The following is a 115343-nucleotide window of genomic DNA, read 5'->3' on the forward strand; positions in this document are numbered from 1 at the left end:
GATCATCGCCGCCTTGCCGAAGGAGGGCGCGCTCGCGCGCTTCGAGCCGCTGATGACGCTCTATCTCACCGACAACACGCCGCCCGACGAGATCCGCCGCGCGAAAGACAGCGGCTTCGTGCATGGCGTGAAGCTGTATCCGGCCGGCGCGACGACGAACTCGGACGCGGGCGTGACGGATCTGCTCGGCAAATGCACGAAAACGCTCGAAGTAATGCAGGAAGTGGGCATGCCGCTGCTGACGCACGGCGAGGTGACGGATAGCGATATCGACGTGTTCGACCGCGAAAAGGTGTTCATCGACCGCGTGATGACGCCGTTGCGCCGCGATTTCCCCGCGCTCAAGGTGGTTTTCGAGCACATCACGACGAAAGACGCCGCCGACTACGTGCGTGAAGCCAAAGGCGCGATCGGCGCGACGATCACCGCGCATCATTTGCTGTACAACCGCAACGCGATTCTGGTCGGCGGCATCCGCCCGCATTACTACTGCTTGCCGGTGCTCAAGCGCGAGACGCATCGCGTGGCGCTGGTCGAGGCAGCGACTTCCGGCAATCCGCGCTTCTTTCTCGGCACGGACAGCGCGCCGCATCCGAAGGGCCTGAAGGAGCACGCGTGCGGCTGCGCGGGCTGCTACACGGCGCTTCACGCGCTGGAACTGTATGCCGAAGCGTTCGACAAAGCCGGCGCGCTCGACAAGCTCGAAGGCTTCGCGAGTTTTCACGGCGCGGACTTCTACGGCTTGCCGCGCAGCGCGGAGACGGTGACGCTCGAACGCGCGTCGTGGACGCTGCCCGCCGAGTTCGCCGCGGGCGATTCCCAGATCGTCCCGCTGCGCGGTGGCGAGGCGATCGGCTGGCGGTTCGTGGAAGCTGCCTGACGGTCGCAGCAGTGTCCGCGCGTTTCGATTCGATCGACTGGACGCGCCCGTGGCTCGCGCCGCTGGCCTCGCGCGGCAGACGCTGGCAGGCGGCGGCGCTCGACGGCCCCGCGCGTTATCTCGACGCATTGAATGACGACGCCGCGCAAGCCGCGCTCGTCACCGGGCGCGGCGCACCGCTCGCGTTCGTCGCGCAGGAAACGCTGCCGGAAGGCGCGTCGTATGAAGCGCATATCGCGCAGACCGGACTTGTGCCGACGCGCCACAATCTCCACGACTTCTTCAACGGCCTGATGTGGTTCGCGTATCCGCGCATCAAGGCGGCGCTCAACGCGTGTCAGGCTGATCAGATCGACGCGCTCGGCATCGGTCCGACGCGCGGCGGCGTGCGCGATGCCCTCACGCTCTTCGACGAGAACGCAGTCCTTTTCGCCTGCGCCGACGCGTCGCTCGCCGATGCGCTGCGCCGCTTCGACTGGCGCACGCTGTTCATCGCGGGGCGAGCGTCGTGGGGCAGCGAGTGCGAGGCGCGCGTCTTCGGCCACGCGTTGCTGGAGAAGCTCGTCGCGCCGTACAAGGCCTGCACGGGCCACGCGTGGATCGTCACTGTGCCGCCCGCGTACTTCTCATTGGACGATGCCGCCCGCCGCTCCATGCTCGACGATCTCGTGTCGCGCAGTCTGATTGCCGAGCCGCCCGCGAGCCGCGCGTTTGCGCCGTTGCCGGTGCTGGGCGTCCCCGGCTGGTGCGAAGCGAACGCGGACCGAGCCTTCTACGACGACCTGTCCGTCTTCCGTCCCGGCCGACGCCTTCCGCCGAACGGCGCGAGGCAGGCGGAAGCCGCATGTTAAAATCGATGCCGCAAAGCAGGCCAGGCAGTCGCGGCTTCGGCGCTTCCGGGCGTCGAGGGCGAGGAAAGTCCGGACTCCACAGGGCAGGGTGATGGCTAACGGCCATCCGTGGCAACACGCGGAACAGGGCAACAGAAAGCAAACCGCCGATGGCTTCGGGCGCAAGTCCGAAGATCAGGTAAGGGTGAAACGGTGCGGTAAGAGCGCACCGCGGCCGTCGCGAGACGTGCCGGCACGGTAACCTCCACCCGGAGCAATTCCAAATAGGCAGGCGCGCATCTTCGCGATGCAGGACGGTGCCCCCGTTCGTCTGCGGGTAGGAAGCTCGAGCGCGTCAGCAATGGCGCGCCTAGAGGAATGGCTGCCACGCGCGTTCGCCTTCGGGCGGCGCGTGCACAGAATCCGGCTTATCGGCCCGCTTTGTCGTCATTCAAAAGAAAGAGCCGGCGTCATCCGTGACGCCGGCTCTTTTTCATGCGACGCGCCTTTTCAGCGTTCGACGATATCGAACGAATGCGTGAGTTCTGCCGTCTTCGCGAGCATGATCGACGCGGAACAATACTTGTCGTGCGACAGATTGATGGCGCGCTCGACCGTCGCCGGATTCAGGTTCTTGCCCGTGACCGTGAAATGGAAGTGGATCTTCGTGAAGACCTTCGGGTCTTCGCTTGCGCGTTCGGCCTTGAGCGTCACCGAGCAGCCTTCGATTTCCTGGCGGCTTTTCTTCAGGATCATCACGACGTCGTAAGCGGTGCAGCCGCCCGTGCCGAGCAAGACCATTTCCATCGGGCGCGGCGCCAAGTTGCGGCCGCCGCCTTCCGGCGCGCCGTCCATATTGACGAGATGACCGCTACCGGTTTCGGCGGCGAACGCCATGCCGTCCTGTCCCATCCAGCTCACTTTGCATTCCATGCTTGCGCTCCGCCCGCTTGACGCGTTGTACACAGCTTTCATTGTAGCGGGTTGTGAATGGCGGATCGCCGGACGGGTTCGCGCATTCGCGGATTGACTAAGCGCAGCAGGCGCCATCGCGTGATTACGCGGGCTGCATCGGCGCTTTGAAGAAGCCCTCTAGACGCAAGCGCGAGCCGCCGCGAACCGCGCGGGAACGACGCCTCACCGTTTAGGGCGTTCACCACGATATGAAATCGTCTTCCATGATGCGAATCTCCTTGCTTTGCAGCACGACCGTGCCTATACTCGACTCATTGGTTGTCGCAGTCGACTAACCCACAGCGTCTCCTCCACCTCCTCCTAGGTGGATTGAGCCCGAGCTTCAGATGCTCGGGCTTTTTTTCGTCCTCGTCGTCCGGCAGCGGCCGCGTGTCACGCGCCAACGCCGCAACCTTTTGACGCAACGGACGTTTTCCCTTTATAATTCAAAGTTCTCTTCGTCACACGCCCGCGGAGAGAAGTCAGGGAGAGCCTGCACGCGCAAGGAAAGTCATTTAGCGCACTCATATAAGCAGGACCGAACAAGGTAAAGAGCAAAGGGCAGAATCAAATTTTGGATCGATCATGAAGACGTTTTCCGCAAAAGCCGAAGAGGTGACGCGTGAATGGTACGTGATTGACGCGACGGATAAGGTTCTCGGCCGTGTCGCCAGCGAAGTGGCACGCCGTCTTCGCGGCAAGCATAAGCCTGAATTCACCCCGCACGTCGACACCGGTGATTACATCATCGTCGTCAATGCCGGCAAGCTGAAGGTCACCGGCAACAAGACCACGGACAAGAAGTACTACCGTCACTCGGGCTATCCGGGCGGCATCTATGAAACGACGTTCGGCAAGATGCAAGAGCGTTTCCCGGGCCGCGCGCTCGAGAAAGCTGTGAAGGGCATGCTGCCGAAGGGCCCGCTCGGCTACGCGATGATCAAGAAGCTGAAGGTCTACGCTGAAGCCACGCATCCGCACACGGCTCAACAGCCTAAGTCGCTCGAGATCTAAGGGAGCCCACATGATCGGTAACTGGAACTACGGTACGGGCCGCCGCAAGAGCGCCGTCGCTCGTGTCTTCATCAAGTCGGGCAAGGGCGAGATCATCGTCAATGGCAAGCCCATCGCCGACTATTTCTCGCGCGAAACGTCGCTGATGATCGTGCGTCAACCGCTGGAACTCACGAACCACGCCACCACGTTCGACATCAAGGTCAACGTGAACGGCGGCGGCGAAACGGGTCAGGCAGGCGCGGTCCGCCACGGCATCACCCGTGCGCTGATGGACTACGACGCAACACTCAAGTCGCAACTGTCGAACGCTGGCTTCGTCACGCGTGACGCGCGTGAAGTGGAACGTAAGAAGGTCGGTTTCCACAAGGCACGCCGCAGGAAGCAGTTCTCGAAGCGTTAATCGCTTCGGGTTTCGCCGGGCTTCTCGGCGAAGCTGCTGCGAAAGCCGCCCGCACTGCAAGGTGCCGGCGGCTTTTTCTTTTGCCGCGGTTCGCCCCGAGAGGTCGAACTTGCATATAGCCTCTTGATTTCATGGGCATTCGGCACGATTTTGAGATCAGCCCTACAATAGTGGCTAGAAGCTAAATTGGAGAGATCAATGAGCGCAGTCAGCGACACCCCCACGACCGAAATGCCGATGCCGTTCGTCTTCACCGACGCCGCTGCCGACAAGGTCAAGCAATTGATCGACGAGGAAGGCAATCCGGATCTGAAGCTGCGCGTGTTCGTGCAAGGCGGCGGATGCTCGGGGTTCCAGTACGGTTTCACCTTCGACGAAGAAGTCAACGAGGACGACACCGTGATGGACAAAAGCGGCGTGCAATTGCTGGTCGATTCGATGAGCTACCAATATCTCGTCGGCGCGGAAATCGACTATAAGGACGACCTCAACGGCGCGCAGTTCGTGATCAAGAATCCGAACGCGACCACGACTTGCGGTTGCGGTTCGTCGTTCTCGGTCTGAACGCGGATTGAATGGTTGATGAGAAACGGAGCCTTCGGGCTCCGTTTTTCGTTGTCGCGCTCCAAGAAACTCAGCGCGGATAAATCGCGCCGAGCACGCGCTCGCCCGCTGCGCCCGTCACTGATGCGAGATTGCCCGGTTCGCGCGCCACGCAGCGCATCGCAAGCCAGGCAAACGCGAACGCTTCGACCTGCTGCGGCGGCACGCCGAGCGCCTCGGTCGTCATGACGGGCACGCTCGAGACGCCGGTTTGATCGAGCGCCTGTTGCAGCATCTTCATGAGCGCAGGATTGCGCGCGCCGCCGCCGCAGACGTACACGGCGCGGGCATCCGACGCGTGGCGCTCTATTTCCCGCGCGACCGTCGTGGCCGTCAGCGCGGTGAGCGTCGCTTGCACGTCGGCGGGGGCGAGCGCCGCGAAGGGCGCGAGCTTGGCATCCAGCCACGCCGGGTTGAAGAGATCGCGCCCGGTGCTCTTCGGCGGCGCTTCCTTGAAAAACGGCTCGTCCAGCAGCGCATTCAACAGCGGCCGGTTCACCGCGCCGCGCGCCGCGAACTGGCCGCCATCGTCGTACGGTTTTTTCAGATGCCGGTGCGCCCATTCGTCCAGCAGCGCGTTCGCCGGGCCGCAATCGAAGCCGCGCACCGCGCCGCTCGCCGCCAGAACCGTGATATTGCTGATGCCGCCCAGATTGCAGACGACGCGCGTCTCGTTCTTCGCGCCGAAAATCGTCGCATGAAACGCCGGCACGAGCGGCGCGCCCTGACCGCCGGCGGCGACATCGCGGCTGCGGAAATCCGCGATCACGTCGATGCTCGTCATCTCGGCGAGCAACGCGGGGTTGTTGATCTGCCGCGTGTAACCCTTTTCCGGCCGATGCCGCACCGTTTGCCCATGCACGCCGATCGCGCGCACCTTGGTCGACGAGTATCCGCTCATGCTCTGCAATTCGTGGCAGCACACGGCGTAGCGCGTGGCGAGCGCGTTCCCGGCGAGCGCCTCGCGTTCCAGTTCGTTGTCGCCGGGCGACTGCAGCGCAAAGAGCGCGTCGCGCAGCCCTTCGGAAAAGGACACGTGCGCCTCGCCGAGCACGACCGGCGCTTTGCCCGCCGCGAACTGCACCGCGACGCCATCGACGCCGTCCATGCTCGTGCCGGACATCAGACCGAAATACACGCCGTCTGCCTTTCCGGGTTCGATTGCTTCGGCTTTTTTCCCCACGCTCCTCTCCTCGTCGATGCTCGTCGGTGCTTGGTCCATCAACGCGCGATTATCCGCGCATCCGGGCCGATCGTTAAGGCGCGTCCGCTGGAGGCGACCGTCCGGCGGAAACGCGCGTGCCGCCAAACGGCACGAATGCGCCCCTCATCGCGTAAAATCGGGAGCCTGAACAAGCCATTGCGCACCGCAAAGCCGTCCGGTACGGCGCCATCGCATTTCCTTCACATCACAAGCCGCAAGCATGACCACTGACTCCAACGCTTCTTCCGCGCCCCCGCGCGACGCCTTTCCGATCACCGACGACGTGCGCGCCGCCCTCGCGATCGCCAAGCGCGGCTGCGACGAACTGCTGATCGAGGACGAATTCGCGCAGAAGCTCGCACGGAGCGCCGCGACGGGCAAGCCGCTGCGCATCAAGCTCGGGCTGGACCCGACCGCGCCGGACATTCACATCGGCCATACGGTCGTGCTGAACAAGATGCGCCAGTTGCAGGACCTCGGGCACCAGGTCATCTTCCTGATCGGCGATTTCACCTCGCTGATCGGCGATCCGTCCGGCCGCAACGCCACGCGCCCGCCGCTCACGCGCGAACAGATCGAAATGAACGCGAAGACGTATTTCGAGCAGGCGTCGCTGGTTCTCGACCGCGAGAAAACGGAAATTCGCTACAACAGCGAATGGTCGATGCCGCTCGGCGCCGACGGCATGATCAAGCTGGCGTCGCGCTACACGGTCGCGCGCATCCTCGAACGCGAAGATTTCACCAAGCGTTTCCAGAGCGGCGTGCCCATCTCGATTCACGAATTCCTCTATCCGCTGATGCAGGGCTACGACTCCGTGGCGCTCAACGCCGATCTCGAACTCGGCGGCACGGATCAGAAGTTCAATTTGCTGGTTGGCCGCGAATTGCAGAAGCAATACGGCCAGGAGCAGCAATGCATCTTGACGATGCCGCTGCTCGAAGGGCTCGACGGCGTCGAGAAGATGTCGAAATCGAAGCACAACTACGTCGGCATCAGCGAAAAGCCGACGGAAATGTTCGGCAAGCTGATGAGCATTTCCGACGTGCTGATGTGGCGTTATTTCGAGCTGCTGTCGTTCCGCAGCATGGAAGAAATCGCGCGCTTCAAGCAGGAAGCCGAGGGCGGCCGCAATCCGCGCGACTTCAAGGTGATGCTCGCGCAGGAGATCGTCGGGCGCTTTCATTCGCCGGCGGACGCGGAGCGCGCGCTCGAAGACTTCAACCATCGCGCGAAGGGCGGCGTGCCGGAAGATATTCCGACGGTCACGCTCGCGGGCGCGCCGCTTGCCATCGGCCAGATGCTGAAACAGGCCGGGCTCGTGCCGTCCACGAGCGAGGCGCTGCGCAATATCGAGCAGGGCGGCGTGAAGATCGACGGGGCGACCGTGTCCGACAAGGGTCTCAAGGTCGAGCCGGGCGAGTTCATCGTGCAGGTGGGCAAGCGCCGCTTCGCGCGCATCACGTTGACGGCGTAAGCGGATGATCGCGCTTATCCAGCGAGTCCGGCGCGCGGACGTGCGCGTCGGCGAGCGCGTGACCGGCGCGATCGACGCGGGCCTGCTCGCGCTCGTCTGCGCCGAACGCGGCGACAACGAAGCCGCCGCCGACAAGCTCCTCGCGAAGATGCTGGCGTATCGCGTGTTCAGCGACGCCGCCGGCAAGATGAATCTGTCCGTGCAGAACATCGACGGCGCCGGACGCGCGGGCGGCGTGCTGCTGGTATCGCAATTCACGCTTGCCGCCGATACCTCGAGCGGACTGCGTCCGAGCTTCACGCCGGCCGCGCCGCCCGACGAGGGCAAGCGGCTCTTCGACTACTTCGTGCGCGAGGCGCGGGCGAAGCATCCGATCGTCGAGACCGGCGAATTCGGCGCTGACATGCAGGTGTCGCTCGTCAACGACGGACCGGTCACGTTCTGGCTTCAGGTTCGCCCATGACGACGCAAGTCTTGTTCATCCGCCACGGCGAAACTGACTGGAATCGCGTCAAGCGCATCCAGGGGCATATCGACATTCCGCTGTCCGCGCATGGCGCGCTGCAAGCGGCGCAACTCGGCGCGCGCCTCGCGCGGGAAGGGCGGCTCGACGCCGTCTACACCAGCGACCTGCTGCGCGCACAACAGACCGCGCGCCCGTTCGCCGACGCGCTCGGACTCGAACTGCGCCTGTCGGAAGGCTTGCGCGAGCGCCAGTACGGCGCGTTCCAGGGCCACGACAGCGACGAAATCAGCGAGAAGTTTCCGGCGGAGTATGTCGAATGGCAGACGCGCGATCCGGGCTTCACGCCGCCCGGCGGTGAATCGCTGCGCGTTTTCTATCACCGCGTGATTCACGCGATGGAGCCGATCATCGCCGCGCATCCGGGCGGACGCATCGCGTCTGTGGCGCACGGCGGCGTGCTCGACTGCATCTTCCGGTTCGCGAACAAGCTGACGCTCGACGCGCCGCGCAACTGGCCGCTGCTCAATTGCAGCCTTAACGTGGTGGATTACGACGGCGGCCATGCGACGGTCGTGTCGTGGGGCGATGTCGCGCATCTCGCCACCGACACCGCCGACGACAGCCTGCGCAAGACGGCCTAGTCCGTCTTCCTTGCGGAGACCCTCAACCGCGCGCGCTTCGAGATGCCGTTGACGAGCGCCCAGCGAACGACCGGCGCCATCGCCCGCACGCCGGGACGCGCAATGACCCGCCGCATCGGTGCAAGCGACGTAAGCCCAAGCGTAAGCGGCTGGCCAACTCACCTTGATTGTCGGCGAAGCGCTTGGGAGTATCGTGTCCACTAAAGCGAATAAGCGGACACGTGAACACTATCGAAGAAGAGGCGTTGCCGACCCGTCGCCGTCGTCGGACATTCTGACTCGCCTCCCGGCCCACAAAGCAAGCGACATCGCAACATTGCTGCCTCATAACTGGCAGCCTCTCGCGCCTGTCGAGTAATCCATCGTTCGTCAAGACGGGTTCGCTGGCCGCTTACGCCCAAGCATCGTCTGCGCCCAGTCGGGCAGCAGATCGACACCCGCGTTGAACACCAGCACGCGCGCCGGCTTCATGACGATGCTCGGCGTCGGCGCGCTCTTGAGCACGCGAATGACTTCCTGCGTGCGCTCGCTCGCGTGCAGTTGCGGACGCATGACGGCGAGATAAGCATCGACTTGCGCGCGCGTGATCGGCACGTCGCGGGCACCGAGCAGACGGGCGACGAGCGCCGTCTCTTCGAAGTAGCGGTCCTGATCCGCTTCGGACAGACCAGGATTCACATACCGTAGATAGCCTTCCAGAAAACTCGTGACTTCGGCGACGTGTACCCACGTCAGCAGATCGGCGTCGCTCGCGCGATACGGCCGGCCGTCGGGCGCGGTGCCCGTCACACCGAGATGAATGCGCCTCACGCGCTCGATCAGCGCCAGCGCGTCGCGCCGATTGCCGAACGTCGTTCCCGCGATGAAGGTCGCCGTGCGCCGCAGCCGCCCGAGAATATCGGTGCGGAACGTGGAGTGATCCCACACGCCTGCGAGCGCCAGCGGATGCAGCGTCTGAAGCAACAGCGCGCTGATGCCGCTCGTCATCATCGAAGTAAAATCGGCGTGGACCTTCCAGCAGATGGCGTCCAGCCCGAACAAGCCCGGATCGCCCGGCGGCGATGAATAGTCGAGCGTCGGCCCGCTGCCCGTCGTGAGGCTCGTGATGCCGCGTGCAATCGACGACCGTACGCGCGTGACCAACGTTGCCTGATCCGACATGCGCTAGCCGTTGTTCGCGTCCCAGAGATCGCGGATGGGGCCGCCATCCGGCGCGGCGATGCCGAAGTGCCGATACGTCAGCAGAGTCGCGACGCGCCCGCGCGGCGTGCGCTGCAAATAGCCCTGCTGGATCAGATACGGCTCCAGCACGTCCTCGATGGTGTCGCGTTCTTCACCGATCGCTGCCGCGAGATTGTCGACGCCGACCGGCCCGCCGTCGAACTTGTTCAGGATCGCTTCGAGCAGCTTGCGGTCCATCAGATCGAAGCCGACCGGATCGACGTCGAGCATCTTCAGCGCGGCATCCGCCACGTCGGCCGTGATGCTGCCGTTCGCCCTCACTTCCGCGTAATCGCGCACGCGGCGCAGCAGCCGGTTTGCGATACGCGGCGTGCCCCGCGAGCGCCGCGCGATTTCCAGCGCGCCCTCCGGCACGATGTCCGCCTTCAACAGCGACGCCGAGCGCGACACGATGCGCGCGAGCTCGCTCGCGTTATAAAACTCCAGCCGCGACACGATGCCGAAGCGGTCGCGCAGCGGATTGGTCAGCATGCCCGCGCGCGTGGTCGCGCCGACGAGCGTGAACGGCTGGAGATCCAGCTTCACGCTGCGCGCGGCCGGTCCTTCGCCGATCATGATGTCGATCTGATAATCCTCGAGCGCCGGATACAGAATTTCCTCGACGACCGGCGACAGCCGGTGAATTTCGTCGATGAAGAGCACGTCGTTCGCTTCGAGATTGGTGAGCAGCGCGGCAAGGTCGCCCGCGCGTTCCAGCACCGGTCCCGACGTCTGCCGCAGATTCACGCCCATTTCCCGCGCGATGATGTGCGCGAGCGTGGTCTTGCCGAGACCCGGCGGACCGAAGAGGAGCACGTGATCGAGTGCTTCCGAGCGGCGCTTGGCAGCTTCGATGAAGATTTCGAGCTGCCCGCGCACCTTTTCCTGCCCCACGTATTCGTCGAGCTGGCGCGGTCGCAACGCGCGCTCGAAGGCTTCTTCGTTCGGCGAGACGGGCGTGGCCGAGATGATGCGTTCGGCGGCGAGTTTGTCGGTTTCGATCATTGGTCGATTGTACAGCGAGCGTTCTCGCCGCGAACCTGGCCGAACGGCCTAGCGGCGCGCCGCGCCGGGCGTCGAAATAATCAGGCTTTGGAGAGCGCCTTCAACGCCAGCTTGATGCCCTCGGAGACGCCCGTTCCCGCCGGCACGTTCTTGATGGCGGCGAGGGCTTCCTTCTCGGAATAGCCGAGCGCGAGGAGCGCGTTGAGGATGTCGGAGGCATGGTCGGACTGCGAAGCCGCGCTCGCCATTGCGCCGAGATCGGCGCCGAGCTTGCCCTTGAGTTCGAGCAGCAGCCGTTCGGCCGTTTTCTTGCCGATGCCCGGCACGCGCGTGAGGCGCGCGCTGTCCTGCGTCGTCACGGTCTGCGCGAGTTCCTGCACGCTCATGCCCGAAAGCACCGCGAGCGCCATGCGCGCGCCGATGCCGCTGATCTTTAACAATTCGCGAAACGTCGCCCGTTCCTGCGACGTGAGAAAGCCGTAGAGCAGATGCGCGTCCTCGCGCACGATCATCTGCGTGAGCAGGACGACCTTCTCGCCGGCGTTCGGGAGGTTGTAGAACGTGCTCATCGGCACGTCGATTTCATAGCCGACGCCGTTGCAGTCGACGAGCAGGTGCGGCGGGTTTTTTTCCAGCAGAACGCCGGCGATACGACCAATCATGTTTGCGTTTTCGAGAGAAGAGATTTAGCCGATGAGTCTGCCGCGCCGCACGCGCAAGCCTTTCTTCGCGAGCGACGGTGCAATACCGCCGAGCGTGGCGAGGCCCGTGCCGCCGTGCGCGTGACAGATCGCCATGCCGAGGGCGTCGGCGGCGTCGGTGCTCGGCACGCCTGAAAGATTGAGCAGGCGCACGACCATCTGCTGCATCTGCTCCTTCGTCGCGCGGCCGTAGCCGACGACCGCCTGCTTCAGTTGCAGCGCCGTGTATTCGGCGACCGGCACGCCGCTCACGACGAGCCCGCAAATGGCCGCGCCGCGCGCCTGCCCGAGCAGAAGCGTCGATTGCGGATTGACGTTGACGAACACTTTCTCAATCGCAGCCTGATCCGGATTGTGCTGCCGGATAAGGGTCGAGATGCCGTCGAAGATGGTGTTCAGGCGCGAAGGCAGATCGGCGTCGGCTGTCTTGATGACGCCGCTCGTCACATAGTTGAGCGAGTGCCCCGCCATGTCGATGATGCCGAAGCCCGTCACGCGCAGGCCGGGGTCGATGCCAAGGATTCTCATTCGTTCGCGATGCGGCTCGTCCAAATCAAAATGGCCTGCTTGCGCAACTCGAAGCGCAAACAGGCCAATACTAAAGGAACTCGGCGCGATTAATGGCGGAAATGACGCGTGCCGGTGAGAATCATCGCGACATTGTGCTCGTCGGCGGCGGCGATCACTTCGTCATCGCGCATGGAGCCGCCCGGCTGGATCACGCAGGTCGCGCCCGCGTTCACGACGACATCGAGGCCGTCGCGGAACGGGAAGAACGCGTCCGATGCGACCGCCGAGCCGTTGAGCGACAAGCCCGCGTTCTGCGCCTTGATGCCCGCGATGCGCGCGGAGTCCACGCGGCTCATCTGGCCCGCGCCGACGCCGAGCGTCATGCCGCCGCCGCAGAACACGATGGCGTTCGACTTCACGTATTTCGCCACGCGCCAGGCGAACATCAGGTCGTCCATTTCCTTCGGCGTCGGATGGCGCTTGGTCACGACGCGCAGTTCATGCGGCTGGACGTTCTTCGAATCGAGCGACTGAACCAGCAGGCCGCCCCCCACGCGCTTCAGATCGAACGCGTTGTGGCCGTCGCCGAGCGCGATTTGCAGCAAGCGCACGTTCTGCTTCGCGGCGAACACGGCGCGCGCCGCTTCGCTGAACGAAGGCGCGATCAGCACTTCGACGAACTGCTTCGCCACGGCCTGCGCCGCCGCTTCGTCCACTTCACGATTGAACGCGATGATGCCGCCGAACGCCGACGTCGGATCGGTCTGGAAGGCCTTCGAATACGCTTCGTGCGCGTTCGCGCCGATAGCAACGCCGCACGGATTCGCGTGCTTGATGATGACGCACGCGGGCGCGTCGAAGGTCTTCACGCATTCCCACGCGGCGTCCGAATCCGCGATGTTGTTGTACGAGAGTTCCTTGCCCTGCAACTGCTCGTAGTTGGCAAGCGCGCCCGCGGGCACCGAAAGATCGCGGTAGAACGCCGCGCTTTGATGCGGGTTCTCGCCGTAGCGCAAGTCCTGCACTTTCTCGAACGCGAGATTGAACGTGGCGGGGTACGTGTTGCGCTCGCTGTGCTTGAGCGTTTCGGTGAGGCTCGTCAGGTAGTTCGTGATCGCGCCGTCGTACTGCGCGGTGTGCGCGAAGACCTTGGTCGCAAGCCGGAAGTTCGTCGCGTAGCCGACGCTGTTGCTGTTGGCGCGCATTTCGTCGAGCACGGCGGCGTAATCGGCCGGATCGACGATGACCGTCACGTCGCGGTGATTCTTCGCGGCCGAGCGCAGCATGGTCGGCCCGCCGATGTCGATGTTCTCGATCGCGTCTTCGAGCGAGCACTGCTCCTTTGCCACCGTCTGCACGAACGGATACAGGTTGACGACGAGGAGGTCGATCGTCGGAATGTCGTGCTTTTCGAGCGCGGCCATGTGCTCAGGCAAATCGCGGCGCGCGAGAATGCCGCCGTGAACCTTCGGGTGCAGCGTCTTCACGCGCCCATCGAGCATTTCCGGAAAGCCGGTGTAGTCGGCGACTTCGGTCACGGGCAGACCCGCGTCCGCCAGCAGTTTCGCCGTGCCGCCGGTCGAAAGGAGCCTGACGCCGAGTTGCGAGAGCGATTGAGCGAATTCGACGATGCCGGACTTGTCGGAAACCGAGATGAGGGCTTGCTTGATCATGATGAACGCTGAAACCAGAAAGGATAACCAGGCCAGACCCAGGCGCGCGCCCGGTCCGAAGAATCAAATCAATCCGTGCTGCTGGAGCTTCTTGCGTAACGTGTTGCGGTTGATGCCGAGATAGTCGGCGGCGAGCGACTGATTGCCGCCCGCCTGCGCGAGCACCACTTCGAGCATCGGTTTCTCCACGCACGAAATCACCATGTCGTACACGTCGTGCGGGTTCGAGCCGTCGAGGTCCTGAAAGTAGCTGTCGAGGCTCTGGCGGACGCATTGTTCGATGTTATGTCTGCTCATGCGGCAATTAGTCGGTCTGTGTTGTTCTGTCCGCCGCACGATTCTTCATCGGCCGCTTCGTCGGCGTCCCCGGCCTCGTCCACATAGACAAGGCGGTCTGACAGCGCCTTTTGCGCGTCGAAGAATTCGTTCACAGCGAACAATTGTTCTTTGGTCGTGTCGAGCGTATTCATCCGGTGCCGGAAGGTGTTGGCGCCGGAAAGGCCGCGAGTGTACCAGCCGATGTGCTTGCGCGCAGTCCGAACGCCCGTGAATTCCCCGTAGAACGCGTAGTGGTCTTCCAGGTGCTCGTTCATGACCTGCTGAATCTCGTCGATGCGCGGCGGCGGCATGCGTTCACCCGTCGCAAGGAAGTGCTCGATCTCGCGGAAAAGCCACGGCCGGCCCTGCGCCGCGCGGCCGATCATGATGGCGTCCGCGCCGGTTGTCGCGAGCACGTCGCGCGCTTTCTCGGGCGTCGCGATGTCGCCGTTCGCGACGACCGGAATCTTCACTGACGCCTTGACGGCGGCGATGGTCTCGTATTCCGCGTCGCCCTTGTACAGATCGGCGCGCGTGCGTCCGTGCACGGTGAGCATGGAAATGCCGGCCTCTTGCGCGATCCGCGCGATAGTCAGCGCGTTCTTGTTCTCGCGATTCCATCCCGTGCGAATCTTGAGCGTGACCGGCACCGCGTCCGGTCCGACGCCGACCGCCTGCACCACCGCCTCGACGATGCGCGCGACCAGCGGTTCGTTCTGCAAAAGCGCCGACCCCGCCGCGACGTTGCACACCTTCTTGGCCGGGCAGCCCATGTTGATGTCGATGATCTGCGCGCCGTTCGCGACGTTGTGACGCGCGGCTTCGGCGAGCATCTGCGGGTCCGCGCCGGCGATCTGCACGGCGATTGGCTCGACTTCGCCCGCGTGGTTTGCGCGGCGCATGGTCTTCTCGCTCTTCCACAACTGCGCATTCGACGCGACCATCTCCGACACCGCGTAGCCCGCACCCATGCGCTTGCATAGCTGGCGGAAGGGCCGGTCGGTGACGCCTGCCATCGGAGCGACGAACAGGTTATTGCGCAGAACGTGTGAACCGATGATGGGCATGAAGGCTTGGGCGTCCGCGCTTGGCGAATGACGGCGATGAACGCCGCATGAATGATCATTCGCGTGAGTCGGACGCGGGAAGGCGGAAGGGAAACGCGTATTTTAACGCTAAGCGCGTGCTGAAATTAAGAGCAATCGCGTGCAAGTGTCTAAATCTTCTATGAAAGCGGGCGCGGCCTTAGGGGATAAGTCGCACCCGCCGTGCCGATGCGCCCGCCGCTTCACCGCCGCTGACCGAACATCATCTGCCGCGCGAGCGCCGTCTTCAGCGGCGGCACGAATTCGAGCGCGGTCAGCGCCAGACCGCGCGCGGCGGCGAGCGGTGCGAAGTCCACCGTGAAGATGCGCGCGAGCGTATCCGTCGCGCCGATGGTCAAGCGCCGGTCGAGCGCGCGCCGCTCTGCGAACCGCGCGAGCGCAAGCGGGCGCGGTCCGTCGGCCGAGAGGGCGTCGCAGAGCGCCTGTGCATCGCGCAGCCCGAGATTCAGGCCCTGGCCCGCCACCGGATGCAGCGTCTGCGCGGCGTTGCCGATGGCGACCGTGCGCCGGTCGACCAGCGCGCTAACCGCGGTCAACCCGAGCGGGTACGCGGCCCGCCCGACGATGCGCGTGAAGCGCCCCATACGCGAGCCGAACGCGACGCCGAGTTCGGCGAGAAACGCGTCGTCGTCGAGCTGCATGCGTCGCGCGGCTTCTTCCGGCGAGCAGCACCAGACGAGCGAATAGTCCGCGTGACGCTGCCCGCCGCAGGGCAGAAGTGCGATCGGCCCTTGATTCGTGAAGCGTTCCCACGCGACGTTCGCTTGCGGGTCCGACGCGCTCACCGTGCCGACGATGGCCGTCTGCCCGTAATCACGCGCCCGACGCTGCGTGGACACCGCGGCATCGCGCGGACCGTGCTGATAGAGCCCGCCTTCCGCGTTGACGAGCACGCGCACGCGGATGGTGCGCTCGACGCCGGCCGATTGCAGCGGCAGCGTGACGCTCTCGTTGTCCTGTAGCGGCGGCAGGGCGGACGTATCGGTGAGCCAATCGACTTTTGTCGCGCGCACGGCCTTCGCGAGCGCGCCGACGAGCGAGCCATAGCGGACCACGTAACCCAGTTCCGGCACGTCGTGTTCGTCGTGTTCGATGAGCGTGCGCCCGAAATGCCCGCGCTGCGAGACGTGAATGCGGCGGATCGGCGTGACGTCGGCGGGAAAGCCGAGCGGCTGAAGCATGACGCGGCTGCCGTGCGAAAGCGCAAGCGAGCGCGGATCGTTCGCGGCGGCTTCGGGCGTGCGCGCGTCGATCAGCGCGACGGACAACCGTGATGTCGCGCTGCGCCGCGCGAGCCACCCGGCGAGCGCGAGCCCGACCGGCCCTGCGCCGACGATGGCGATGTCGTAGTCGAAATGCGGTTGCGTCGTCGGGTCGCTCATATCGTGGGCTGTCTGTGGCATCAATGGCTAAGGGATTCGCGCATCAGCGCCTCGATTTCGTCGGCGGCGACGGGCACTTCGCGCGTGAGCAGCTCGCAGCCGCCGGGCGTGACGAGGGCGTCGTCTTCGATGCGGATGCCCGTGTTCCAGTAACGCTCGGGCACGTCGTCGGCGGCGCGCACATAGAGGCCCGGCTCGACGGTCAGCACGTTGTCAGCGACAAGCGTACGCCAGGCCCGCGCGCCTTGCTCGTCGCGCGGACCGTCGGCGTCGCGGTATTCACCCGCGTCGTGCACGTCCATGCCGAGCCAGTGGCCGGTGCGGTGCATGTAGAAGCGCGCGTAGGCGCGCTCGGCGATGACGTTCTCGACGCTGCCGAACTTCGATTTGTCGAGGATGCCGGTGTCGAGCAGACCTTGCGACAGCACTTCGAGCGCCGCCTGATGCGGCGCGTCGAAGCTCACGCCTGCGCGCGTCGCGTTGATGGCGGCGGACTGCGCGGCGAGCACGATGTCATAGAGCTCGCGCTGCGCCGGCGAAAAGCGGCCGTTTGCCGGAAACGTGCGCGTGATGTCGGATGCGTAGCCGTCCAGCTCGCACGCGGCGTCGATCAGGATGAGGTCGCCGTCGCGCGTGGCTGCGTTGCCAGCCGGGTAATGCAGCACGCAGGCATTCGCCCCTGTCGCCACGATGGAACCGTACGCGGGCGCTTGCGCGCCGTGGCGCCGGAACGTGTAGAGCAGCTCGGCTTCGAGTTCGTATTCGCGCATGCCAAGGCGGCAAGCGCGCATCGCGCGGCGATGCGCCTCGGCGGAAATGGATGCCGCGCGGCGCATGATCGCGATTTCGTGCGGGTCCTTCACGAGCCGCATTTCGTCGATGATCGGCAGCAGATGCTGCGCCCGCGCGGGCGCGCGCACGCCGCTGCGGCTTTGGGCGCGCACGGCGTCGAGCCAGCCGCGCACCTGCGCGTCGCGTTCGGCCGATGTTCCGAGGGGATAGAACAGCGCGGGCTGATCGGCAATCAGGCGCGGAATGTGTTCGTCGAGCGCGCCGATGGCGAAGGCGGCATCCAGGCCGAACGCTTCGGCGGCGGCTTCCGGGCCGTAGCGAAAGCCTTCCCACGTTTCCCGCTCGGCGTTCTTCTCGCGACAAAAGAGGATCGACGCAGGCTCGCCGTCCCGCGCGCTCGCGTTCAGCACGAGCGTCGCTTCGGGTTCGCAAAAACCTGTCAAGTAATAGAAGTAGCTGTCGTGTCGAAACGGATAGTCCGTGTCGCGATTGCGCATGACTTCCGGCGCGGTCGATAAAACGGCGAGCCCGCCGCCCTGCGCGCGCAACTGCGCGAGCACGCGCTCGCGGCGGCTACGGTAGACATCGACGGCGATCGGGCTGGCGAGTTCGGTGATTGAGTTCATGCGCCCGATTGTAGCGCCGGCCTACAAGCTGCGCGAATAGGCCATTCGGCCTAGTAGGCGGAGGTCGAATGGCGGGGCATACTCGCTCGAAAGCGGTGGAGCTTGTGCAGCGCGCCGGCCTGCAAGCTGCGCGGATAGGCCGTTCGGCTTAGTAGGCGGACGTCGAATGGCGGCCATACTCGCCCGAAAGCGGTACAGCGTGTGCAGCGCGCCGGCCTGCAAGCTGCGCCAGAAGGCCATTCGGCTTAGTACGCAGACATCGAATGGCGAGGCGTATTCGCCCGAAAGCGGTGGAGTTGTACAGCGCGCCGGCCTGCAAGGTGCGCGAATAGGCCATTCGGCCTAGAAGGCGGACATCGAATGGCGGGGCATATTCGCCCGAAAGCAGTAGAGCGTGTGCAGGGCACCGGCCTGCAAGCTGCGCGAACAGGCCATTCGGCCTAGTACGCAGAAATCGAATGGCGAGGCATACTCGCCCGAAAGCGGTAGAGCGTGTGCAACGCGCCGGCCTGCAAGCTGCGCGAATAGGCCATTCGGCCTAACAGTCGGACATCGAAGCACGCGGCATACTCGCCGAAAAGCGGGAAGCGCGGCCCGAAGCGTCTACTCCTCCGCCCGATTGCGGACGCTGCCCGCCACAAGGTCGAAGCGAAACAGCCGGCATTCGAGAGCGCCGTTGAAAAGCGGTGTCTTGGTCGATTCGCGCAGCCGCAGCATACCGGGCAGCTTGCGGTCGGACGTGAGCACGTAGGCGCGCCAGCCGGGGAAGCGTTGCTTGAGCGCGTTGCCGAACGACACGAAGAATTCGGTGTCGGCGGGATCGGGCTGGGCACGGGCGAACGCGTCGTCTTCCTCGCGGCGCGAACGGGGCGTGTCGCGGATCTCGCCGCGCGGGCCGCGTCCGCGCACTTCGATGCGCTCGCCATACGGCGGATTCGCAACGAGGATACCGGGCGCGTCGGTGGGCGGCGTCATGTTGCGGGCGTCCACCTGCTTGAGCGACAGATCCGGCACGCCCGCGCGACTCAGGTTCGCGCGCGCCTTGTCGAGCATGTCGCCGGAAATGTCGCTGCCGTAGATGTTGATGTCCGTGGCGTTGGCGCGCGCGGCGCGCTTTGCTTCGATCGCGGCGTTCTTGAGCTTTTGCCACATGCCCGGATGGAAGGGCTTGAGCTTCTCGAAGCCAAAGCGCCGCTCGCTGCCCGGCGCGATGTTGAGCGCGGTCTGCGCGGCTTCGGCGAGAAACGTGCCGCTACCGCACATCGGATCGAAAAGCGGCGTGCCGGGCGTCCATCCGGTAAGGCGCAGAATGCCCGCGGCGAGATTTTCGCGCAGGGGCGCCGCACCCTTGTCGAGCCGCCAGCCGCGCTTAAAGAGCGGTTCGCCGGACGTGTCGAGGTACAGCGTGCACTCGTTCATCGTGAGGAACGCGAACACGCGCACATCGGGCTGCGCCGTGTCGATGCTCGGGCGCGCGCCGCTCAGATCGCGCAGGCGGTCGCATACGGCGTCTTTCACGCGCAGCGTCGTGAATTCGAGGCTTTTGAGCGGCGATTTGATGGCGGTCAGATCGACGCGCATCGTCTGGCTCGGTGTGAACCACTGTTCCCACCGCTGCCGATGCGTGAGCTCGTAGATATCGTGCTCGTTGCGATACGGTCCCTGCGCGATCTTGAGCAGCACGCGGCTCGCGATGCGCGAGTGCAGATTTACCGCCATGCCCGCGACCCAGCCGCCCCGGAAGTGCACACCGCCGGGCACTTGCGCGCCGACGCTGAGCGGACCGCTTCCCGTGAGCGGCGCGGTGCTGACGTGGCGCTCCCCGATCTCGGCAAGCTCGGCGGCGAGCGGCGCTTCGAGACCGCGCGGGCAGGGGACAAACCAGTCGAAGAGAGGGGAGGACATGTGGGGCGCTTGCGGGGGTTCAAAGGCGGTATTGTACGCGGCGGTTTGCGCGACGTGCTTTCAGTGCGGGCAACGCAAACGCTCACCGCAGCAGGCGGCGCCTTCACGTTCAACAATTCGGAGTTATCGCGTGTTATCGGGGGCCGTCTCCCGCCAAAGTGTTCATTGACGAGTTCGCCACTTAACGGAGAAATAACATGCCGAATGTTTTTGTAGAACCTCTGCCGAAACACAGAGACGGAGCCATCGAAGGCTACGCGCTGGAATTGTCCGCCACGCAGCGGCTGACGTCGGACAACTATGAGACCCAGACGAAAGCCATCGAAGCTGCGAAAGTCAGGGGGTACAAGCCTCTGGTTGCACGCGTCCGGAAGACGGACAAAGGCAACCCCGACCATTGGCGACCCGCGGAATAAGCGGCCATCGCTTACACCAGGAGCGCTACCGCGTTATCGAAAACGATGCGGCGGCGCTTCGGTTTGCTCACTCCACCGCCTTCATCATCTCCTCGACAACTTTCTTCGCATCCCCGAACACCATCATCGTCTTGTCCATATAGAACAGTTCGTTGTCGAGCCCGGCGTAGCCCGCCGCCATCGACCGCTTGTTCACGATGATCGTCCGCGCCTTATAAGCCTCGAGAATTGGCATACCGGCAATCGGCGACTTCGGGTCCGTCTTCGCAGCCGGGTTCACCACGTCGTTGGCCCCGAGCACGAGCACCACGTCCGTCTGCCCAAATTCGCTGTTGATATCCTCCATCTCCTGAACCATCTCGTACGGCACTTCGGCTTCCGCGAGCAGCACGTTCATGTGCCCCGGCATCCGCCCCGCGACCGGATGAATCGCATAGCGCACGTCGATGCCCTTCTCGACGAGCTTGTCCGTCAGCTCCTTCAGCGCATGCTGCGCGCGTGCGACGGCGAGCCCGTAACCCGGCACGATCACCACGCTTTCCGCGTTGCCGAGCATGAACGCGGCGTCGTCGGCGGAACCGGATTTCACAGGGCGCTGCTCCTGCGTACCGCCCGCCGCCGCGCCGCCCGCCTCGCCGCCGAAGCCGCCGAGAATCACGTTGAAGAACGAGCGGTTCATCGCGCGGCACATGATGTACGAGAGAATCGCGCCCGACGAACCGACGAGCGACCCCGCGATGATCAGCATCGGATTGTTGAGCGAGAAGCCGATGCCCGCCGCCGCCCAGCCCGAGTACGAGTTGAGCATCGAGACGACGACCGGCATGTCCGCGCCGCCGATCGGGATGATGATGAGCACGCCGAGCGCGAACGCAATCAGCGTCATGATGACGAACGGCAGCCACGACTGCGTCACCATGAAGATGATGCCGAAGCCGACCATCGCCACGGCGAGCAGCAGGTTGATCAGATGCTGCCCCGGATACACGACCGGCGCGCCCTGGAAGAGCCGGAACTTGTACTTGCCCGAGAGCTTGCCGAACGCGATCACCGATCCCGAAAACGTGATCGCGCCGACGAACGTGCCGATGAACAACTCGACGCGATTGCCGTACGGAATCAGGTAGCCGGGCGGCGCGAGGCCGAACGCCGACGGCTCCGAAACCACCGCATACGCAATGCACACGGCCGCGAGACCGATCAGCGAGTGCATCGCGGCGACCAGTTCGGGCATCTTCGTCATCTCGACTTTAGCCGCGATATACGCGCCCGCCGCGCCGCCAATGATCAACGCCGCGAACAGGAGCGACAGCCCCAGCGAGAGATTGGACCCGAGATAAGCGGCCTGCTTTGCGATCAGCGCGAGCGTCGTGAAGATGGCGATCGCCATGCCCGCCATGCCGAACGTGTTGCCGATGCGCGCGGTCTTCGGATTCGACAGGCCCTTCAACGCCTGAATGAAGCACACCGACGCGATCAGATACAGCAGAGTGACGACGTTCATGCTCATTTACGCGCCCTCCTTGTTGGCGAGCTTCCTCGGTTCTTTCTTCTTGAACATCTCGAGCATGCGTCGCGTGACGAGAAAGCCGCCGAACACGTTCACCGCCGCGAGCAGCACCGCGAGCGTGCCGAAGAATTTGCCGGCGCCGCCCACCGTCAGGCCGACCGCGAGCATCGCGCCGACGATCACGATCGCCGAAATCGCGTTCGTGACGGCCATGAGCGGCGTATGCAGCGCAGGCGTCACGTTCCAGACGACGTGATAGCCGACGTAGATCGCCAGCACGAAGATGATGAGGTTGATTACCGTATGGTTGATGACGTCCATGGTGGTCTCCGTATCAGGCGCTCGCGCGGGCGAGCTGTCCGTCGCGGCACTGGAGCGTGGCCGCGACGATGTCGTCCGCAAGGTCGATGTTGATCGTGCCGTCTTTCGTCAGGATCAGCTTCAGGAAGTCGAGCAGATTGCGCGCGTAGAGCGCCGAGGCGTCGGCGGCGACCATCGAAGCCAGATTCGTGTGGCCGACGATATGCACGCCGTGCTTCGTCACCACCTGGTCGACTTCGGTCAGCGGACAGTTGCCGCCTTTTCTGCCTTCGAAGTCGGGACCGCGCCCGGCGGCGAGATCGACGATCACCGAGCCCGGCTTCATGTGCTTCACCGTTTCGACGGAAATGAGCGTCGGCGCGGGACGGCCGGGAATCAGCGCCGTGGATATCACGATGTCGGCCGCCTTCGCGCGTTCGTGCACCAGCGCCGACTGCCGCGCGAGCCAGCTCGGCGGCATGGGCCGCGCGTAGCCGCCGACGCCCTGCGCCGCCTCGCGTTCCTCGTCGGTTTCGAACGGCACGTCGACGAACTTCGCGCCGAGCGATTCGATCTGCTCCTTCACCGCCGGCCGCACGTCCGACGCTTCGACCACGGCGCCGAGGCGCTTGGCCGTCGCGATCGCCTGGAGGCCTGCGACGCCCGCGCCGAGGATCAGCACGCGCGCCGCTTTCACGGTGCCGGCGGCGGTCATGAGCATCGGCATGAATCGCTGGTAGTACTGACAGGCCATCAGCACGGCCTTGTATCCGGCGATGTTCGCCTGCGACGACAGCACGTCGAGGCTCTGGGCGCGCGTCGTGCGCGGCGCGGCTTCGAGCGCGAACGCGGTGATGTTTGCGGCTGCGAGCCGCGCGGTGTTCTCGGTGTTGAAAGGATCGAGCATGCCGATCAGCACGGTGCCCAGTTTCATCGTCGCGAGTTCTTCGGCGGACGGCGACTGGACCTTGAGCACGATGTCGGCTGAAAACGCGGTGGCGGCATCGACGATATCGGCGCCCGCTTGCGCGAACGCATCGTCGATATAGCTTGCCGGCACGCCCGCGCCGCTTTGCACCGAAAGCCGGTGCCCTTGCGCGACGAGCTTTTTTACCGTCTCCGGCGTGGCGGCGACGCGCGCCTCGTTCGCCCGCGTCTCGGCAGGCACTCCGATATGCATGTTGAATCCTCCTGTCTTTTCTTTTCTTGCCTCGGCGCGCGGCCACGCGCGAGGGAGAAGCGGGGGTTGCTTTTTGATTTCAGATGCTAGATGGACGGCTGTCTAACTGTAACCGAAGAATATGCGCTGAAAACGCGATCCGGCACCGGATCGCACCCCGCGCTAACCCTTAGGCCGCGCGCACGGGATTCGACGGCTGACGGTAAAATGTCGGCCATGAAATCAGATACTTGGGCTCCTCACGTTACGGTCGCGGCGATTGTCGAGCAGGACGGGCGCTTCCTCGTCATCGAGGAACACACGTCCGCAGGGCTGCGAATCAACCAACCGGCCGGTCATCTCGAAGCGGGCGAAACGCTCGTCGAGGCGGTCGTCCGCGAGACGCTGGAGGAAACGGCGCATCGCTTCGAGCCGGAGGCGCTCGTCGGCGCGTACATGACGTACTTTCAGCGGCCCGGGCGCGATGTCACGTATCTGCGCTTCACGTTCTGCGGCAGGTCCGCGGGCGAAGTGGCGGGGCGCGCGCTGGATCAGGGCATCGTTCGCGCGATGTGGCTCACGCCCGACGAACTGCGCGCGACGGCCGCGCAGCATCGCACGCCGCTCATGATGAAGTGCGTCGACGATTATCTGGCCGGGCGGCGCGTGCCGCTCGATTTCATCCATACGCATTCGGTCGCGCCGGTGGTGCGCTCCTGAGGCAGTCCTGAGGCGCTCGCGCGCCAACCAAGCGGTATTCCTATGAGCAAGCGAAGAGTAGTGGTGGGCATGTCGGGCGGCGTCGATTCGTCGGTGACGGCGTGGCTCCTGAAAGAGCAGGGTTACGACGTGGTCGGCCTCTTCATGAAGAACTGGGAAGACGACGACGACGGCGAATACTGCTCGACGCGTCAGGACTGGATCGATGTCGTGTCGGTCGCGGATCTGATCGGCATCGACGTCGAAGCGGTCAACTTCGCCGCCGAATACAAGGACCGCGTGTTCGCCGAATTTCTGCGCGAATATTCAGCCGGCCGCACGCCGAACCCGGACGTGCTGTGCAATGCGGAAATCAAGTTCAAGGCGTTCCTCGATCACGCGATGTCGCTCGGCGCGGAGACCATCGCGACCGGCCATTACGCCCGCGTGCGCGAACAGAACGGCCTGTTCCAGTTGCTGAAGGCCACCGATTCGACCAAAGATCAGTCGTACTTCCTGCATCGGCTGAATCAGCAGCAGCTTTCGAAAACGCTGTTTCCGCTCGGCGAAATCCCGAAGACGAAAGTGCGAGAAATCGCCGCGCAAATCGGCTTGCCGAACGCGAAGAAAAAGGATTCGACTGGCATCTGCTTCATCGGCGAACGGCCGTTTCGCGATTTCCTGAACCGCTATCTGCCGACGCAACCCGGCCCGATGAAGACGGCCGACGGCAAGATCGTCGGCGAGCACATCGGGCTGGCGTTCTATACGTTCGGGCAGCGCAAGGGCATCGGCATCGGCGGCGCGAAGGACGGCAGCGGCGAGCCGTGGTTCGTCGCCGGGAAGGACATGGCGAGCAACACGCTGTATGTCGTACAGGGGCACGACCATCCGTGGCTGCTCTCGCACGCGCTCGTCGCGGGGAACACCAGTTGGGTCGCGGGCTTCGCGCCGGATGACGGCACGGCCTGCGCGGCCAAGACGCGCTATCGCCAGCAGGACGCCGCCTGCCGTTTCGCCGCTGCGGACGACGGTCTCTTCGAATTGCGCTTCAACGAAGCGCAGTGGGCGGTGACGCCGGGGCAGTCGGCGGTGCTGTATCAGGGCGACGTGTGCCTCGGCGGCGGGATCATCGAGCGCGCGGCGGCCGGCGCGGCATCGCACGCGCCGTTGATGACGGCCACGAGCGAAAGCTGACAGCGGCGCGCCCCGGACCGCGCAGGTGGGGGCGCCGCGAGGCGGTTTTCTGACCGCGCGACAAAAAGTCATTTGATACAAGTGCTTGACGCTCTACCTATCGGTAGATAAAGTGAATTCATCTAATTCACGCTGAATCACGCGATGGACAAGAACACGGTACGCGAGGCGCTGCTGGACCATGCGCAGACGGTCATGATGAAGCGCGGCTACAACGGCTTCAGCTACCGCGACTTGTCGGAACTCGTCGGCGTGAAGACATCGAGCATTCACTACTACTTTCCGACGAAAGAAGATCTCGCGCTCGAAGCGGTGAACGCTTATAGCGCGGACGTAATGTCGTCGATTTATGCCATCGACAGTTCGGCCTCCGCCGACAAAAAACTCGACCGCTACACGAAGCTCTTCGGGCGGATCATCGGCGACGGCACGCAGGTTTGCCTGTGCGGCATGCTCGCCGCGGACATCGAGTCGTTGCCGGAGAAGGTGCGCCACGCCATTCAGGCGTTCTTCCGCGCCAACGAAAGCTGGCTCGCGAAGGTTCTCGCGGAAGGTGAGGCGCAGGATACGCTCGATGCCGGCGGCAAACCGGAAGCCGCAGCGCGCGCCCTATACGCCGCGCTTCAGGGCAGCCTGCTCGCGTGCCGATTGTTTCAGACGCGCGCGCGACTGGACGAAGTCGCTGCGACCGTACGGCGGTAGATAACCCTGTGGATAACTCTGTGAAAAACCCGGCTTCCGACGCGGCTCTGCCTATCGTTCGATAGATAGATTTTGGCGAGCGAGATGGCCGCCCGGCGCCTTCGCGGACTTCCCACCGTGCCGCATCTTCCACCAGCAAGCCTTTGCGCAGAAAAACTCGGTTAAGCCTCAGTGGAAAATGCAATCGATGCGGCGGTTTATCTATCTTTCAGTAGATTGATGTCAAATGTGCGTTTCGTTTTTACCGACCGGACAACCTCGGCAGAACGTTGAGTGCGGCACTCAGCGCGGTTCAGTGTCGATGAACGACTGCCGTTGCGCGAGCCGCGCGTAGAACTTGTCGAGCGCCGGATGCGCTTCGCGCCAGTTCAACTCCGGCATGCGGAAATCGAGATAGCCGAGCGCGCAGCCGCAGGCGATATCCGCCAGCGTGAAGCGGTTCGCGGAACACCATTGCTTCGTGTCGACGACGCGCGCCATCGCGCGCAGACCGTCCTCGATCTTGTGCCGTTGCCGCGCGACCCACATTTCGATGCGCTGCGCTTCGTCGCGCAGCACGCCTTCGAGGCGGATCAGCACGGCGGCGTCGAGCATGCCGTCCGCGAGCGCCTCCCAGCAGCGCACTTCGGTCCGCTCGCGGCGTTCCTGCGGCAAGAGCTTGCCGACCGGCGTGAGCGTGTCCACGTACTCGCAGATCACGCGCGAATCGAACACCGCTTCGCCGCCGTCCAGAATCAGGCACGGCACTTTGCCAAGCGGGTTGAAATCGTGGATTTTCGAATCGGATGCCCAGACATCTTCGAGCACCAGTTCGCAGTCGATCTTCTTTTCCGCCATCACGATCCGCACCTTGCGGACGAATGGACTCGTGTGCGAACCGATCAGTTTCATCATCTATTCTTCGCGTTCGTTTCAGATAAAGCGGAGGTCGATCTTAACCGGGCGGGCACGCGCCAACCGCATTTTCGAGATGCGGCGCGCGGCGGTGTCGTCTGCCGACAACATGCCGCTGCGGGGAGACGCTCAGTGCTGCTCATTAGCAGACGAAACCGGCCGGCAGCACGCGGAAAACATCGGGTTCCTATGCGTTCGCGGCACGCAGCGCGCGTCGAGTTTATTGCGTGCTCGCGGTCGTCGCCCCGCCCGATGCCGGGCAGGGGAGAACCGGCGCGGGCAGGGTCTTCGCGGCGGCCGCCTTGCCCTTCGCGGACGAGGCCGTCGCTGCGGCGAGCGGCAGCGTGGCGAGACTGCGCACGCCCGCCGAAATAGCCGTGGCGAGCGCATCCACCGCCTTGCGATGCCCGTCGACGAGTGCGCCGTAGCCGTCGCCGACCGGCTCGTCCGCGATCGTGCGGCAGGTCATCACCGACTGCGAGCCGGCGGCGCGCACGCTCCAGACCGCATCGATGACGGCCCGCGACCCCGGCCACGATTCGAACCGCTGCACCTTCACGGTCACGCGATACACCGGCGCCGACTCCGGATACGGCGTGCCATAGACATCGATCGCGTTCAGTTGCTGCGACAGATCGCTCGACAGCGCGCGCCGCACTTCGTCGCCCGGAAGCGAGGCCCAGCGTTCCTGTTCGAGCACGCTCACCTGCGCGGGACTCGTCTGCACCACCATCTGATTGCGCGAGACCTGCTCGGGCATGTCCACCGGCGCGAGCTGGAAATAGAACGCCGCCGCCGAGGACGACACGGCCGCCGGCGTCGGCGCCGCGCCGCCGAGCGTGTAGAACCGGCTCGACGGCGACGAGGCGCACGCGCACAGCACGCCCGCCGCGCCCACGGTCAACAACAACGCGCCGAACCTCATGGTTTGTCCTCCGATTTGCCGCGCAGCAGCGATTCCGGATGACGCTCCAGATAATCAGCCAGCGCATTGAGCGATTGAAGCGTCCGCGTCAGTTCCTGCATCGCCTGATGCACGTCGGACTGAAGCGGCGAGTCTTGTTCAAGCGTCGATTGCGCCGCGCCAAAGGTCTTCTTCGCCTGCGTGAGCGTGTCGCGCATCTCCGGCATGACTTCCTTGTTGAGTTGATCGAAAAGCGTGTTCGCGTTCTTCAGCGAGCCGTTGAGATTCGTGCCGATCTGGTCGAACGGGATCTTGTCCAGCTTGCGCGCGATGTCGGCAATCTGCAGTTGCAACTCGTCGAGCGTGTTCGGAACCGTCGGGAGTTCGATCGGATCGCTGCCCACGACGACCTTCGCGGGCGCCGCCTTCGGGAAGAAGTCGAGCGCGACGTAAAGCTGGCTCGTCAACAGATTGCCCGTTCGCAACTGTCCGCGCAGGCCGCGCTTGACGAGCAGTTCCAGCATGTCGTGGCTCTCCTCCGTTCCCTGTTCGGGCAGCGCGGCTTTCGCGCGGCGGCCGAGCCGGTCCGGATATAGGTCGATGGTCACGGGCATCATGAACGCATGCGTCTGCTGGTCGTATCGGACGCCGATGCCCGTCACCTGTCCGAGCACGATGCCGCGGAAATCGACCGGCGCGCCCACCGACAAACCGCGCAACGACTGATTGAAATTCATCACGACGTGCACGGGATCGCCGTCGGGATCGCGCATCGCGTCGGCCTGATCCGAGGCGAGGCGGAAGGTCGCGTTCTCCTTTGCCTGCGCGCCGGCTTGTTGATTCGGCGGCGTCTGGAACGCGATGCCGCCGAGCACGACGGTCGCGAGCGACTGTGTATTGAGCGTGAAGCCGCTCGAATCCAGCCGCAGATCGACGCCGCTCGCGTGCCACCAGCGCGAGTTGGTGCCGACGTATTGGTCGTACGGCGCGTTCACGAAGACCTGCATCGTCACGCCGGTGCCGTCCTTATCGAGCGAAAACGCCGTGACCTGGCCGACCTGCACGCGCCGGTAATACACGGGCGAGCCGATATCGAGCGAGCCGAGCGACTCGCCGTGCAGCGTGAACGTGTGCCCTTTCTGGTCGCCGGTGACGGCAGGCGGCGTCTCCAGCCCGACGAAGTAGTTCTGGTCCTCGGTCGACCTGCCCGCGTCCGCGCCGATGTACGCGCCCGAAAGCAGCGTCGAGAGACCCGTCACGCCGCTTGCCGCGACGCGCGGGCGCACGACCCAGAAGCGCGTGTCCTTCACGGCGAAGTCGGTGGCTTCTTTCGTGAGCTGCACATCGGCGAGCACGCGCGAATGGTCTTTCGACAGCGTGATGGTCTTGACGGTGCCGATGTCCACGTCCTTGAACTTGACCTTGGTCTTGCCGGGTTCCAGCCCTTCGGCGCTCACGAAGCTGATCGTGACCGTGGGGCCACGGCTCGACACGGTTTTCACGACGAGAAACACGCCGATCAGCGCCGCGACGATCGGAATGACCCACACGAGCGAAGGCAGCCAGCGGCTGCGCGGCTCGATCACGGGTTCGGGCAATGTCGACGGCAGTGCGCCGCCGCTCGGTTCCTCGGGAGTCTTCGGCGCATCCGGCGTATCCGGCGTATCCGGCCCATTCGGACCTTGGGCACTAGTCATATTTCTTTCCTGACGGTTCTATGTTGTCCCATATCAGACGTGGGTCGAACTGCATGGACGCGAGCATCGTCAAGACGACGACGGACGCGAACGCGAGCGCGGCCGGCCCCGCCGTGATGACCGCGACCGACTTGAAGCGCACGAGCGCGACGGTGAGCGTGACGACGAAGATATCGAGCATCGACCATCGGCCGATGCCTTCGACGATGCGAAATAACGTTGTCCGCTGACGCGGGCGCCACGTCGATCGCCGCTGCACGCTCACGAGCAGAAACGCGAGCGAGAGGAGCTTGAGCATCGGCACCAGAATGCTCGCGATGAAGATGACTGCCGCGAGCGGATAGTCGCCATCGCTCCAGAACAGCGCGACGCCGCTCATGATGGTGTCGTCCTCCGCGCCGAGAATGGAAGACGTGTGCAGCATCGGATAGACGTTCGCGGGAATGTAGAGGATCGCCGCGCTGATGAGCAGCGCCCACGTGCGCGCGATGCTGTCCGGATTGCGCCGGTGCACGGCCGCGCCGCAGCGCGTGCAACGCTGCTTCTCGACCGTGCGCGCGAGCGGCTGCACGAGGCCGCAGGCGTGGCACCCGACGACACGCTCGCGCGAGGCCGTCGTGTACAGCGTGGGCGGTTCGGCGCCGGGCTCGGACGAGCCCGCGTCGCGCGGGGTGTCGGTCACGATTTCTGCCTCACGGGTGGCGCGACAGGCGCGCGCTTACGGCGCGGAAGGCCGCTGGCGATATCCCACAGCGAGCGTGGATCGAAACTGACGACGACCGCCACCATCAACGTCAGCGCGCCGAACGCGAAGAGCGCAGCCTCCGGAATCACGCGCGCGACGCTCAGCATCTTCACGAGCGTGACCAGCACGCCCAGCATGAACACTTCGATCATGCCCCACGGCCGCATGAACTGGATCGCGCGCAGCGTGACGTGAAAGCCCGGCGGCACGTAACCGGCGCGCACGGGCATCAGCACGTAGAGCAGCGCGGCGAGTTCACAAAGCGGAAACAGGATGGTCGCGCAAAACACGAGCACCGCGACGAACTCCATGTGCTCGCCCCACAGCGCGATGATTGCGCCGATGAGCGTCGTCTGCGACGTGATGCCGTTCGCATCGAGCTCGACGATGGGAAACGCCTGCGCGATGACGAAGGTGATGAGCGCGGCGAGCGTCGTCGCGCAGATGCGGTCGAGATGGGGCGTGGCGCCGCGATAAAGCCGCGCGCCGCATCGCGGACAGTTCGCGGTGCTGTGCTCGGGAAGCGCGCGCTTCTTGAAGAGCGCGTCGCACTCGTGGCACGCGATCAGTTCTTCTGAATCGTTCACATTCATGGTCGATGCCGGGCCTTCTCACGCGTGTTCGTATGGCGCCGCAAGTTGGGCCCGGCGCAGTAAGAGCAAGTCCCGGGCCAGCGCGTACGGTAGCAGCATGGTATCAAACACCGATGACGCGCGACGATACGGCCGGCGTGATCGTGGCGGGCGCGGCTCCGTGCGGAATAAATGCGCCGGCGTCTTCGTTCACTTCGGGCTGTGGTCCGAGCCGCGCCGCCGCGCCCGGATGCATCGACCGTTGCATGAGCGGAATAGTTCGTTGCATGAACGCGGCACATCGGCTGTAAACCGGCGCAAAGCCGCGCCAGTGCTGGCTCCGGGCATTCGCGGCACGCCTGTGCGCGCACGCTGGCAATTCGGCGTTGTTCGGGTAGCATGGCGGCGCATGCATCGGCCAAATGCACGTCACGCACATCACGCAAATCAAGACAGGACATCAGCATCATGGAAAGCAGCGTTGGCATCCCGCAGGCAACCCCGGTGGAGCGATACGGCGCGACGGCGATCGCGTTTCACTGGCTCATCGCGCTTCTGATCGTGGGCGGCTTCTATCTCGGCTGGATCATGACCGATATTCCCGGCTTCACGCCCACGAAGCTCAAGTACTTCTCGTGGCACAAGTGGATCGGCGTGACCGTGTTCGCGCTCGCGGCGCTGCGGCTCGCGTGGCGCATCACGCATCGCGCGCCGTCCATGCCTGCCGGTATGCCGCGCTGGCAGCAGGGCGCGGCGCACGTCACGCATGTGCTGCTCTACGCGCTGATGATCGTGATTCCCGCATCCGGCTATCTCTACAGCTCGGCGGCGGGCTTGCAGGTGGTGTATCTCGGCGTGCTGCCGCTGCCGACGATCATCGGGCCGGACAAGGCGCTGAAGGCGACGCTGCGCATCGTGCATGTGGCGCTGAACTACGGGCTGCTGGTGCTGGTCGCGATGCACGTCCTCGCGGCGCTCAAGCATCATTTCGTCGATCGCGACGGCTTGCTCGGGCGCATGCTGCCGTTCATCAAGTGAGCGCGGCGCACGATTCGATTATTTCCTCGCTGTTGGCAGGGCGTTTCCGGCCCGCTGTTGGTTCCCGCATGCTTTTGATTTCCAATACCGGTTGCTCGTCGATTCGTTCAAACAAGGCACACATGAAACTGAAACTCAATGGTTGGATGCTGGCTGCGGTAGCCGCCGCATCGCTCGCCACGGCAACGGGCGCACAGGCGCAAGTGGACATGGCGAAAAGCTCGGTCGTCGCCACGTCGAAGCAGATGAACGTCCCCACGGACGGCAAGTTCAACAAGTTCACCGCGCAGATTGCCTTCGATCCGGCGAAGCCTGCGGCGGGCAGCGCGAACATCACCATCGACACCGGCAGCTACGACCTCGGCGACGACGACTACAACAAGCAGGTGCGCGGCAAGGAGTGGTTCGACAGCGCGACGTATCCGACCGCCACGTTCGTTTCCAGCGCGATTGCGCCAGCGGGGGGCAACCAGTACAAGGTGACGGGCAAGATCACGATCAAGGGCAAGTCGCAGTCGGTCACCGTGCCCGTCACCATCACGCAGCAGGGCGCGACCGAAACCTTCGACGGCTCCCTGCCGATCAAGCGCACGCAGTTCGACGTGGGCACGGGCGAGTGGAAGGATACGTCGGTGGTCGCGGACGATGTCGTCATCAAGTTTCATATCGTCGCCGCCAGGAAGTAAGCGGCGGTCCGGTTCAATTTCGTAGACTCAACGCTCAATCAGTCAGGAGAAGCACTTGAACACGTTTTCGATGATCGCCGCCGGCGCGCTCGCAGCCGGCCTTTCTTTCAGCGCGATGGCCGCTGACACGTACCAGCTCGACCCGAACCACACGTATCCGAGCTTCGAGGCGGACCACTTCGGCGGCGTGTCGACGTGGCGCGGCAAGTTCAACAAGAGCAGCGGCACCGTGGTGCTCGACCGCGCGGCGAAGACCGGCACGGTCGACGTGACGATCGACGTGTCGTCAATCAACACGGGCAACGCCAAACTCGACGAGCATCTGCAAAAGCCGGAATTCTTCGATGCCGCCAAGTACCCGACGGCCGTGTACAAGGGCACGTCCATCCGTTTCGACGGCGACAAGCCGGCAGAAGTGATCGGCACGCTGACGATGCACGGCGTGACGAAGCCGCTCAATTTGAAGGTCGAAAGCTTCAAGTGCTTCGTGAACCCGATGATGAAGAAGGAAGTCTGCGGCACGGAAGCGACCGCGACGTTCGATCGCGGCGACTTCGGAATGGACTACGGCAAGTCGTACGGCTTCAGCCTGAAGACGGTGCTGCATATCCAGGCTGAAGGCGTGAAGCAGTAAGTCTCAGCGCATCGCGCAAGAGAAATGAAAAGGGCCGGTCATCGAGACCGGCCCTTTGCTTTTGCGCGTTAAAGGAGCGTTAAACCTGAGCGCCCGCGTTCGGGTCGTTCGGATCGTACTTGTCCTTCTTGTCCTTCATCAGATCTTCGCGCTTGACGCCGAACCACATGGCGAGCGCGGCGGCCACGAACACCGACGAGTAGATACCGAACAGAATACCCACGGTCAGCGCGAGCGCGAAGTAATGCAGCGTCGGACCGCCGAAGAAGAACATCGAGAGCACCATCATTTCGGTACAGCCGTGCGTGATGATGGTTCGCGACATCGTGCTCGTGATCGCGTGGTTGATGACTTCGATCACCGTCATCTTGCGCTGCTTGCGGAATGTCTCGCGAATCCGGTCGAAGATAACGACCGACTCGTTCACCGAATAGCCGAGCACCGCGAGAATCGCCGCTAGCACCGAGAGCGAGAACTCCCACTGGAAGTAGGCGAAGAAGCCGAGAATAATCACCACGTCGTGCAGGTTGGCGATGATGCCCGCCACCGCGTACTTCCATTCGAAGCGAAACGACAGATAGATCACGATGCCGATCACCACGCACGCCAGCGCCGCCAGCCCGTTGGTGACGAGTTCCTTGCCGACCTGCGGCCCGACGAACTCGACGCGCTGCAAGGTCACTTGCGCGTCGTTCGACTTGAGTGCGCTCATCACCTGATCGCTCTGCTGCGCTGACGTGAGTCCTTGCTTGAGCGGCAGGCGGATCAGCACGTCGCGCGAGGTGCCGAAGTTTTGCACCTGGGCGTCGCCGTAACCGAGCTTCGCCAGCGTGCCGCGCACCGGTTCGAGCGGCACGGCCTGCGGATACTGCACTTCGATGACCGTGCCGCCGGTGAACTCCACCGACAGATGCAGCCCGCGATGCACGAGGAAAAAGACAGCCGCGAGGAACGTGATGAGCGAGATGGCGTTGAAGATCAACGCGCGCTGCATCAGCGGCAAGTCGCGGCGAATGCGGAAGAATTCCATGTTTTGTTTCTCCGGGGCTCAGGGCTTCAGTGAGACTGGCCCGGTTTCTGTTGATCGATGCCGGGGCCCGAGCGGCGGCGCACGGTCGGCTTGCCGGTGCGAGCGGCCGTCTGAGCGGTTCCGCGCGGCGCGGCGGGAGCGCGCGTCTTGCCTTGGCTGCGGGCGGCAGGAACAACTTCCTCGACGACCGCTTCGTCGCCGCGCTGCGCCGCGAGATAAGCCGCGGCGGCGGATTCGGCGCTCGCGCCTTCCGGACGCCACACTTGCCCGATAGCCAGCGACTTCAGCTTCTTCTTGCCGCCGTACCACAGATTCACGAGGCCGCGCGAGAAGAACACGGCCGAGAACATCGACGTCAGAATGCCGATACAGTGCACGACCGCGAAGCCGCGCACCGGGCCGGAGCCGAACGCGAGCAGCGCAAGACCGGCGATCAGCGTGGTGACGTTCGAATCGAGAATCGTCGCCCAGGCGTGCTTGAAGCCTTCCTGAATCGCGGTCTGCGGCGGCGCGCCGTTACGGAGTTCTTCGCGGATACGCTCGTTGATCAGCACGTTCGCGTCGATCGCCATACCGAGCGCGAGCGCGATAGCGGCGATGCCCGGCAGCGTCAGCGTAGCCTGCAGCATCGAAAGAATCGCGACGAGCAAGAGCAGGTTCACCGACAGCGAGAGCATGGAGATCAGGCCGAACAGCATGTAGTACACGACCATGAAGACGGCGATCGCGGCGAAACCGTACGTGACCGAATCGAAGCCCTTCTTGATGTTGTCCGCGCCAAGGCTCGGTCCGACCGTGCGTTCCTCGATGATGTCCATCGGCGCCGCGAGCGAGCCGGCGCGCAGGAGCAGCGCGAGGTCGGTGGCGGCTTGCGGCGTGGGCTGGCCGGTGATCTGGAAGCGGTCGCCGAGTTCGGACTGGATGGTCGCGACCGTCAGCACTTCGCCCTTGCCCTTTTCGAAGAGCACCATGGCCATCGGCTTGCCGATGTTGTCGCGCGAGACCGCGCCCACCGCGCGCCCGCCGGCCGAGTCGAGACGGATGTTCACGGACGGACGCTGGTGATCGTCGAAGCCCGCGGAGGCGTCGATGATGCGGTCGCCGGTGAAGATGACCTGCTTGCGCAGGAAAACGGTGCGGTCGCCCTGCTTGAAGGCTTCGTCGCCGGGAGGAACGGGATCGTTCGGGCCAGAAGCGTACGTGTTGACCGGATCGGCAAGGCGCGCTTCGAGCGTCGCCGTGCGGCCGATGATGTCCTTCGCCTTCGCCGTATCCTGCACGCCCGGCAGTTCGACCACGATGCGGTCCGAGCCTTGTTGCTGGATCACCGGCTCCGCGACGCCGAGTTCGTTCACCCGGTTATGCAGCGTCGTTATGTTCTGCTTGAGCGCGCCGTCTTCCACGGTCCGCTGCGTGCCCGCCGAAAACATGCCGACCACCTGAACGCCGTCGCCGCCCTGACGCGTCGTCCATTGAAGCTCGGCGACGCCAGTGGAAAGCAGCGTGCGCGCATTGTCCGCGACCGCCTGATCCGAGAAATTCACGACGACTGATTGCCCCACGCGATTCACGCCGCCATCGCGAATGTTGCGATCGCGCAGGTAAGTGCGCGCGTCGGCGGCGTCCGAATCCAGCTTCTTGTTCAGCGCGCCGGCCATGTCCACCTGAAGCAGGAAGTGCACGCCGCCGCGCAGATCGAGACCGAGATACATCGGCAGCGCGTGCAGGGCCGTCAGCCAGCGCGGCGAGGCGCTTTGCAGGTTCAGCGCGACGATGTAGGCCGGGTCGGTCGGGTCGCTGTTGAGCGATTTCGTCAACAGATCCTTCACGCGCAACTGCGTGTCGGTGTCCTTCAGGCGCACGCGGATGTTCCCGTTGGTCTGCGAATTGTCGAACGTGACTTCGTCGGCCGTGATGTGGCTCGCGGCGAGCGCGCCTTCCACATTGGCGAGCGTGGATGAATCCAGCTTGACGGTCGCCTTGCCGCTCGACACCTGCACGGCGGGCGCTTCGCCGAAGAAATTGGGGAGCGTGTACACGAGGCCGATGACGAGCGCCACCAGCATCACGACATACTTCCAAAGGGGATAACGATTCATGGGGATGGCCGAACAGAAAGTTGGCTTCGGGGGAGAGCGCGTCCGGCGTTATGCGCGACGAGCCGGTTGAGTGACTCGTTTGACTCGGAGGACTCGGAGCGAGGCCGCGCCGGACGCGAAAGAATCTGGCCTTACAGCGACTTGATGGTGCCCTTGGGGAGAATAGTCGTGACGGAAGCCTTTTGCACCGTGATTTCCGTGCCTTCGGCGATTTCAACGCCGACATACGCTTCGGACACCTTCGTCACCTTGCCGACGATACCGCCGTTGGTCACCACTTCGTCGCCCTTGGCCATGGCGGCCAGCATGTTGCGATGCTCCTTCTGCCGCTTCATCTGCGGACGGATCATGATGAAGTACAGCACCGCGAACATCAGGATCAGGGGCAGGAAGCTCATCAGGCTCGATTCCGCGCTGCCTGCGGTGGCGCCTTGTGCAAAGGCATTGGAAATGAACGACACGTTGGTCTCTCCGTTATACGTCGAAATGGCGATTCAAAAAACAGGCTCAGAAATTAGCCCGACATTCTACCACCCGCCCATGTCGGCAAGCCGCCGGAATGCGCTTTGGCATCAAGCCGTTAGGCCCGCGCGAGCGGTTTTGGCGAGCGATAGAAAGGCAATTGTAATGCCGGCCGCGCCGCAGCCGGCGAAGGCTTAGTCGACCCCGCGCGCCCGGTTCTCCGCGAACGTCTTGCGAAACGCGTCGAAGGTGTGATTCTCGATCGACTCGCGCACTTCGCCGATCAATTGCAGGTAGTAATGCAGGTTGTGAATCGTGTTGAGTTGCGCGCCGAGAATTTCGCCCACGCGATGCAAGTGATGCAGGTACGCGCGCGTGAAATGGCGGCAGGTGTAGCAGCCGCAGCTTTCGTCGAGCGGTTTCGTCGAATTCTTGTGCGTCGCGTTCTTGATCTTGAGGTCGCCGAAGCGCGTGAAAAGCCAGCCGTTGCGCGCATTGCGCGTGGGCATCACGCAGTCGAACATGTCGACGCCCGCCGCCACGCCCGCCACGAGATCTTCCGGCGTGCCGACGCCCATCAGGTAATGCGGCTTGTCGGCAGGCAGTTTCGGACCGATGTGGTTCAGCACCCGCATCATGTCTTCCTTCGGCTCGCCGACCGACAGCCCGCCGATGGCGAAGCCGTGAAAGCCGATGTCCGACAGCCCCGCGAGCGATTCGTCGCGCAGGTCTTCGAACATGCCGCCCTGCACGATGCCGAAGAGCGCATTCGGGTTGCCGAGCCGCGTGAATTCGTCGATGGAACGCTTCGCCCAGCGCATCGACATTCGCATGGAGTCGGCGGCGTCGTTGTGCGAAGTGGGCACGCCGTTGGTCGCGTAGGGCGTGCATTCGTCGAACTGCATGACGATGTCCGAATTCAGCACTTTTTGGATTTGCATCGACACTTCGGGCGACAGGAACAGCCGGTCGCCGTTGATCGGCGAGGCGAACGTGACGCCATCTTCGGTGATCTTGCGCAGATCGCCGAGCGAAAAGACCTGAAAACCGCCGGAATCGGTGAGGATCGGCCGGTTCCAGCCCATGAAGCGATGCAGGCCGCCGTGCGCGCCGATCGTCTCCAGCCCGGGCCGCAGCCACAGGTGAAACGTGTTGCCGAGAATGATCTGCGCGCGAATTTCTTCAAGCTCGCGCGGCTGGATCGCCTTCACGGTGCCGTATGTGCCTACCGGCATGAATATCGGCGTTTCGATGACGCCGTGGTTGAGCGTGAGGCGGCCGCGGCGTGCCTGGCCGTCGGTCGTCAGCAGTTCGAACTTGAGGCCGTTGTCCGGCGGGGTGTGATTCTCGATCATGTGGATTCCTGTGCTACCGGAGAACAGTCCGGCGCGTCGGTTGAAAAAGCTTAAGCGCGCGTGAGCAGCATGGCATCGCCGTAGCTGAAGAAGCGGTAACGGGCGTCGATTGCGTGACGGTACGCCTCGCGGATCGTCTCGATGCCGGCGAACGCGGAGACGAGCATCATCAGCGTCGATTTCGGCAAGTGGAAGTTCGTCACGAGCCGGTCGACGATGCGGAATTCATAGCCCGGCGTGATGAAAATGTCGGTTTCCGCGCTCGTTGCGGCGAGCGCGCGGCCCGCCTCGCCGGCGTCGCGGGCGGCGGCTTCGAGCGCGCGCATGGAGGTCGTGCCGACGGCGATCACGCGGTTGCCGCGCGCCTTGACCGCCGCGATGCGATCCACGAGCGTCTGCGGCAGCGCGTACCACTCGCTATGCATCTTGTGCTCCGCGATGTTCTCGACGCGCACCGGCTGAAACGTGCCCGCGCCGACGTGCAGCGTGAGCGTCGCGCGTTCGACGCCGCGCGCATCCAGCCGGGCGAAGAGGGCGTCGTCGAAATGCAGGCCGGCCGTGGGCGCGGCCACCGCGCCGGGATTGGCCGCATAGACGGTCTGGTAGCGCGATTCGTCGTAGGCGTCGGCGTCGTGCTCGATATACGGCGGCAGCGGCAAGCGGCCGTATTGCTCGATGAGCGTCAGGCAATCGGCCGGAAAATGCAGCGTGTAGAACGGCTCGACGCGCTCGCCGACGCTCACGTCGAACGCATCCGCCAGCCTGATGCTGCTGCCCGCCACCGGACTCTTGCTCGCGCGAATCTGGGCGAGAGCGGTCGTCGGACCGGTGAGACGCTCGACCAGCACTTCCACGCGCCCGCCACTGGCCTTCTGGCCGAAGAACCGCGCCTTCAGGACTTTGGTATCGTTGAAGACGAGCAGATCGCCGGGCTCGATCAGGTCGGGCAGTTCGGCAAAGCGCCGGTCGGTCAGCGTGACGGGCGCCGTGCGGTTGTCCACTTCGAGCAGGCGGCTCGCGCTGCGCTCGGCGAGCGCGGTCTGCGCGATCAGCTCGGGCGGCAGATTAAAATCGAAATCGGAAAGCGTGAACATGGCTTGAAGTCGTGCGAACGAAGCTGATACCAGGCATCAAACAGCACCAGCAGGCACCAGCGCCGAACAAACCTCACATTGTACTTGCGAAGAGATTAGATGCCTTTGTCCGACCGTCGCCTGTCATCCCCGGCCGATGCGCTTGCGAGCGCCGAGCCTGGCGCCACGCTCGCGGCGGGGCCGGCGGCCAAGCGCGCCGAGAGCGCCAAGAGCGGCGACGACGCGGCGAAGAAGCCCAAGCCCGTCGTCAAGACCGCGGACAAGCTCGCGAAACTCGGCCTCAAGTCGGACATCGACCTCGTGCTGCATCTTCCGATGCGCTACGAGGACGAAACGTCGCTCACCCCGATCGCCGAACTGATCCCCGGCGACATTGCGCAGACCGAAGGCATTGTGTTCGACAACGAGATTGCCTATCGGCCGCGACGCCAGTTGCTCGTCAAGATTCAGGACGACGCCGGCGACGAACTGACGCTCCGCTTTCTGAACTTCTACGGTTCGCAGGTCAAGCAGATGGCCATCGGCACGCGTCTGCGCGTGCGCGGCGACGTGCGGGGCGGCTTCTTCGGGCTGGAAATGGTGCACCCGGCGGTGCGCCCCGTCGATGGCGATACGCCGTTGCCGCAGGCGCTCACGCCGGTCTATCCGTCGACCGCGGGCATTTCGCAAGGATATTTGCGCAAGGCCATCGACAATGCGCTCACACGCGTCTCCTTGCCCGAACTCCTGCCGGAGCCGGTCGCGCGCGCGCATCTTGCGCCGCTGAATCTGCCGGGACTCTTCGACGCCGTGAAGACGCTGCATCACCCGCGCGCGGATTCCGACGAAACCGCGCTCATCGACGGCACGCATCCGGCGTGGACGCGCATCAAGTTCGAGGAACTCCTCGCGCAGCAGCTTTCGTTGAAGCGCGCCCACGCCGAGCGCCGCACGCGCGCCGCGCCCGCCATGCCGCGCCGCGCCGCAACCGATGCCGATTCGCTCGTCACGCGCCTGCTGCGTGCGCTGCCGTTCCGGCTGACCGGCGCGCAGGAGCGCGTCGTCGCGGAGATCGCGGGCGAACTGACGCTCGCGTATCCGATGCAGCGCCTTCTGCAAGGCGATGTCGGCAGCGGCAAGACCATCGTGGCGGCGCTCGCGGCGGCGCAGGCCATCGACGCCGGTTATCAGGCCGCGCTCATGGCGCCGACTGAAATTCTCGCGGAACAGCACGCGCGCAAGCTGAGGGGCTGGCTGGAACCGCTCGGCGTGTCGGTGGCGTGGCTCGCCGGCAGTCTTAAGGCGAAGGAGAAGCGCGCCGCGTCGGAGGCGGCGGCGCTCGGCACGGCGCAACTCGTCATCGGCACCCACGCGATCATCCAGGACACGGTCGAATTCGCGCGTCTCGGCCTCGTGATCGTGGATGAGCAGCATCGCTTCGGCGTCGCGCAGCGGCTCGCGTTGCGCGCGAAGGCGCAGAAAGCCGCCGACGGCGCGCGCGACTTCCAGCCGCATCAATTGATGATGTCCGCGACGCCCATTCCCCGGACGCTGGCGATGACGTACTACGCGGATCTCGACGTGTCCACCATCGACGAATTGCCGCCGGGCCGCACGCCGATTCTGACCAAAATCGTCTCCGATGGCCGGCGCGACGAAATCATCGGCCGGGTGCGCGAGGCGGCGCTCACCGGGCGGCAGGTCTACTGGGTGTGTCCGCTGATCGAGGAAAGCGAGACCTTGCAGCTGCAGACGGCCGTCGAGACGTACGAGACGCTCGTCGCCGCGCTGCCCGAACTGCGCGTCGGGCTGGTTCACGGGCGGCTCGCGCCCGCCGAGAAAGCCGCGGTCATGGATGCGTTCACGCGCAACGACGTGCAATTGCTGGTGGCGACCACCGTGATCGAAGTCGGCGTGGACGTGCCGAATGCGTCGCTGATGGTGATCGAGCACGCGGAGCGCTTCGGCCTCGCGCAGTTGCATCAGTTGCGCGGGCGCGTGGGGCGGGGCAGCGCGGCGTCCGTCTGCGTGCTGATGTATTCCAATCCGCTGTCGCAGACGGCGCGCGCGCGCTTGCAGACGATGCGCGAAACCACCGACGGCTTCGAGATCGCGCGGCGCGATCTCGAAATACGCGGTCCCGGCGAATTCCTCGGCGCGCGTCAGTCGGGCGAGGCCATGCTGCGATTCGCGAGTCTGGAGCAGGACGGCTGGCTGATCGAGCCTGCGCGGGAGGCGGCGCAACAGATGCTCGACGCGTTCCCGGAGGCGGTCGAACGGCATCTCGCGCGGTGGCTCGGCGCACGCGAGCAGTATCTGAAGGCATAGGCGGCGAACTTGCCGGCGTTTCGTCGGTCCCTATTTGATTCGCGGGTTTTGCCAGCGCGCCGGAAATCCACATTGTCTAACCGGCGTTCGCAGGTGTATAACTCAAACCTATTGAATCCATGTCTTCCATTGGTCCCCAATGACGCTCACTGAATTGAAGTACATCGTCGCGGTGGCGCGCGAGCGGCACTTCGGCCGCGCCGCCGAGGCGTGCTTCGTCAGCCAGCCGACGCTGTCGGTGGCAATCAAGAAACTCGAAGACGAACTGAACGTGCAGATCTTCGAGCGCGGCACGAACGAGGTCAGCGTCACGCCGATCGGCGAGCAGATCGTCACGCAGGCGCAGCGCGTGCTCGAACAGACGCTCGCCATCAAGGAGATCGCCAAGCAGGGCAAGGATCCGCTGGTCGGGCCGCTGCGGCTGGGCGTGATCTACACGATCGGGCCGTATCTCCTGCCGACGCTCGTGAAGCAGATGATCAAGTCGGTCCCGCAAATGCCGCTGATGCTCCAGGAAAACTACACGCTCAAGCTGATCGAACTGCTGAAGCAGGGCGAAATCGACGTGGCGATCATGGCGCTGCCGTTTCCCGAAACGGGGCTGATGGTGCGCGCGCTGTACGACGAGCCGTTCGTCGTCGCGATGCCGTCGGGTCACGCGTGGGAGAACCGCAGCAAGATCGATCCGGACGATCTCAAGCAGGAAACCATGCTGCTGCTCGGCAGCGGTCATTGCTTCCGCGATCACGTGCTCGGCGTTTGTCCGGAACTGATGCGCTTCTCGCAGAACGCTGACGGCATTCAGAAGACCTTCGAAGGCTCGTCTTTGGAAACGATCCGGCATATGGTCGCGAGCGGCGTCGGCATCACGGTGCTGCCGCGCATGTCGGTCATGGAAGTGAAGCCTCACGCGCCGGGCATCGATTCCGGCTTGCTCAGTTACGTCGCGTTCGACGAGCCGGTGCCGGATCGGCGCGTCGTGCTCGCCTGGCGAAAGAGTTTCACGCGACTGCCAGCAATCGACGCCATTTCCGATGCCATTGCCGCGTGTGATTTGCCGGGCGTTAAAAAGCTGGATATGCCGGTGGCGGTGAATTAAGCGACTGGGTTTCGTTATCGAATCGAACCGCGTTCTCCAAAGGGACGCGGTTTTTTTTATTTGCAATTGCCGGCGACAGATGCGGTTTGTGTTTTTTGGTTGATTCCTGGCTTTGAGGATAAACATTAGTTCTATCGCGCCCTAAAATCCCGCTCCCGGGGTGGCCCGTGCGCTGCGCCTAATAACAGAACGAGGATAACAATGGGATTTTTCGAAGCAGTTCGCGTCGCTTTGATTCAGAAATTCGCTACATTCAAAGGCCGTGCGCGCCGTTCGGAGTATTGGTACTTCCAGCTTTTCGCGACAATTGTCTGGTTTTTCGGATTCCTCATCGCGCAAATGACAGGGCATTCGGCAGTCGCCTTTCCGGTCGCGTATATCCTTATTCTCGTGCTAATTCTGCCGAATCTCGCTGTCACCGTTCGACGACTGCATGACACCGACCGCTCCGGATGGTTATACCTCGTTGCGTTCGTGCCGGTCGTCGGCAATATCGTGGTGCTGGTCTGGGTGTGCTCGCGCGGCACCGAAGGCGTGAACCGCTACGGCTCCGATCCGCTCAGCAGCGTGTGACGCCCTGACGGCCCCCCGCGCCGTCCGCCTATCGAATAAATAAAATTAATCGAATGGCGTCATTCGATAGGTTTGATAAGCTCTGTTCCCAGAGAGCCGCCCGGCTCTGACACAAGATAAGAGGAACAGAGCGATGACATCCCCGGAGCCAGCCACGAACAGTACCGCTCAAGCATCGACGCCGTGGTTCGAACTGCGCGCCGTCGCGCTCGACGTCCTCGCCGCCTTCGCCCGAACCGCGTGAGCGAACAGCACCCGACGCCTCCCTCATCCCAAGCCAACTCAAAACCCGGAGCATCACGATGACGACCCAACGACTCACCACCGCCAGCGGCGCGCCCGTCGGAGACAATCAGAACTCGCAGACGGCCGGTCCGCGCGGCCCCGTGACGCTGCAGGATTTCTGGCTGATCGAGAAACTCGCGCATTTCGACCGTGAAGTGATTCCCGAGCGCCGCGTGCATGCAAAAGGTTCCGGCGCGTTCGGCACGTTGCGCGTGACGCACGATATCTCGCGCTATACGAAGGCGAAGCTCTTCTCCGAAATCGGCAAGGAAACGCCCATTTTCATGCGCTTTTCGACGGTCGCCGGCGAACGCGGCGCAGCCGACGCCGAACGCGACGTGCGCGGCTTCTCCATCAAGTTTTATACGGAAGAAGGCAACTGGGACGTGGTCGGTAATAACACGCCGGTGTTCTTCATTCGCGATCCGCTTAAGTTTCCCGACTTCATTCACACGCAAAAGCGCGATCCGTACACGAACCTGCGCAGCAATGTGGCGGCGTGGGACTTTTGGTCGCGTCACCCCGAGTCGCTGCATCAGGTGACGATTTTGATGAGCGATCGCGGCATTCCGAAGAACTATCGGCAGATGCACGGCTTCGGTTCGCACACCTTCTCGTTCATCAACGCGGATAGCGAGCGTTTTTACGTGAAGTTCCACTTCAAGTCGCAGCAGCCGCTCGAAAACTTCACGGACGCCGAAGCGGCCGCGGTGATCGCCGCCGACCGCGAAAGCGCGCAGCGCGATCTCGTGGATAACATCGACCGCGGCAACTTCCCGCGCTGGAATTTCCGCGTGCAGATCATGCCGGAAGCCGACGCGGCGACGTACCGCATCAATCCGTTCGACATCACGAAAGTTTGGCCGCATAAGGACTATCCGCTGATCGATGTCGGCGTGATCGAACTGAACCGCAACGCCCAGAACTATTTCGCGGACGTCGAGCAGTCGGCGTTCACGCCGGCGAACGTGGTGCCGGGCATCGGCTTCTCGCCGGACCGGCTGTTGCAAGGGCGCCTCTTTTCGTACGGCGACACGCAACGCTATCGGCTCGGCATCAATCACCATCAGATTCCGGTGAACGCGCCGCGCACGCCGGTGGCGAATCCGTTCCATCGCGATGGCGGGATGCGCGTCGACGGCAATCTCGGCGGGCGCGTGAACTACGAGCCGAACCGCTTCGGCGACTTCGCGCAGGATGCGAGCGTCAACGAGCCGCCGCTCGCGGCGGGCGCGGTGGACCGCTACGACCATCGCGAGGACGACGATTACTACAGCCAGCCCGGCGCGCTCTTTCGCCTGTTCGACAAAGCGCAGCGCGAGCGCCTCTTCGGCAACATCGCGCGGCACATTCATGGCGTGCCGAACGAGATCGTCACGCGGCAGATCGAGCATTTCCGCCGCGCCGATCCGGCTTATGCGCAAGGCGTCGCCGATGCGCTCGCCCGGCTCGGGCAACGGATCGACGTGAACAAGGACATCGACGAAGAAGACACGGCCGCTGTCTGAGTCCGCTGCGGCGGCGGCAACGGTCGTACGGGAAACAAGGAGAAAGGATCATGACCCAGACACTGAACATCATCGGCCAGGCGGTGGATCGCCTGGAAGCGACGAGCCGCCGGGCAACGCGCGGTGCGCGCGTCGCACTCGCATTCGGAATCGTGGCGGCGGCATACGGGCTCGTCGTCGCGAGCGCGCTGCATGGCGCGGGCGGATTCGCCTGACGCCATCTTCTGCGCCGGCGGGCGGCAAAGCCTTGCCGCACAAGGAAAGCGCCACGTTTCTAAGCTACACTGTCGGGCGCTCGAAACGCCGCACGGCGAAACAATGCGTCGCGCGCGACAGCACCACGTTCGAATCACTCTTTCACGGAGTCATCATGGCGAAGAAAGGCATTGCACCTGCCGTCAACATCGGCATCAACGACAAAGACCGCAAGCGGATCGCCGACGGCCTGTCCCGGCTGCTCGCGGACACCTACACGCTGTACCTGAAGACGCACAACTTCCACTGGAACGTCACGGGGCCGATGTTCAACACGCTGCACCTGATGTTCGAGACGCAATACACGGAACTGGCGACGGCGGTCGATTCGATCGCCGAGCGCATTCGCGCGCTGGGGGTGCATGCGCCGGGCAGCTATCGCGAGTTCGCGAAGCTCTCGTCGATTCCGGAAGCCGAAGGCGTGCCCGAAGCCGAAGACATGATTCGCCAGCTCGTCGAAGGCCAGGAAGCGGTCGTTCGCACGGCGCGCGAGATTTTCCCGGCGACGGAAGCCGCCAACGACGAACCGACCGCCGACCTGCTGACGCAGCGCATGCAGACGCACGAAAAGACCGCGTGGATGCTGCGCTCGATGCTGGCGTAAAGCGGTTTTCTCCTTCGCTTCGACAACCCGTGCGGCGGTCTGCACGGGTTTTTTGCTTTTCAAGACCGCGCGAAGGCTGGTCTAAAATAACCGATCCCACGCTTCGACCGCTTTCCATGCTCGCCCGTCTTCCGCTCTATATGCGCCTCGTGCGCCTGGACAAGCCCATCGGCAGCCTGCTGCTCTTGTGGCCGACGCTCAACGCGCTGTGGATCGCCTCCGATGGGCGCCCGTCGCCGATGCTCATTGTCATCTTCGCGATCGGCACGCTGCTGATGCGCTCGGCGGGCTGCGCGATCAACGATTACGCCGACCGCGACTTCGACCGCTACGTGAAGCGCACCGCCGAGCGGCCGATCACGTCCGGCAAGATCAAGGCGTGGGAAGCGGTGGCGCTCGCGGCGGCGCTCTCGCTCGCCGCGTTCCTGCTGATCCTGCCGCTCAACACGCGCACGAAGGAACTCTCGGTGTTCGCGCTGTTCGTCGCGGGCACGTATCCGTTTACCAAGCGATTCTTCGCGATTCCGCAGGCGTATCTGGGCATCGCGTTCGGCTTCGGCATTCCGATGGCCTTTGCCGCCGTGCAGGATCACGTGCCGGTGATCGCGTGGATCATGCTCGCGGCCAACGTATTCTGGTCGGTCGCCTACGACACGGAATACGCGATGGTCGATCGCGACGACGACATCAAGATCGGCATCCGCACATCGGCGCTCACCTTTGGCCGCTACGACGTGCTCGCCGTGATGCTGTGCTACGCGGCGACGCTCGCGGTGTACGCGGGCATTGGCGTGACGCTTCGCTTCGGCTGGCCGTACTGGCTCGGCTGGCTGGGCGCTGCCGGCTGCGCGGCGTATCACTATCGGCTTATTCGCCACCGCGAGCGCATGGCGTGCTTCGCCGCCTTCAAACACAACAACTGGCTGGGCGGCGTGTTATTCGCGGGCATCGCGCTTCAATACGCACTCGCTAACTGATGCTGCGGGCTTCGATGACTCGGCGATTTGTGACACTTCGAATGCCCGGTTTCATTGCTTAATGGCTGGGAAGCGGCCAAACTGCGCACCCGCCAATTTTTAAGCGTCTCTGTAATGCAGCTTCCGCATCGCCCGATCGCTTTCGTGCTCGCCGCTTCGAATCACGGCACGATGATCGTCAATCGACATGACCATCACACCCGGAATAACTTCTCGTTCGGTGTGGGGCAGCAGATTCTCAGTCACTCGTGTTTCGACGCCGACGAAGTCAGATTCGTGCTCGACGTCCTTTCCATGCGCCGCCGATATTTCGGAGACGGTGTCTTTGCCATCGACGGAGGCGCGAATATCGGCGTGCATTCGGTGGAATGGGCGCGTCACATGCACGGCTGGGGACGCGTGCTGAGTTTCGAGGCACAGGAAGTGGTGTATTACGCGCTGGCGGGCAATCTCGCGCTCAACAACTGCCTGAACGCGCGCGCGCGGCTCGCGGCGCTCGGCGAGTCGAGCGGCGAAATCAGTATTCCTCAACCCGATTATTTTTCGGCGGCGAGCTTCGGCAGTCTCGAACTGCGCGAGCGCGCGACGCCCGAAGCAATCGGACAGACGATCTCGTACGATCCGGACAAGTGCGTCACGGTGCCGATGGTGAGCATCGACTCATTGACGCTCGAACGTGTCGATCTCATGAAGCTCGACGTGGAAGGCATGGAACTGGACGTGCTTCAGGGCGCGAGTGAAACGATCAAACGCTGCGCGCCCGTCATGCTGGTCGAAGTGCTCAAGAACGACGAGCAAGTGATCAGGACGTTCCTCGGCGAACTGGGCTACACCGCGTTCTATTCCATCGGTCCGAACGTGCTCGCGCTCAACGAAAGCGATCCCGTGATCGCGCATATCACGCAGCGCGACAACAGGCTTTCGGTCGAATAGTCGGCGCGCGCTGCATGACGTTCTGCGTGGCGAAGGCGCTCAGGCCGCGCCGAGTTCGTCGCCCATCTCTTTCGCTCGCGCTTCCGCCGCCAGCGCCCCGCGCACGATCGCTTCCTTCACGCCGTGCGCATCGAAAGACGCGAGCGCAGCCGCCGTCGTGCCGCCCTTCGACGTCACGCGCTCGCGCAACACGCTCGCGGGTTCGTTCGACTGCGCCGCGAGTTGCGCCGCGCCCGTGAAGGTCGCGACCGCGAGCGCGCGGCCTTGCGCTTCGTCCATGCCGAGCGCGCGCGCCGCGTCCTGCATCGCTTCGATGAAATAGAACACGTAAGCCGGACCGCTGCCGGAAATGGCGGTGACGGCGTCGATCTTCGCTTCGTCGTCGAACCAGACGGTCGTGCCGACGGCTTCGAGCACTTGTGATGCAAGCGCCTTCGCTTCGTCGCTGACGCCCGGCAATGCTGCGAGCCCCGTCACGCCCATGCCGATGAGCGCGGGCGTGTTCGGCATGGTGCGTACCACTTGCGCGTAGCCGCCGAGCCACCGCGACAGGTCCGCCGCGCGGATGCCCGCCGCGATGCTGATGACCGTCTGCCGCGACAGATGCGGCGCGAGCGCCTGTGCGACGCCTTTGAGCACCTGCGGCTTCACGGCGAGCACGATTGCATCGTAGCCAGCGAGCTTCGCGTCGATGGCCGCGCCGGTGTCGATACCGAATTGTTTCGCGGTGCGCGAGCGCGCTTCGTCGTTGATGTCGATGGCGGTGATATCCGTAGGCGCGACGCCGCGCTTGATGAGACCGCCGATGAGCGCCGCGGCCATGTTGCCGCCGCCGATGAATGCGATTTTCATAGTGAGTGATGAGTCAGTGGGTGTAAGTGCGCTTGCCGAAGATCGCCGTGCCGATGCGCAAAAGCGTCGCGCCTTCGAGCACGGCGGCTTCGAGGTCGGCGGACATGCCCATCGAGAGCGTGTCGATATCGAGGCCGTCGGCGCGCAACGCATCCATCAATTCGCGAAGGCGCGCGTGCGGCGCGCGCTGGGCGTCAAGCGTGCCGGCGGGCTCGGGAATCGACATCAGGCCGCGCAGACGCAGGCCGGGCAGGGCCGCGACCGCATGCGCGAGCGCCGCCGCGTCGTGCGGCTCGACGCCGCTTTTGGACGCCTCGCCGCTCATGTTGACCTGCACGCAGACGTTGAGCGGACGCGCGCCTTCGGGACGCTGCGCCGACAGTCGCTCCGCGATCTTCAGCCGGTCGATGGAATGCACCCAGTCGAACTGTTCGGCGACGAGCTTCGTCTTGTTCGATTGCAGCGGCCCGATGAAATGCCATTCGATCTGGCTGCGCAAGTCGGCGAGCGCGGCGATCTTCGCGATGCCTTCCTGCACGTAATTTTCGCCGAACGCGCGCTGGCCGGCCTCGAAGGCGGCGCGCACGTCGTCGGCGGGGAAGGTCTTGGATACGGCGAGCAGTTTCACGGACGCCAGATCGCGCGAGGCGCTTTGTGCCGCTTGCGCGATCCGTTGGCGGACTTCTTCCAGATGTTGAGCGATGGACATGCGTAAGCGACATTCGAGGCGGATCGGGCCATTATACGAATCCGCCTAGCCGTACAGCAGATGCTCCAGAAGTTGAATCCAGTGCGTCACCGGCGTCGATGTCCCACTCTGCAAATGCGCGATGCAGCCGACGTTCGCGGACACGATCATCTGCGGCTCGGTCTTCTCCAGCCGGTCGAGCTTCTGATTGCGCAGCGCGTAAGACATCTTCGGCTGCAAAACCGAATACGTCCCTGCCGATCCGCAGCAAATGTGCGCGTCGGCGGGCAGGCGCACTTCGAGACCGAGCGCGGTCAGAAGCTGCTCGACGCGCCCGCGAATCTGCTGCCCGTGCTGCAACGTGCACGGCGGATGAAACGCGACCGTATGCACCGCGCGCCGCCGCGCGAGCGCGACGAGTTCTTCCTCGAACGCCGGCAGGATTTCGGCGAGATCGCGCGTCAGATCGACGATGCGCCGCGCCTTGTCCGCGTACTTCGGATCGTTGCGCAGCAGGTGCGCGTACTCCTTGACCGTCGCGCCGCAGCCCGACGCGTTCATCACGATCGCCTCGACGCCGCTTTCGACATACGGCCACCATGCGTCGATGTTGTTGCGCACGTCATCGAGGGCGTCGTCGTTGTAACCGAGATGCAGGCGGATCGCGCCGCAGCAGCCCGCACTCGGCGCGGTCACGATCTCGATGCCGAGCGCGTCGAACACGCGCGCCGTCGCCGTGTTGACGTTCGGCATCATCGCGGGCTGCACGCAGCCGGCGAGCATGAGCATCTTGCGCGCGTGCTTGCGCGTGGGCGGCGCGAGCGGCTTTTCGGGCACCGGAATCTTGGCGCGCAGCTTGCGCGGAAGAATGCCGCGCACTTGCTGCCCGAGCTTCATCGCGGGCGTGAAGAGCGTGCTGTTCGGCAGGAAGCTCGCAAGAAAGCGGCGCTGGATACGCTGGCGCATCGGCCGCTCGACTTTCTGTTCGACGACCTTGCGCCCGATCTCGACGAGCTTGCCGTACTGCACGCCGGAGGGGCACGTCGTCTCGCAGTTGCGGCACGTGAGGCACCGGTCCAGATGCGTCTGCGTGCTGCGCGTGGGGGGCGCGCCCTCGAACATCTGCTTCATCAGATAGATGCGTCCGCGCGGCCCGTCGAGTTCGTCGCCGAGCAACTGATACGTCGGGCAGGTCGCCGTGCAGAAGCCGCAGTGGACGCACTTGCGCAGAATCGCGTCGGCTTCGTCGCCATCGGCGGTACCGCGTATGAAATCGGCGAGATTGGTTTGCATGGCGCGTTGCTCGGTTCGGCTAGAAATCGGGATAAAGCCGTGCGCGGTTGAAGATGCGCGCCGGATCGAACGCGGCCTTCAACCCGCGATGAATCTTCATGAGCGGCGCGGGCAGCGGCGTGAACACGCCCGCGTTGCGGTCGTAGGCGGAGCCCGCGCGAAAGATCGTCGCGTGGCCGCCGGCCTGCTTCGCGCTGATGCGCACCGTCTGCGGATCGGTGTCGGTGATCCACCAGCGTTGTGCGCCGCCCCATTCCATGAGCTGCGCGCCCGGGAGATGCAGCGGCTCCGCAATCGATGGCAGCGCGAGCCGCCAGAGCGCCGAGCGCGGTTCGATGACCGCGAAGAACGGGTCCGTCTGTTCGCGCAGGCCGATCCAGAAGCGGTCGGCTTCGACCGCATCCACCACTTCGCCGCCGAGCGTATTGCGCGCGGTCTTGACGGCCGCTTCGGCGCCCGCGAGACGCAGCGCCAGCGTGCCGTCGCGCCACGCGCTGCCGCTGATCGGCAACGGATGGCCGCCCCATTCGTTGAGCTTGCGCACGCCGTCGGTGGCGTGCATGTCGAACTTGAGCGTGGCTTCGGCGACCGGGCGCGGCAGCACCTTCACCGACAATTCCAGAATGAGCCCCAGCGTGCCGAGCGATCCCGCGAGGAGCCGCGAGACGTCGTAGCCCGCGACGTTCTTCACCACTTGCCCGCCGAAGTGGAGCACTTGCCCGCGCCCGTTCATCACGACCGCACCGAGCACGAAGTCGCGCGGCGCGCCGGTCCACGCGCGGCGCGGTCCGGCGAGACCTGCCGCGATGCAGCCGCCAAGCGTCGCATTGCGGCCGAAGTGGGGAGGCTCGAAGGGCAGCATCTGGCCATGTTCTCTCAACGCAGCCTCGATTTCAGCAAGAGGCGTTCCGCTTTTCGCGGTAATGACCAGTTCCGCCGGATCGTACGAAATGATCCCGCGGTAGGCGCGCGTGTCGAGTATGTCTCCCTGGAGCGTCTGGCCGTACCAGTCTTTCGTGCCGCCGCCGCGAATGCGCAGCGGCGCGCCGGTCTCGCTGGCCCGGGCGATCCGCTCCGACCAGGCGGCGACGATGTCGTCCTGTTCCATGGTGTCCCGCTCTTGTATTCGGCTTTTCGTATGGCTTGCGCTACGCCTGTCCGGTCGATTGTACCGGCCGCTTAACCCAGCCGTACCCGGACAAACGTGGATAGCGCAACGCGCCGCGAACGCGGCGGCCGGTCAGAAGCGCGGCAGTTCGGGATGCGGCAGGAGGCCCCCGCGAATGTGCATCTTGCCGTACTCCGCGCAGCGGGCGCGCGTGGGAATGCCCTTGTCCGGATTGAGCAGGCCGGGCGGATCGAACGCGCGTTTGACTGCATGAAACGCGTCGCGCTCTTCGGGCGAAAACTGCACGCACATCGAATTGATCTTCTCGATGCCCACGCCATGCTCGCCCGTCACCGTGCCGCCCAGTTCTACGCACGTTTCCAGAATGTCGGAGCCGAACGCTTCGGCGCGATGCCATTCGTCGAGATCGTTGCCGTTGAAGAGAATCAGCGGATGCATGTTGCCGTCGCCCGCATGGAACACGTTGATGCAGCGAAGCGCGTACTTCTTCTCCATCTCTTCGATGCGCGCGAGCAGCGGCCCGATGGCGCGGCGCGGCACCGTGCCGTCCATGCAGTAGTAGTCGGGCGAAATGCGGCCCGCCGCCGGAAACGCGTTCTTGCGGCCGGACCAGAACTTGAGCCGCTCGGATTCCGAGCGCGAAATCTGGATGCGCGTCGCGCCGTGCTCACGCAGCACGGCGGTCATGCGGACGATTTCCTCGGCGACTTCATCGTACGTGCCGTCGGATTCGCACAAGAGAATCGCGGCCGCGTCGAGGTCGTAGCCCGCGTTGACGAATTCTTCGACGGCGCGCGTCGCGGGCTTGTCCATCATTTCGAGGCCGGCCGGGATAATGCCCGCCGCGATGATCGCCGCGACTGCGTTGCCGCCGCTCACCACGTCGTCGAAGCTCGCCATGATGACTTGCGCGGTCTGCGGCTTCGGAATCAGCTTGACGGTGACTTCGGTGACGACGGCGAACATGCCCTCGCTGCCGATCAGCACCGCGAGCAAGTCGAGCCCCGGCGCATCCGGCGCGAGCGAGCCGAATTCCACGATGTCGCCTTCCATCGTCACCGCGCGCACGCGCAGCACGTTATGCACGGTGAGGCCATATTTCAGGCAGTGCACGCCGCCCGAATTCTCGGAGACGTTGCCGCCGATGGTGCACGCGATCTGCGACGACGGGTCAGGCGCGTAGTAGAGCCCATAAGGCGCGGCGGCTTCCGAGATGGCGAGATTGCGCACGCCGGGCTGCACGGTGGCCGTGCGCGCGTACGAATCCACCTCGATGATCCGCCGGAAGCGCGCGAGCGACAGCACGATGCCGTTGCGGATCGGCATCGCGCCGCCGGACAGCCCAGTGCCGGCGCCGCGCGGCACGATCGGCACGCCGAGCCGCGCGCAGATCTGCACGACGCGCTGCACCTGCGCTTCGGTTTCGGGCAGCACGACCGCGAGCGGCAGACGCCGGTAGGCGGAGAGCCCGTCGCATTCGTAGACGGACGTGTCCTCGTCGCGAAACAGCAGGCAATGCGTGGGCAGCACGGCCATCAGCGCCTGCACGACTTCGCGCTGACGCTCGGCGAGTTGCGCTTCCGTGAGCGCGGGCGCGTCCTCGTGCGGCAGATTCGGCGAAATATCCGGCCCGGCGGCGGAAAACTCGGGCTTGAGTTCGTCGGGTGCGTTCATGTCTCCTCCCGGCGCCTGAACATGACGGCGCGTATTCGATGAATGTCTCTGACGCGGCGACACCCCATGTTGCGCGCTCGTGGCTTCTTCGTCCACCGGGCGCGGCGGGTGCGCCGGTTCATTTACCGCGTGAACGCGAAGATCTTGCCCGGATTCATCAGGTTCTTCGGATCGAGCGCGTGCTTGATGGCGCGCATCACGTCGATGCCGTCCTCGCCGTGCTCATCGAGCATGAAATCCATCTTGTGCAGCCCGACGCCGTGCTCGCCCGTGCACGTCCCGCCGACTTCCAGCGCGCGCTCGACGATGCGCCGGTTCAGGCGCTCCGCCTCTTCGCGTTCCTCCGGTTTCGCGGGATCGAGCAGCATGGCGACATGGAAGTTGCCGTCGCCGACATGCCCGACGATCGGGCAGGGCAGCGACGAGCCGCGCAGATCCTTCTCCGTCTCTTCGACACACTCGGCCAGACGCGAGATCGGCACGCAGACATCGGTCGTCACGGCGCGGCAGCCGGGCTTCAGTTGCAGCATCGCGAAATACGCGTTGTGGCGCGCGGTCCACAGGCGGCTGCGGTCTTCCGGACGCGTCGCCCATTCGAAGTCCGTGCCGTGGTTCTCCGCGGTGATGTCCTGCACGGTCTGCGCCTGTTCCTTCACGCCCGCCTCGGTGCCGTGGAATTCGAAGAACAGCATCGGCGATTCGCGCAATGTCAGGTTCGAATGGCGATTGATTGCGCGCACCGCGAGCGTATCGACGAATTCGACGCGCGCAATCGGCACGCCCATCTGAATCGTTTCGATGACGGCGCGCACGGCGTCGCCCATCGACGGAAACGCGCAGACGGCCGCCGAAATCGCTTCGGGCTGCGGATAGAGCCGCACCGTGATTTCCGTGATGACGCCGAGCGTGCCTTCGGAGCCGACGAAAAGCCGCGTCAGGTCGTAACCGGCCGACGACTTGCGCGCGCGCGTGCCGGTCTTGATGACGCGGCCATCGGCCAGCACGACGGTGAGCGCGAGGACGTTTTCGCGCATCGAGCCGTAGCGCACGGCGTTGGTGCCCGAGGCGCGCGTCGCCGACATGCCGCCGATGCTGGCGTCCGCGCCGGGATCGATCGGAAAGAAGAGGCCCGTGTCCTTCAGTGCTTCGTTCAACTGTTTGCGCGAAATGCCGGGCTGGACGGTGGCGGTCAGGTCTTCGGCGTTGATCGAGACGACGCTGTTCATCTCCGAAAGATCGATGGACACGCCGCCTTGCACCGCAAGCAGATGCCCTTCGAGCGACGATCCGTTGCCGTAGGGGATGATCGGCACGTCGTGCTCGGCGCACAGCCTGACGATGGCCTGCACGTCTTCGGTGCTGCGCGCGAAGACGACGGCGTCGGGCAATTGCGGATCGAACGGCGATTCGTCGCGGCCGTGATGTTCGCGCACGGCCTGGCTCGTGCTGACGCGGTCGGCGAACGCGTGCTTGAGCGCGTCGAGCAGGGCGGCGGGAAACGGCCGGCGGATGGCATTCGGCAAGGCGGGGTGGTTCACGGGCGTCTCCGGCGAGATTCTTGTGTTGTGTTCTGGCTTCGGGCCGCGCCGGGCGGGCAGCATGGCGGGGCGGCGGGGCGCCGAAAGGGCTGTCTCATTTTACGCGCTGGACGGGCTTGCCGCGCGGGGGCGGGGTTAATAGGGAGGGCGCGGAGCCGCTGCCTATAATGCTTCGACGGCTTTTCGGCGCATTTCTCGAATGACAAAGGAGCAGTGATGGGTAATCGCCTCAGCAAGATCGCCACGCGCACAGGCGACGATGGCACCACCGGGCTCGGCGATGGCCGACGCGTCGCGAAGGACGATGCGCGCATTGCGGCAATCGGCGATGTCGATGAATTGAATTCTTCGTTGGGCGTGCTGTTGTGCGAGGCGCTGCCGCCGGATGTGCGTAATGCGCTGATGCAGATTCAAAACGATTTGTTCGATTTGGGCGGGGAATTGTCGATTCCTGGACATTCGATGATTTCTGATTCGCATCTGGCGAGACTGGATGCGTGGCTCGCGGATTACAACTCGACTTTGCCGCCGCTTAAGGAATTTATTTTGCCGAGCGGGTCGAGAGCGGCGGCTTTGGCGCATGTTTGTCGCACGGTTTGTCGAAGGGCGGAGCGGGCTATTGTTGCGTTAGGGCGTGTCGAAACCGATGCGGTTAATGAGGCGCCGAGAAGGTATGTTAATCGGTTGTCGGATTTGTTGTTTGTGCTGGCGCGGGTTTTGAATCGGGTAGATGGGGGGGAGGATATTCTCTGGAATCACGCGCGAGACTGAAACTCGCGGGCTCGAAGATGACATTGCTCTTCGTCAGAGTCGACACTCATTGCGAGGCAATGGTGTCGACGTTGCGTGGTATTGCACTAATCAGTTGCCGCCGACTCTTTTCAGCCGCCGCCGTTTCACAGCTTCCGCCAATCCTTCAAGCACCCCGACGCTTTCTTCCCACCCAATACAAGCATCGGTGATGCTTTGGCCGTAAGTCAATTCACACCCTTCCTTCAAATCCTGCCGCCCCGCGACAAGATGCGATTCCACCATCACCCCCACGATCCGTTCCTCTCCAGCCGCCAACTGCCGTCCAATATCCTCACAAACCGGAATCTGATTCTCATGCTTCTTCGAGCTATTGGCATGACTGGCATCGATCATCAACCGCGCTGCTAATCCCGCCTTGCCGATATCGCTGCAAGCGGCATCGACGGAAGCCGCATCGTAATTCGGCGCTTTACCACCGCGCAAAATAATATGGCAGTCCTCGTTTCCGGCAGTCGAAACGATCGCCGAATGCCCGCCCTTCGTCACCGAGAGAAAATGATGCGGCTGCGATGCGGCCTTGATCGCATCGACCGCAATCTTCACGTTGCCATCCGTGCCATTCTTGAAACCCACGGGACAGGAAAGCCCGGAAGCCAGTTCCCGATGCACTTGCGATTCAGTCGTGCGCGCGCCGATCGCGCCCCACGAAATCAAATCCGCGATGTACTGCGGGCTGATCATGTCGAGATACTCAGTTCCGGCGGGAAGCCCCAGCTCATTGATATGCATGAGCAGTTCCCGCGCGGCGCGCAATCCGTCGTTGATCTTGAAGCTGTTATCCATGTACGGATCGTTGATCAGCCCCTTCCAGCCCACCGTCGTGCGCGGTTTTTCGAAATACACGCGCATCACGATTTCCAGTTCGCCCGCGAAACGCTTACGCTCGCCGATCAACCGCCCCGCATATTCCATCGCCGCCTTCGGATCGTGAATGGAACACGGCCCGATGATGACGATCAGCCGGTCATCCATGCCATGCAGAATGCGATGCATCGACTGCCGCGCGTTGAAGATGAGATCGGACACCGGCTCCGTGCACGGGAATTCGCGGATCAGATGCGCGGGCGGAACGAGCTCTTTCAACTCACGGATACGAACGTCATCGGTATTGTGCGGGGGCATGGCGGTTTCTCCAGCGGCAATGTTCTAAACAAAAATGAGGGGCGAAAAAAAACCGCCAGACTCGCTGGCGGTTTTTCGGGAATTCGGTTTTGCGTATTTGCAACCTACGACTCACCCTCTCGATCCGCCAGCGGCTTGAGATGCCAAAAGAAATAAAAATAAAACTTGGCGGACATGGTGAGCAAAGGAGGCATCGCAAAAAGGTTGACCGTCTTTATAACCTCAAACAGGCGGCGCTGACAAGCGGCCGCGCGTCGAACGCGGGAAATCCGCATCGGCGGGTGCGTCAGATTCCGGACGCATCGCCGCCGATGCGGCAAAACTGCATCAGACGGTGCCGCCGACCGTCATCTTCTCGATGCGCAACGTCGGCTGACCGACGCCCACCGGCACGCTCTGGCCTTCCTTGCCGCACACGCCCACGCCGCTGTCGAGCGACATGTCATTGCCGATCATCGTCACATATTTGAGCGATTCCGGACCGCTGCCGATCAGCGTCGCGCCCTTCACCGGGTACGTGATCTTGCCGTTCTCGATCATGTAGGCTTCGGACGCCGAGAACACGAACTTGCCGTTGGTGATATCCACCTGGCCGCCGCCGAAATTCACCGCGTACAACCCGTTCTTCACCGACGCGAGAATCTCCTGCGGATCCTTGTCGCCGTTGAGCATGTACGTGTTCGTCATGCGCGGCATCGGCAGCGCGGCATACGACTCGCGCCGCGCGTTGCCCGTCACCGGCATCTTCATCAGGCGCGCGTTGAGCGAATCCTGAATGTAGCCCTTCAGAATGCCGTCCTCGATCAGCGTCGTGCACTGCGTCGGGTTGCCTTCGTCGTCGATATTGAGCGAGCCGCGGCGATTCGGCAGCGTGCCGTCATCCACGACCGTCACGCCCTTCGCCGCCACCTGCTCGCCGATGCGTCCCGCGAACGCCGACGATCCCTTGCGGTTGAAATCGCCTTCCAGCCCGTGCCCGACCGCCTCGTGCAGCAACACGCCCGGCCAGCCCGGCCCGAGCACGACGGTCATCGCGCCCGCCGGGGCAGGGCGCGCTTCGAGATTGACGAGCGCGGCATGCACGGCGTCATCGACGTATTTCGACAGAATGTCGTCCGTGAAATACGCGTAGTCGAAGCGTCCGCCGCCGCCGCCCGTGCCGATCTCGCGCCGGCCGTTCTGCTCGGCGATTACCGTCACCGACACGCGCACGAGCGGCCGCACGTCCGCCGCCAGCGCACCGTCACTGCGCGCGACGAGCACGACGTCGTATTCGCCCGCGAGCCCGGCCATCACCTGCGTGATGCGCGGATCGCGGCCGCGCGCCATCTGTTCGACGCGTTCGAGCAGCTTGACCTTCGCGTTCGCATCGAGCGAATGAAGCGGATCGGCGGGCACGTACAGGTCGCGGCCCGAGACGCCCGTAAGCGTGTTCGCCGGCTTGACCTTGTGCTTGCCGCCGCCCGCCTTGGCGATCGCGCGCGTGGCGAGCGCAGCTTGTCGGATCGACTCGGGCGAAAGATCGTCGGAATAGGCGAAGGCCGTGCGCTCGCCCGAGACGGCGCGCACGCCGACGCCCTGATCGATGCTGAAGCTGCCCGATTTGACGATGCCTTCCTCCAGACTCCACGCTTCGCTGCGCGTGGACTGGAAGTACAGGTCGGCGTAATCGACGCGATGCGTGAAAATCTCCGCGAGCGTGCGCGTGATGAGACCCTCGTCGAGGCCGTACGGCGTCAGAAGAACGTCCTTTGCCGTGACCAGGTTGCGGATGCCGGGTTCGATGATGTTCATGCGGTGCCTATTGCGTTGGTGCAGCGTGTTCGGTGAATGTCGGACAATTCTACTGTCCGCGTCGTTCAGGCCATGTGCGGGGACAATCCCGCGCGTTCAAGACGGTAGAAATGCCTAATTTCGGGATGCGGCGCGTGATAGCGGCGTCGGGGCGAGCGCGCACGGCTTTAAGCAATCACCCGATGCCGATACGCCGGCAAGCTCTGTCGCACGCTCGCGATGCGCTCGGGGTCGATCACGCCCGCGACGACGCCGGCGCCTTCCTCGCGCACGGCGACGACTTCGCCCCACGGATCGATCAGCACGCTATGTCCCCACGTGCGGCGGCCGTTCTCGTGCTTGCCGCCTTGCGCGGCGGCGAGCACGTAGCACTGGTTCTCGATCGCCCGCGCCTTTAGCAGCGTTTCCCAGTGCGCCTTGCCGGTGGTGTACGTGAACGCGGAAGGCACGACGATCAGCGCGCAGTCGCCCATCTTCCGGTACAGCTCGGGAAAGCGCAGGTCGTAGCAGACGGACAGCCCGACGCGCCCGAAAGGCGCATCGAAGGTCCGCACGTCCGCGCCGGGCACGATGCTGCGCGCTTCGTCGAACGATTCCTCGCCTTTTTCGAAGCTGAACAGATGAATCTTGTCGTAGCGCGCGACCTGCTCGCCGTTGGGACCGAAAACGAGCGACGTATTTAGCACGCGCGACGCTTCCGGCGACTTGAGCGGCAACGTCCCGCCGATGACCCACACGCCCTGTTTGCGCGCGGCATCGGCAAGGAATTGCTGGATCGGGCCGTCGCCGGGCGTCTCGCGGATTGCGAGCTTGTCCGTGTCCTTGAAACCCATGAAGCAGAAGTACTCGGGCAGCAGCACGAGTTGCGCGCCGCCTTGCGCCGCCTCGGCGATGAGCCGTCCGGCGTCGGCCAGATTGCGGTCGCGATCCGGCGTGCTCACCATTTGCAGCGCGGCGACCTGAAACGGCCGCACGGCGCTTTCGCTCGATTGTTCGGTCATGTTCGTGGCGCTGCGTTGATCGCAGGATGGGTCGCTGGTTTGTCGAAGAGAGACGTCCGCACGCTTCGACGAGCGCCCCGCTTTTATGGAGCGGTTGACGGACGCGCGACGGCAGCGGGTGATTCGATCTTACCCTGATCGCCATGCAGGCGCTGAACGACCGGCTTGCTCCACGAACCGGTGATCGAATAGTCGACCGCGAATGCTTTCTTGATGGACTGCGACAGCGCGAGGTCGGCGGCGAGCGCGCCGAGACCGAGCAGCGGGTTGATGACCGCCGCGCCGAGCGCCACCGCGCCCGCGCCGACGGTCGGAATCACCTTGACGTGAAGATCCTGCGTTTTCTTCGGCAGATTGACCGAGCCTTGCATCTGGACGCGGGCGGGGGAGGTGATCATCGTGAGATCGTCGGTTCGGCTGATGCCGTCCTCGATGCGCGCGTTGCCCGTGATCTTTTCGAAGGGCAGCCCCTTGCCGACGACATCCTCGAAATGCAGCGTCAGCAGATTCGCGAGGCTCCTCAGGCTGAAGATGCCGAGCCATTTCGCGGCGGCCGGCGCGCGCAGAATCTGCCCGTGACGCAGATCGACGGCGACCTTGCCGTCGAGCGTGTTCAAGTCCACGGCGGTCGGACCGCCGTTCCAGCCCGCGTGACCGGACACAGAGCCCGTGCCGCCGTTCACGCTATGCGGCACGCCGAAGCGGTCCAGAAACTGGCCGCCGTTGTTCACGTCGAGCTTGAAATCGACCGACGTGCGGCGCGGCGCGGCATCGCCGTCGCCCGTCTCGTCGCGGGTTTCGTCACGGGTTTTGTCGCGTTCGGCCTTGCCGCCCGGCAGCGTGCGCCAGATGGCGTTGGCGGTGAAGGTCGCGTCGGGATTCGCGAGCTGTAGCTTGTCGAGCGTCCAGATCGGCTCGTCGGCGACGACTTCGTTGTGCGCGTCCACTTCCAGCCGGCCGAGGCCGCGTCCGCGAAACACGAGTTCGTTCACGATGACGTCGATGGACGGCATGTTGCGCGGCGGCCTGCTGACGACCTTTTCGCTCGAAGCGTTGTCCGCCTTGTCGGGAATCACCACGGTGTCGAGACGCGCCTGCACCGCGCCGGGACTGCCCTTGACCGCGCCGGGCGTGAACGCGACGTTCCCCGTGATCTGATCCGATGCAATGTTCGCCAACCATTTGCGATCGTTCGCGTCCTCGTGCGCGTGGATCGCGAGGTTTTCCCAGCGCCGGTCGAGGAGTTTCAGCGTCCCGATATGCAGCGCGGCGCGGGTTGGGATGAACGGCCGGGCGCTGTCGTTCATGGGTGCCGAAGGCGGGGAATTCGTGCTGGCATCCGCGAGCACCTTGCGCCACGCATCGGCGTCGAGCCTGTTCAGCTCCACGTCGGCGGTGACGCCCTCTGCCGGCAAGTCGGCGGGTTTATTCACGGCAATCGCGCCACGCACGGCTTTCAACGTCGCGCGCATGTTCATCGGCTGGGCGGGATTTTCCGGATCGACCCTGACGTCAGCCCGGCCGATCTGCTGCAACAGGTAATGCGCCTGCAACGGGCCGAACGTGAGCCGCGCATCGTGCAGATCCGGCACGCCGCCCGGAGCGGGCGCGAAGCTGAGCGAAAACGGCATCGGCGTGCCCTTCGTCTTGCCGAACGGCGCGGGCAAGTCGATGCCGACGCTTGTCAGGTCCGCGTTCGCCTGCACGTTCGGCAGCGCGTTCTTGGCGCCGCGCACGTGCAGTTCATAGGGCGCCGCGCCGTCGATACGTGTCAGAAGCTGCCTGACCTGCGGCGTGATGCGTCCGTCGAAGCGCGCGGCGGCGTCGGTGCCGATGCGCCCGTTCACGTCGAACGCGTAGCTGCCGTCGGGCCGCACGCCGCCAGTCGCGCGCACGTCGCCGCCGAGCAGTTGCGCCGTGAGCGAGTCGAGCGTGACGGTCTTCGCCGCGAATTCCGCGCGGCCTTGCAGATGCGTGAGCGGCGGCAGATTCGCATACGCGACTTCGTTGTCGGCGAAGGTGAGCGAGCCCTTGTAGTCGGGGCGCAGCGGCGCAAGCGGCGGCGGCGGGCGATAGCGCGGAATGCCGAGCGTGAGCGCCAGCGACGCGCTGCCCTTTGCGTCGAGCTTGCGCGTCGCGTGCTTCGCCATCAGGCCGAGGGAGCTGTTATCGACGTAGTGCAGCATGTCGGCGAGCGGGCCGTGCGCCTGGCCGTCGATCCACAGCTTGGACTCGCGATTGCCCGTATCGTCGATGCGCCCGGTCACGCGCGACACCGCGACGCCTCTGTAATGCCCGCGATGAATATCGAAGCCGAGTTTGTTCTGCGCGAGCGTGAACGTGCCGTCGATGCCCTCGAACGCCGGCCAGAAGTTCGGCAAGCCGTTGACCATCTTGCGCGGCGGGAACGGCGTCGGATCGAACTCGCCGCCCGTGAACGGCGCTTCGATGCGAAACACGCCCGCATCCGGAAACTTCGCGTACGGAAAACGCGTGAGATCGCCGTGGACTTCGAGCGTGGCGTTGCGCGCGACGCCCGCCTGCAACGCGTGTCCGAGATAGACGCGCACGCGCTCGTTCAGGCTCGTCGGCAGATAGCGCACGAGGCGCGTCGCGTCCAGATGAGCGATCTTCGCCTTCAGATCGAGATTGCCGCGCCCGTGGCCCTGATTCCAGTAGGCGGCGGTGACTTCGCCTTGTGCGTCGGCATTCTTCACGCGCAGCGTATCCAGATGAATCGTGAACGCGCGGCGCAGCTCGCCCGGCGCGATGGCATCCGCCACCGTCCAGCTCGCGTGACCTTGCAGCGAATCGAACATGAGACGCGGATCGTCGAACGCGCCGGGAATCGTGACCGCCGCGTTCTTCGTATCGATGCTGATGCTGCCTTGCGCCTCGTTCGCATCGACCACGCCCCACAAGTTTTCGATGCCCGGAATGCCTGCGCGCGGATGATTGTTGACGGTGAGTCCCGGCGGCGGCTCCTGCGCCTGCACGCTGATGCCCTGCAATTCGCCCTTGAACGCGTAATGCAGCAGTTTCGCGTCGCCTTTTTCGCGCTGGCGCTTCACTTCTTCTTCGGTGCGCGGCGGCACGCGTTCGGTGTAGATCGTGAAATTGGCGATTTGTCCGCGCGGATTGAAGCGCACGAGTTCGTTGAGCACGCGCGCCGGGACCGGCAGCGCCCGCGTGAATTCGGCGAGGATGCCGAGATCGGCCTGATCGCCCGTCACGCGAAAAAGCAGGCCGACGTTGACGGACGCCGGACGGTACGTCGCGCTCAGCGTCTGCGAGGTCAGGAGGCGCGCGACCGGCGTGCCGTCATCGAGCGCGGGCTGGCCGAGTTCGGCGCGCAGGTTCGAGAGATTGAGCGTGTACGCGCCGTCTTTCTTGTCGACGCTCCACGCGAAGCGTGCCACCGGCAGATCGAGGCGCGGCTGCGTCGCGCGCACGCGCAGCGCGATGTTGCCGCCCGCGAGATCGCCGTTCGCGGTCTGCAACTGCCCGCGTGCGAAGTTGACCCATATGCGGTTCTCGACGCGGCCGTCGTAAATGGCGAACGGCATCTTCACGTAGCGGGCGAGCATCGGCAGATCGAGCGGGCCGGTCGAGACATACAGGCGGCCGGTCCAGTTCGCGGGCGCGCCCATCGCGCTGAACGGCGCGTGACGGAAGTCCGCGCGCAAGTCGAGCGGGCCGTGCAGCACGTCGCCGTCGGCGGGCGCGGCGAGCGCCAAGCGATGCCGCAGGCCGTCGTTCAGGATGGTCAGCCGCAGCCGCTTAAACGCGATCTCGGGCGCGGCGCGCTCGGCGTCGCGCCAGCGCAGCGTGCCGTCGCGCAGCAAAACGTGCTCTTGACCGAGCAGCCAGGTCGTGAACGCGTTGGAGCCTGTGCGATGCGTGGGAATCGGCACGCCCGCCACCGTGAATTCGCCTTGCGCGTTGCGCGCGAGGATCACGTCGGGGCCGTCGATGGTCAGGTCGGCGAGCTTCGGCTTCAACTGCACGAGCGAGCGCCACGCGACGCTCGCGCTCGCATGGGGCACGGCGAGCCCCGGCGAGCCATCGGCGGCGTCGATGCGAAGATTGTCGATGTCGATGGTCGGCTGCATGCCCGACCATCGCGCGGACAGCCGGCCGATGCGTAGTTGCGCATGCATGCGCGACGAGACCGCCTCTTCGATGCGCGGCCTGAACGAATCGATCTGCGGCAGCACGACATAGCGCAAGCCGAGATAGATGCACGCCACCGCGAAATACAGCACGGCGGCAAGGACGAGAATGACTTTGAGAACGCGCGACAGAACATGCTCGGCGTCGCCGCTGGGCTTGGCTTGTCCAACTTCGGTCGGGTCGACGGATCGTCTGCTGTCGGACATGCTGCGGCTGTTCGGCGATATGGTAGTTTTGCGTGTTCGACGCTGAAATGTAACACAGGGCATGGCGCGGACATCTGCGGCGTGCGCGCGCCGGACCGCCCGCAAAGGCCCGCTGCGCAAGCCTTCCGGGCGGCGCGGCCTGCGCCCGCCCGCGCACCGAAACACTCGACGCAAAGCAACCTGCGAGCCTAACCATTCATGACCGATGTGACTCTGCGCAGTTCCGGCTACTCCAACTTTGCCGCTCGCGCGTACGCGGCGCACGCCGAACTGGCGTCGAATGTCGCGCAGTGGGCGCAGTCGCCCGTCACGCGCGAGTGGATCGAGGGGCGCTTCGACGCGCACTGCGCGCGCGCTGCTTCGAGCGGCACGCTCGACGAAGCCGCGCTCAAGACGGCGCTGCGGCGCCTTCGCGTGGACGTGTTCTGCACGGTGATGGAGCGCGATCTGCGCGGCGCGGCCGATGTCGCCGAAGTCACCGGCGCAATGACCGATCTGGCCGAAGTCACCATTCAACGCGCGCTCGACGTGCTGACAGCGGACCTCGAAACGCTCTTCGGCGAGCCGCGCGGGCCGAACGGCGAGCGCCTGACGCTCGGCGTCGTCGGCATGGGAAAGCTCGGCGGGCGCGAACTGAACGCGTCGTCGGATATCGATCTGATCTTCGTCTACGAAGACGACGGCGAAACCGCCGGCGGCAAGCGCGCGCCGCTCCCCACGCAGGAATTTTTCACGCGCCTCGGACGGCGGCTGATCGGCGCGCTCGCGGAAATCACGCAGGACGGCTACGTGTTTCGCGTCGATATGCGGCTGCGTCCGAACGGCGATTCGGGGCCGCTCGTGTGCAGCCTCGGCATGCTGGAAGAGTATTTCTACGTGCAGGGCCGCGAGTGGGAACGCTATGCGTGGATCAAGGCGCGGCTCGTGTCCGAGCGCGAGAGCGACTCGGCGCAACGGCTCGCGAAGCAGCTCGACGCCATCGCGACGCCGTTCGTCTATCGACGCTATCTGGACTACGGCGTGATCGCGGCCATCCGCTCACTGCATCAGCAGATTCGGCAGGAAGCGCGTCGGCGCGCGTCCATGCGTCCCGACAAGGCCGACGATATCAAGCTCGGGCGCGGCGGCATTCGCGAGATCGAGTTCAGCGCGCAAGTATTTCAGTTGATTCGCGGCGGACAGGCAGCGGATTTTCGTATCCGGCCGACGCTTCACGTGCTCGAACGCGCGGCGGCCAACGGGCTGATCGCGCCCGCCGTGCGCGATGCGCTCACTGAGGCATATCTGTTCCTGCGCACCGTCGAACATCGTCTGCAATATCGGAACGACGCGCAGACGCACGCGATGCCCGTCGCCGACGACGAGCGCGCGCTCTTGGCCGCCTCGCTCGGCTTCGCGGATTACGCCGCGCTGATGGCGACGCTCGACGGGCATCGCGAGTTCGTCGAACAGCAGTTCGACGCGATCTTCGCGGACAAGGTGAGCGGCGAGCGCGGCTGCGGCGTGGCGGAAGATTCGGCGGCGTCGTGGATCTGGAGCAGCGCGCTCGCCGACGATTCGGCGCAGGAAGAACTCGCGGCGCGTCTCGTGGAACTCGGTTTCGCGGACCCCGCGCCAGTGCTCGCGCGGCTGACCGGCGTGTGGAACTCGTCGCGCTATGCGGGCCTGCCCGCGCAAAGCCGAGGCCGTTTCGATATCGTCGCGCAGCGCGCGCTCGAAGCCGTGCAGTCGGTCGACGCCGCGCGCCGCGTGGACACCATCGCGCGTCTTTTCGATCTGCTCGAAGCCACGGCGAAGCGCGGCGCGTATCTCGCGCTGCTGACCGAATACCCGGCGGCGCTCGATCGCGTGCTCTCGGTGCTGTCCGGGTCGCGCTGGGCAGCGGGCTATCTGATTCGCCATCCGCAACTGCTCGACGAATTGCTCGACGACGAAGCCATTTCCAGCCCGTTCGACTGGACCGAATTCCGCCGTTCGCTGAGCGCGCGACTCGCCGCTGCCGAGGACGCCGAGCATCAGATGGACTTGCTGCGCCACGCACATCAGGCCGAAGTGTTCCGCATCCTGCTGCTCGATCTGGCGGGGCGGCTCTCCGTCGAGCACGTGAGCGACCGCTTGTCCGAACTCGCGGACGCGGTGCTCGACGTGACGGTCGAAACCGTGTGGAAGCAGTTCCCAAAGCGGCATCGCCAGACGCCGCGCTTCTCCGTCATCGCGTATGGAAAGCTGGGCGGCAAGGAACTGGGCTACGCGTCGGACCTCGATCTGATCTTTCTTTACGACGACCCCGACGACGCCGCGTCGGACATCTACGCGATGTTCGCGCGCCGCCTCATCACGTGGCTCGCGGCGGCGACGGGCGCGGGCACGCTCTTCGACGTGGACTTGCGGCTGCGGCCGAACGGCGAGTCCGGCCTGCTGGTCACGAGCCTCGACTCGTTTCGCCGCTATCAACTGCGGGAAGGCGATGCCGCGAATACCGCGTGGGTCTGGGAGCATCAGGCGCTGTCGCGGGCGCGGTTCAGCGCGGGCGATGCGGACATCGGCGCGCAATTCGAGGCGATCCGCGCCGACGTGCTCGTGATGGAGCGCGATGCGGCGGCGCTCGCGCTCGAGATCGTCGCCATGCGTGAGCGCGTGGCGGCGGGGCATCCGAACCGCACGGACCTGTTCGACCTGAAGCACGATCGCGGCGGCATGGTCGATATTGAGTTCATCGTGCAGTACTGGGTGTTGCTGCATACGCGCACGCACCGCGAATTTCTGCGCAACGCGGGGAACATCACGCTGCTGAAGATCGCGGCACGAAGCGGGCTCATTTCGGAGGGCGATGCGGAGACGATCGGCGCGGCATACCGGCATTACCGGAAGCTTCAGCACACGCTGCGGCTCGACGGCATGGAGAAAGCGCGCGTCGATCCGGCTGTCGTGCGCGTGGAGCGCGAAGCGGTGACGGGGTTGTGGCGGCGGGTGTTTGGTGGTGGGGTTTGAAGCGGCGGGTGACGGGCGGCGCGGGCGGCGGCGCGTGAGCGGCCCGTGCTCGGCGTGTCCCGCAAGTTTCAGCACACGCTGCGGCTCGACGGCATGTGAAGTGCACGCGTCGATCCGGCTGTCGTGCGCGTGGAGCGGGATGCGGCGCGTGTTCGGCGGCGGCGTGTGAGTGGCGGGCGGCACACGCTGCGGCTTGACGGCATGTGAAGTGCGCGCGTCGATTCGGCTGTTGTGCGCGTGGGGCGTGAAGCGGCGCGTGTTCGGCGGCGGCGTGTGCGTGGCCGGCAGCACACGCTGCGGCTCGACGGCATGTGAAGTGCGCGCGTCGATCCGGCTGTCGTGCGCGTGGAGCGGGATGCGGCGCGTGTTCGGCGGCGAGGTGTGAGTGGCGGGCGGCACACGCTGCGGCTCGACGGCACGGCGAAAGCGCGCGTCGATCCCGCTGGCGTGCGCGTGGTACGCGAAGCGGTGTCGGCGCTGTGGCCGCGCGTGTTTCGCGACGGTGCGAGTGGCCGGTGAGCGGCGGCGCGACGTGCGCGCCGTGTAAGAGGCAGGCGAGCGGCGCATGCGCCGCGCGTGTCCGGCGACGGAGTGTGAGTGGCGGGGTGAATTGCGGCGTGCGCTAGGCGCGCCCCCCCGCCGACTTCACGCCGCCAGCATCTCCTTCGCGTGCTTGCGCGTCGTCGCGGTGATTTCGATACCGCCGAGCATCCGCGCGACTTCCTCGATGCGCCTTGCCTTGTCGAGCGGCGTCACCGTGCTGACGGTGCCGCCGGCATCGTCGGACGACTTCGCGACCTGGAAATGCTGATCGCCGCGTGCGGCCACTTGCGGCAAGTGCGTGACGCACAGCACCTGACGGTCGCGGCCGAGCTGATGCAGCAGCCGCCCGACGACTTCCGCGACGCCTCCGCCGATGCCCGTGTCCACTTCGTCAAAAATCAGCGTCGGCGTCGGGCTCGCGGTACTCGCGATCACCGCGAGCGCAAGGCTGATGCGGGCCAGCTCGCCGCCCGACGCGACTTTCGCGAGCGGCCGCAACGCGACGCCCGCGTGACCGGCGACGCGAAACTCGATCTGCTCGAGCCCGTTCGCGCCGCCTTCGGCCAGCGGCACGAGCGCGACTTCGAAGCTGCCGCCCGCCATCGACAATTCCTGCATGCCTTCGGTGACCGCCTTCGATAGCGCCTTGGCCGCCTTCGCGCGCGCCTTCGATAAGACGTTCGCCTCGGCGAGATACGCGTCTTTCGCTTTGGCGGCAACGGCGTTCAGCGCGTCGAGATCGGCGGCGGCGTCGAGTTCGGCAAGCTGACGGCGGCGCGTTTCGTGTTCTTCCGGTAACGCTTCGGGCTGAAGGCGGAACTTGCGCGCCGTCGAGTGCAGTTTTTCCATGCGCTTTTCGACTTGCGCGAGCCGGTCCGGATCGAGTTCCAGCCGCTGCGCATAATGCGACAGCGAGTACGACGCCTCCTGCATCTGGATTTCGGCGGGTTCCAGCGAGGCGAGCACGTCGTTGAGCGCCGGATCGATATCCGCCAGATCGCGCAGCTTCGAAATGATGGCGCCAAGCTGAGAGATCATGGCGTCATCGGATTCGGAGAGCGCGCCGAGCGCGTTCTGCACGCCATCGATCAAGCTCGCCGAATGCGACAGCCGATGATGCTCCGCGCTCACTTCTTCCCATTCGCCGGGCTGCGGCGCGAGCTTGTCGAATTCGCTCAGTTGCCACGCGAGACGCTCGCGCTCCAGTTGCAGTTCGCGGTCGCGGCTCTGCGCGGCATCGACGGCCTGCTGCGCCTCGCGCCACGCCCGCCACGCGCGATTCACGGCGCTCGCCCTGTCGACAAGACCAGCGTGCGTGTCGAACAGCTCGCGCTGCGCGTCCGGCCGCATCAATAACTGATGCGCGTGCTGGCCGTGAATATCGACGAGCATTTCGCCCACTTCGCGCAACTGCGTGAGCGTGGCCGGCGTGCCGTTGATGAACGCACGCGAGCGGCCGCTCGAATCGATCACGCGGCGCAGCATGACCGTGTCGCCGTCTTGCGAGAGCGCGTGCTCGTCGAGCCAGCGCACCACTTGCGCGTGGGTGCCGAACTCGGCGGTGATGTCCGCACGCGGCTCGCCGGTGCGCACGACGCTCGCATCGGCACGCGCGCCGAGCGTGAGGGCGAGGGCGTCGATCAGGATCGACTTTCCCGCGCCGGTTTCACCCGAAAAAACCGTGAAGCCCGAATCGAATTCGATGTCGAGCGCGGCGACGATAACGAAGTCTCGAATGGAGAGATGACGGAGCATGGACGCTTCGGGAAGGGTTCGGCAAAGTTGTGCGGGTCAGACCGACGAGTCCTGCGACGGATGCTCGTTCCAGTGCAGCTTCTTGCGCAGCGTGGCGTACGTGCTGTAGCCGACCGGATGCAGCACCGGCACCGTATGCCGCGAGCGCCGCACCTCGATGGCGTCGTTCAGCTCGACTGCGGTGAACGACTGCATGTCGAAGTTCACGTTCACATCGCGGCCGCCGATGATCTGAATGGTCACTTTCGAGTCGTCGGGCAGCACGATCGGACGGTTCGAAAGCGAATGCGGCGCGATCGGCACGAGCACGAAGCCCTGCAACTGAGGATGCAGAATCGGCCCGGCGGACGAAAGCGCGTACGCCGTGGAGCCGGTCGGCGTGGCGACGATCAGCCCGTCCGACCGCTGGTTGTACATGAAGTGGCCGTCCACCGAAACGCGCAACTCCGCCATGCCCGAGAAGCCGCTGCGATTCACGACCACGTCGTTGAAGGCGAGCGCATGATAAATGGGCTTGTCGTTGCGCACGATGCGCGCTTCGAGCAGGCTGCGCTCCTCGCGCTCGAATTGCCCCGCGAGCATTTGCGGCACGCGTTCGCGCATTTCCGAGAGCGGAATGTCCGTGATGAAGCCGAGCCGCCCGTGATTCACGCCGATGAGCGGCGTCCGGTACGGCGCCAGCTGACGGCCGACGCCGAGCATGGTGCCATCGCCGCCGAGAACCACGGCGACATCCGCCCGCGCGCCAATCTCGGCGATGGACAACGCGGGATATTCGCTCACGCCGACGTCCTTCGCGGTACCCGCTTCGAACACGACGTCGAAGCCCTGGTTCGCGATGTGCTCCGCGAGCGATCGCAGCGGCGCCTCGATGCCGGGCGTGTGACTTCGCCCGACCAGGGCGACGGTCTTGAATTGGCCAATTTCCATGCCGGCATTACACCATAGGTCGAAGGCGAAAAGAACCGGGGCCGCGCGGTCTCAGGCGCGTCCGGTTTGTCGCTAGAATGGAGCGGACATTGAACGATCGGCGAGTCGCCGAACGCGGCTCGGAACGGCACGAGCCAGCGGCGGCATCCGTCGCCGCCCCCTGACACGTTGCGTTAAAATTTGCCCATGCTAGACCCACGTGCACAAACCCTCCTGAAAACGTTGATCGAGCGTTACATCGCCGAAGGTCAGCCGGTCGGTTCGCGCACGTTATCACGTCACTCCGGTCTCGAACTGAGTCCCGCCACCATCCGCAACGTGATGTCGGACCTCGAGGACCTCGGTCTCGTCGCGAGTCCGCATACCTCGGCAGGCCGCATTCCGACGCCGCGCGGCTATCGCCTGTTCGTCGATACCATGCTGACCGTGGAAGCGCCGCAGGACGAGGCGATGACCACCGCCGTCAAGACGCGCCTTCAAGGCCAGGAGCCGCAGAAGATCGTCGCGGCGGCGGCGAGCGTGCTGTCGAGCCTCTCGTCTTTCGCGGGCGTGATTCTCACGCCGCGCCGCAGCCACATGTTCAAGCAGATCGAATTCATGCGGCTGTCGGACAAGCGCATTCTGCTCATCATCGTGACGCCCGAAGGCGACGTGCAAAACCGCATGATGGCCACGCAGCGCGACTACTCGCCCTCGCAACTCACCGAAGCCTCCAATTACATCAACGCGCATTTCGCGGGCCTGTCCTTCGACGAAGTGCGCCGCCGGCTGCGCGAGGAAATCGACCAGCTGCGCGGCGACATGACCACCCTGATGCAGGCAGCGGTCTTCGCGAGCACGGCGGAAACCGATCCCGGCGAGACCGTGCTTATCTCCGGCGAGCGCAACCTGCTGGAAGTGGCGGACCTTTCGTCCGACATGGCGCGGCTGCGCAAACTCTTCGACCTGTTCGACCAAAAGACGAGCCTCCTGCAATTGCTGGACGTATCGAGTCACGCGCAAGGCGTGCAGATTTTCATCGGCGGCGAATCGAATCTCGTGCCGATCGAGGAGATGAGCGTCGTGACCGCGCCGTACGAAGTGAACGGCAAGATCGTCGGCACGCTCGGCGTCATCGGCCCGACGCGCATGGCCTATAACCGCGTGATTCCCATTGTCGATATCACGGCGCGCCTGCTGTCGATGTCGCTCAGCCAGCAATAGCACGCCTTTGCGGGCATCTTGCCGCGCCACGGACGGCGCCGCCACTAGGCCGTTCGGCCAATGTGAGCCGCCGGAACGCGCCGCTATAATGGCCTTCACCTTTCGATGACTTTCGGCCGCCTTGCCCTATGCGTTTCGACCTCGAGTTGCCCTCGCAGCCCAGCGCCTCACATCGCGTCGCGGTGCTGCTGATCAATCTCGGCACGCCTGACGCGCCCACGCCGCGAGCGGTGCGTAAGTATCTCGCGCAGTTTTTGAGCGATCCGCGCGTCGTCGAAATTCCGTCGTTCATCTGGCAGATCATTCTGCGAGGCATCATCCTGCCGTTTCGCGGGCGCGCATCGGCCAAAAAATACGCGCAGGTATGGATGCCCGAAGGCTCGCCGTTGCGCGTCTACACGGAACGCCAGGTCGAGGCGTTGCGGCGGCTTTTCGCGGCGAACGAATATCACGTGATTGTCGATTACGCGATGCGCTACGGCACGCCGGGCATCGGCGCGATGCTGAATCAACTGAAGCTGGAAGGCGCCGACCGCATTCTGCTCGTGCCGATGTATCCGCAGTATTCGTCATCGACCACGGCCACCGCCTTCGACGACGCCTTCACCGCGCTCAAGCGCGTGCGCAATCAGCCGGAAATCCGCACCATTCGCCACTACGCGGATCATCCGGCGTATATCGCCGCGCTCGCCGAACAGGTCCGCGACTACTGGCGGCTGCACGGCCAGCCGGACTTCGCATCGGGCGACAAGCTCGTTCTGAGCTTTCACGGCGTGCCGAAGCGCACGATGGACCTCGGCGACCCGTATCACGATCAATGTCAGCTCACCGGCTCGCTGCTCGCGTCGGCGTTGGGGCTTACGCCCGTCGAATGCCGCGTGACGTTTCAGTCGCGCTTCGGCCGCGCGGAGTGGCTTCAGCCGTACACCGCGCCCACGCTCGCGGAACTGGGCGCGGGCGGTGTCGCGCGCGTGGACGTGTTCTGCCCGGGCTTCACGGCGGATTGCCTCGAGACCATCGAAGAGATCGGCATGGAAGTGCGGGACGAATTTCTGAAGGCGGGCGGCAAGCAGTTCCACCGCATTCCCTGCCTGAATGCGTCGCCGGCGTGGATCAAGGCCCTGGGCGAGATCGCGGCACAACATCTGCAAGGATGGCCGGTGCAGGCCGCGCAACCGGTGACGGTGGCGGCCTGAAACCGCTCATCGCTAGAGAATCACCATGAACTACAAGATTTCGACGGAACCCGGCGCGCGCCTGCGCATCGACAAATGGCTGTGGGCCGCGCGCTTCTTCAAGACGCGGTCGCTGGCGAGCGACGCGGTCGAGAAGGGCCGCGTGAAGATCGGCGGCGCAAACGTGAAGCCGTCGAAGGACGTGCGCGTGGGCGATATCGTCGAGATCGATATCGAGCGGCTCGTCTGGCAAGTGCAGGTGCTCGGCCTGTGCGACATGCGCGGGCCCGCGCCGGTCGCGCAGACGCTCTACGCCGAAACGGACGAAGGCCGTGTCAAGCGCCTTGCCGAAGCGGAACGGCGCAAGACTTTCCGCGAGCCGGCAGCCGGCATGCAGGGCAGGCCGACGAAGCGCGACCGCCGCATCATCGACAGATTTTCAGATTCGGATTGAAGAATTCTTCGACCGTCGCATGGACGCCGCCGTACTCGGTGGTACGGGCGGTCAATGCACCGGACATGCAGATGGTGGTCGTTCCCGCGACGAGTACCAGGGCGACCACCGCAATGGCAAAGGTCAGTTTCATGGTACCCCCGCGAGCGGGAACGGCGGCCGGACGACCGCACGAGGATCAGGAAAATGGCGACGCGTAAGCGGTTTGAAGCAGTCGTAGGATTAAGGGTAAACGTGCGTCCTGCGGTGCTTGATCGAAGTGTAGGTGAGCCGCTGCATTCCCTCAATCTCAATTTACGCGATGGCGGCGAAACGTCCGTTACCGCTTATTTCGCGGGCGCCCGGACTGGCACACTGACGTGCAAATTTGATCTGACGAAGCCTTGAAAAAGGTCTCGCTGCCCCAATTTCGGCAGCTAGCGCGAGGAAGCGCGGCGGCCAGACGCAAGGCCGGGTGCGCTTCTCAACCCATCCATTCACAGTAATGACACTCAGCGACATGGAAAACACGCAAGAGAATTCAGCGAGCCAGAACCCTACGCCCGCCGACGAAAACGCGCGCCAGGCCGCCGACTTGAATCAGGCAGGCACGGCGGCCGAAGCGCAAGCCGACGCGAGCGCCGCGCCGGAAGGCGCCGCGAACGCCACCGAAACGGCATTGGCGGAAGCGCAGGCCCGCGTGGCCGCGCTACAGGAGGAATTCCTGCGCGCGAAGGCGGAAACGGAAAACGTGCGCCGGCGCGGTCAGGAAGACGTGGCGAAGGCGCACAAGTTCGCCATCGAAAATTTTGCGGAAAACCTGCTGCCGGTGCTCGACAGCCTCGAAGCCGCGCTCGCGGACCAGTCCACCGATCTCGCCAAGGTGCGCGAAGGCGTCGAACTGACGCTGCGCCAGCTGACCGGCGCGCTGGAGAAGGGCCGCGTCGTCGCGCTGAATCCGGTCGGCGAGAAGTTCGACCCGCATCGTCATCAGGCCATCTCCATGGTGCCGGCGGATCAGGAGCCGAACACCGTCGTCGCGGTGCTGCAAAAGGGCTACATCATCGCCGATCGCGTGCTGCGTCCGGCGCTCGTCACCGTCGCCGCACCGAAGTAAGCCCGCGAGGTTCGCGATCATGGCCCACGTGCCCGTCGATTCGACCGCTTTGTCCGTCTTCGATATGCAGGAACTGAACGCCGCCGGCTTCGACGCCGGGCTGGCGTCGGCGGGCGACGAACTGGCCGTCGTGTTCTTCTGGGGCCTCGACTGCTTCAACTGCGAGATCGCGAAGAAAGCGATGCTCGCGCAGCCCGACGCTATCCGCGCGCTCGGGCTGAAGTGGTTTCACAGCAATGTGTACGAGCATCGCGAGCTGGGCCGCCGTTTCATGCTGCACGGCGTGCCGACGTGGTTTTTCTTTCATCGCGGCAAGCGGCTCGGCCGCGCGACCGGCTGGCACGGGCTCGCGCAGTTCGAGGCGGCGGTCGCGGCGGCGCGCGAGAAGATTCGCGCGGCGGCAGCCAGGGAATGACACGGGCGGGACGCAAAAAAGTTATAGACCGTATTGCATTCAGGGTCTTGAAAACGAAACCGGCGCTCTTATCTTGCGTACAGGTATGAATTTTGGGCGTTCGGCCCGTTGAATCGGCCGCAAAAGCCGGCGTTCCCGGCCGCAGCGCCAAAGCGATCAAAGCTAGGAGAGTATAAAAAATGGGCAAGATTATCGGTATCGACCTCGGCACCACGAATTCGTGCGTGGCGCTGATGGAAGGCAATCAGGTCAAGGTCATCGAGAACTCGGAAGGCGCGCGCACCACGCCGTCGATCATCGCGTACATGGATGACAACGAGATCCTCGTCGGCGCGCCTGCCAAGCGCCAGTCCGTCACCAATCCGCGCAACACGCTGTACGCGGTGAAGCGCCTGATCGGCCGCCGCTTCGAAGAGAAGGAAGTGCAGAAGGACATCGGCCTGATGCCCTACAAGATCGTCAAGGCCGACAACGGCGACGCATGGGTCGAAGCGCACGGCGAAAAGCTCGCGCCGCCGCAAATCTCGGCGGAAGTGCTGCGCAAGATGAAGAAGACCGCTGAAGACTACCTCGGCGAGCCGGTGACGGAAGCCGTCATCACGGTTCCGGCGTACTTCAACGACAGCCAGCGCCAGGCCACCAAGGACGCGGGCCGGATCGCCGGTCTGGAAGTCAAGCGCATCATCAACGAACCGACGGCCGCCGCGCTGGCGTTCGGCCTCGACAAGGCGGAGAAGGGCGACCGCAAGATCGCCGTGTTCGACCTGGGCGGCGGCACGTTCGACATCTCGATCATCGAGATCGCGGACGTGGACGGCGAAATGCAGTTCGAAGTGCTCTCGACGAACGGCGACACGTTCCTCGGCGGTGAAGACTTCGACCAGCGCATCATCGACTACATCATCGGCGAGTTCAAGAAGGAGCAGGGCGTCGATCTGTCGAAGGACGTGCTCGCGCTGCAACGCCTGAAGGAAGCGGCTGAGAAGGCGAAGATCGAACTGTCGTCCACGGCGCAGACGGAAATCAACCTGCCGTACATCACGGCGGACGCCTCCGGTCCGAAGCACTTGAACCTGAAGATCACCCGCGCGAAGCTCGAAGCTCTCGTGGAAGACCTGATCGAGCGCACGATGGAACCGTGCCGCATCGCCATCAAGGATGCGGGCGTGAAGGTCGGCGAGATCGACGACGTGATCCTCGTCGGCGGCATGACGCGCATGCCGAAGGTGCAGGAAAAGGTGAAGGAGTTCTTCGGCAAGGAACCGCGCCGTGACGTGAACCCGGACGAAGCCGTGGCCGTGGGCGCCGCGATTCAAGGTCAGGTTCTGTCGGGTGACCGCAAGGACGTGCTGCTGCTCGACGTGACTCCGCTCTCGCTCGGCATCGAGACGCTCGGCGGCGTGATGACGAAGATGATCAACAAGAACACGACCATCCCGACCAAGCACTCGCAAGTGTATTCGACGGCGGACGACAATCAGGGCGCCGTGACGATCAAGGTGTTCCAGGGCGAGCGTGAAATGGCCGTGGGCAACAAGCTGCTCGGCGAGTTCAACCTCGAAGGCATTCCGCCCGCACCGCGCGGCGTGCCGCAGATCGAAGTGACCTTCGACATCGACGCGAACGGCATTCTGCACGTCGGCGCGAAGGACAAGGCGACCGGCAAGGAAAACAAGATCACCATCAAGGCGAACTCGGGTCTGACGGACGCCGAAATCGACAAGATGGTGAAGGACGCCGAAGCCAACGCCGAGGAAGATCACAAGCTGCGCGAACTGGCCGATGCCCGCAACCAGGGCGACGCGCTGGTGCACAGCACGAAGAAGGCGGTTGCCGAGTACGGCGACAAGGTCGACGCAACGGAAAAGGAAAAGATCGAAGCGGCGCTGAAGGAACTCGAAGAGGCGCTGAAGAACTCGTCGAGCGATAAGGCGACGATCGAAGCGAAGATCGAGGCGCTCGCTACCGCGTCGCAGAAGCTCGGCGAGAAGATGTATGCCGACATGCAGGCGCAGCAAGGCGCAGCGGGCGCAGCGGGTGCGGCGGCCGGTGCTGCCGGCGCGGAAGCGGCATCGGCTGGCGCGAGCCAGCAGCATGACGATGTCGTCGACGCCGACTTCAAGGAAGTGAAGAAGGACTGAACCGCAGAGCGCGTGAATGGCAACGTTCACGCGCTCGCGGTCCTGTCGCGAGCAGTTTCGCGCGAATGGACCGCGGCAGGACGCGTTGAGCGTCTGACGTGAAACGCGCCTGGCGAGCCAAACGGCTCGACCGGGCACATTGTTTTTTTGGGGCGTCTTGCTGAAGGCGGTTTGCAGCGAGGCGTCAGAGGTTACGCGCGGGCCGTTTGGTCCGAAGCATCTGAGAGGAACCGTCGCGGTCACTCCGCGGCGGCATGGAACCGACATGGCGAAACGGGATTACTACGAGGTTCTGGGCGTTGCGAAGAACGCGAGCGACGACGAGATCAAAAAGGCGTATCGCAAGCTCGCGATGAAGTATCACCCTGACCGCAACCCGGACAACAAGAAGGCGGAAGAGAACTTCAAGGAGGCGAAGGAAGCCTACGAGATGCTCTCCGACCAGCAAAAGCGCGCCGCGTATGATCAGTACGGTCACGCGGGCGTCGATCCGAACATGGCGGGCGCGGGCGCGCAAGGCTTCGGCGGCTTTGCCGATGCATTCGGCGATATCTTCGGCGACATCTTCGGGCAGGCGGCGGGCGGCGCGGCGCGCGGCGGCCGGGGCGGTCCGCAGGTGTATCGCGGCGCGGACTTGCGCTACAGCATGGAGATCACGCTGGAGCAGGCCGCGCACGGCTACGACACGCAAATCCGCGTGCCGAGCTGGGCCAACTGCAATGTCTGTCATGGTTCGGGCGCGAAGCCCGGCACGAAGCCGGAGACCTGTCCGACCTGTCACGGCCAGGGCCAGGTTCGGATGTCGCAGGGCTTTTTCAGCATTCAGCAGACGTGTCCGAAGTGTCACGGCAGCGGCACCTACGTCCCGGACCCGTGCGGCAACTGCCACGGCGCGGGCAAGGTGAAGGAAACGAAGACGCTGGAAGTGAAGATTCCGGCGGGCATCGACGACGGCATGCGGATTCGTTCTGCGGGCAACGGCGAGCCGGGCATCAACGGCGGGCCGAGCGGCGACTTGTACGTGGAAATCCACATCAAGCAGCACTCGGTGTTCGAGCGCGACGGCGACGACCTGCACTGCCAGATGCCGATCCCGTTCACCACGGCGGCGCTCGGCGGCGAGATCGAAGTGCCGACGCTTGCCGGACGCGCGAGCTTCACCGTGCCCGAAGGCACGCAGTCGGGCAAGACGTTCCGTCTGCGCGGCAAGGGCATCAAGGGCTTGCGTTCGAGCATCGCGGGCGATCTCTACGTGCATGTGCAGGTGGAAACGCCGGTCAAGCTCACCGAACAGCAGCGCGATCTGCTCAAGCAGTTCGAAAAGTCGCTGACGGAAGGCGGCGCGCGGCATAGCCCGCAGAGCAAAAGCTGGTTCGACCGCGTGAAGAGCTTCTTCGACTGATGCAGTCGATGGTTAGAGCAGGGCAGTTGCGCACGATACGAGCATTGCCATGAAGATCGAAGCACGCAGCGCGGTGTTCGCGCTGCTCGACGATTGCGACGCGACCGCCGAAAGGCGGTCGAGTCGTTTGTACGCGGACTTTTCGCACGAGCACGTGTGCGAGGACGGGCGCGAACTCGATGCCGCGTGTGCCGCCATCGAACGCGATCTGCAAAGCGGACTGCACGCGGTCGTCGTCGCGGATTACGAGTTTGGGTGCAACCTTCAGTTCGGCACCGTTGGGCGCGGCGACGACCACGCGTTGCGTGTGCTCATGTTCCGTTCGTGCGCGCTGCTGTCGCGCGATGAAGCGAGCGAATGGCTTGCGTCGCAGGATGCCGGGCGCGGCGGGCCTTCGGTCGCGGGCGTCGGCGGTATCGAGCCGGGTGTCACGCGCGACGAATTCGATCTCGCCATTGCTGCCATCAAGCAGGCGTTGGAAGAGGGCGAGTCGTATCAGGTCAACTACACGTTTCGGCTGAACTTCGATGTGTTCGGCACGCCGCTCGCGCTTTATCGGCGGCTGCGGGCGCGGCAGCCAGTCAGATACGGCGCTTTGATCGCGCTGCCGGACGGGCGCACGGTCGTGTCGTGTTCGCCCGAGCTTTTTGTCGAAAAGCAGGGCGACGTCCTGCGCGCGAGGCCCATGAAAGGCACCGCGCCGCGCGACTCCGACCCCGCCGTCCTGCGCGACGATCCGAAGAATCGCGCGGAGAACGTGATGATCGTCGATCTGCTGCGCAACGACCTCTCGCGAGTCGCGGCGACCGGCTCCGTGCATGTGCCGGCGCTTTTCTCCGTGGAGCCGTATGCGTCGGTGTGGCAGATGACGTCGACTGTCGAGGCGCGCGTGGCGCCGGACGCGTCATTCGCGGCGATCGTGCGGGCGCTCTTTCCATGCGGGTCGATCACCGGCGCGCCGAAGTACCGCACGATGCAGCTCATCGATCAGATCGAGAGCACGCCGCGCGGACTGTACACCGGCGCGATCGGCTGGCTCGATAGCAGCGGCGACTTTTGTCTCTCGGTCGCCATTCGCACACTCGTGATCGACGCCGCGCAGAGGCGCGGCGTGCTCGGAATCGGCGCGGGCATCGTGCTGGATAGCGTCGCTGCGAGCGAGTACGAGGAGTGTCTGCTGAAGGCGCGGTTCCTGACTGGCGCGGACCCCGGCTTCGAGCTCTTCGAGACGACTTACGCCACGCGCGGCGAACGCGTGCGTCATTTCGCGCGCCACGTTGCGCGGCTCAAGACGAGCGCGGCCTACCTGGGCTTTCCGTTCGACGAGCGCGCGTTGAGTGCGCAGGTCGCCCAGCATTGCGAGAGCTTCGATGCGGGCAAACCGTATCGCTTGCGCATCGCGCTCGACAAGAGCGGACGCATCGCGCTGACGAGCGCGCCGCTCGCGCCGTTGTCATCGGATACGGTGGATGTGCTGCTCGCCGCCGAGCGCGGCTTCGCGCCGCAGTCATCCGGCGATGTGCTGCTTCGCCACAAGACGACGCGCCGCGCCGACTACGACCGCGCGTGGCAAGCCGCCGAAGCCGAAGGCGCGTTCGACATGCTGTTCACGAACGAGCGCGGCGAATTGACCGAAGGCGGCCGTTCGAGCGTGTTCTTGAAGCTGGAAGGGAACTGGTGGACGCCTCCCGTCAATGCGGGCGTGCTGCCGGGCGTCATGCGCGCGGTGCTGATGGAAGAACTCGGCGCGTCCGAACGCACGCTCACCGTGCAGGACATCGACCGCGCCGAAGCGTTGCTTCTCAGCAATGCGCTACGCGGCGCGGTCATGGCGCGGCTCAGAAAGCGGCTCAAACGCTAGAGCCGATCACCACTCCGCGACGCTGCCATCCGCATGACGCCACACCGGATTGCGCCAGCGGTGCCCGACCTTCGCCATTTCGCGCACCTTGTCCTCGTTGACCTCGATGCCGAGCCCCGGCCCTTGCGGAATCGACACCATGCCGTCGTCGTACTTGAAGACTTCCGGATTCTTGATGTAGTCGAGCAGATCGTTGCCCGTGTTGTAGTGAATGCCGAGACTCTGTTCCTGGATGAACGCGTTATAGCTCACCGCGTCGATTTGCAGGCAGGTTGCGAGCGCGATGGGACCGAGCGGGCAGTGCAACGCGAGCGCGACATCGTAGGCTTCTGCCATCGACGCGATCTTACGGCACTCGGTCAGCCCGCCCGCATGCGACGCGTCCGGCTGAATGATATCGACATAGCCGCCCGCCAGAATGTGCTTGAAATCCCAGCGCGAATACAGCCGTTCGCCGAGCGCAATGGGCGTGCTCGTCTGATTGACGATATCGCGCAACGCCTCGACGTTCTCCGAGAGCACCGGCTCCTCGATAAACATCAGCTTGAACGGATCGAGTTCTCTCGCGAGCACTTTGGCCATCGGCTTGTGCACGCGCCCATGAAAATCCACGCCGATACCCACGTTCGGACCGACCGCCTCGCGCACCGCGCGCACGTTGTCGATCACGCCTTGCACCTTGTCGAACGTGTCGATCATCTGCAGCTCTTCGGAGCCGTTCATCTTCACGGCCTTGAAGCCACGCTCGACGACAGCGCGTGCATTGTTCGCGACATCGCTCGGACGGTCGCCGCCGATCCACGAATACACCTTGATCTTGTCGCGCACCTGTCCGCCGAGCAGCGCGTGGATCGGCACGCCGTGATGCTTGCCGAGAATGTCCCACAGCGCCTGATCGACGCCGGCAATTGCGCTCATGCCGATCGGGCCGCCGCGATAGAACCCGGCGCGATACATCACTTGCCACAAGTCTTCGATATGACGCGGGTCCTTGCCGATCAGGTAGTCGGCGAGTTCGTCCACGGCGGCGGCCACGGTGTGCGCGCGGCCTTCGACGACAGGTTCGCCCCAGCCGGTGATGCCTTCGTCGGTTTCGATCATGAGGAAGCACCAGCGCGGCGGAACGATGAAGGTTTCGAGTTTCGTGATTTTCATGTGAGCGTCTCCAGCAAGGGTCTCCATAGTAGCAAAAAGCGGCGCATCTGGTCGTATTAATAGTACTATTGCACGAGGCTGGCTTCGCGCGGCCTCGTGCTTCCCGCATAATCACGCCCAACCAAAAAGACCGACGAGGAGTTCACCATTCACCGCGATCTGCATGGCCGCGTGGCGCACGAACTAGGCACGGCCATTCTGCGAGGCGACTTCGCGCCGGGCTCGCCGCTGCCGCGCGAAGCGGACCTGATCGAACGCTTCGGCGTGAGCCGCACGGTGCTGCGTGAGGCGGTGCGCACGCTGACATCGAAAGGGCTCGTCGAATCGCGGCCGAAAGTGGGCACGCGCGTGCGCCCGAAGGAAGCGTGGAATCTGCTCGACGCCGACATGCTCGACTGGTATTCGCGCGTCGCGCCGCCCATGATTTTTGCGCTCAAGCTGCAGGAAATGCGCGAGATGATCGAGCCGTACGCGGCTGCGCTCGCCGCCGCGAATCACGAGCCGCGCACGCTGGAACGGCTCGAACAGGCGCATCGTGCAATGACACAGGCGCAGAACGTCGACGAATGGGTGCGCGCCGATCTCGACTTTCACTTGTGCGTGCTGGCCGCGTGCAGCAACGAACTGCTCGTGCCGCTGGGCGCGCTGATCGCGCGCACGCTGGAAGGCCAGTTGCGTCTGAACGCGAAGCGCGCGGAGGTGTTCAACGCGTCGCTGGCTGAGCACACGGCGGTCTTCGATGCCATCGCCGCACGCGACGCCGCCGCCGCGCGGCGCGGCATGGCCGACTTGCTCGGCGTGACGCGCGAACGTATCGAAGGCTGACGGCGCTGCTTAATCGCCTGCGCAGATCGCAGGCAAAAAAAAAGCGCGCCGCGACAAATATCGCGGCGCGCTTGCTTGATCGCTGAACCGGCGATCAGGAATGCTTTTCGATCAGTTCGACCTTGTAGCCGTCCGGATCTTCGACGAACGCGATCACCGTCTTGCCGCCCTTGACGGGACCGGCTTCGCGCGTGACCCTGCCGCCGGCTTCGCGGATACGGTCGCAGGCTTGCGCCGCGTTATCGACTTCCAGCGCGATATGGCCGTACGCCGTGCCCATTTCGTACTTCTCGACGCCCCAGTTGTACGTCAGTTCGAGCACGCTGTGCTCGCTCTCGTCGCCATAGCCCACGAACGCGAGCGTGTATTTGTACTCGGTGTTTTCGCTCTGACGCAGCACCTTCATGCCGAGAATGCGCGTGTAGAAATCGATGGAACGCTGCAGGTCGCCGACGCGTAGCATCGTGTGGAGGAGTCGCATGATGGGGTCCTGTGGTGTTGAACGGCGGCACGAAGCCGCGATTGCGACTATGAGCGAAATTGTACCGTTCGCTCGAAACGCGCGCTGACGGCGCTCACAAAGTAGGAAGGAGGTCCGGCGAATGATGCTTGAGCGTGTGCCGCGCCTCGCGGAACTCCGGAAAGATGGATTCGACAGTCCGCCAGAAACGCGGGCTGTGGTTCATCTCGCGCAGATGCGCCAGTTCGTGCGCGACCACGTAATCGATGATCGACAACGGGAAATGAATCAGCCGCCAGTTCAGGCGAATCTTGCCGTCGCTCGAACAACTGCCCCAGCGCGTCGCCGCCGACGACAGCGCGTACGCCCGAAACTCGACGCCGAGCTTCTGCGCATAGACGGCGAGCCGTTCGCCGAAGATGCGCTTCGCCTCGCTTTGCAGCCAACTTTGCACGCGATCTTTGATCTGCTGCGCGTCGGCGAGCGCGGGCAGGGCGAGCGCCAGCACGTTGGTATCGGCATCGAAAGAGAGCGCACTCGCCGCCGCGCCCAGCGACACGCGAATGGTCTTGCCGAGAAACGGAAACTGCGCGCCGTCCTTCCATTCGATGCGCGGCAGCGCGCGCTCTTCCACGCGCGTTTGCCATTCGGCGAGCTTGCGCAGAATCCAGCTTTGCTTGTCGACGATCGCGCTTTCGATGTCCGCTATCGTCACCCAGCGAGGCGCGGTAATCGTGAGTCCGGTCGCGTCGATGCAAAAGCCGATGGTGCGCCGCGCCGATCGCTTGAACCGGTAGTCCAGCGCGCGCGCGCCAAGCACGATGCGCCGCAAGCGCACGCCCTCGGGCAGCGGCGCGGGCCGGGCGGATTCGGGAGTGGGAAGTTCGCCGCGCAGCGGCGCGGGCGCGGCGGCGGGCGCATGCTCGAACGGAAGATCGAGTTGCAGTGTATCGAGCGCGACGGCGGGGCGCTGTCGCGAGGGAGTCTTCTGCATCGGCTCGGCTTTGCGCTCGCGGCGCAGGAATGACGACAGGAACGAGTAAGGCACGCCGCGGCTCTGACTTCGAAAGCGAGGCCGCGTCAGCGGCCCGCGCCCGCAGCGCCGGCTCGACGCGGCTCGCCGCCCGGCGTGGCATAAGCGAGCGGATCGATACGGCGCATCTCCGCTTCGATCCAGCTCTCGACGCGTGCGTTCACTTCCTCGGGCGTGAGTCCGGCGGTATCGATGGGCTTGCCGATCGACACCGTGACTATACCCGGATATTTCATGAACGAATTGCGCGGCCAGACGTGCCCTGCGTTATGCGCGATCGGCACGACAGGCGCGCCGGTGGCCACCGCGAAGCGCGCGCCGCCCGTCTTGTACTTGCCTTGCGCGCCGACGCGCGTGCGCGTGCCTTCGGGAAACATGATGACCCACGCGCCTTCATCCATGCGCGCACGGCCTTGCCGCGTGACCGACGCGAACGCGTCGCGGCCTTGCGAACGGTCGATATGCACCATCTTCAGGAGCCCGAGCGCCCAGCCAAAGAACGGCACGTACAGCAACTCACGCTTGAACACATAGCAGAGCGGGCGCGGCATCAGCGCGGGAAACGCGAGCGTCTCCCACGCCGATTGATGCTTCGACAGCAGCACGGCGGGGCCGTTCGGCAGATGCTCCATGCCTTGCAGGGTGTAGCGGATGCCGACGAGATAGCGCAGCACGACGATGGTCGACTTGCACCAGCCCGCCGCCATCCAGTAGCGGTTATGCGCGCGCATGAACGGAAACGCGATGAAGCAGGCGGTCGCATACGGCACCGTGTACACGACGAAGTACAGCATCAGCAGCAAAGAACGGAGGAAGCGCATGAAGTCCTGGCGGTACGTGGCAGTGCGATCGGAAAGCGGTCAGTCGTGATGTCGCGCGAGAAAGTCGAGCGCGAACGCGCGCAAGTCCTTGTGAACCTGCGTGCCTTCGGGCAGATTGCCTTGCGCGAGCGTCTTTTCGCCCTTGCCCGTCAGCACGAGATGCACCGGAAAGCCGAGCGCGGCGCCCGCCTGAAGATCGCGCAGGGCGTCGCCGACGACCGGCGTGTCTTCCGGATCGATCTCGAAACGGTCGATGATCTGCTGCAACATCCCCGGCTTCGGCTTCCTGCAATCGCACTGGTCTTCGGCCGTATGCGGGCAGAAGAAGATCGCGTCGATGCGTCCGCCGACCGCCGCCGCCGCGCGATTCATCTTCTGGTGCATGGCATTGAGCGCGGCCATGTCGAAAAGACCGCGCCCGATGCCCGACTGGTTCGACGCGATCGCCACGCGGTAGCCCGCCTGATTCAACCGCGCGATGGCTTCGAGACTGCCGGGAATGGCGACCCACTCGTCGGGCGACTTGATGAACGCGTCCGAATCGACGTTGATGACGCCGTCGCGGTCCAGAATCACGAGTCGTCTGTTCATGACTTACGCCGCGAGCTTGGAGATGTCGGCCACGCAGTTCATCTGCTGATGCAGCGCGCCGAGCAGGGCGAGACGGTTGTTCCTGAGCGCCGCGTCTTCCGCGTTGACCATCACGTCGTTGAAGAACGTATCGACGCTCTCGCGCAGCGCGGCGAGCGCGCTCAACGCTTCCGTGTAGTTGCGCGCGGCGAGCTGGCTCTGCACGCGCGGCGTCACGCTCTGAATCTGCGCGTACAGATTTTTCTCGGCCGGCTCGACGAGCAGTTCCGAATTCACGGACGAAGGCGCGCCTTGCTCCGACTTCTTCAAAATGTTCGAGATGCGCTTGTTGGCCGCCGCGAGCGATGCCGCTTCCGGCAGCGACGCGAATTCGCGCACGGCATCCAGACGCGCGACGATATCGTCGAGGCGCGTCGGGTTCAGGCTCAGCACGGCCTCGATATCATTCGCTTCGAAGCCGCGTTCGCGCAACAGGCCGCGCAGACGATCCAGGAAGAACGCGTACACGGCTTCGGTCGAATCCGCGACTTGCGGCATGCCGGCGAACTGGCGCTGCGCGGCGGCGACGAGATCGCGCAGATCGACCGGCAGCTTCTTTTCGAGCAGGATGCGCAGCACGCCGAGCGCGTGACGGCGCAGCGCGAACGGGTCTTTCTCGCCGGTCGGCGCGAGGCCGATGCCCCAGATGCCGACGATGGTTTCCAGCTTGTCGGCGAGCGCGACCGCCGAGCCGACGCCTGTCGACGGCGTGTCGTCGCCGGAGAAGCGCGGCTGATAGTGCTCCGAGCACGCGAGCGCGACTTCTTCCGGCTCGCCGTCGTGACGCGCGTAGTACGTGCCCATCGTGCCTTGCAGTTCGGGAAATTCGCCGACCATGTCGGTCAGCAGGTCCGCCTTCGCGAGACGCGCGGCGCGGCGCGTGAGCGCGGCATCGACGCCGACCATCGGCGCGATTTCGCCCGCGAGGGCTTCGAGACGCTGCACGCGCTCGAGCGCGGAGCCGAGCTTGTTGTGATAGACGACGTTCGCCAGCAGCGGCACGCGGTCTTCGAGGCGCTTCTTCTTGTCCTGCGTGAAGAAGAACTTGGCATCCGCGAGACGCGGGCGCACCACGCGCTCGTTGCCTTCAACGATCTCGCCCGGCGTTTGCGTATCGATATTCGAGACGATCAGGAAACGCGAGCGCAGCTTGCCGTTCTGGTCCGTGAGCGCGAAATACTTCTGGTTCGTCTGCATTGTGAGGATCAGACATTCCTGCGGCACTTGCAGAAACTCTTCGTCGAAGCGGCATTGATACACGACCGGCCATTCGACCAGCGCGTTCACTTCGTCGAGCAGCGATTCAGGCATCACGACGCGGTCAACACCTGCGAACGCCTGCAATTGCGTGCGGATGGATTCGCGGCGGTCGTTGAAATTGGCGACGACATGCGCCTTCGTGCGCAGCGTTTCGGCGTAGTCGTCGGCGCTCGGAATCGCGATGAAACCGTGCGACAGGAAGCGATGGCCGATGGTCGTATCGCCCGCATCGACGCCGAGCGCGCTCACCGGCACGACGTCGCGGCCGTGCATGGCGACAAGTCGCTGCACCGGACGCACGAACTGCACGTTGGTGCCGTCCGGACGCTGGTATGTCATGACTTTCGGGATCGGCAGCTTGGTCAGCGTTTCGTCGAGCGCGGCTTGCAGACCGTCCGCGAGCGTCGCGCCGGGCGCGGCATAGCGCAGGAAGAACGCTTCGGCCTTGCCGTCTTGCGCGCGTTCGAGTTCGGCGAGCGGGAAGCCGGGAAAGCCGAGCGCGGCCAGCTTCTTCGCGAGCGGCGGCGTGGGATTGCCTTCTTTATCGAGCGCGACCGACACCGGCAGCACTTTCTCGCGCACCTGTTTTTCCGGCGCGACATCGCGCACGTTCCGGATCAAGACGGCGAGGCGTCGCGGCGTTGCGTACTGCTCGAACGATACGGCGCCTTCGATCAGATCGCGCGCGGCGAGCCGCTCCACGATGCCTTCAGCGAACGCGGTGCCGAGACGCGCGAGGGCCTTCGGGGGCAGTTCTTCGGTAAGCAGCTCGACGAGCAGGGAAGCGTGATTGGATTGCGTCATTGTTCTGTCTTGCCTCGTCAAACCTGATCGGTGTTGCTCGTTTCGCCCGGCGGCGTGCTTTCCACCTTCAGCGGCGGCGCCCAGGCCGGGCGCGCGGCTTCCTGCTGATCGGTGACGAGCTCGGCGGCGGCGTGCACCGGATTGCCGAGCATCGGGAAGCCGAGACTTTCGCGCGAATCGTAATAAGCCTGCGCGACGAGACGCGACAGCGCCCGAATGCGGCCGATATACGCCGCGCGCTCGGTCACGGAAATGGCGCCGCGCGCATCGAGCAGATTGAACGTATGGCCGGCCTTCAGCACGAGTTCGTATGCGGGCAGCGCGAGCTTCGCGTCGATCATCTTCCTGGCTTCGGCTTCGTAGCTGTTGAAGAAGTTAAAGAGCAGATCGACGTTCGCGTGCTCGAAGTTGTAAGTGGACTGCTCGACTTCGTTCTGGTGATAGACATCGCCGTAGGTCAGGCGGCGCAGCGCCTTGCCGTTCGGGCCGTCTTCTTCCCATTCGGTCCAGACGAGGTCGTACACGTTTTCCACTTTCTGCAGATACATGGCGAGGCGTTCGAGACCATACGTGATCTCGCCGAGCACCGGCTTGCAGTCGAGGCCGCCTACCTGCTGAAAGTACGTGAACTGCGTCACTTCCATGCCGTTCAGCCACACTTCCCAGCCGAGACCCCATGCGCCGAGCGTCGGGTTCTCCCAGTCGTCCTCGACGAAGCGCACGTCGTTCTGCTTCAGGTCGAAGCCGAGTGCTTCGAGCGAGCCGAGGTACAGATCGAGGATGTTTTCAGGCGCGGGCTTGAGCACGACCTGATACTGATAGTAGTGCTGGAGGCGGTTGGGGTTCTCGCCATAGCGGCCGTCCTTCGGGCGGCGCGACGGCTGGACGTAGGCCGCGCGCCACGGCTCGGGACCGATCGCGCGCAGGAACGTGTGAACGTGCGAGGTGCCCGCGCCGACTTCCATGTCGATGGGCTGAAGAAGCGCGCAGCCCTTGTCGTTCCAATAGGACTGTAGCGTCAGGATGATTTGCTGAAAGGTGAGCATGGTTGCCTTTTGCGGGGCGGACGCGGCGCGGCCATCGTCGGGAGGGTGCGACTCAGAGGCTCGGCCGAAGTGCTGAAACCTACGATTCTAGCGTATCGGGCGTATCGAGCGGGCCGGCAGCGTTGACCGGGCGGGGATGGCCACAGCCGTCGGGTCCGACAGGCTCCGGATTCGTTTCGAAGAAATGTCGCCATCCGTGTCACTGTGTAATGTTTTCGTGCAGATGCTAGGTACAGGAAACACTCGTGTTAAAGAAATGGTTTCCGGCGTTGCCGCGTTCCACTCTGCGCTGCCTAACGATCCGCGACCAGCAATACAAACAAATCGCAGTCGACCATGCAAGACGATAGTAGTTATCAGCACGCGCTCGCGCATTACGATCGCGGGCAATTTCAACAGGCTTTGGATGCGTTGGCGCCGCTTCTGGAACACTGCGCGCCCGATGCCGAGATCCTGAACGCAGCCGCGATCTGCGCACTGAATCTCAAGCGCGAAGAGGAGGCGAAAGCTCTGTGGCAGCGTGCGCTTCTGGCTAATCCAGACTCCGCGGGCGTTCATTCGAACTATGCTAACTTGCTCGCGCGGCAAGGACACCATGCAGCAGCGCAATCGGCGTTCGAGCGGGCATTGTCGATTAATCCGGCGTTCGTGGAAGCCCGGTTCAACCTCGCGCTCGTCTTCGTTAGACAAAAACGGTGGCTGGAGGCCGAGATCGAGTTGTCGCGAACGCTGGCCTTGCGCGACGATATCGCCGATGCGCACTTTCACCGTGGCGCAGCCCTGGAAGCGTTGGGGCGGTCTGAGGAAGCGGCCGCTTGCTACGAACGCGCCTACGCGCTTTGTCCGCAGAACACATCGGCCGTTCTGGAGCGTGCAAGGATCGAACTGGCGCTGGGAAGGTGGGATCGCGCAGAGCAAGCCTATCGGGAAGCGGTGACGCGCCTGCCGGATGCGGGCTGGCTACGGTTCAAGCTCGGTCTGGCCATGGAACAACAACATAAGCTCGCAGATGCGGAGGCGGCGTATCGCGCGGCCATTGCGTTGAGTCCGGACTTGGCCGAGGCGCACAACAATCTCGGAAACGTATATCTCAGGCGGCGTTGTTTCGCGGACGCAGCGAAATTCTTGGGAGAGGCGGCCCGTTTGCGTCCGGACGATGCCACGGTGCAGTGCAATCTGGGGAGCGTATTGGTCAATCTCGATCGGTTCGACGAGGCCGAGGCGCTATATCGAAAAGCGTTGACGCTCGAGCCGGATCACGCAAATGCCACATTCAACCTGTCATTGTTGTTGCTCAGTCAGGGACGCTACGCCGAAGGGTGGCCCATGCACGAGGCCCGGCTCGATCCGCGCTTGCCAACTCAGGACACCTTTTTTCCGACGGTTGCGTTCCCGCAATGGCAAGGCGAATCGCTGCGAGGGAAGTCGATTGTCGTGCTCGTCGAGCAGGGCTTCGGCGATGGCATTCAGTTCAGTCGTTACTTCCCGCTCATCAGCAGGCGCGGCGCGGCCAGGCTCACGTTGGTCTGCGAACCGCCGCTCATGCGGCTGTTTCAGCAAATGGAAGGCGTTAGCGAATGCATCGATGTGAAGGCGTTTCATCGCCTGCCGCCTCAGGATTTCTGGTGCTTCTCGATGAGCCTGCCGCTTCGCTTCGAGACTACGCTCGACACCATACCGCGAGCCATGCCCTATCTGCGGCCGTTGGCGCAAGATGTGGAGCGGTGGCGACCTCGCTTGCCGGCCGGTAAGCCGAGAGTCGGCCTCGTGTGGGCCGGAGATCCTCGGCTCCACAATCCGCTTCTGACCGAAGTAGACCGGCGCCGTTCGATCGGTGCGCGGAGCTTTCTGCCGCTATTGAACATCGCGGGCATCGAGTTCGTGAGTCTGCAGAAAGGTGAGGCAAGTCGCGCGCAGCGGGCGGACTTGCCCGAGGACATGCGTCCATTCGACCCGATGACCAACGTCAACGATTTCGCCGATACGGCCGCGATCATTTCCCTCCTCGACCTCGTGATTGCTGTCGACACGTCTGTCGTGCATCTTGCGGGCGCGATGGGCAAGCCGGTGTGGATTTTGTCGCGCTTCGACGCTTGCTGGCGATGGCTGCGCGATTGCGATGACTCGCCGTGGTATCCGTCAGCGCGGCTCTTTCGGCAGAAGCGGCCCGGCGAATGGGACGAGGTGATCGAGCGCGTCGCGCAGGAACTGCGCGAGTGGGCTGGCGCGAGTCGTTAGGATCGCGTAGCAGGGGCACTGTTTTCCGTGCCCTTGACGTGTTCCTCCCAGGCGCTGCGTGCGCGTGCCACGAAGGAGTGCACCGCGTCGCCCAATTGCTGCACTGCTTCGGGCGGACTGTCGAGTTCGCCCATCATGCGGCGGAAATAGCGTGCCACGTGGCTATTCGGATGGTAGTGATTGCACACGTTCCTGGTACCGGTCAGTCGGATGCAGCCAAACAACACCATGATGGCCGACTGAAACGTGCCGTCCTCGCCGCCGTATTGACGGTACACGTCATCCTCGGGGAAGCCGCCCAAAGCGAGGAAGGTGGTCCGGCGTATGACGAGACTGCTGGTTATCATGTTGTTCATGATCTCGACATGGTGTGCGAAGCCGCGAAAGGCAAGAATGTCTGGCGGATATCCCTTGAACGTGACGTTGAGCCGCACGACGTGATGCTCCGGCGTGGTCCGTAGGGTGCTCACTGCGCGCGCAAGTCCGCCGGGCAAATACTCGTCATCGGCGTCGAGAAACGCGAGAAGCGGATGCGTCGCGTGTAGGGCGCCGAGATTGCGCGCGCGTGCAGCGCCACCGTTTGCCACGGTTCCCATGACTTTTACGCGGGGGTCAGTGAACGCGATGGTCCTCGCGACATCAAGTGAAGCGTCGTCCGAACCGTCATCGACGAGTATGACCTGAGCGACCTCCCGTTGGTCCAGGCAACTATTGATCGCGCGAGCGAGTGATGCGGCGGCGTTGAAGCACGGGATGACGACGGAAACTTCTGCGTTCGAAGGCATATTGCATGGCGATAGAGCTTGGTCGGGGCGCAATATCGCACATCCACGATGAGCTCTGTCTGGATTTCGACAGATTCTAACCATGAGCGCACGACATCGATGTTGGCGTCGTTGGGCGAAAGAAAAGAAAAAAAGGTTGCCAACTCGCGGAGTAGTCTGACAAAACGAATAAAAGATTGCTAACATTCAACCTACGTCGCTATATCGTTGCCAAGCCTTCCTAACTTTCGATGTCGGGTTCCTTCCGGCAGTGGAGTAGATGAAGCGGCGCGGCGAGCCAGCGCGATCAGAAGTTGAATTCATGTCAGAAGAGAACGAAAACAATATAACGGTCGAGCAGGACCCAGGACTTACCGCCCTCGTGGTAATCGCAAGATTTCACGGCATAGCCGTTGACGCTGTTCAGCTCAAGCATGCCGCTGGAGTAGGTTCGGAAGCGCTTTCCGAAAAAGGTCTGATTCGTTGCGCACGCAGCATCGGCCTTAAGGCGCGCGCTGTTTCTTTTCGTTCCGATTCGCTCATGATGGTGCCGCTGCCCGCGTTGTTCCTCGACAGGGATGGACGGCACTTCATCCTGGCAAAGACCGATGGCAAGACAGTTGTGATGCTGGAATCCGGCATGGCGGCGCCTGTCATTAAGCCTCTTGACGAGATCGTTCCGCGAAGCAGCGGGGCCATGCTGCTTTTTACCTCACGAGCATCGGTCGCCGGGGAGTTTGCGCGCTTTGACCTTTCGTGGTTCATTCCCGCGGTTATTCGCTATCGCCGGTTATTGCTGGAGGTGCTGGCCGTTTCTCTTGTGCTGCAATTTTTCGGCCTCGTCTCACCATTGATGTTCCAGGTGGTAATGGACAAGGTGCTCGTAAATCGAACGTATAGCACGCTAAACGTAGTCTGCGTCGCGCTTCTGGTGACTTCAGTGTTCGAAGTCCTGTTGACGGGTTTGCGCAACTACGTGTTCTCTCACACGACGAATCGTATGGACGTCGAACTAGGCGCGAAAATCTTTCGGCACCTCGTGTCATTGCCGCTCGGATACTTCGCAGCTAGACGTGTCGGTGAGACGGTTGCGCGAGTGCGGGAACTCGAGAGTATTCGCAATTTTCTGACCGGACAGGCGCTGACAGCCATCATCGACCTCGCGTTCTCGTTCGTATTTCTTGCCGTCATGTGCGTGTACAGCGTCTGGCTGACCTTGCTGGTCGTCGCTTCGTTGCCGATTTACGTTGCAATCTCCGCCGTACTTGTGCCTGCCTTCCGAGCAAGGCTTAACGAGAAGTTTGCTCGTGGCGCCGACAATCAGTCCTTTCTGGTCGAGTCGGTTTCCGGTGTCGAGACGATTAAGGCAATGGCGGTCGAACCGCAATTCATCCGGCGCTGGGAGTCGCAACTGGCGGCCTATGTCAGCGCTGGGTTCCGGGTGAGCAACCTTGGCAGTGTTGGCCAGCAACTGATCCAACTGGTCGGCAAAGTTGTCACCCTCGCGACGCTTTTCTTCGGGGCGCGATTTGTAATTGACGGCAGGATGAGCGTTGGTGGACTGATCGCCTTCAACATGATGGCTCAACGTGTCAGCGCACCGGTGACGCGACTTGCGCAACTCTGGCAGGATTTCCAGCAAGTAGGCATTTCGGTGAGCCGTCTGGGCGATATTCTCAACGCGCGCACCGAACTTCCACAGAGCCGGCAGGCCTTGCCACAGATCAAGGGCGACGTCGCCTTCGACAACGTTCGTTTCCGGTATCGACCTGACGGTGCACCCATTGTTGACGGCGTATCAGTTCAAATCTCGGCGGGAAGCGTGGTCGGAATCGTTGGGCGTTCGGGTTCCGGCAAAAGCACGCTAACTAAACTGCTGCAGCGACTGTATATCCCGGAGCAGGGGACCGTGCGCGTCGATGGCATCGATGTCGCTCTCGCCGATCCCGCCTGGCTTCGGCGGCAGATCGGCGTCGTACTTCAGGAGAACTTGTTGTTTAATCGTTCGGTGCGCGAGAACATTGCTCTGACCGATCCTGGCGCGCCGCTCGAAGCCGTCATTAGGGCAGCCCAACTTGCTGGCGCGCACGAGTTCGTCTGCGAGTTGCCGGAGGGCTACGACACCTTGGTGGGTGAGCACGGCAACGGCCTATCAGGCGGGCAGCGGCAACGGCTGGCGATTGCTCGCGCGCTGCTGACGAACCCGAAGATCTTGATCTTCGACGAAGCCACCAGTGCGCTCGACTTTGAAACGGAGCGGCTCATCCAGAACAACATGAAAGCCATGTGCGCTGGACGGACGGTAATCATCATCGCGCACCGGCTGACTGCCGTTCGCCATTCGGACTACATTCTTGCCATGGATCGCGGGCGCATCGTCGAGCACGGTAGTCATGAGAACCTGCTTGAGCAGGGCGGTTACTACGCTCGTCTCGTCGCGCTGCAGGATGCCTGACATGCATTTCCTTCGTCTTCGAGCGATACGCGATCTCGCGAGTCACTACGCAGCGGTGTGGCGCGCCGTCTGGGCCGCGCGTAAGGAGTTGGACCGCCCCCCGCGTGCCGCCGAACATCTGGCTTTCCTGCCCGCTGAGCTTGAACTGCTTGAGACGCCGGTTCATCCGGCGCCGCGCTGGGCTATGCGAATCATGATACTGCTGGCTTTGTCTGCCCTCGTGATTGGAGTTGCGGGCCGGCTGGATATCGTTGTGACGGCCAACGGCCGGCTGGTTCCAGATGCACGCGTTAAGGTAGTCCAGCCCGCGCTAACCGGCGTGGTACGGGAGATTTTCGTGCGCGATGGGCAACGTGTCGCCGCCGGCGAGCTTCTGATGAAGCTCGATACAACGCAGGCTGCCGCGGACTCCGACAAGGCGGCAACGATGCTCCTCAACGCGCGACTCGGCGCGGCGCGTGCGAATGCGCTGCTGGTCGCCCAGCAGGAGGATCGTGCGCCGGTCGTATTGCCCGTGATTGGCGCGCCCGCAGCGCGAATGCAAGACGCACAACGCTTCGCAGAAGGCGCTTGGCTTGAATTTCGCGATCGCTACGAGGGCGCTCAGGCGGAATTGCTGAAGCGGCAGGCCGAACTGGAAAGCACCCGGGCACAGGTCGCAAAGCTCGCCGCTACCGCACCGCTGGCGCGGCAGCAGGCGGAAGCCTACGGCGCTCTCGTAGCGGACAAATATGTCGCGCGGAACGACTTTTTGGACAAGCAGCAAGACGCAATCGCCAAGGAACATGAGCTGACGGCGCAGCGTAGCCACGTCCGAGAACTGTCGGCAGCGATCGGCGTGCAGCGTGCCGAAGTTGCAGCGACTGTGTCCAAGTTCCGCCGAGACCAGCTTGATGAGTTGGAGAGGCGAACTCAAGAGATCGCCGCGAGCCGAGATGAGCAGACCAAGGCAAACACACGGCAGGCTCTTCTGAGCCTAACGGCATCCGTTGCTGGAACGGTTCAGCAACTCGCGGTGCACACGGTCGGAGGCGTGGTGACGACCGCGCAGTCGCTCATGGAAATCGTGCCCGATGACGCGCTGAGAGTCGAAGCGCAACTGCAGAACAAGGATATTGGGTTTGTCGAAGTCGGTCAGAAGGTGGCGGTGAAGGTGGAGGCGTTTCCTTATACACGCTATGGGTATCTGACTGGCACGGTCGATGAGATCTCCAACAACGCGGTCCAGGATAAGAGACTGGGCCTGACGTTCCCCGTTCGGATCCGCCTTGACGCCAACCGCATCAAGGTGGATCAACGTTGGATCGCGCTGACGCCGGGTATGGCGATCACGGCCGACATTCGAACAGGCCGCCGTCGCGTCATTGAGTATTTCCTCGACCCGCTCATGCAGAACGCCGTGGAGAGCATGCATGAACGCTAGACGTTTAAGATGGATGGTCGTTGTGGCCATGGCTGCTACGACAGCCATGCCGATCGCTCATGCCTTCGACATGTTGCAAGTGCAACGGGACATCTCCGCGACGGCTGTCGGGCCGATGCTAACGTCCGGTGGCAACTGTCAGTTCGCAACGCCCGGCCGGCCGTTGCAACTGTCGGAGGTGGTGGAGCGAGCACTGTGCGACAGTCCGCAAACTCGTGCGGCATGGGCGGATGTCAAGGCGCGGACCGCCGGAGTCGGCATTGCGCGAGCCGCCTACCTGCCGAAGGTATCGATCGACGCGCAAGGCGTGCGGCAGAGTTCAGCAATCGACGTGCATGGTCAGCCGTCGCTCGGGACCAACTATACGGCTAACGTGCATTCGGAAGGCCTGTCGCTGAGCTGGGTCCTGCTCGACTTCGGCGATCGGTCTGCCGCGCTGAAAAACGCGCAGACGATGCTTGAAGCGGCTCGCTACACGCAAGCTGCCACGTTGCAGACGGTGTCGGCGGAGGCAGCAAAACGCTACTACACCGCACAGGCCGCGAAGGGCGCACTCGACGCTGCGCGCGAGATCGAGCGCATGACTCGCCGAAGCATGATCGCCGCACAAGCGAAAGTTGACAGCGGCGTGGCTCCCATCACAGATGCGCTTCAGGCGCAGACGCAGCATGAACAGGCGGCGTTCAGCCTGGCGAAGGCCCAAGGAGATGCGCATGTGGCACTGGGCGAACTCAGTTCGGCAATGGGACTGGCTCCCGATACGCCGCTGGAGGTGCCACCGGTAAGCGAAAGCGCTTCGCCCCTGAACACGTTCGGCGAGTCGGTGTCAGAGCTAATCAGGGAAGTTCGAGACGCTCATCCCGCCGTGCGCGCTGCTGAGGCGCAATACGAAGCTGCTCTAGCGAAGGTCACGCAATCTAAAGCGCAAGGGCTTCCCAACGTCAGCCTGGTTGCAAAGTACACACTGAACAATCAGCCGCAGGGCGCGGGACTGGGCCTGCCGACCTACCCTTCCACGGGCCGCGAGGCATACCTCGGCGTTCAGATCAGCATCCCCCTGTTCGAAGGGTTCGGGCGTGGCTATCAGATCGATCAGGCTCAGGCACAGGCCGAACGTGACTGGTACGCCCTTGAGGATGTGCGGCGCCGCGCGATGCTCGATGTTTGGAACAGCTATTACGCGCTGGGCACGGCGACCGAGAATGTTGGGAACAGCACGAGCCTGTTGTCGATCTCGCAACGTGCGTTTGACGCGGCACTGCGGCGCTATGAGAGCGGCGTTGGAAGCATTCTGGAACTGATGAACACGCAAAGCGCGCTGGCAATCGCAACGCAGCGACGTGTTCAGGCTCTGGCGGACTGGGGCGGTGCGAGGTTTGATCTCGCGGCTAAGCTCGGTCAGCTAGATGTTGGAAACTCAGGTTAGAAGAACATCTTCGGCCAGACAAGCGGTTTGGGTCACGGGCTCCTTTCGTGGCTCCAAATATAACCGTGAAGGATACTTCCAGATCGGAAATGAAACTCTTCCATATTTAGGAATACGTATGAACCAAGAAGCGAACTATGTCGTTACCCCGACGGTGCCCGGCAGTATGGTGTCCATTACGACGGACAATGCCGCGTTTGACGTTGAGAGCGACGCTTCGTTCAACCTTACCGGCTCATCTAACGAGATTGTCGTCGAGAATTCGAGGGAGGTCGGCATCGGTGCCGCAGTAATCGTTTCAGGAGACGGGAACACGGTGGTTGCTGCTGCCGATTCTTCACGGACCGACTTCGACGTCACCGGCAACCGGAACACCGTCACGGTTAACGACCATTCATACGTTACCGTTTCCGGTTCATGGAACACCGTAAATACCTTGGGCGCGCAAACGGCGGTTGACATCCTCAACTACACGACGGTGAACGCTGCTGATTGGGGCGACATTATCAACGTCGGCGGGACCGGAAACACTATCAACGCGAACCAAAGCTCGATCAGAATGTGGCACACCGGTTCAAACGACGTGAACGGTGATAATGACACAATCGACGTTGATTATTGGGCCGGCAATGACCCTTCGGCGCTGCAAGAATTCAAAGTTACTGGTTCTGGCAATGCGATAAATATTGACGATCGATGCGCACAGACTCTTGTTTCAACCGCGACCGATACAATCAGCACGCGAAGCGACGGCTCAATTGTCGTCACGGGTGGCTTCAATCCCGGCGCGATAACCGTGACGGGCGGTAAGGCGACTCTCCAGCTTGGAGATGGAAATGTGGTCAATCTTTCTAATGTCTATTCGGGACAGACGTTTGAATACGTCGACGCAACCGGGGCCGCAACGTCGACTATGCTGATGGATACTAACCTTCTGCATTTGGGCGGAAGTCTTTATCAAGTGTTGGGTTCTGCCAGCGCCAGGTTGAGTAACACCACCTTCGTGGCGTCTACTCCGCAACAGTTTTCCCTCAAAGGCAATTTGGATCAGGTCGTGTTGTCCGATGGCTCAACTATCAGCTTAGAGGGCGACGGTGATACAGTGGTTGGCACAAATGCTAGTCGCACGAACGTTACACTTCTGAACGGTACCAACAACGTGATCGCTGTCGGTGCAAACAGTACGGTGACCGACAGTGCGGTTGGAACGTCAGTCACTGTTGGCGCGAACAGCGTCGTTGTCATGTATGACAGTACTGATTCAACCGTGACTGCGACGCAAGGCGGTACATACATAGGCGCAGGCGTCCGCACCACGATCAATGCAAACAACGACACGATCTTCTCAACCAACGCAGGGGTCAAGATCAGCGGCAACGGCAATCAGATCCAGTTGGCGGCGCAGGGATATAGTTCGGGAGCAGTCAACGTTCGAACCAGCACTCCAACAGTCGATCTGACCGGTTCCAATAATTCGATTGCGATTAATGCAAGTTTCGATGCGGCGGATGCGACGGCGCAAAGCGCGGTCTCCACGTCGAAGGACTCTCTTAGTATTGCCGGAAACGGGTCGATTATCATTGCTGGTAGCGTCAACCCGGCTGTGACTCTCACGGGTGGAATCGCTACCGTGCAACTCGGAGACGGGAACACCGTCACTACATCGAACGTGTACTCCGGGGCGACGCTCGACTATATCGATGGGAATGGCACTAAGACGACCTCTACGCTCATGGATTCGAATTTATTGCATTTGGGGGGGAGCTTGTACCAGCTTTTCGGCGACGCTAATGCAAAGATGGACAATTCGATCTTTGCCTTCGCCGGCGACAACCTCTCCATGCACGCAAGCGGAAGCAACGATCAGTTCGTCTTGACAAGTGGGAGCGGCCTTCAGTTCTCGGGCAACTCTGACACGGTCATAGGCACAAACGCCAGCGGCGCATATGTTCAACTGAATGGCGCGAATAATTTGGTTTCGGTAGGAGCAAATTCGAACATTAACGACTTCGGTTCCGGAGACACGCTCACGGTAGGCGCAAACAGTTGGGTGGCTGCAGTCGCCGCGAACACGACCGTGAATGCTACTCAGGGAGGGGCGGGTATTTCTATCTCTGGCAGCGGTTCGGCGAAAATCAACGCGAACAACGGCGAACTCTATCTTATGGGAGGAAACACAGTTTCCGTACAAGGCAATGGCAACGTGATCGATGTCTGGGGCCCAGGCGAAACGGTCACGGTACAAGGCTCGGGCAACTCGCTGTTGATGGACTCCACTTCGCAGACTGTGCTGACCTCGAGCAGTTCGCTCTCGCGTGGCGACGACGGAACGATCATTGTGACCGGCAGCGTCGATCCAGGCACCGTTACGCTGACTTCCGGAACGGCAACGGTGAACCTTGGCAACGGAAACGTCGCAACACTGAGTGGGGTAAGTTCAGGAGCGAAGGTTGAGTATATCGATGCTTCTGGCGTAGCTACCTGGTCTGCTCTGCAAGACACTTCGCTGGTCTCAGGCTCCTTCACTTCCGCGCACACGCTAGCGAATCAGCTCGTCGCCGCCATGGCTTCGTACACAAATGCTGATTCCGGTGCTGCATCGTTCGTGGCGCAGCAGGCAACCAATGACTCGCAGCATATGCTTGCAGCGTCGCTTCATTAAGCCGTTGGTTTGAATGTTCCGAGAGGTGGGCCGCTGTGTGCGCTCCTGTCTCTCGGAGCCGTCAGAGTGCGACTCTGCGCGAGGCAGGGAAGCACTCGGCGATAAACGCTACCTTCATCGCAGCGACGACGCGCCGACCGCCGCACAGAGGCGGTGACCCGCTATTTCCTCTTCTCCGGCGCAAACGCAAACCCAACCGCGAGCAACAACAACGACACGACAATCACCGTCGCATTGCCGCTCGTCACATACGGCGTGCGCCCCGACGTGCCTTGCACGCGCGCTTCGAGCACGCCGGTGGTGAACGTCGGCAGTCGCGAGACGACATCGCCGTTGGCCGCGATCACCGCGGTCATGCCCGTGTTGGTCGCGCGCAGCGTCGGCCGGCCGGTTTCCATCGAACGCATGCGCGCAATCTGCAAGTGCTGGTCGAGCGCGATGGTGTTGCCGAACCACGCGAGATTCGTCGAGTTGACGAGAATGCCCGCAGGCGTTTCCTGTTCGCGCAGCGTCCGCGCGATCTCTTCGCCGAAAATGTCCTCGTAGCAGATATCGACGGCGACCGGCTGGTTGTGCACGAAAAACGCCCTTTGCACCAGCGGGCCGCGCGCGAGATCGCCGAGCGGAATGCCCATCAGGTTCACGAACCAGTGAAAGCCGAGCGGCACGAATTCGCCGAACGGCACGAGATGATGCTTGTCGTAACGGTAGACGTCGTTCACGCCCGGCGTGATGCCAAAGAGACTGTTCGTGAAATCGGTCGGGCGGCCGTCGGGCTGAAGCGTGACGCCGATCGCACCGAAGAGAATCGATGAGTTCGTGCGGTCCGCGAAACTGCGGATCGCGCTCGCGAACGCCGGCGGCACCTGAACGGCCAGCACGGGCAGCGCGGTCTCCGGCGTGACGATCAGATCGGCCGGTTTCTCGGTGATGAGCCGCTTGTACAGCGCGAGCGATTCGTCGACGCCTGCCTGTTCGAACTTCATTTCCTGTTTCACGTTGCCTTGTAGCAGGCGCACGGTGAGCGGGGCGTTCGCAGGCGTCGTCCATTGCACGAGCGAGAGCAACATGCCGGCGATGATCAACGCACATGCCGTCAGTGCCGGCGCCAGCGCGCGCTGCCGCATAATGCGCAACGCATACGCCGCCTGCACGATGCACGCAGCCACGAGCGCGAGCACCCACGCGACGCCGTACACGCCCGCGACCGCGCCGAATCCGGCGAGCGGGCCGTCCACTTGCGCATAGCCGCTCGCGAGCCACGGAAAGCCGGTGAACACGAGTCCGCGCAGCCATTCACCGAGCGCCCAGGCGCTCGCGAACGCGAACGCGCCGTGCCAGGTGGGCGCGTAGCGCGGCGATGCGTCGATTTCGCGGGCAGTGACGGCGTCTTCGTCGCCAAAGCGGGCGCGTCCCGCGACGAGCGACCAGACGAGGCTCGACAATGCCGGATACACCGCGAGGTACAGCGAGAACAGCGCGACAGCGGCGGCGGCGAGCGGCGCGGCCATGCCGCCGTAGTCGTGCATGCTGACGTACAGCCACCAGACGCCCGTGACGAAGTTGCCGAAGCCGAAGGCCCAGCCGGTCGCCGCCGCGCTCTTCCAGCCGTTCGTGCGCGAGAGCCACGAGTAGAAGCACGCGAAGATAGCGAGTTCGATCCAGCCGCCGTGCGGCGTCGGCGCGAAAGACAGCGTGTTCGCCGCGCCGAGCACGGCCGCGACGAGGTAATGCCAGAACGGCAGCGCACGCGGAGCCGCGGAAGCGGACGCGTCACGTTGACGCGAGAGGGAGCGAAACGATGAATCGGCCATGGATTGCGGGGTCGGCGGATGCGAAAGGGTAGTTCCGAAAGCTGTCGGCGGCGCCGCGCGAGAGAATGCCCGCGCTGACGCCCACGCGCCGCACGTCAGTCGCGCAGCTCGCTTTCGTCATCGCCCGCCTGACGTTGCTGCTGAGTGAGATTGGGCACGCGCCGCACGAGCAGCACGTGAATTTGACGGGCGTCGCCGCGAAGAATTTCGAACGCGAAATCGTCGATGCGTACCTTCTCGCCGCGATGCGGCACGCGCCCGAAGCGATGCGTGACGAGCCCGCCGATGGTGTCCACTTCGTCATCCGAAAAGTCGGTGCCGAATTCTTCGTTGAACTGCTGAATGCCCGTCAGCGCGCGCACGCGGAACTTGCCGTCCGGCGACGCGATGATGTTGCCGCTTTCCTCATCGAAGTCGTATTCGTCCTCGATGTCGCCGACGATCTGCTCCAGCACGTCCTCGATGGTAATGAGACCCGCGACGCCGCCGTATTCATCGACGACGATCGCAATATGATTGCGGTTCACGCGAAAGTCGTGCAGCAGCACGTTCAGACGCTTCGACTCGGGAATGAAGACGGCGGGGCGCAACATGCCGCGCACGTCGAATTCTTCTTCGGCGTAATAGCGCAGCAGGTCTTTCGCGAGCAGCACGCCGATGATGTTGTCGCGGTTGCCCTCGTACACCGGATAGCGCGAGTGCGCTTTTTCCAGCACGAACGGAATGAATTCGGCAGGCGTTTCCGCGATGTTGATGGCGTCCATCTGGGCGCGCGGAATCATGATGTCACGCGCGCAGAGGTCGGACACCTGAAAGACGCCTTCGATCATCGAAAGCGAATCGGCGTCGAGCAGGTTGCGCTCGTGCGCGTCCTGCAGCACTTCGAGAAGCTCGTCGCGCGACTCGGGTTCGTGCGAGATGAAATCGGTCAGACGCTCGAGCAGCGAGCGTTTTTCCTGCGGTTTGTCGGAGTGGCGTCGACTGGGATAGGGTTCGTTCATAGCGGAGCGCCCGGGATGGCCCGGGCGCAAATTATCGGAAACTTAAGCATACACCAAGGTAAAACGCGGGCTGCGTGGGGCGGCGCGCTCAGCGAAACGCTCCACGATGGTAGCCGACCGATGTGGAAAAAAGGTGTCAGGCGTGCGTCGTTAGCCGATCGGCCGATCCCCTTTTGAGGCAGCGAGAAGCTCACTGCGAGCCCTGGCAACGTCTGAGCAGCGCCTCCAGGGCCCGGTCCGGCATGCCGCTTTCGCGCAACGCCTTCACGGTTCGGCTCACGTAGTCGAGCGTGGTGCCGTATCGACCGCTCGCGCAGCCCAACACCGTGCGAATGACCGGGTCTGCCAGCTTTCCCGTGTACGACGTGGCATCGCGGCGCATGACGAACGCGAGCGCCGCAACGCGCCGTCCGTCGATGAGCGTGCACGGCAGCCATGCCGGCCGGTACGAAGCCATCGCCATTTCGCGTCGCCAGAGCACGTCGAGATGCGCGTCGGTGTCCGGGCCGCCGAGCCGGAACGCCATGCCGGTGCAGGAGCCGCCGCGATCGAGCGCCAGCACGAGACCGGGCTGCTCCGGCGTGCCGCGATTCACACGCGACCACAGATACAGCCCGCGATGGTAGCCGTGCACCTTGCCGCGCACGGCTTCGAGCGTCGGCAAACCGGGGTTCCAGATCAGCGAGCCGTAGCCGAAGAGCCAAAGATCGGACGTGCGGTCGCAGTGAGCCAGCGCCGCTTCGCGCGACGCGGCGAGCTCTTCATCGGTGAGAAGCGGCGTTTCGAGGAGCGTCGGCGGATAGTCCGGGCAAGGCCGCGGCGAATCGAGCGGCAAAGTCTCGGGAGCGGGAGCGGGCGTGGACCCGGGTGTCTTGTCGTTCACGGTGCGGGGGCAGCGGATCGGCGCAATGAAAGCCTTCGATCGGCAGAAGTCAGACCAATGGCACGTAAGGGTCGGAGAAGCCGAGCGACTGCATGATATCCGTCTCGATAGATTCCATCTCTTGCGCCTCGCTTTCGACCTCGTGATCGTAGCCCTGCGCATGCAGCGTGCCGTGCACGATCAGATGCGCGTAATGCGCGGCGAGCGGCTTGCCCTGCTCGGTGGCTTCGCGTTCGACCACCGGACAGCAGAGAATCAGATCGCCCGCGACGGGATCTTCTTCGGATTCGGCATACGCGAAAGTGAGCACGTTCGTCGCGTAATCCTTCTGCCGATACGTGCGATTCAGCATGCGGCCTTCTTCCTCGTCGACGAAACGGACTGTCAACTCGGCGTCGGCGAAAAGCGAAGCCTTGATCCAGCGGGCGACCGTCACGCGTGGCAGCATGGCCTTGTGCGACGGAAACGCCTTTGCAGCCGGGAACTGCAAGCTCAGCGTGAGACGGGGCATCATGCAGGCTTTTGCGACTGCTGCGCCGCACGCGCCGCTTCCGCGAGCGCGGCGTCCTTTTGCGACTGCGCGTCGTAAGCCTCGACGATGCGCGCGACGAGCGGATGCCGCACCACGTCCGCCGACGTGAAATGCGTGATAGCGATGCCGCGCACTTCCGACAGCACGTGCTGCGCTTCGATCAGCCCGCTCTTGTGGCCGCGCGGCAGATCGACCTGCGTGGTATCGCCCGTCACGACCGCCTTCGAGCCGAAACCGATACGCGTGAGGAACATCTTCATCTGCTCGGGCGTGGTGTTCTGCGCTTCGTCGAGAATGATGAACGCGTGGTTCAGCGTGCGGCCGCGCATGTACGCGAGCGGCGCGATTTCGATCATCTGGCGCTCGAACATCTTCGCGGTCTTGTCGAAGCCGAGCAGATCATAAAGCGCGTCGTAGAGCGGACGCAGATACGGATCGACTTTCTGCGCGAGATCGCCCGGCAGGAAGCCGAGCCGCTCGCCCGCTTCGACGGCCGGGCGCGTCAGCACGATGCGCTTGACCTGATCGCGCTCCAGCGCATCGACGGCGCAGGCGACCGCCAGATAGGTCTTGCCCGTGCCCGCCGGTCCGATGCCGAACGTCACGTCGTGCGCGACGATCTGCTTCAGATACTGGCGCTGCATGGGCGTTCGGCCACGCAGGTCGGCGCGGCGCGTGTAGAGCGTCGGGCCGTGGTCTTCGTCCTCGCCGAGATCCATCGTGGCGCTCGGCTCGTCGAACGGATGGTCCGGGTCGCCGCGAAAGCGCGGGTCGTTCTGCCCGTCGTCCTCGCCGTTCTTGCCGGCTTCTTTCGCAAGCCGCGCCGCATGGCTCGCTTCGACGAGCGCGAGCTGAATGTCGTCGACGGAAATCGGATCGCGGGCACGGTTGTAGAAGTTCTCGAGCGCCGCGAGCGCCACCTTGGCGCCCCGGCCGCGAATCGAAATCTTGTGCCCACGCCGCGACAGCGTCACGTCGAGCGCCTGTTCGATCTGCCTGAGATTTTCGTCGAGCGGGCCGCAGAGGTTCGCAAGCCGCGCATTGTCCTCGCGCGGAGCGGTGAATTCGAGATGCTGCTGGGGAGCGTTCTTCAAGGCGGGGTAGGGGTCCTGTCCGGTCTCGTAGGATTAATTGGCAAGCTCGGGGGCCGTTTCGGGTGCGAGCACGAGCGCGCCGCGCAGCGAATGCGGATACGCGTGGTTGATCTCGACGTCGATCATCTGGCCGATAAGCCGCGCATGCGAAGCGAGCGGCGCCGGAAAATTCACGACCCGATTGTTCGCCGTGCGTCCGGCGAGCTCGCGGGGATCCTTGCGCGACGGACCTTCCACCAAGATGCGCTGCACCGAGCCGACCATCGAATTGCTGATTCTCACGACGTTTTCCTCGATCGTCGCCTGCAAGTGCTGCAAGCGCCTGAGCTTGACCTCGCGGGGCGTGTCGTCGTGCAGGTTTGCAGCCGGCGTGCCCGGTCGCGGGCTGTAGATGAAGGAGAAACTCGTGTCGTAGCTCATTTCCTCGACGAGCGTCATCATCCTGGCGAAATCGTCCTCGGTTTCGCCGGGGAAGCCGACGATGAAGTCCGTCGACACCGACAAATCCGGACGAATTGCCCGCAGGCGACGAATCACCGACTTGTATTCGAGCACGGTGTAGCCGCGCTTCATCGCCATCAGAATGCGGTCGGAGCCGTGCTGCACCGGCAAATGCAGGTGCGAGACGAGCTTCGGCACCTTCGCGTACGTGTCGATGAGGCGCTGCGTGAATTCTTTCGGATGCGAAGTGGTGTAACGAATGCGTTCGATGCCCGGCACTTCCGCGACGTACTCGATCAGCGTGGCAAAGTCCGCGGTCTCGTGTGCCCCGGCCGTGAGCGCGCCCCGGTATGCGTTCACGTTCTGGCCGAGCAGCGTGACTTCGCGCACGCCCTGATCGGCGAGACCGGCAATTTCGGTCAGCACGTCGTCGAGCGGGCGCGAGACTTCCTCGCCACGCGTGTAAGGCACGACGCAATAACTGCAGTATTTGCTGCACCCTTCCATGATCGAGACGAAGGCGCTCGGGCCCTCGACCCGCGCCGGCGGCAGGTGATCGAATTTCTCGATTTCCGGGAAGCTGATATCGACCTGCGCGCGGCCTGTGGCGCGGCGCTTGTCGATCATGGCCGGCAACCGATGCAGCGTCTGCGGGCCGAACACGATATCGACGTACGGCGCACGCGCGACGATCGACGCGCCTTCCTGACTCGCGACGCAACCGCCGACGCCAATGAGCAGATACGGGTTTGCTTCCTTCAGTTCGCGCACGCGGCCCAGGTCGGAGAACACCTTCTCTTGTGCTTTTTCGCGCACGGAGCACGTATTGAACAGAATGACGTCTGCGTCTTCGGGTGTGTCGGTCTTGACGAGTCCTTCAGCAGCACCGAGCACGTCGACCATCTTGTCGGAGTCGTACTCGTTCATCTGGCAGCCGAAGGTCTTTACGTAAACTTTCTTGGTCATGAATGGTCGCCGGTCGCAGTGGTTAACCTGGGGGCGTAGAGAGAATGGAAGGAATTCAGCGGTTTTGCGTGATTCTGCGCCGCTTTCGCTTGTGTTTAACTGCACATTATAGCGCGCGGCGCTTTCCGACGCTCGCGGCCGGCGGCGGCCGAAGCCGGCGGTCGCACGAACGTTAATATGGCCGCGCAGGCCCCTGCGATCCGTCGCGGTGAGGGTCATGACGCATCCGCCCACGCTTTGGCCGCGGTGACTGCTCGTTGCCAGCCAGCGAGATACGGCTCGACTTCCGATGCTGGCATGGACGGCGTAAAACGCCGGTCTAGCTGCCATTGCGCTTTGAGTTCTCCGATATTCTTCCAATATCCCACCGCCAGCCCCGCGAGATACGCGGCCCCGAGCGCAGTGGTTTCCGCGACGCGCGGGCGCACCGTGTCCACGCCGAGCAAGTCGGCCTGAAACTGCATCAGCAAGTCGTTGGAGCAGGCGCCGCCATCCACACGCAATTGCGCGATGGGCATGCCCGAGTCGGCTTCCATCGCCCGCAAGACATCGAGCGATTGATAAGCGATCGAATCCAGCGCCGCCCGCGCGATGTGGCTCGACGTCGTTCCCCGCGTGACCCCGAACAGCGTTCCGCGCGCGCGGGCGTTCCAGTGCGGCGCGCCGAGTCCGGCGAACGCGGGCACGAGATAGACGCCGTCGCTGTCAGGCACGGCGCGCGCGAGCGCCTCGACCTCGCTTGCGCGGCGGATCAGCCCGAGCCCGTCGCGCAGCCATTGCACGACCGCGCCCGCAATAAAAATGCTGCCTTCCAGCGCATAGTCGACGCGGTCCCCAATATGCCAGGCAATGGTCGTCACGAGATTGTTGCGTGACTCGATCGGCTTGTCGCCCGTGTTCATCACGAGGAAGCAGCCCGTGCCGTACGTGTTCTTCACCATGCCGCGTTCCGTGCACATCTGCCCGAAGAGCGCGGCGTGCTGGTCTCCCGCGATCGACGCGATCGGTATTTCGGCGGCAAGCAGGCTGCCGTGCGTGCGTCCGTAAACTTCCGACGACGCGCGCACTTCGGGAAGCATGCTGCGCGGAATGCCGAAGGCGTCGAGCAACTCGTCGTCCCAGCGGCGCGCGTGGATATCGAAGAGCATGGTGCGCGACGCATTCGTGATATCCGTGATGTGCAGGCCCCGGCGCGTGAAGTTCCAGACGAGCCAGCTATCGACGGTGCCGAATGCAAGCCGTCCCTGCTTTGCCTTGTCCCGCGCGCCTTCGACGTTATCGAGAATCCAGCGGATTTTCGTCGCAGAGAAATAGGCGTCGATCGGCAGGCCGGTCTTCGCGCGGACCATTGGCTCCAGACCGCGCGCCTTGAGTTCGTCGCACAGTGGGGCCGTGCGACGGTCCTGCCAGACGATCGCGTTGTACACCGGTCTGCCGGTCTCGCGATCCCACACGATGGTCGTTTCCCGCTGGTTCGTGATGCCTACCGCGGCGATCGACGACGCGCTCAGTCCGGCTCGCGTGACGGCTTCAGCCGCGACGCCCGCCTGCGTCGACCAGATCTCCTGGGGATCGTGCTCGACCCAGCCCGCACGCGGATAAATTTGCTGGAACTCCTTCTGGGCGACGGACACGACATTCCCGCTCCTGTCGAACAGCATGGCGCGCGAACTCGTCGTGCCCTGATCGAGCGCAAGGACGATTTGATCCTGCATGGTCATCTCCGAGGTTGAGCGGGCATCGGCCGTACGAGGTCCGCATGCGCAATCTATCGGACGCGGGGCGCGCGGACAACCTGGCCTAATGGCATAGGCAAAATGGACGTTTTCGGCTCGCCGTGATTCGGCCTATGCCATCTGGCCGAGTGGCACGAAGGCGGCGATCGTCCGATACTGGCGGCTCAAACGAGCGAAGGGTGAGTGCGATGCGAAAGTGGATCGTGGCAAGCGCGTGTGCGGCAGCCGCATTGGGCGCGTGCGTGACGACGCCAAGTCTGGACGGTTCGTCCGGCGCGCCGTCGTTTGGGGCGCTGCAGGAGATGTGCGGAACGGCGTCGGCGGATTGGGGAGCCGACGCGCAGTCCGTGTATTCGGCTTTCTTCGACGCGTATGTCGCCCAGCGGCGCGGCGGCTTGTCGAAGGAACGCTTCTGCGCGTTTCAGGCGGGCATTGCGGAACGGTATCGCGCGTACGTGGCGAATCCCGGTCCCGCAGCGCGAAGCGCATGGGCGAACTTTCTGCTGGATCAGCGCGCTCAGGCGCTCAGTTGGCGCGCGGCCGTCGATCCGACATTGCGCTCCGGATAGGAGCTTGGGAGGGATGGGACGCAGCGGACCGCCACGTCCCGTGCGCTGCTACGAGAACCGCCGGAAGGCCTTGATGGTGGAATCGCCGGTTGCGGTGAGCCGCCATTGTTGTCGTCCGGAGGCGAGTCGTTCCAGCTGGACGAGTTGGCGTTCGAGCAGAGCGTCGAGTTCTTCGCGCTCCATATCGACTTGATGGGGCGCTTCCTGAACCAAAAGCAGCGTGGCAAATTCGTGCGGACTCAGCATCGTGTTCTCCATGACGACCGAAACGCATGGCGGCCAGCGGCGACCGGCCGGCTCCTCGTTTTCGAAACGTTGTGCGGGAAAACTGCAAACCGCCGGGCAGCCCGTTGTCTTTGGTATCGGGTGCCGGGAATTGGGATTGTAGGCAAGCGTCTGAGGAGTGCCAATCATACCGTCGAAAATTTTGGCTTTGACTTTTTGAGCTCGCCGAAGCGGTTCGCCGGAGCCGGCTGTTTGGAGAAACTACGTGAGCATCACGCCGCACTGCACACAAGAGAGGTCGTGCCTCGACTGATGCCGACGTTTCATTAATCTATACGATAAATGAATTTGTTCAGGCTTACGGCGGCAATGCAATATGCTTCTTTTGCCGCATCAATCAATTGGCTCGCCTGCGCTCGGACCGCATAGGTCGCTCGTCACTCGGACTTCATTCATGAACCGCTTCAATTGGCAGAATCCTTACCCCACGCCGCGCCTTCCGGTTTTTGCGCGGAACATCGTGTCGACATCGCATCCGCTGGCCGCGCAGGCCGGTCTGCGCATGCTGTGGAAAGGCGGCAATGCCGTCGACGCAGCCATTGCGGCAGCGGCGGCCATTACCATCGTCGAACCGGTGTCGAACGGTCTGGGCGGCGATGCTTTCGCGCTCGTGTGGGACGGCAGCAAGCTGCACGGACTCAATGCGTCGGGCGTGGCGCCGGCGGCGTGGAACGTCGACTATTTCCGTCGCAAACTCGGCGAAGAAAACGGCTTGGCACGCCAGCCCAAGCGCGGCTGGGACACGGTCACGGTGCCGGGCGTCATCGCTGGGTGGGAAGCGTTGCATGCGAAGTTTGGATCTCTGCCGTTCGGCGATCTGATGGAGCCAGCCATCGAAATCGCGGAGCGCGGGCACGCGGTGGCGAGTATCGTCGCTTACAAGTGGGCGGCAGCGGTGCCGGAAATGAAAGATCAGCCCGGTTTCGCCGACGTGTTCATGCCGCACGGCCGCGCGCCCGAGGTGAGCGAACTCGTGCGGATGCCCGGCCACGCGAAGACCTTGCGTGCGCTCGCTGAGAACGGGCCGCGCGCCTTCTACGAAGGCGAGATCGCGGAATGCATTGCGGCGTTCGCTCGCGAGGGCGGCGGCGCGATCACGCTGGACGACCTGCGCAACTATCGCGCGGACTGGGTCGAACCGATCAGCAAGGACTATCGCGGGTACACGGTCCATGAGATTCCGCCGAATGGGCAGGGTATCGCGGCGCTCATCGCGCTGGGCATTCTCGACAAGTTCGATGTCCGTGCGCTGACGGTCGATCGCATCGAGTCGCAGCATCTGCAAATCGAAGCCATGAAGCTCGCGTTCGCGGACGTGTATCGCTATGTCGCCGATCCGCGCTCGATGGATGTCACGCCCGAGCAGATGCTCGACGACGCGTACCTGACCGAGCGCGCGAAGCTGATCGACCCGAGGCGAGCCACGCAGTTCGACTTCGGCATGCCGAAGGCGGGCGGCACCATCTATATGTCCGTGGCGGACGAGCGCGGCATGATGGTCAGCTTCATCCAGTCGAACTACATGGGCTTCGGCTCGGGGGTGGTCGTGCCGAATTCCGGTATCGCGCTGCAAAACCGCGGCTGCGGTTTCTCGATGGACCCGAAATCCGTCAATGTCGTCGAGGGCGGCAAGCGCCCGTTCCATACAATCATTCCCGCGTTCGTCACGCAGGAAATCGATGGCCGCCGTGACGCCGTGATGAGCTTCGGCGTGATGGGCGGCGACATGCAGCCGCAAGGGCATTTGCAATCGATCGTGCGAATGATGGACTACGGCCAGCAGCCGCAAGCCGCTTGCGACGCGCCGCGCTGGAAGGTCAACCGCGACTTCACCATCGACATCGAAGCGACGCTCGACCTCGAGACGGCTCGCGCGCTGGAAGGCCTCGGCCATACCATCAAGTCCATCGACGATCCGTACATGGACTTCGGTTCGGGGCAGTACATCTGGAAGCTGGATCGCGACGATCCGGACCGCGGTTACGTCGCAGCCAGCGACAGCCGCCGCGACGGCCTCGCCGCCGGCTTCTAGAACGCGGCTGCCTGCGTTCGCGCGCAGGCGTCCGCTCCTTTCGTGGGTTTTTGCCATTCGCACTGCCCGAGCGCGGCGCGAATGGCGGCGCACGCCCGCGCATTGCTGCACCCGGCCAAGCACGAGATGACCCATCAGGGAGAAATCATGAACGAACGGGTGCACGAAGCGCCGGTTTCCGGCAACGCTGCCACGGCCCACGCCACTGGCGTTTCACATCCGCCGTCGGGCACGCTGTCGAAGGCGATGGTCCGCCGCATCGTATTTTCGTCGTCCGTCGGCAATGCGCTCGAGTGGTTCGATTTCCTGGTCTACGGCTACTTCGCGGCGATCATCGCGAAGGCATTCTTTCCATCGCATGACGAATGGCTCTCGACGATGCTTGCCATCGGCACGTTCGGCCTTTCCTTCTTGATGCGTCCGTTGGGCGCGATCGTGCTCGGCATCTACGCCGACCGCAACGGCCGCAAGGCCGCGCTGACGTTCGCCATTCTGCTCATGATGATCGGCACGTTCACCATGGCGGTCATGCCGTCGTATCAGCACATCGGCGTCGCCGCGCCGCTCCTGATTCTGCTCGCCCGGCTGATTCAAGGGTTCGCGGTCGGTGGCGAATTCGGCAGCGCGACGGCGTTCATGGTCGAGCACAGTTCAGCGCGGCGCGGCTATTACGCGAGCTGGCAATTCGCGAGTCAAGGGCTCGCCGCGATCATGGCCGCCGCGTTCGGCTCGGTCCTGACCGCGTGGCTGCCGCAGCCGCAACTCGAGTCGTGGGGCTGGCGCATTCCGTTCGTCTTTGGTCTCTTGATCGGGCCGGTCGGCTATTACATTCGCTCGCACCTCGACGAAACGCCCGAGTTTCTCGCCGCGCGTCCCGCTCGCACCGACGCGCGCGCGCCCGGCGTCTCGTTCGCGAATCAGTGGATCAACTTGTTGCTGGCGGTCGGGATCGTCGCGCAATCGACGGTCGGCGTGTACGTGCTCCAACTCTACATGCCGATGTACGCGGTCAAGCAATTGCACCTGCCCGCCACGGCGTCGTTCGCGGTGGTGGTGCTGAACGGCGGCTTGCAGTTCATCTTCTCGCCGATCATGGGCGCGCTGTCGGACCGGCTCGGACGCATTCGCATCATGCTCGCGACGTCCATCATCATGGGTGTCGCCATTTATCCAATGTTCGCGTGGCTTCAGGCATCGCCGACGGTGCTTTCGCTCGTCGTGCTCCAGTCGGCGGCAGGCATTCTGAAAGCCGCGTATTCCGGTCCGATGCCCGCGCTGATGTCCGAGATTTTTCCGACGCGCGTGCGCTCGACCGGGTTGTCCATCGGCTATGCGCTGGGCGTGACGCTCTTCGGCGGATTCGCGCCAACTATCGTCGAGGCGTTCATCCACGTCACCGGCGACAAACTCGCGCCGAGCTATTACGTGCTGCTCGCGGCGATTCTGTCGGGCGTTTCGCTGGCGATCGTCGCGTGGCGCATGCGGGGCGGCGCGCGGCAGGCTGCATGACGGCGTCTTTTCCGACGCTGACTCGCGTGTGCAAGGCGTTCGGCACGCTTCCTGCTCTATGCTGCCCCACCGATGCCAAGGCAGCGAGACGTAGAAAATTGACGCACGGCAAGGCGCGCACGGAACCGCATCGCGCGGCGCAAGTCTGTCCCCATGTCTGCAAACTCGTTGCAGGACGGCTAAGATGAAAGAGCACTAGCCGCTAACACTTTGATTTGAAGACGCTGGGACGACGCTCGCAGCGTCGTACGAACCTCGACCGTCTTTTTTGGCCGGTGGCGCGTTCAGTTCAGCCAAGGAGCGCGATACATGCATACAGATAGCACCCACGTCATGCCGTGGCGCATCGAAGATATCGATCTGAATCGGATCGACCGACAGAAGGCGGCATCCAACGAACATCTTCTTTTGTTGCTCTGTGCCTGCTCGTTTATCGAGAGCGGCACGGATCTCTACACGAGCAACCTCAGCACGTACTTTCGCGACGATCCCGAAATCGCGGCGTGGCTCAACAACGAGTGGGAGCCCGAGGAGATGCAGCATGGCCGCGCGCTGAAGACCTACATCAACCACGTCTGGCCGGAGTTCGACTGGGACACGGCGTTCAAGAACTTCTTCGCCGAATATTCGCTGACGTGTTCTTACGAGCAGTTCGAGAAAAAGCGCGCGCTGGAGATGGTGGCGCGCTGTGTCATCGAGACGGGGACGGCCACGCTGTATCGGGCCATCAACGAATGCTCCGACGAGCCGGTGCTCAAGGAGATCACGGACAACATCCGCATCGACGAAGTGCGCCACTACAAGCATTTTTTCCGCTTCTTCAAGAAGTGGAACAAGATCGAAGGGAACGGGCGCCTCGCCGTGCTCGGCGCGCTCGTGCGGCGCGTGGCGGAGCTGAAAAGCGAGGATTCCGAGATCGCACTGCGGCACGTCTTCGCCATTCGCTACCCCGAGCGCGCGAAAGATTCGACCTATAACCGCGAGCTTTTTGCGCGGGTCAATGCGTTGGTCCGGAGAAATCTGTCGGCCGATCAGTGCATCAAGATGCTTCTGAAGCCGCTCGACCTTCCCGCGCGTATTCAACCGGGCGTTCACTATCCGCTCGCGAAAATCACGCAGTTCTTCTTCCGCTAAGGCTCGTCGCGTGAAGCGGCGCCATGCCGTTTCACGCGACGAAGCACACGTTCCCATGACCGATTCCGCCGCAGGCAAGACGTCGCTGTCTTCGCAAACCGTCTTCGACGAATGGCCTTCCGATTTGCGCGCGCTCTTCGACGGTACGCTGACGGGCGCGCCGAGCGGATTCACGGCGTCGCTGTCGGCCGTCGATGACAGCGGGCGAATCCGAACCGCGCTCCTCAGCGCCGGCGAACTGCTCGCGCCCGACGCGCGTACGTTGTGTTTTGCGCTATGGCCGTCGTCGCGGACGGCACGGGCCATCGCATCGGGCGCGAGCGCGAAGCTCGCTTTCGTGTTCGACGAGGCGTTCCATCAAGTGCAGATCGACGCGCGCCGTGTCGCGCTCGACGACGTGCCGCTGGCGTGCTTCGTCGGGACCATCGAGAGCGGGGAGATTCAGCGCGTGCCGTATGCGCGGCTGACAGGCGGCATCACGTTCGAACTGACGGACACCGAGCAAGTGCTCGCGCGCTGGCGCGAGCAACTGGACTGGCTGAAGCAAGCGGCGAGCGCCGCTGCCTGATTCTTCTTTCGCGAGCCGCTCCCGTTGGCGGCCCGCTTTCACTCCGACACAAAGGACGATGAACGCGACGCTCAGCGCCCGCGTCCGCCCGTGCGGATGCCGTCGCGGCGCACGCCGCCGTTGTCGCTGCGCGACTTCCCGCCGAGCAGCGCGCCGGGGTTGCCGGCCTTGGCGCGCGGCGCCGGCGCGTGACCCGGCGCATGCGCGGCTTCCGGACGGCGAGGCGCTGGCTTCACGCCCGCGTTTGCGCCGCCATTCGCTTTGACCGCAGCCGGCTTTGCGCCGCGGCCGTCGCGCTGCGCCTGAGCTCCGCTTCCCGCTTTCGGCGCACGCCCCTGATTCTGCGACTCGCCATGCGGGCGACCGCCTTCGCGCGGACCGCCGCGTCCCTGGCTGCGGCGTTGAATCGGCTCGGGCTTCGCGTTCGGGTCCGGTTCGAAGCCGGCAATCACTTCCTGCGGAATCGGCCGCTTGATGAGGCGCTCGATGTCCTTCAGCAATTGCAGTTCGTCCACGCAGACGAGCGATACCGCTTCGCCGTCCGCGCCCGCGCGCCCCGTGCGGCCGATACGGTGCACGTAATCTTCCGGCACGTTCGGCAGATCGAAGTTGACGACGTGCGGCAACTGGTCGATGTCGATGCCGCGCGCCGCGATATCGGTGGCGACGAGCACCTGCAACGTCTGATCCTTGAATTCGGCGAGCGCCCGCGTGCGCGCCGACTGGCTCTTGTTGCCGTGAATGGCGAGCGCGCTGATGCCGTCCTTCGCCAACTGCTCGGCGAGACGGTTCGCGCCGTGCTTGGTGCGCGTGAAGACGAGCACCTGAAACCAGTCGTGCTGACGGATCAGATGCGTGAGCAGTTCGCGCTTGCGATCGCGGTCGACCGGATGGATCTTCTGTTCGATGCGTTCGGCCGTGGTGTTGCGGCGCGCGACTTCGATCAGCGCGGGCGAATCCAGCAGGCTGTCGGCGAGCGCCTTGATTTCATCCGAGAACGTGGCCGAGAACAGCAGATTCTGGCGCTTCTGCGGCAGACGCGCGAGCACGCGCTTGATGTCGTGAATGAAGCCCATGTCCAGCATGCGATCGGCTTCGTCGAGCACGAGAATTTCGAGCTGCGAAACGTCGATCGTCTTTTGCTGCATGTGATCCAGCAAACGCCCCGGCGTCGCGACGACGATATCCACGCCACGGCGCAGCGCGTCGATTTGCGGATTGATGCCCACGCCGCCGAACATGACGGTCGAGCGCAGCTTCAGATATTTGCCGTAGGCGCGCACGCTTTCTTCGACTTGCGCGGCGAGTTCGCGCGTGGGCGTGAGAATCAGCGCGCGCACCGGGCGCTTGCTGCCAGCCGCGGCCGGCGCGAGTTGCGAGAGACGTTGCAGGATAGGCAGCGTGAAGCCCGCCGTCTTGCCGGTGCCGGTCTGCGCGCCGGCGAGCAGGTCGCCGCCTTTCAGAACGGCCGGAATGGCCTGAAGCTGGATAGGAGTGGGGTTCGTGTAGCCGAGTTCGTTGACTGCGCGAAGGAGAGGTTCTGACAGACCGAGTGAATCAAAAGACATAAATGGAGGTTCGAATCGTTGTGGCGAACGGCGTGCAGGCGGCTGACGACAGCGGCGATGATGTACGACGCTCGGAATGAATCGGGCGGCGGGCCGGGTTGCGCGGTCTTCGACCGCCTGGCTGTGCCGCAAGGTTCGACGCGCCATCAAGACACGCCGGCTGGCTGTAAGTTGCATCGCGTTTCGTCGCGATGCGGGCGTTGCGACCCGCTCAGGGCTCACGCGACGTAGCGCGCGACGCTCACGAACTGACACAGACTGCCCGCCAGCACGAACAGATGCCAGATACCGTGGCCGTGCCGGATGCGCTCGTCGTTGATGAAAAACCAGATGCCGGCGGTGTAGATCAGACCGCCTGCCACCAGCCACGCGGTGCCCGCGGGCGGCAGCGCCGTCAAGAGCGGATGAACGGCTACGAGCGCGAGCCAGCCCATCAACACGTACAGCACCATCGAAACGCTGCGGGTTCGTCGCCCGAGCGTGAGTTCCTGCGTGATGCCGAGAACAGCGAGTCC

At 63.8% G+C, this 115343-nt stretch carries 102 protein-coding genes, 1 other RNA gene and 2 pseudogenes (2 of these 105 only partly in view); 47 read left to right on the forward strand and 58 right to left on the reverse strand.

The genetic code is table 11. The features are described from left to right. From pyrC to rnpB, 3 genes are all read left to right on the forward strand, one after another. A protein-coding gene (gene pyrC, locus GV035_RS11440) for a dihydroorotase (RefSeq protein ID WP_159835226.1) crosses the window boundary here: on the forward strand, positions 1 to 880 show its 3' portion. The gene continues 203 nt to the left of window position 1, outside the view; the window shows 880 of its 1083 coding nt (coding positions 204-1083); the start codon falls outside the window, past its left edge; the stop codon is at positions 878 to 880. A gap of 11 nt (positions 881 to 891) precedes the next feature. Then, entirely contained in the window at positions 892 to 1731 is an 840-nt protein-coding gene (locus GV035_RS11445; protein ID WP_159835227.1) for a DUF3025 domain-containing protein, read from the forward strand. Positions 1732 to 1743: 12 nt separating this feature from the next. Further along, positions 1744 to 2157: RNase P RNA component class A (gene rnpB, locus GV035_RS11450), an RNA gene on the forward strand. Positions 2158 to 2220: 63 nt separating this feature from the next. On the opposite strand, the gene GV035_RS11455 is transcribed toward rnpB, so the two are convergent. Beyond that, the gene (locus GV035_RS11455; protein ID WP_159835228.1) at positions 2221 to 2643 is read right to left on the reverse strand and encodes an OsmC family protein; all 423 of its coding nucleotides are present in this window, start codon (positions 2641 to 2643) and stop codon (positions 2221 to 2223) included. A gap of 606 nt (positions 2644 to 3249) precedes the next feature. Here GV035_RS11455 and rplM point away from each other — a divergent pair. The 3 genes from rplM (at position 3250) to erpA (ending at position 4645) form a co-directional block, all read left to right on the forward strand. Further along, the gene (gene rplM / locus GV035_RS11460; protein ID WP_159835229.1) at positions 3250 to 3678 is read left to right on the forward strand and encodes a 50S ribosomal protein L13; all 429 of its coding nucleotides are present in this window, start codon (positions 3250 to 3252) and stop codon (positions 3676 to 3678) included. Between the two features lie 10 nt (positions 3679 to 3688). Continuing rightward, the gene (gene rpsI / locus GV035_RS11465; RefSeq protein WP_008351569.1) at positions 3689 to 4081 is read left to right on the forward strand and encodes a 30S ribosomal protein S9; all 393 of its coding nucleotides are present in this window, start codon (positions 3689 to 3691) and stop codon (positions 4079 to 4081) included. A 198-nt stretch (positions 4082 to 4279) separates the two neighbouring features. Then, complete coding sequence (erpA, locus tag GV035_RS11470; RefSeq protein ID WP_035961693.1) at positions 4280 to 4645, forward strand: iron-sulfur cluster insertion protein ErpA; 366 nt, start codon at positions 4280 to 4282, stop codon at positions 4643 to 4645. A 70-nt stretch (positions 4646 to 4715) separates the two neighbouring features. On the opposite strand, the gene GV035_RS11475 is transcribed toward erpA, so the two are convergent. After that, positions 4716 to 5906 carry an anhydro-N-acetylmuramic acid kinase gene (locus GV035_RS11475; protein WP_159835230.1) on the reverse strand — a complete coding sequence of 397 codons (1191 nt, stop codon included), beginning with the start codon at positions 5904 to 5906 and terminating at the stop codon, positions 4716 to 4718. A gap of 202 nt (positions 5907 to 6108) precedes the next feature. On the opposite strand from GV035_RS11475, the gene tyrS reads away from it, so the two are divergent. From tyrS to GV035_RS11490, 3 genes are read left to right on the forward strand one after another with little or no spacing between them, the layout of a single operon-like run. After that, positions 6109 to 7365, forward strand: a complete 1257-nt coding sequence (gene tyrS / locus GV035_RS11480; protein ID WP_159835231.1) for a tyrosine--tRNA ligase — start codon at positions 6109 to 6111, stop codon at positions 7363 to 7365. A gap of 4 nt (positions 7366 to 7369) precedes the next feature. After that, positions 7370 to 7828 carry a D-aminoacyl-tRNA deacylase gene (gene dtd / locus GV035_RS11485; RefSeq protein WP_159835232.1) on the forward strand — a complete coding sequence of 153 codons (459 nt, stop codon included), beginning with the start codon at positions 7370 to 7372 and terminating at the stop codon, positions 7826 to 7828. Beyond that, positions 7825 to 8472, forward strand: coding sequence for a histidine phosphatase family protein (locus GV035_RS11490; protein ID WP_159835233.1), 648 nt, complete (start codon positions 7825 to 7827; stop codon positions 8470 to 8472). The genes dtd and GV035_RS11490 overlap by 4 nt, the downstream gene beginning before the upstream one ends. Here the strand turns inward: GV035_RS11490 and GV035_RS11495 are convergent. The 11 genes and pseudogenes from GV035_RS11495 to GV035_RS11545 form a co-directional block, all read right to left on the reverse strand. Then, positions 8469 to 8615: pseudogene (locus GV035_RS11495) on the reverse strand (oxygenase MpaB family protein); the annotation flags it as partial. The gene GV035_RS11490 and the pseudogene GV035_RS11495 overlap by 4 nt on opposite strands. 253 nt (positions 8616 to 8868) lie before the next feature. Then, positions 8869 to 9633: pseudogene (locus GV035_RS11500) on the reverse strand (oxygenase MpaB family protein); the annotation flags it as partial. A gap of 3 nt (positions 9634 to 9636) precedes the next feature. After that, positions 9637 to 10698 carry a Holliday junction branch migration DNA helicase RuvB gene (gene ruvB / locus GV035_RS11505; protein WP_159835235.1) on the reverse strand — a complete coding sequence of 354 codons (1062 nt, stop codon included), beginning with the start codon at positions 10696 to 10698 and terminating at the stop codon, positions 9637 to 9639. Positions 10699 to 10778: 80 nt separating this feature from the next. Further along, positions 10779 to 11360 carry a Holliday junction branch migration protein RuvA gene (ruvA, locus tag GV035_RS11510; protein WP_159835236.1) on the reverse strand — a complete coding sequence of 194 codons (582 nt, stop codon included), beginning with the start codon at positions 11358 to 11360 and terminating at the stop codon, positions 10779 to 10781. Positions 11361 to 11384: 24 nt separating this feature from the next. Then, entirely contained in the window at positions 11385 to 11927 is a 543-nt protein-coding gene (gene ruvC / locus GV035_RS11515) for a crossover junction endodeoxyribonuclease RuvC (protein ID WP_159835237.1), read from the reverse strand. A gap of 89 nt (positions 11928 to 12016) precedes the next feature. Next, positions 12017 to 13582, reverse strand: coding sequence for a bifunctional phosphoribosylaminoimidazolecarboxamide formyltransferase/IMP cyclohydrolase (gene purH, locus GV035_RS11520; RefSeq protein WP_159835238.1), 1566 nt, complete (start codon positions 13580 to 13582; stop codon positions 12017 to 12019). Positions 13583 to 13645: 63 nt separating this feature from the next. Further along, positions 13646 to 13879 (reverse strand): Fis family transcriptional regulator, encoded by a 234-nt coding sequence (locus GV035_RS11525; protein WP_159835239.1) that lies wholly within the window; start codon positions 13877 to 13879, stop codon positions 13646 to 13648. Further along, positions 13876 to 14967 (reverse strand): tRNA dihydrouridine synthase DusB, encoded by a 1092-nt coding sequence (gene dusB, locus GV035_RS11530; protein WP_159835240.1) that lies wholly within the window; start codon positions 14965 to 14967, stop codon positions 13876 to 13878. Before dusB ends, GV035_RS11525 begins: the two co-directional genes overlap by 4 nt. A gap of 221 nt (positions 14968 to 15188) precedes the next feature. Beyond that, positions 15189 to 16388, reverse strand: coding sequence for a UbiH/UbiF/VisC/COQ6 family ubiquinone biosynthesis hydroxylase (locus tag GV035_RS11535; RefSeq protein WP_236572584.1), 1200 nt, complete (start codon positions 16386 to 16388; stop codon positions 15189 to 15191). A 20-nt stretch (positions 16389 to 16408) separates the two neighbouring features. Further along, complete coding sequence (locus GV035_RS11540; protein ID WP_159835242.1) at positions 16409 to 17806, reverse strand: aminopeptidase P N-terminal domain-containing protein; 1398 nt, start codon at positions 17804 to 17806, stop codon at positions 16409 to 16411. Positions 17807 to 18409: 603 nt separating this feature from the next. Beyond that, positions 18410 to 19711 (reverse strand): THUMP domain-containing class I SAM-dependent RNA methyltransferase, encoded by a 1302-nt coding sequence (locus tag GV035_RS11545; protein WP_159835243.1) that lies wholly within the window; start codon positions 19709 to 19711, stop codon positions 18410 to 18412. A 197-nt stretch (positions 19712 to 19908) separates the two neighbouring features. Between GV035_RS11545 and GV035_RS29445 the strand changes: the two genes are divergently transcribed. Further along, entirely contained in the window at positions 19909 to 20127 is a 219-nt protein-coding gene (locus GV035_RS29445; protein WP_236572585.1) for a hypothetical protein, read from the forward strand. 67 nt (positions 20128 to 20194) lie between these two features. On the opposite strand, the gene GV035_RS11550 is transcribed toward GV035_RS29445, so the two are convergent. The 3 genes from GV035_RS11550 to GV035_RS11560 are packed head-to-tail and all read right to left on the reverse strand — an operon-like array spanning position 20195 to position 23117. Then, positions 20195 to 21637 carry an NAD(P)(+) transhydrogenase (Re/Si-specific) subunit beta gene (locus GV035_RS11550; protein WP_159835244.1) on the reverse strand — a complete coding sequence of 481 codons (1443 nt, stop codon included), beginning with the start codon at positions 21635 to 21637 and terminating at the stop codon, positions 20195 to 20197. Next, positions 21638 to 21958, reverse strand: a complete 321-nt coding sequence (locus tag GV035_RS11555) for an NAD(P) transhydrogenase subunit alpha (protein ID WP_159835245.1) — start codon at positions 21956 to 21958, stop codon at positions 21638 to 21640. Positions 21959 to 21971: 13 nt separating this feature from the next. Further along, positions 21972 to 23117 carry a Re/Si-specific NAD(P)(+) transhydrogenase subunit alpha gene (locus GV035_RS11560; RefSeq protein WP_159835246.1) on the reverse strand — a complete coding sequence of 382 codons (1146 nt, stop codon included), beginning with the start codon at positions 23115 to 23117 and terminating at the stop codon, positions 21972 to 21974. Positions 23118 to 23333: 216 nt separating this feature from the next. On the opposite strand from GV035_RS11560, the gene GV035_RS11565 reads away from it, so the two are divergent. The 3 genes from GV035_RS11565 (at position 23334) to GV035_RS11575 (ending at position 25694) form a co-directional block, all read left to right on the forward strand. Continuing rightward, positions 23334 to 23816: an NUDIX hydrolase gene (locus GV035_RS11565; protein WP_159835247.1), complete on the forward strand. Its 483-nt coding sequence runs from the start codon at positions 23334 to 23336 to the stop codon at positions 23814 to 23816. Positions 23817 to 23858: 42 nt separating this feature from the next. Next, on the forward strand, positions 23859 to 24992 hold the full coding sequence (gene mnmA / locus GV035_RS11570; RefSeq protein WP_159835248.1) for a tRNA 2-thiouridine(34) synthase MnmA: 1134 nt from the start codon (positions 23859 to 23861) through the stop codon (positions 24990 to 24992). 144 nt (positions 24993 to 25136) lie between these two features. Beyond that, positions 25137 to 25694 (forward strand): TetR/AcrR family transcriptional regulator, encoded by a 558-nt coding sequence (locus GV035_RS11575; RefSeq protein WP_159835249.1) that lies wholly within the window; start codon positions 25137 to 25139, stop codon positions 25692 to 25694. 282 nt (positions 25695 to 25976) lie between these two features. Here the strand turns inward: GV035_RS11575 and GV035_RS11580 are convergent, their stop codons facing one another. From GV035_RS11580 to GV035_RS11605, 6 genes are all read right to left on the reverse strand, one after another. Beyond that, complete coding sequence (locus tag GV035_RS11580; RefSeq protein WP_201303964.1) at positions 25977 to 26588, reverse strand: glutathione S-transferase; 612 nt, start codon at positions 26586 to 26588, stop codon at positions 25977 to 25979. Positions 26589 to 26808: 220 nt separating this feature from the next. After that, positions 26809 to 27513, reverse strand: a complete 705-nt coding sequence (locus tag GV035_RS11585) for a PqiC family protein (protein WP_159835250.1) — start codon at positions 27511 to 27513, stop codon at positions 26809 to 26811. Further along, a complete protein-coding gene (locus GV035_RS11590; protein WP_159835251.1) occupies positions 27510 to 29189 on the reverse strand; it encodes a PqiB family protein in 1680 nt (559 codons plus the stop codon). The genes GV035_RS11585 and GV035_RS11590 overlap by 4 nt, the downstream gene beginning before the upstream one ends. Then, positions 29182 to 29871 (reverse strand): paraquat-inducible protein A, encoded by a 690-nt coding sequence (locus tag GV035_RS11595; RefSeq protein ID WP_442859554.1) that lies wholly within the window; start codon positions 29869 to 29871, stop codon positions 29182 to 29184. Before GV035_RS11595 ends, GV035_RS11590 begins: the two co-directional genes overlap by 8 nt. After that, complete coding sequence (locus GV035_RS11600) at positions 29868 to 30527, reverse strand: paraquat-inducible protein A (RefSeq protein WP_159835252.1); 660 nt, start codon at positions 30525 to 30527, stop codon at positions 29868 to 29870. The genes GV035_RS11595 and GV035_RS11600 overlap by 4 nt, the downstream gene beginning before the upstream one ends. Positions 30528 to 30630: 103 nt before the next feature. After that, the gene (locus tag GV035_RS11605; RefSeq protein WP_159835253.1) at positions 30631 to 30774 is read right to left on the reverse strand and encodes a hypothetical protein; all 144 of its coding nucleotides are present in this window, start codon (positions 30772 to 30774) and stop codon (positions 30631 to 30633) included. Between the two features lie 200 nt (positions 30775 to 30974). Between GV035_RS11605 and GV035_RS11610 the strand changes: the two genes are divergently transcribed. The 3 genes from GV035_RS11610 (at position 30975) to GV035_RS11620 (ending at position 32864) form a co-directional block, all read left to right on the forward strand. Further along, positions 30975 to 31544, forward strand: a complete 570-nt coding sequence (locus GV035_RS11610) for a cytochrome b (protein ID WP_159835254.1) — start codon at positions 30975 to 30977, stop codon at positions 31542 to 31544. A 122-nt stretch (positions 31545 to 31666) separates the two neighbouring features. After that, positions 31667 to 32230 (forward strand): YceI family protein, encoded by a 564-nt coding sequence (locus GV035_RS11615; RefSeq protein ID WP_159835255.1) that lies wholly within the window; start codon positions 31667 to 31669, stop codon positions 32228 to 32230. A gap of 70 nt (positions 32231 to 32300) precedes the next feature. Further along, positions 32301 to 32864: a YceI family protein gene (locus tag GV035_RS11620; protein WP_201304027.1), complete on the forward strand. Its 564-nt coding sequence runs from the start codon at positions 32301 to 32303 to the stop codon at positions 32862 to 32864. Positions 32865 to 32943: 79 nt separating this feature from the next. Here the strand turns inward: GV035_RS11620 and secF are convergent, their stop codons facing one another. The 5 genes from secF to queA form a co-directional block, all read right to left on the reverse strand. Further along, a complete protein-coding gene (gene secF, locus GV035_RS11625) occupies positions 32944 to 33894 on the reverse strand; it encodes a protein translocase subunit SecF (RefSeq protein WP_159835257.1) in 951 nt (316 codons plus the stop codon). Between the two features lie 26 nt (positions 33895 to 33920). Further along, positions 33921 to 35993 (reverse strand): protein translocase subunit SecD, encoded by a 2073-nt coding sequence (gene secD, locus GV035_RS11630; protein WP_159835258.1) that lies wholly within the window; start codon positions 35991 to 35993, stop codon positions 33921 to 33923. 131 nt (positions 35994 to 36124) lie between these two features. Beyond that, entirely contained in the window at positions 36125 to 36454 is a 330-nt protein-coding gene (gene yajC, locus GV035_RS11635; RefSeq protein ID WP_159835259.1) for a preprotein translocase subunit YajC, read from the reverse strand. A gap of 195 nt (positions 36455 to 36649) precedes the next feature. Continuing rightward, on the reverse strand, positions 36650 to 37810 hold the full coding sequence (gene tgt, locus GV035_RS11640) for a tRNA guanosine(34) transglycosylase Tgt (RefSeq protein WP_159835260.1): 1161 nt from the start codon (positions 37808 to 37810) through the stop codon (positions 36650 to 36652). Between the two features lie 50 nt (positions 37811 to 37860). After that, positions 37861 to 38904: a tRNA preQ1(34) S-adenosylmethionine ribosyltransferase-isomerase QueA gene (gene queA / locus GV035_RS11645; RefSeq protein WP_159835261.1), complete on the reverse strand. Its 1044-nt coding sequence runs from the start codon at positions 38902 to 38904 to the stop codon at positions 37861 to 37863. A 99-nt stretch (positions 38905 to 39003) separates the two neighbouring features. Here queA and recG point away from each other — a divergent pair, with 99 nt between their 5' ends. From recG to GV035_RS11685, 8 genes are all read left to right on the forward strand, one after another. Continuing rightward, positions 39004 to 41211, forward strand: a complete 2208-nt coding sequence (gene recG / locus GV035_RS11650; protein WP_159835262.1) for an ATP-dependent DNA helicase RecG — start codon at positions 39004 to 39006, stop codon at positions 41209 to 41211. A gap of 139 nt (positions 41212 to 41350) precedes the next feature. After that, positions 41351 to 42310, forward strand: coding sequence for a hydrogen peroxide-inducible genes activator (locus GV035_RS11655; RefSeq protein WP_159835263.1), 960 nt, complete (start codon positions 41351 to 41353; stop codon positions 42308 to 42310). A 201-nt stretch (positions 42311 to 42511) separates the two neighbouring features. Beyond that, the gene (locus tag GV035_RS11660) at positions 42512 to 42883 is read left to right on the forward strand and encodes a DUF805 domain-containing protein (protein WP_159835264.1); all 372 of its coding nucleotides are present in this window, start codon (positions 42512 to 42514) and stop codon (positions 42881 to 42883) included. 302 nt (positions 42884 to 43185) lie between these two features. After that, positions 43186 to 44676 carry a catalase gene (locus GV035_RS11665; RefSeq protein ID WP_159835265.1) on the forward strand — a complete coding sequence of 497 codons (1491 nt, stop codon included), beginning with the start codon at positions 43186 to 43188 and terminating at the stop codon, positions 44674 to 44676. A 50-nt stretch (positions 44677 to 44726) separates the two neighbouring features. Beyond that, positions 44727 to 44891 (forward strand): hypothetical protein, encoded by a 165-nt coding sequence (locus tag GV035_RS11670; RefSeq protein ID WP_159835266.1) that lies wholly within the window; start codon positions 44727 to 44729, stop codon positions 44889 to 44891. Positions 44892 to 45046: 155 nt separating this feature from the next. Beyond that, positions 45047 to 45535, forward strand: coding sequence for a Dps family protein (locus GV035_RS11675; protein WP_159835267.1), 489 nt, complete (start codon positions 45047 to 45049; stop codon positions 45533 to 45535). A 116-nt stretch (positions 45536 to 45651) separates the two neighbouring features. Beyond that, the gene (gene ubiA, locus GV035_RS11680) at positions 45652 to 46512 is read left to right on the forward strand and encodes a 4-hydroxybenzoate octaprenyltransferase (RefSeq protein ID WP_159835268.1); all 861 of its coding nucleotides are present in this window, start codon (positions 45652 to 45654) and stop codon (positions 46510 to 46512) included. A gap of 114 nt (positions 46513 to 46626) precedes the next feature. After that, positions 46627 to 47445: an FkbM family methyltransferase gene (locus GV035_RS11685; protein ID WP_159835269.1), complete on the forward strand. Its 819-nt coding sequence runs from the start codon at positions 46627 to 46629 to the stop codon at positions 47443 to 47445. A gap of 39 nt (positions 47446 to 47484) precedes the next feature. Here the strand turns inward: GV035_RS11685 and proC are convergent, their stop codons facing one another. From proC to GV035_RS11715, 6 genes are all read right to left on the reverse strand, one after another. Further along, complete coding sequence (gene proC, locus GV035_RS11690) at positions 47485 to 48297, reverse strand: pyrroline-5-carboxylate reductase (RefSeq protein ID WP_159835270.1); 813 nt, start codon at positions 48295 to 48297, stop codon at positions 47485 to 47487. Positions 48298 to 48310: 13 nt separating this feature from the next. Further along, a complete protein-coding gene (locus GV035_RS11695; protein WP_159835271.1) occupies positions 48311 to 49006 on the reverse strand; it encodes a YggS family pyridoxal phosphate-dependent enzyme in 696 nt (231 codons plus the stop codon). Between the two features lie 45 nt (positions 49007 to 49051). Then, positions 49052 to 50278 (reverse strand): glycolate oxidase subunit GlcF, encoded by a 1227-nt coding sequence (gene glcF, locus GV035_RS11700; protein WP_159835272.1) that lies wholly within the window; start codon positions 50276 to 50278, stop codon positions 49052 to 49054. A 19-nt stretch (positions 50279 to 50297) separates the two neighbouring features. Further along, a complete protein-coding gene (gene glcE / locus GV035_RS11705; RefSeq protein ID WP_159835273.1) occupies positions 50298 to 51386 on the reverse strand; it encodes a glycolate oxidase subunit GlcE in 1089 nt (362 codons plus the stop codon). 132 nt (positions 51387 to 51518) lie between these two features. Continuing rightward, entirely contained in the window at positions 51519 to 53081 is a 1563-nt protein-coding gene (locus tag GV035_RS11710; protein ID WP_236572586.1) for an FAD-linked oxidase C-terminal domain-containing protein, read from the reverse strand. A 122-nt stretch (positions 53082 to 53203) separates the two neighbouring features. Beyond that, positions 53204 to 54619: an FAD-binding oxidoreductase gene (locus tag GV035_RS11715; protein ID WP_159835274.1), complete on the reverse strand. Its 1416-nt coding sequence runs from the start codon at positions 54617 to 54619 to the stop codon at positions 53204 to 53206. Between the two features lie 216 nt (positions 54620 to 54835). Between GV035_RS11715 and GV035_RS11720 the strand changes: the two genes are divergently transcribed. Beyond that, entirely contained in the window at positions 54836 to 55390 is a 555-nt protein-coding gene (locus GV035_RS11720) for a cob(I)yrinic acid a,c-diamide adenosyltransferase (RefSeq protein WP_159835275.1), read from the forward strand. Positions 55391 to 55480: 90 nt separating this feature from the next. Here the strand turns inward: GV035_RS11720 and aroG are convergent, their stop codons facing one another. From aroG to GV035_RS11740, 4 genes are all read right to left on the reverse strand, one after another. Further along, positions 55481 to 56554, reverse strand: a complete 1074-nt coding sequence (gene aroG / locus GV035_RS11725; RefSeq protein WP_159835276.1) for a 3-deoxy-7-phosphoheptulonate synthase AroG — start codon at positions 56552 to 56554, stop codon at positions 55481 to 55483. Between the two features lie 327 nt (positions 56555 to 56881). Next, the gene (tldD, locus tag GV035_RS11730; protein WP_159835277.1) at positions 56882 to 58348 is read right to left on the reverse strand and encodes a metalloprotease TldD; all 1467 of its coding nucleotides are present in this window, start codon (positions 58346 to 58348) and stop codon (positions 56882 to 56884) included. Positions 58349 to 58515: 167 nt separating this feature from the next. After that, positions 58516 to 59349 (reverse strand): carbon-nitrogen hydrolase family protein, encoded by an 834-nt coding sequence (locus GV035_RS11735; RefSeq protein WP_159835278.1) that lies wholly within the window; start codon positions 59347 to 59349, stop codon positions 58516 to 58518. Between the two features lie 83 nt (positions 59350 to 59432). After that, a complete protein-coding gene (locus GV035_RS11740) occupies positions 59433 to 63728 on the reverse strand; it encodes a YhdP family phospholipid transporter (RefSeq protein ID WP_159835279.1) in 4296 nt (1431 codons plus the stop codon). Positions 63729 to 63926: 198 nt separating this feature from the next. Between GV035_RS11740 and glnE the strand changes: the two genes are divergently transcribed. The 3 genes from glnE to GV035_RS11755 all read left to right on the forward strand — a co-directional run bounded on the left by glnE (position 63927) and on the right by GV035_RS11755 (position 67238). Next, a complete protein-coding gene (gene glnE, locus GV035_RS11745) occupies positions 63927 to 66719 on the forward strand; it encodes a bifunctional [glutamate--ammonia ligase]-adenylyl-L-tyrosine phosphorylase/[glutamate--ammonia-ligase] adenylyltransferase (RefSeq protein ID WP_159835280.1) in 2793 nt (930 codons plus the stop codon). 169 nt (positions 66720 to 66888) lie between these two features. Next, positions 66889 to 67104, forward strand: a complete 216-nt coding sequence (locus tag GV035_RS11750) for a hypothetical protein (protein WP_236572587.1) — start codon at positions 66889 to 66891, stop codon at positions 67102 to 67104. Beyond that, complete coding sequence (locus GV035_RS11755) at positions 67101 to 67238, forward strand: hypothetical protein (protein ID WP_159835282.1); 138 nt, start codon at positions 67101 to 67103, stop codon at positions 67236 to 67238. The genes GV035_RS11750 and GV035_RS11755 overlap by 4 nt, the downstream gene beginning before the upstream one ends. A gap of 126 nt (positions 67239 to 67364) precedes the next feature. On the opposite strand, the gene recN is transcribed toward GV035_RS11755, so the two are convergent. Beyond that, positions 67365 to 69017: a DNA repair protein RecN gene (gene recN, locus GV035_RS11760; protein ID WP_159835283.1), complete on the reverse strand. Its 1653-nt coding sequence runs from the start codon at positions 69015 to 69017 to the stop codon at positions 67365 to 67367. 36 nt (positions 69018 to 69053) lie between these two features. Continuing rightward, positions 69054 to 69947 carry an NAD kinase gene (locus GV035_RS11765; RefSeq protein WP_159835284.1) on the reverse strand — a complete coding sequence of 298 codons (894 nt, stop codon included), beginning with the start codon at positions 69945 to 69947 and terminating at the stop codon, positions 69054 to 69056. Positions 69948 to 70133: 186 nt separating this feature from the next. Between GV035_RS11765 and hrcA the strand changes: the two genes are divergently transcribed. The 3 genes from hrcA to GV035_RS11780 all read left to right on the forward strand — a co-directional run bounded on the left by hrcA (position 70134) and on the right by GV035_RS11780 (position 72779). Further along, positions 70134 to 71150 (forward strand): heat-inducible transcriptional repressor HrcA, encoded by a 1017-nt coding sequence (hrcA, locus tag GV035_RS11770; RefSeq protein ID WP_159835285.1) that lies wholly within the window; start codon positions 70134 to 70136, stop codon positions 71148 to 71150. Positions 71151 to 71278: 128 nt separating this feature from the next. Continuing rightward, positions 71279 to 72346: a ferrochelatase gene (hemH, locus tag GV035_RS11775; RefSeq protein WP_159835286.1), complete on the forward strand. Its 1068-nt coding sequence runs from the start codon at positions 71279 to 71281 to the stop codon at positions 72344 to 72346. A 25-nt stretch (positions 72347 to 72371) separates the two neighbouring features. Further along, on the forward strand, positions 72372 to 72779 hold the full coding sequence (locus tag GV035_RS11780; protein WP_159835287.1) for an RNA-binding S4 domain-containing protein: 408 nt from the start codon (positions 72372 to 72374) through the stop codon (positions 72777 to 72779). Here GV035_RS11780 and GV035_RS29095 read toward each other — a convergent pair. Further along, complete coding sequence (locus GV035_RS29095) at positions 72751 to 72912, reverse strand: hypothetical protein (RefSeq protein WP_175939501.1); 162 nt, start codon at positions 72910 to 72912, stop codon at positions 72751 to 72753. The genes GV035_RS11780 and GV035_RS29095 overlap by 29 nt on opposite strands. A 366-nt stretch (positions 72913 to 73278) precedes the next feature. On the opposite strand from GV035_RS29095, the gene grpE reads away from it, so the two are divergent. The 5 genes from grpE (at position 73279) to pabB (ending at position 79694) form a co-directional block, all read left to right on the forward strand. Beyond that, the gene (gene grpE / locus GV035_RS11785; protein WP_159835288.1) at positions 73279 to 73875 is read left to right on the forward strand and encodes a nucleotide exchange factor GrpE; all 597 of its coding nucleotides are present in this window, start codon (positions 73279 to 73281) and stop codon (positions 73873 to 73875) included. Positions 73876 to 73894: 19 nt separating this feature from the next. Then, a complete protein-coding gene (locus GV035_RS11790) occupies positions 73895 to 74290 on the forward strand; it encodes a thioredoxin family protein (RefSeq protein WP_159835289.1) in 396 nt (131 codons plus the stop codon). 179 nt (positions 74291 to 74469) lie between these two features. Then, a complete protein-coding gene (gene dnaK / locus GV035_RS11795; RefSeq protein WP_159835290.1) occupies positions 74470 to 76431 on the forward strand; it encodes a molecular chaperone DnaK in 1962 nt (653 codons plus the stop codon). A 265-nt stretch (positions 76432 to 76696) separates the two neighbouring features. Continuing rightward, positions 76697 to 77833, forward strand: coding sequence for a molecular chaperone DnaJ (dnaJ, locus tag GV035_RS11800; protein ID WP_159835291.1), 1137 nt, complete (start codon positions 76697 to 76699; stop codon positions 77831 to 77833). A 49-nt stretch (positions 77834 to 77882) separates the two neighbouring features. After that, entirely contained in the window at positions 77883 to 79694 is a 1812-nt protein-coding gene (gene pabB / locus GV035_RS11805; protein ID WP_159835292.1) for an aminodeoxychorismate synthase component I, read from the forward strand. Positions 79695 to 79700: 6 nt separating this feature from the next. Here pabB and dgoD read toward each other — a convergent pair whose 3' ends face one another. Then, positions 79701 to 80849, reverse strand: a complete 1149-nt coding sequence (gene dgoD, locus GV035_RS11810; RefSeq protein WP_159835293.1) for a galactonate dehydratase — start codon at positions 80847 to 80849, stop codon at positions 79701 to 79703. A 147-nt stretch (positions 80850 to 80996) separates the two neighbouring features. Between dgoD and GV035_RS11815 the strand changes: the two genes are divergently transcribed. Further along, complete coding sequence (locus GV035_RS11815; RefSeq protein WP_159837830.1) at positions 80997 to 81674, forward strand: FadR/GntR family transcriptional regulator; 678 nt, start codon at positions 80997 to 80999, stop codon at positions 81672 to 81674. 94 nt (positions 81675 to 81768) lie between these two features. Here the strand turns inward: GV035_RS11815 and gloA are convergent, their stop codons facing one another. From gloA to glyQ, 6 genes are all read right to left on the reverse strand, one after another. Further along, positions 81769 to 82155: a lactoylglutathione lyase gene (gene gloA / locus GV035_RS11820; RefSeq protein ID WP_159835294.1), complete on the reverse strand. Its 387-nt coding sequence runs from the start codon at positions 82153 to 82155 to the stop codon at positions 81769 to 81771. A 94-nt stretch (positions 82156 to 82249) separates the two neighbouring features. Continuing rightward, positions 82250 to 83128 (reverse strand): M48 family metallopeptidase, encoded by an 879-nt coding sequence (locus GV035_RS11825; protein ID WP_159837832.1) that lies wholly within the window; start codon positions 83126 to 83128, stop codon positions 82250 to 82252. 86 nt (positions 83129 to 83214) lie between these two features. Then, positions 83215 to 83988 carry a lysophospholipid acyltransferase family protein gene (locus GV035_RS11830; RefSeq protein WP_159835295.1) on the reverse strand — a complete coding sequence of 258 codons (774 nt, stop codon included), beginning with the start codon at positions 83986 to 83988 and terminating at the stop codon, positions 83215 to 83217. Between the two features lie 39 nt (positions 83989 to 84027). Beyond that, complete coding sequence (gene gmhB, locus GV035_RS11835; RefSeq protein WP_159835296.1) at positions 84028 to 84579, reverse strand: D-glycero-beta-D-manno-heptose 1,7-bisphosphate 7-phosphatase; 552 nt, start codon at positions 84577 to 84579, stop codon at positions 84028 to 84030. Positions 84580 to 84582: 3 nt separating this feature from the next. Beyond that, entirely contained in the window at positions 84583 to 86682 is a 2100-nt protein-coding gene (gene glyS / locus GV035_RS11840; protein ID WP_159835297.1) for a glycine--tRNA ligase subunit beta, read from the reverse strand. Between the two features lie 17 nt (positions 86683 to 86699). Then, positions 86700 to 87728: a glycine--tRNA ligase subunit alpha gene (gene glyQ / locus GV035_RS11845; RefSeq protein ID WP_159835298.1), complete on the reverse strand. Its 1029-nt coding sequence runs from the start codon at positions 87726 to 87728 to the stop codon at positions 86700 to 86702. Between the two features lie 336 nt (positions 87729 to 88064). Here glyQ and GV035_RS11850 point away from each other — a divergent pair, with 336 nt between their 5' ends. Next, positions 88065 to 89966 carry a tetratricopeptide repeat protein gene (locus GV035_RS11850; protein ID WP_159835299.1) on the forward strand — a complete coding sequence of 634 codons (1902 nt, stop codon included), beginning with the start codon at positions 88065 to 88067 and terminating at the stop codon, positions 89964 to 89966. Here the strand turns inward: GV035_RS11850 and GV035_RS11855 are convergent. Further along, positions 89963 to 90751 (reverse strand): glycosyltransferase family 2 protein, encoded by a 789-nt coding sequence (locus GV035_RS11855; RefSeq protein WP_159835300.1) that lies wholly within the window; start codon positions 90749 to 90751, stop codon positions 89963 to 89965. The genes GV035_RS11850 and GV035_RS11855 overlap by 4 nt on opposite strands. A 301-nt stretch (positions 90752 to 91052) precedes the next feature. Between GV035_RS11855 and GV035_RS11860 the strand changes: the two genes are divergently transcribed. The 4 genes from GV035_RS11860 (at position 91053) to GV035_RS11875 (ending at position 98696) form a co-directional block, all read left to right on the forward strand. Beyond that, positions 91053 to 93185 carry a type I secretion system permease/ATPase gene (locus GV035_RS11860; RefSeq protein WP_159835301.1) on the forward strand — a complete coding sequence of 711 codons (2133 nt, stop codon included), beginning with the start codon at positions 91053 to 91055 and terminating at the stop codon, positions 93183 to 93185. Between the two features lies 1 nt (position 93186). After that, positions 93187 to 94608 (forward strand): HlyD family type I secretion periplasmic adaptor subunit, encoded by a 1422-nt coding sequence (locus GV035_RS11865; protein ID WP_159835302.1) that lies wholly within the window; start codon positions 93187 to 93189, stop codon positions 94606 to 94608. Continuing rightward, entirely contained in the window at positions 94598 to 96034 is a 1437-nt protein-coding gene (locus tag GV035_RS11870) for a TolC family protein (protein WP_236572588.1), read from the forward strand. The genes GV035_RS11865 and GV035_RS11870 overlap by 11 nt, the downstream gene beginning before the upstream one ends. Before the next feature lie 118 nt (positions 96035 to 96152). Then, on the forward strand, positions 96153 to 98696 hold the full coding sequence (locus GV035_RS11875; RefSeq protein ID WP_159835303.1) for a beta strand repeat-containing protein: 2544 nt from the start codon (positions 96153 to 96155) through the stop codon (positions 98694 to 98696). Positions 98697 to 98857: 161 nt separating this feature from the next. On the opposite strand, the gene lnt is transcribed toward GV035_RS11875, so the two are convergent. From lnt to glpK, 7 genes are all read right to left on the reverse strand, one after another. After that, positions 98858 to 100510: an apolipoprotein N-acyltransferase gene (gene lnt / locus GV035_RS11880; RefSeq protein ID WP_159835304.1), complete on the reverse strand. Its 1653-nt coding sequence runs from the start codon at positions 100508 to 100510 to the stop codon at positions 98858 to 98860. A gap of 95 nt (positions 100511 to 100605) precedes the next feature. Next, positions 100606 to 101511 carry an HlyC/CorC family transporter gene (locus tag GV035_RS11885; RefSeq protein ID WP_159835305.1) on the reverse strand — a complete coding sequence of 302 codons (906 nt, stop codon included), beginning with the start codon at positions 101509 to 101511 and terminating at the stop codon, positions 100606 to 100608. A 190-nt stretch (positions 101512 to 101701) separates the two neighbouring features. Continuing rightward, positions 101702 to 102394: a gamma-glutamylcyclotransferase gene (locus GV035_RS11890; protein ID WP_159835306.1), complete on the reverse strand. Its 693-nt coding sequence runs from the start codon at positions 102392 to 102394 to the stop codon at positions 101702 to 101704. Between the two features lie 49 nt (positions 102395 to 102443). Next, positions 102444 to 102908, reverse strand: coding sequence for an rRNA maturation RNase YbeY (ybeY, locus tag GV035_RS11895; RefSeq protein WP_159835307.1), 465 nt, complete (start codon positions 102906 to 102908; stop codon positions 102444 to 102446). Beyond that, on the reverse strand, positions 102905 to 104020 hold the full coding sequence (locus GV035_RS11900; RefSeq protein ID WP_159835308.1) for a PhoH family protein: 1116 nt from the start codon (positions 104018 to 104020) through the stop codon (positions 102905 to 102907). The genes ybeY and GV035_RS11900 overlap by 4 nt, the downstream gene beginning before the upstream one ends. Before the next feature lie 33 nt (positions 104021 to 104053). Next, entirely contained in the window at positions 104054 to 105427 is a 1374-nt protein-coding gene (gene miaB, locus GV035_RS11905) for a tRNA (N6-isopentenyl adenosine(37)-C2)-methylthiotransferase MiaB (RefSeq protein ID WP_159835309.1), read from the reverse strand. Positions 105428 to 105642: 215 nt separating this feature from the next. Then, positions 105643 to 107142 carry a glycerol kinase GlpK gene (gene glpK, locus GV035_RS11910; protein ID WP_159835310.1) on the reverse strand — a complete coding sequence of 500 codons (1500 nt, stop codon included), beginning with the start codon at positions 107140 to 107142 and terminating at the stop codon, positions 105643 to 105645. A 209-nt stretch (positions 107143 to 107351) separates the two neighbouring features. Between glpK and GV035_RS11915 the strand changes: the two genes are divergently transcribed. Continuing rightward, on the forward strand, positions 107352 to 107732 hold the full coding sequence (locus tag GV035_RS11915) for a hypothetical protein (RefSeq protein WP_159837836.1): 381 nt from the start codon (positions 107352 to 107354) through the stop codon (positions 107730 to 107732). Between the two features lie 48 nt (positions 107733 to 107780). Here the strand turns inward: GV035_RS11915 and GV035_RS11920 are convergent, their stop codons facing one another. Next, positions 107781 to 107978: a hypothetical protein gene (locus GV035_RS11920; protein ID WP_159835311.1), complete on the reverse strand. Its 198-nt coding sequence runs from the start codon at positions 107976 to 107978 to the stop codon at positions 107781 to 107783. Positions 107979 to 108411: 433 nt separating this feature from the next. Here GV035_RS11920 and GV035_RS11925 point away from each other — a divergent pair, with 433 nt between their 5' ends. The 4 genes from GV035_RS11925 to GV035_RS11940 all read left to right on the forward strand — a co-directional run bounded on the left by GV035_RS11925 (position 108412) and on the right by GV035_RS11940 (position 113260). Next, positions 108412 to 110049, forward strand: a complete 1638-nt coding sequence (locus GV035_RS11925) for a gamma-glutamyltransferase family protein (RefSeq protein ID WP_159835312.1) — start codon at positions 108412 to 108414, stop codon at positions 110047 to 110049. Between the two features lie 147 nt (positions 110050 to 110196). Then, positions 110197 to 111558 (forward strand): MFS transporter, encoded by a 1362-nt coding sequence (locus GV035_RS11930; protein ID WP_201303965.1) that lies wholly within the window; start codon positions 110197 to 110199, stop codon positions 111556 to 111558. A gap of 309 nt (positions 111559 to 111867) precedes the next feature. Further along, the gene (locus GV035_RS11935; RefSeq protein ID WP_159835313.1) at positions 111868 to 112692 is read left to right on the forward strand and encodes a ferritin-like domain-containing protein; all 825 of its coding nucleotides are present in this window, start codon (positions 111868 to 111870) and stop codon (positions 112690 to 112692) included. A 55-nt stretch (positions 112693 to 112747) separates the two neighbouring features. After that, positions 112748 to 113260: a hypothetical protein gene (locus GV035_RS11940; protein ID WP_159835314.1), complete on the forward strand. Its 513-nt coding sequence runs from the start codon at positions 112748 to 112750 to the stop codon at positions 113258 to 113260. Between the two features lie 71 nt (positions 113261 to 113331). On the opposite strand, the gene GV035_RS11945 is transcribed toward GV035_RS11940, so the two are convergent. After that, positions 113332 to 114828 carry a DEAD/DEAH box helicase gene (locus GV035_RS11945; RefSeq protein WP_159835315.1) on the reverse strand — a complete coding sequence of 499 codons (1497 nt, stop codon included), beginning with the start codon at positions 114826 to 114828 and terminating at the stop codon, positions 113332 to 113334. A 218-nt stretch (positions 114829 to 115046) separates the two neighbouring features. Beyond that, positions 115047 to 115343, reverse strand: the 3' portion of a protein-coding gene (trhA, locus tag GV035_RS11950) for a PAQR family membrane homeostasis protein TrhA (RefSeq protein WP_159835316.1). Its footprint extends 324 nt past the window's final position; only the last 297 of its 621 coding nucleotides appear in the window; its start codon lies off the right edge, out of view; its stop codon occupies positions 115047 to 115049.

The organism is Burkholderia sp. 8Y, assembly GCF_902506145.1.
Lineage (GTDB): Bacteria > Pseudomonadota > Gammaproteobacteria > Burkholderiales > Burkholderiaceae > Caballeronia.

Coding starts and splice junctions, on each gene's coding strand:
- GV035_RS11885 (WP_159835305.1), bottom strand. CDS start 101,511: ATGAACGAACCCTATCCCAGTCGACGCCACTCCGACAAACCGCAGGAA.
- glyS (WP_159835297.1), bottom strand. CDS start 86,682: ATGACGCAATCCAATCACGCTTCCCTGCTCGTCGAGCTGCTTACCGAA.
- rpsI (WP_008351569.1), top strand. CDS start 3,689: ATGATCGGTAACTGGAACTACGGTACGGGCCGCCGCAAGAGCGCCGTC.
- tldD (WP_159835277.1), bottom strand. CDS start 58,348: ATGAACATCATCGAACCCGGCATCCGCAACCTGGTCACGGCAAAGGAC.
- tyrS (WP_159835231.1), top strand. CDS start 6,109: ATGACCACTGACTCCAACGCTTCTTCCGCGCCCCCGCGCGACGCCTTT.
- glcF (WP_159835272.1), bottom strand. CDS start 50,278: ATGCAAACCAATCTCGCCGATTTCATACGCGGTACCGCCGATGGCGAC.
- GV035_RS11740 (WP_159835279.1), bottom strand. CDS start 63,728: ATGTCCGACAGCAGACGATCCGTCGACCCGACCGAAGTTGGACAAGCC.
- glpK (WP_159835310.1), bottom strand. CDS start 107,142: ATGCAGGATCAAATCGTCCTTGCGCTCGATCAGGGCACGACGAGTTCG.
- dnaJ (WP_159835291.1), top strand. CDS start 76,697: ATGGCGAAACGGGATTACTACGAGGTTCTGGGCGTTGCGAAGAACGCG.
- GV035_RS11560 (WP_159835246.1), bottom strand. CDS start 23,117: ATGCATATCGGAGTGCCTGCCGAGACGCGGGCGAACGAGGCGCGCGTC.
- hemH (WP_159835286.1), top strand. CDS start 71,279: ATGCGTTTCGACCTCGAGTTGCCCTCGCAGCCCAGCGCCTCACATCGC.
- dtd (WP_159835232.1), top strand. CDS start 7,370: ATGATCGCGCTTATCCAGCGAGTCCGGCGCGCGGACGTGCGCGTCGGC.
- GV035_RS11765 (WP_159835284.1), bottom strand. CDS start 69,947: ATGGAAATTGGCCAATTCAAGACCGTCGCCCTGGTCGGGCGAAGTCAC.
- tgt (WP_159835260.1), bottom strand. CDS start 37,810: ATGATCGAGAATCACACCCCGCCGGACAACGGCCTCAAGTTCGAACTG.
- GV035_RS11675 (WP_159835267.1), top strand. CDS start 45,047: ATGGCGAAGAAAGGCATTGCACCTGCCGTCAACATCGGCATCAACGAC.
- ybeY (WP_159835307.1), bottom strand. CDS start 102,908: ATGATGCCCCGTCTCACGCTGAGCTTGCAGTTCCCGGCTGCAAAGGCG.
- glcE (WP_159835273.1), bottom strand. CDS start 51,386: ATGGAACAGGACGACATCGTCGCCGCCTGGTCGGAGCGGATCGCCCGG.
- GV035_RS29095 (WP_175939501.1), bottom strand. CDS start 72,912: ATGAAACTGACCTTTGCCATTGCGGTGGTCGCCCTGGTACTCGTCGCG.
- GV035_RS11575 (WP_159835249.1), top strand. CDS start 25,137: ATGGACAAGAACACGGTACGCGAGGCGCTGCTGGACCATGCGCAGACG.
- recG (WP_159835262.1), top strand. CDS start 39,004: ATGCCTTTGTCCGACCGTCGCCTGTCATCCCCGGCCGATGCGCTTGCG.
- GV035_RS11875 (WP_159835303.1), top strand. CDS start 96,153: ATGAACCAAGAAGCGAACTATGTCGTTACCCCGACGGTGCCCGGCAGT.
- GV035_RS11945 (WP_159835315.1), bottom strand. CDS start 114,828: ATGTCTTTTGATTCACTCGGTCTGTCAGAACCTCTCCTTCGCGCAGTC.
- dgoD (WP_159835293.1), bottom strand. CDS start 80,849: ATGAAAATCACGAAACTCGAAACCTTCATCGTTCCGCCGCGCTGGTGC.
- ruvA (WP_159835236.1), bottom strand. CDS start 11,360: ATGATTGGTCGTATCGCCGGCGTTCTGCTGGAAAAAAACCCGCCGCAC.
- GV035_RS11930 (WP_201303965.1), top strand. CDS start 110,197: ATGAACGAACGGGTGCACGAAGCGCCGGTTTCCGGCAACGCTGCCACG.
- GV035_RS11695 (WP_159835271.1), bottom strand. CDS start 49,006: ATGTCCATCGCTCAACATCTGGAAGAAGTCCGCCAACGGATCGCGCAA.
- GV035_RS11555 (WP_159835245.1), bottom strand. CDS start 21,958: ATGGACGTCATCAACCATACGGTAATCAACCTCATCATCTTCGTGCTG.
- GV035_RS11670 (WP_159835266.1), top strand. CDS start 44,727: ATGACCCAGACACTGAACATCATCGGCCAGGCGGTGGATCGCCTGGAA.
- hrcA (WP_159835285.1), top strand. CDS start 70,134: ATGCTAGACCCACGTGCACAAACCCTCCTGAAAACGTTGATCGAGCGT.
- GV035_RS11665 (WP_159835265.1), top strand. CDS start 43,186: ATGACGACCCAACGACTCACCACCGCCAGCGGCGCGCCCGTCGGAGAC.
- GV035_RS11855 (WP_159835300.1), bottom strand. CDS start 90,751: ATGCCTTCGAACGCAGAAGTTTCCGTCGTCATCCCGTGCTTCAACGCC.
- gloA (WP_159835294.1), bottom strand. CDS start 82,155: ATGCGACTCCTCCACACGATGCTACGCGTCGGCGACCTGCAGCGTTCC.
- GV035_RS11850 (WP_159835299.1), top strand. CDS start 88,065: ATGCAAGACGATAGTAGTTATCAGCACGCGCTCGCGCATTACGATCGC.
- GV035_RS11940 (WP_159835314.1), top strand. CDS start 112,748: ATGACCGATTCCGCCGCAGGCAAGACGTCGCTGTCTTCGCAAACCGTC.
- ruvC (WP_159835237.1), bottom strand. CDS start 11,927: ATGAGAATCCTTGGCATCGACCCCGGCCTGCGCGTGACGGGCTTCGGC.
- secF (WP_159835257.1), bottom strand. CDS start 33,894: ATGGAATTCTTCCGCATTCGCCGCGACTTGCCGCTGATGCAGCGCGCG.
- GV035_RS11790 (WP_159835289.1), top strand. CDS start 73,895: ATGGCCCACGTGCCCGTCGATTCGACCGCTTTGTCCGTCTTCGATATG.
- secD (WP_159835258.1), bottom strand. CDS start 35,993: ATGAATCGTTATCCCCTTTGGAAGTATGTCGTGATGCTGGTGGCGCTC.
- GV035_RS11610 (WP_159835254.1), top strand. CDS start 30,975: ATGGAAAGCAGCGTTGGCATCCCGCAGGCAACCCCGGTGGAGCGATAC.
- GV035_RS11720 (WP_159835275.1), top strand. CDS start 54,836: ATGGGTAATCGCCTCAGCAAGATCGCCACGCGCACAGGCGACGATGGC.
- GV035_RS11490 (WP_159835233.1), top strand. CDS start 7,825: ATGACGACGCAAGTCTTGTTCATCCGCCACGGCGAAACTGACTGGAAT.
- GV035_RS11585 (WP_159835250.1), bottom strand. CDS start 27,513: ATGAGGTTCGGCGCGTTGTTGTTGACCGTGGGCGCGGCGGGCGTGCTG.
- GV035_RS11475 (WP_159835230.1), bottom strand. CDS start 5,906: ATGGACCAAGCACCGACGAGCATCGACGAGGAGAGGAGCGTGGGGAAA.
- proC (WP_159835270.1), bottom strand. CDS start 48,297: ATGAAAATCGCATTCATCGGCGGCGGCAACATGGCCGCGGCGCTCATC.
- glyQ (WP_159835298.1), bottom strand. CDS start 87,728: ATGCTCACCTTTCAGCAAATCATCCTGACGCTACAGTCCTATTGGAAC.
- mnmA (WP_159835248.1), top strand. CDS start 23,859: ATGAGCAAGCGAAGAGTAGTGGTGGGCATGTCGGGCGGCGTCGATTCG.
- GV035_RS11780 (WP_159835287.1), top strand. CDS start 72,372: ATGAACTACAAGATTTCGACGGAACCCGGCGCGCGCCTGCGCATCGAC.
- ruvB (WP_159835235.1), bottom strand. CDS start 10,698: ATGATCGAAACCGACAAACTCGCCGCCGAACGCATCATCTCGGCCACG.
- dusB (WP_159835240.1), bottom strand. CDS start 14,967: ATGCCCATCATCGGTTCACACGTTCTGCGCAATAACCTGTTCGTCGCT.
- miaB (WP_159835309.1), bottom strand. CDS start 105,427: ATGACCAAGAAAGTTTACGTAAAGACCTTCGGCTGCCAGATGAACGAG.
- GV035_RS11660 (WP_159835264.1), top strand. CDS start 42,512: ATGGGATTTTTCGAAGCAGTTCGCGTCGCTTTGATTCAGAAATTCGCT.
- dnaK (WP_159835290.1), top strand. CDS start 74,470: ATGGGCAAGATTATCGGTATCGACCTCGGCACCACGAATTCGTGCGTG.
- GV035_RS11710 (WP_236572586.1), bottom strand. CDS start 53,081: ATGAACGCACCCGACGAACTCAAGCCCGAGTTTTCCGCCGCCGGGCCG.
- gmhB (WP_159835296.1), bottom strand. CDS start 84,579: ATGAACAGACGACTCGTGATTCTGGACCGCGACGGCGTCATCAACGTC.
- GV035_RS11545 (WP_159835243.1), bottom strand. CDS start 19,711: ATGTCCTCCCCTCTCTTCGACTGGTTTGTCCCCTGCCCGCGCGGTCTC.
- lnt (WP_159835304.1), bottom strand. CDS start 100,510: ATGGCCGATTCATCGTTTCGCTCCCTCTCGCGTCAACGTGACGCGTCC.
- grpE (WP_159835288.1), top strand. CDS start 73,279: ATGGAAAACACGCAAGAGAATTCAGCGAGCCAGAACCCTACGCCCGCC.
- GV035_RS11735 (WP_159835278.1), bottom strand. CDS start 59,349: ATGACCGAACAATCGAGCGAAAGCGCCGTGCGGCCGTTTCAGGTCGCC.
- GV035_RS11590 (WP_159835251.1), bottom strand. CDS start 29,189: ATGACTAGTGCCCAAGGTCCGAATGGGCCGGATACGCCGGATACGCCG.
- GV035_RS11935 (WP_159835313.1), top strand. CDS start 111,868: ATGCATACAGATAGCACCCACGTCATGCCGTGGCGCATCGAAGATATC.
- GV035_RS11605 (WP_159835253.1), bottom strand. CDS start 30,774: ATGCAACGGTCGATGCATCCGGGCGCGGCGGCGCGGCTCGGACCACAG.
- GV035_RS11865 (WP_159835302.1), top strand. CDS start 93,187: ATGCATTTCCTTCGTCTTCGAGCGATACGCGATCTCGCGAGTCACTAC.
- GV035_RS11540 (WP_159835242.1), bottom strand. CDS start 17,806: ATGAACTCAATCACCGAACTCGCCAGCCCGATCGCCGTCGATGTCTAC.
- GV035_RS11920 (WP_159835311.1), bottom strand. CDS start 107,978: ATGCTGAGTCCGCACGAATTTGCCACGCTGCTTTTGGTTCAGGAAGCG.
- GV035_RS11925 (WP_159835312.1), top strand. CDS start 108,412: ATGAACCGCTTCAATTGGCAGAATCCTTACCCCACGCCGCGCCTTCCG.
- GV035_RS11915 (WP_159837836.1), top strand. CDS start 107,352: ATGCGAAAGTGGATCGTGGCAAGCGCGTGTGCGGCAGCCGCATTGGGC.
- GV035_RS11455 (WP_159835228.1), bottom strand. CDS start 2,643: ATGGAATGCAAAGTGAGCTGGATGGGACAGGACGGCATGGCGTTCGCC.
- GV035_RS11825 (WP_159837832.1), bottom strand. CDS start 83,128: ATGCAGAAGACTCCCTCGCGACAGCGCCCCGCCGTCGCGCTCGATACA.
- GV035_RS11860 (WP_159835301.1), top strand. CDS start 91,053: ATGTCAGAAGAGAACGAAAACAATATAACGGTCGAGCAGGACCCAGGA.
- purH (WP_159835238.1), bottom strand. CDS start 13,582: ATGATCAAGCAAGCCCTCATCTCGGTTTCCGACAAGTCCGGCATCGTC.
- GV035_RS11615 (WP_159835255.1), top strand. CDS start 31,667: ATGAAACTGAAACTCAATGGTTGGATGCTGGCTGCGGTAGCCGCCGCA.
- GV035_RS11685 (WP_159835269.1), top strand. CDS start 46,627: ATGCAGCTTCCGCATCGCCCGATCGCTTTCGTGCTCGCCGCTTCGAAT.
- glnE (WP_159835280.1), top strand. CDS start 63,927: ATGACCGATGTGACTCTGCGCAGTTCCGGCTACTCCAACTTTGCCGCT.
- aroG (WP_159835276.1), bottom strand. CDS start 56,554: ATGCCCCCGCACAATACCGATGACGTTCGTATCCGTGAGTTGAAAGAG.
- GV035_RS11620 (WP_201304027.1), top strand. CDS start 32,301: ATGATCGCCGCCGGCGCGCTCGCAGCCGGCCTTTCTTTCAGCGCGATG.
- GV035_RS11655 (WP_159835263.1), top strand. CDS start 41,351: ATGACGCTCACTGAATTGAAGTACATCGTCGCGGTGGCGCGCGAGCGG.
- GV035_RS11525 (WP_159835239.1), bottom strand. CDS start 13,879: ATGAGCAGACATAACATCGAACAATGCGTCCGCCAGAGCCTCGACAGC.
- GV035_RS11830 (WP_159835295.1), bottom strand. CDS start 83,988: ATGCGCTTCCTCCGTTCTTTGCTGCTGATGCTGTACTTCGTCGTGTAC.
- GV035_RS11580 (WP_201303964.1), bottom strand. CDS start 26,588: ATGATGAAACTGATCGGTTCGCACACGAGTCCATTCGTCCGCAAGGTG.
- recN (WP_159835283.1), bottom strand. CDS start 69,017: ATGCTCCGTCATCTCTCCATTCGAGACTTCGTTATCGTCGCCGCGCTC.
- rplM (WP_159835229.1), top strand. CDS start 3,250: ATGAAGACGTTTTCCGCAAAAGCCGAAGAGGTGACGCGTGAATGGTAC.
- GV035_RS29445 (WP_236572585.1), top strand. CDS start 19,909: ATGCCGAATGTTTTTGTAGAACCTCTGCCGAAACACAGAGACGGAGCC.
- GV035_RS11870 (WP_236572588.1), top strand. CDS start 94,598: ATGAACGCTAGACGTTTAAGATGGATGGTCGTTGTGGCCATGGCTGCT.
- pabB (WP_159835292.1), top strand. CDS start 77,883: ATGAAGATCGAAGCACGCAGCGCGGTGTTCGCGCTGCTCGACGATTGC.
- ubiA (WP_159835268.1), top strand. CDS start 45,652: ATGCTCGCCCGTCTTCCGCTCTATATGCGCCTCGTGCGCCTGGACAAG.
- GV035_RS11550 (WP_159835244.1), bottom strand. CDS start 21,637: ATGAGCATGAACGTCGTCACTCTGCTGTATCTGATCGCGTCGGTGTGC.
- GV035_RS11565 (WP_159835247.1), top strand. CDS start 23,334: ATGAAATCAGATACTTGGGCTCCTCACGTTACGGTCGCGGCGATTGTC.
- GV035_RS11600 (WP_159835252.1), bottom strand. CDS start 30,527: ATGAATGTGAACGATTCAGAAGAACTGATCGCGTGCCACGAGTGCGAC.
- erpA (WP_035961693.1), top strand. CDS start 4,280: ATGAGCGCAGTCAGCGACACCCCCACGACCGAAATGCCGATGCCGTTC.
- queA (WP_159835261.1), bottom strand. CDS start 38,904: ATGTTCACGCTTTCCGATTTCGATTTTAATCTGCCGCCCGAGCTGATC.
- GV035_RS11535 (WP_236572584.1), bottom strand. CDS start 16,388: ATGAGCGACCCGACGACGCAACCGCATTTCGACTACGACATCGCCATC.